Here is a 115,343-nt window from a genome sequence, read left to right as displayed (position 1 = left end):
GGCGATCGGAGAAAGCCGACTGCAGGCCTCGCGCCACCGTCGCGTGGCGGTGTTCCGCCGGTCTGCGCCGCATCTGTTGCAGGACATGGATGATCGAGAAGCGCTGATCTTCATGGAGCGGCACGAAATGCAGGCGCGCGCCCATGGATTGAAAACCGAACGGGGCTTTTTCCAGTGGACCTATCTGATGGGGGCAAGTGACGGCAAGTTCATCGAATCGGCGGACATCCGGGCGCATCTCAAGGGCGGAAACGCGGATGCCCGGTTGAACGACATGATGCGGCTGATGGCGAACGCGGCGAAGGAAGGGATACGCGCATGAGTGCTATGGCCGTCGCAGGCGGAGAGGCGGTGCTCGGTCGAGCGGCCGCGGGTGTCGCGACCAGGCTTGGAGCTCGTGCCGCGCTCGGCTTCCTCGGGCCGGTCGGCGTGGCGATCGGCTTGGCCATGCTGGCCTACGAAGGCTATGAACTTTACAAAATGTACAATGAAAGCCATGTGGAATCGGCCGATGAGGAGCCTGAAGAATGCTCGGGCAATTGCCAGCCTCCGCCGCCGGAAATCGCCGGGCAGAAGCAGGATGGCCATGTCAAGGGAACGCCGCAGAACAAGAACCGCGACAGGCAGAAAAAGCCGACATCCACCTTCAACGGCGACCGCGAGGAAGCGGATGACCTGACGCAGGAAGCGTGGCAGAAAGGGACACCCGTTCCAGGCCGTCCGAACGTAAAGGATCATGATTTTGGTCGTCCGGTAGGAACCGGGCCAAATGGCGGGAGCCAGACGAAGGTTCGCGTGCATCAGGGCAATGATGGTCGCATTCACGGCCATCCGGCCGGGCCGGAATCGACGCTTCCCTCTTCGTGAATACAGCAAGGCAGACAAGACGATGAACTACGACAGTTATATTCGCCAAGCGTATAGAGATCTCCAGGAACCGGATTACGGCTTTGTCCGTGAAGCCTTAGATGCAGGTCGTTACGACGACATCCGCCCGGGTCTTACAACGGTCGGTTTCTCTGTCGTCGATGACACCGAGCCCAACACGGACGTCTGCCGTACCCTGATTGTTGGCAAGGATGACTTTCAGGCCGCGGTGAAACTGTCGTTCGCGGGGCCGTTTGCAGCTGTCTTTCGCCTGCAAGGAACGAACGAACACCTGCAACGCATCATCTCCCTTCTGGCTGATCGGGGTATGTCGGTGCTGACGGATGATGTCCTCTCTCAGGCCTATGAAATTTCCCTGCTCGATCTCGATGAACCGCCGACCGTTTATAACGCGCTGTTCTCGACGGATCCTATGCCATCCTGATGACCCGTTTCTCTCGCCATGGGATCGCAATGCCTCGGTGATCTCACCGTATCACCAGCATACTTTCTCTACCGTCACAACGGATGATCGCATGCCCGGAAAACTGGTTACGCTGACCCAAATGGAGACGCGCTTTAAAGCCGATGTGCTCGTCGCAATGCTCTCAGCCTACGGGATTTATGCTGTCTACCTAGGATGGAAGGAAAGCAGCGATCTTTACTCTATAAAGGTCGTCAACATTGATCTGGCCAATGCCCAAGCTCTTCTGGTTGCGGCCGTGAACAGTTGATGATCTGAGCTTCAACATTTTGCGACATATTCGTTCAACGATGTGAGCAAGGGCGCTGAATTTTCCCGATTAGCCTCTCAGCCCGTGGGTGGTATCGAGCTTTACAGTGATCCTGCAGTTCACAATAGAGTTTGCGCACAGCAACTCGGATGCGATCACGGATTTTGAGATGTGATAAGTCGCCGGCCGCTGAACGTATCAATATGCGCGAGAAGCAAACTCCTGTGCAGGCTACCCGTCAGCAGCGCGATCCGCTTCGCGGAGTTGAAAATTTGTGTTGATGCTGGCATCCGCGATGCGGACACGACGAAAGCCTACTTCAGCTCATACGCGAAGCGGCTTTACTGCCTACATGCACCGTTTATTATTCGGAAAGCCGAGACCTTTTCGGACGGTCATGGGTGCGGTCCTTCGTTCATTCGCGCTGCCCAACGCGGAAGCTTGTTCAGGCTGAACTAATGCCAACCACCGTCAGACGGGAGTTGCAAGCTTCTGATGTTCATCCATAGCGGGAACTGAAGGTCACATAACTCGGAATTATGTTAGTTTCTAATGCCTTGGATTGAGCTTCACTGAAGTCAAATAGTCGATTGTTCAAACCGTTAGCTAGACGTCTCCGCGACGGGTCGCTGGTTCAGATCCTTTCAAGGCCCGCACCTCAGCGGCCCGGCCAAAGGCCCAGGAATGTTTTCGCTATGCTTTCAAGTTCGACTTCCGTTGCACCGGCGCCAGCCGCTGCGAGAAGACCATCGGTTGCTGCCTTCAAGGTCAGTGCGAGCCCGCGTGCATCGAGATTTGAGCTAAAGTTTCCCTCGGTCTGTGCTCTCACGATGCGCGAAACCAATTGCTCTCGCCAGAAATCACCGCGCTCACGAATGAACGTTCGCAGCGCTATGTCGCCCGGCCCGAAACTCGATGAATGCACCACCGCCATGCTGGCCCGTGGATCACCGCGATCCGTCTTGAGATCGATGGTGTTGCGCAGGAGATGCTCTGCTACGCCCCGCGCAGAGGACTGAGCAAGCGCTTCGCGCATGTAGCTTTCTTTTTCTTTCTCATACCGTTCGACAACGCGTTTGAAGAGTGCGTCCTTGTTGCCGAAGGTCGCGTAGAGGCTGGCTCGGTTGATGCCCATTTCCTTGAGGAGAAGGCTCATGCTCGAACCCGCGTAGCCGCATCGCCAGAACACTCGAGTTGCTGCCACGAGTGCTGCTGTTTCGTCGAACTGGCGAGGGCGTCCCCTTGCCTGCTTTTCTGTTTTTTTCACACGGCCTTCCAGCGTCTGCTTTGCCCTAAACCAATACAGCCGCCGATTGCCCGGCGGCTGTAATTCGAAGAATTCAATTGTCGCATGTTCTAAGCCCTCCACCCTACGGCGAAAAAGGCAACCTCGCTATAGCTTGATCCGTTCTATGATCTCGTAATAGGCATGGAAATCAAGCCATTCGATCCCCGAGACGACCCGGCCGTCCTGCATGGTCATGATATACATATACTCGTTTCGATACGGCTTGCCGTCCGCTGCTGTCGTAGCGCTTTTGATCCGTGCGAATACGTTGTCTCCGTCGGCCCAAGTGCCGTCGACTGTAATCGTTAGGGGAGATGCAAACCGCGCGAACAAGGCCTCCTCGGCCTTCGCGAATAGCTCAGTCTTGCTGCTATAGGTTCCAGCCACCGGCCCGTGACCGGCTAGCGTCCATTCAACGTTCTCGACGAAGATATCGAAGAATTTTGCAAAGTCTCTAGAAGAAGCCGCAAGCGCGGCGTTGACGATGTTCAGGTTCGACTGCTCGATTTCCGAATACGGCATTGATTGTTCCTTTCCACGAAATCTCCAATTCCGCTTGCGATAAAACATAAATATGGACTGATCGTTCCAAAAATATTTGTTGTTGAACGGTTCGTTGACTTACCTGGCCAACGCAGCCCCCCAACATCACACGCCACAAGAAGGTCAACCTTCCTTCGATATGCTGCCGAAGTTAGCCTATCAACAACGTCTGGATAGGTTCGCCGGATTGAGCAAAGCTGTGCGCGATGCCCGGCACGTCAGAGTAAATCAGCATGGCGAGTGCGGGATTGCTTTGAGAGCCATACCCACTGGGGTAGATGCAAATTACAAGTTTTGGCGCGAAAACCGACGCGCGACAGTTTGAGACGTCCTCCATCCGCCAGTCCGCCATAAAGAAATTCTGGCCGATCCCGCCGGATCAATCACAAAACACAACTTCGAGTGTCGTGATGAGGCTTCCACAGAGCGTCGGCCGGCTGCGCACTTATAGTCCATCTGTAGGTTTCTGAGACGCGTATCAACGCATATGTTTATCGAACCACGCCAGAATCCGGTCCGGGTGACGCTGAAACCATGTATATCCATCCCAGCGGCTACTCGTGTCTTCGATCCAGAACATCGATTTCTCCTCTGTGCCGATTGCCTCGAAGATCCCCTCCAGATCGGACGGCCGCGTGACCGGATCGCTCCGCACGCCATAGATAAGCGTCGGTAGTGTAACCGATCGCGCCCAGTCGCGCGGGCCTTCGGCGGAGACCGAGACGCCGATGATCTCCTGCAGCCGTCTATCCGCATCGTCTGCGTGTTCCGCGAGCCCGGCGCCGTGCAAGCTGCACTCCAGCGCAACACGTGCTGAAAGCAACAGAGGGGCGACAATGCAGCGCACTCCCGTGAACGCCTCGGGGTGATCGGTGAACGCTCGGAAAGTGGCATTGGCACCCATGCATCTGCTGAACAGGCCGATGGTCATCTCTGTAAGCTCTTGACGAGAGCGCACGTAAGCCAGCGCGCCCAGAACGTCCCGCAGCTCAAACCGTTTGTTGGATGTCAGCCCGCCGTTGGCGGCAGCACTATGCCCATGGTTACGGAAGTCGTAGGCCAGGACATTGTACCCGTGATCATGCAGGATCCGGTAATCGGAAATGAAGTTGATTTCGTAGTCGTTGCCCGGCCCCCAGGCCGATTTCCATGGCTCTAGGTGTGAGGGGAACCCTGCCTTGCTGAAACCGAACGCGTGCGCGCAGATGATCAGCCTGTCCGAACTTTTGCACGGAATGAACCATCCTTCCAGCACAGTCCCGTCCGACGAGGGAAAATAGATGTCTTGCCATTCAAGGTCACTGTCGGCTGGGGTTCGTACAACTGGTGAGCGCGTGCTGTAGGCGAGACCTTTTGCGATCGCATCGAGCGTGTCGTCGAGATTCTGGGAATCTTGTTTTGTGACAGTATCGGACATTAGCCCTCCGATTTCAGAAAGAGAAATATATCGGCACGGTCCGCGTTGATCGGTGTTTGTCAGCTTTCGTCCCTTCGACGGTGGACCATCCGCATGGCTGTCGGACTAAAGCGACATAGGGGATGCGCCCGTTTTTGCCAGGTTTAAGGGTTGCAGTGGGGCGATAGGCTTCGAGGAGCAGATGCCTGACTTGCAGCCTCTAAAACTACGAAGGTTTGCCGGAGGTGACGGTTTTCAAGCAAGTGCTGTTCGACAACACCCATGCCGAGTTGCCAGGAGTTCGCTGCTCCGCATCGGCCATGAAGTCGCGCAGACCATCCGCGGCTCCCTCGGCCAGCATCGGTAGATCTACCCCAGGACCATCAGCGGAACGCGATCGCAGATATCGGGATGTTTTAGGACAACCGTGCGTGCTGGCGATGATGGTCTGATCACCGTCCGGGTCCTGCACGCACTGCATCGATGAAGGCACGCAGCGCCGGCGCCATCTGACGCTGTTGCGGATAACATAGAAAGAGGCCGGGAAAGGGTGCCGACCACTGGTCGAGAATGTTGACCAGCTTTCCTTCCGCAATGTATGCCGAAACCGTGTCCTCGACCGGAAACCCGATCCCCATGCCCTTCAACGTCGCACTCAGCGCGCTCTCCTTGTCGCTGAAGATGAGAGGACCGTCGACGGTGACGCTGAACCATGCATTATCTTCAAAGAACTCCCAGGCATAGGGTGTCGCGCGACCGGGCCAGCGCCAGCGTATGCAGCGGTGGTCGATGAGATCACGCGGATGATCCGGGCAGCCGTAACGGCCGAGATAGTCAGGCGTTGCGACCGCAATCTGGCGAAGTTCCGGCCCCAGTCGTACCGCAACCATATCCTTTTCGATGACCTCGCCGATGCGTAGGGCGACGTCATAACCACCCGCAACGATGTCAACGACCTCGTCGTCCAGTGTGATGTCCAGCACAATATCCGGATACCGCTCGATGAAATCTTCGAGTATCGGCTCCAGATGCTTCTGGGCAGCGGATCTGAACGTGTGGATACGAACAGTTCCGGCTGGCCTTTCGCCGGCGTGCCGAACCTGTGTCACGGCAAGCCCCAACTCATGGGCGGCCGGCCGGACACGTTGAAACAGGCTTTCACCGATCTCCGTCAGGGAGACATTACGGGTCGTGCGGTGCAAAAGCCGCATGCCGACCTCGTCTTCGAGTTTTCTGACCATCTGGCTGAGAGCCGAAGGCGAGACGCCGAGCTGTTCGGCGGCAAGGCTAAAACTGAGGCATTCCGCCACTGCGATGAAGGCGCGAAGCTGGTTGTAATCCTGGCTCGGCAGAAGCGTGCTCATGCCATCCAACTATCATTTATTAGTTGGGCTAACAACGGCTGTGTCATTTCGATGTATTATAAAGCCTGCGCCAATGCGCCATCTCTGTTCCATCACTTGAAAGGAGCATCAGATGAAGACCTGGTTTATCACAGGGATCTCCCGCGGGTTGGGTCGCGCCCTGGCGGCGGCGGCGCTTGCCGAGGGGGATACGGTCGTTGGAACGGTCAGATCCGGACAGCCCGATTTCGATCATGCGAAGGGTACTTTGCATGTCCTCACCATCGATCTTGCAGACGGGGCCGGTGCCGAGATTGCCGTGGCGGATGCATTCGAGCGCGCCGGGCAGATCGATGTAATCGTCAACAATGCCGGATATGGTCTTCTGGGCGCCCTGGAGACCGCAACCGATGCGCAGGTCGAGCAACTGTTTGCCGTGGATGTCTTCGCGCCATTCCGCATCATAAAAGCGGCCCTGCCGCATCTTCGCAGGCAGGGAAGGGGCCATATCGTCAACATCACCTCGATCGCCGGACGCGCGCCGTCAACGGGCTCGGCAATGTATTCCGCTGCAAAATCAGCGCTGGAAGGCATGTCGGCTGGCCTGGCGCTCGAGGTCGCGCCGCTCGGCATCAAGGTGACGGCCGTCGCGCCAGGCGCCTTCAGGACGGATTTCCTGTCGTCGCATTCCATACGTAAGAGCGGCGTGGCCGATGCCGCTTACGCCCAGACGATCGGCCGAAGCAACGCCGCCTTCGACGCTGCGGCGGGACGACAGGCGGGCGATCCGGAGCGTGCGGCCCAGGCGATCATGACCTTGGTCCGTGCCGAAAAGCCCCCCTTGCATCTGCTGCTCGGCAGCGACGCCCTGCGGCGCGCGCGCACCAAGCTCGATCAAGTCGTTGATGAGATCGACAGATGGGAAGCGGTCACGCGCGGCACGGACTTTCCGGAGGAGGGCAAATGACCGTCATCAGACCTCAGGGTTGGGATTTGTCCGGCAAGGTCGCCGTCGTGACCGGTGCGGCCCGCGGCATCGGCCTTGCAGCCGTGAACATGCTTCGGGAAAGGGGTGCCCGCATCGTCGCAAGCGATGTCAATCCTTCCGTGGCTGAACTCGCCGCGGCCGACATCGCAACCTTCTGCGGCGATGTCGCCGACGAAGCGACGGCGCTGCGCACGATCGCGTTGGCAATCGAGCGTTTCGGCGCGCTCGACATTCTCGTCAACAATGCCGGCCGCACCATGAACAGGGCATTGATCGACATGAGCGTTGCCGACTGGGACGAGATCATGGCCGTGAACGCCCGCGGCAATTTTCTGCATTCGCGGGAAGCGGTCAAGGTGATGATCGGTCAGGGGGGCGGCGCGATTGTCAATGTCGCGTCGATCGTGTCCTCGGTCGGAATGAAGGATACGGCAGTCTATGCCGCCTCCAAGGGCGCGATCGCCCAGCTTACCAAGGTCATTGCCGTCGAATACGGCGCCCACGGAATCCGCGCCAATGCGGTCGCGCCCGGCGTCGTCGAGACCGATATCCTTGACGGCATCGTCGAGGACAGCAGAGGCACGCTGGCCAGTTACGGTAGCGCCCACCCGATAGGGCGTGTCGCCCAGCCGAACGATATCGCCGAAGTCATTGCCTTTCTCGCATCTCCGGCCTCCGCCGTCATGACCGGAGCACTGGTGATGGCCGATGGCGGCTACACGGCGATCTGATTGGAAAGGAAACCACCAATGACAAAATCGATCCTCATCGTGGCCGCCGAGCGCGGCCTGGGCCTCGGCCTTGCAAGGCAGTTCTTCGATCGCGGCTGGACTGTCGTCGGGACGGCGAGATCCGGCGCCGACACCGACGATCTTCGTCGCGTTGGCGAAACCGACCCGGACCGCCTCGCGATCGCCACCATCGACGTCACGGACACCGGCCAGATCGCACCGTTTCTGGCGTCGCTTGGAAGCAGCCGTTTCGATGTGATCTTCATGAATGCCGGCATCTGGGGCGCTCAGCATCAAAGTGTGCTCGAGGCAACCGACGAAGAATTTGCAGAAATCATGCTGACCAACACGTTCGGACCGATGAGGCTTGCCCGTCGTCTTTTGGGAAAGCTCGCGCCCGAGGGTACACTGGCCTTCATGTCATCCCATCGGGGCAGCATTGCCATCAATGTCGAGGGGGGACTTGAACTCTACCGGGCGAGCAAGGTGGCGTCGAACATGCTGGCTCGTGGGATCTATGCCGAGAACCGGGAGAGGCGGCTTACCGTGCTGTCCGTCCACCCGGGCTGGGTCAGTACCGCGATGGGAACGCTCAATGGCACGGTCGACGCTGAAATAGAACTTGAGCCAAGCGTCCGCGGGGTCGCGGATGTCGTCGAAAAGTATATGGGCTCGGGTCAAAATCTTTATCTCGACTACCGCGACAATCGTCTCGACTGGTAACGCAGCATTACGCTGCACAGGCAGAAAGCGATGGAGGATCGGGCGCGCTTTGTCGCCTGTCCTCTTTACGCCGACAGCAGCGGGCGAAAGAGACGCTTCGCCCAGCAGGAAGCTATTCTCAGGGCGGGCTTTCGATCCGAAAGCGTCTGGGGCTCGTCCCCGTCCAGGCCCGGAAGGCACGGTAAAAGGAATTTGGTTCATCGAAGCCAAGCAGGGCAGAAATCTCGGTCGGCGTCATGTCGGTTTCAAACAGATATTGGTGGGCGAGGTCTTTTCTGGTGGCGTTCAAAAGTGCCTTGAAGCGTGTGCCTTCGGCCGCCAGCCGTCGTTGGAGCGTTCTCCTGCTCATGCCCAGCCTGCGGCAAATCTCCTGAAACGAGACCTCGCCATTCGGAAGCACGTCGATGATCGCCCGCCGAACGAGCTGTGTGGTGTCGCTGATCTCCTTATGCATTGCCAGACGCGCATTGAGCTCCGGCTCCAATGTCTCCCAGAAGGGTTCATTCGAAGTCAGGAACGGCCGGACGCAATCGTTCCTGCTGAATGTGACGCGATGTGCCGGGCCAAGCGTCAGGCATGTTTTCAGATAGTCTTCATAAGGCGCGACATCGATGGGAAGGGTTGTCGCCGTCATAGCCATGGGGCTGACATGTTCGCGCGTGCCCGACCTTGCGAACATGACGTAAAAAAGAAGGTCCGTCAAAATGAGAGATGGGGGCGGCTGCAAATCCGAAGGCCATGCGATCTGGACGTGGATGCGGTCCGGCTCCTCAGCAAGCGAGATCTCGACAGGACTGATCAGGCGCTGGAAATGGACGATCCGCCGCAAGGCGACCAGCAGGTTGGGACTGCACAGTGCCGCGAGAAGCGGCGGAGGGAAAGCTTCGCTTCGGCCAAGTTCGCAAAGCCGAATGGGAAGCGGTGGACCGCTTATCATCGCTTCGATGCAATCCCAGAACCGAAAATAATCCGCACGACCAAGTTCGATCGCCGGGCGATCGAAAATATCCTGAGATAGCTCCGCTCGAGCGAGAACACTTTTCAAGTCGAGGCCAAGATCTTTCACAAGGGTCTGACACTGCGGCAGCGCCCAATTGTATTGCTGATAAAGGATCTTGCGGCGCGCAATATCATCACCTGCAGAGGCGATGGTCGGCGGGTTTATGCTGCCGGGCTTGTGCTAGTGCGACACAAGCCCGGATCGGCGAAAAGCGTCATGTTCATCACCATCGAGGATGAAGCCAGACCGGAAAATATCGTGGTCTGGCCGATGCGGTTTGAGAAGTGCTGGTGGATTGCCCTCGGATCCTCGATGATAGCGTTAAACGGCCGGATCCAGCGTGAGACCGAGGTGGTGCATAGAGCCGGCAATCTTGTCATCGAGGGTATATCATCAGAATTGATCTTGATGAGATAGTTTGCTGCATCGGCCGCGGCCGCACTCTTGATCAAAATACTACATGGCGTCTTTCACACGCTGCCAGGCGTTGAGAAGATGACGGCCCAGCACTTTGGATAGCGCCTTCCCATTGCGTGCTTCAAGCGCCACGATCATTTCCTCATGCTCTGCCATTGCAGCCGCCCATTTTTCCGGTCCCTCGTGACCGATGAAACGGATTCGCTTGAGGCGCGACTGCAGTTGCGCCTGGATGCTGCTGAGCGCCTGATTGTGAGCGATCTGACAGATTTCAGTGTGAATCGCCTGGTTGAGCTTGTAATAGCGCAACCGGTCCTTCGCGTCGTAGCAGGCGCTCATTTCGTTATGCAGCTGCCTGACCTTGGCGATTTCCTCGTCCGTCGCTGTTTCGCAGGCGAGGTTGCCTGCTAACTCTTCAAGGCTCTTCAATACGATGAGCATGTCATGCACATCCTTTCCGCTGAACCTTTTGACGATCGCGCCGCGGCTCGGGATGAGCTCGACCAAGCCTTCGCTCGCAAGATACTTGATCGCCTCGCGCAGAGGCGTGCGCGACACGCCGAGCTGCTCACCGAGCTGGCTCTCGTGCATTCTCGAGCCAGGCTCCAGTTCGCCCTCGATGATCATGTCGCGCAGTCGGGTCACGAGCGTGTCGTGCAGGGCCGTACGCTGGATAGGTCCGGAGTTTGAGGCGGGCGGTGCAGGCAAGGTTTCACTCATGTCGAAGCTCGATCTTTTGGAGCGCAAAGCACATCGAAAGGTTGCTCAAGGGTTACACCAGATCACCGGGCGTTCCAAATGCAAAAATGCTGCATACAAAATGCAAAAGACTTGTCCTCTGATGTCCGATGGCTTAAGACCTGCGTTATCGAGGTAGGAGAACAGAGAATTGGATATCACCAAGCAATCCGACAACCGTCCCGTCATCGCGCTCGCGATGGGCGATCCCGCCGGCATCAGCCCTGAGCTGACGGCCCAGCTTCTGGCCTTGGACGACATCAAGGAAAAGGCCTATATCGTCACGATCGGTGACCGCCGCATCCTCGACAAGGGCGCTCGCGAAGCCGGCGTGGAACTCGATCTCCTGTCGTCCTCGCTTGAAGGCCTTGCCGGTCTCGACCGCTCCAGGCACGCTTTTGTTGATCTTGGCCATCTCGCTCCGGAAGACGTCGATCGCGGTGAGGCGACGCTTGCCGGCGGCACCTTCGCGACCAAGAATTTCCGCACCGCGTTGGAGCTGGCCCATGCCGGTAAGGCTGACGCAGTGTGCTTCACGCCTTTCAACAAGAAGGCGATGCGCTATGCCTATCCCGGCTATGACGACGAGATCCGTTTTGTCTCGGATGTCATCAATTTCACCGGCAAGATTCGCGAATTCAACGTTTTGGAAAAGGTCTGGAACGCTCGTGTCAGCTCGCATATCCCGCTCAAGGAAGTCGCCAACCATCTGTCGGTCGAAGGCATTCTCTCCGAGCTGGATCTGACGATCTCCTGCCTAAAGGCCTCCGGTGTCGACAAGCCGCGCGTCGCGGTTGCGGGCCTTAACCCGCATGCGGGTGACGGCGGCAGCTTCGGCATGGAAGAGATCGACATCATCGAACCGGCCGTCGCCGAGGCCAACGCACGCGGTTACGATGTCGACGGTCCTTTCCCAGCCGACACCGTCTTCCTGCGCGCCCTCAAGGAAGGCTACCACGCTGTTCTGACCATGTATCACGACCAGGGCCAGATCGCGATGAAGATGATGGGCTTCGACAAGGGCGTGACGATGATGGGCGGCCTGCCGTTCGCGCTTTGCACCCCGGCGCATGGCACTGCCTATGACATTGCCGGCAAGGGGATTGCCGATATCGGCGCCACCCGTGAAGCGCTGCTTCTTGCAGCCCGCATGGCGGCCCGCCAGCGCCAGGCTTCCAAGGCCGCCTAAGCGACAATATCAGCTCGACCGGCCGCTTCCGCGGCCGGTTCTGCATGCCCGAAAGGACGCGGGCCAGGCGCATGAGCGCCGGTCGGGAATGTTGCCGATCTGGCGCTGCGTAATGTCAAAGTGTTGCGGCTTCCGCGACGCGCGCCGACTGGCGCGGCGGTGCCGTGGTTGGAGGAAGACAATGACGAGTTCCGCTCGCAAGTGGACGCGCGAAACCTGGCCGATCGCGGCCGCCATGATCCAGTACCCGAACATGCTGCCGGATGGTCGTACCGTTCAGGACCAGTCCGTCGAGGAATGGGCCGCCACGGTCGGCGAGGTTGTCGACGCAGGCTTTACTGAAATCGATCCCACCGACAGCTGGCTCCGGGTCGCCGACCTGTCCCCCGAACGCCGCCGCGAATTCTGCGAGGTCGTCAGCGCTGCCGGCATGACCATTCCGGCCATCTCGACATCGCGTCGCAGCGTCATCGATGAAAAGCATGGCGATGACTATCTGGCCTATAGCCACCGCGTCATCGACACAGCCGCCGAAATCGGTGCACACAGCGTTTCCTTCGGCTTCTTCGAGCCGTTGACTGAGAAGCAGAAGAGCGTGCTCTGGTTCTGGACCGAGCAGGGCGCTACGAACCAGGACGATCCGGCGACGTGGAACAAGGCGGTCGCCCGCATCGCCGAACTCGGCAAGCATGCCGCAGAAGTCGGCATCGAAATTTCGCTTGAGATGTACGAGGATACCTATCTGGGCACGGCGGACAGTTCCGTCCGTTTCGTCCAGGAGGTCGGTCTCGACAATGTCGGCATCAATGCCGACCTCGGCAATCTCATCCGCCTTCACCGGCCGGTCGAGCACTGGCTGCAGATGATGACGAAGGTGGCTCCATATGCCAAATACTGGCATGTGAAAAATTACATGCGGATCGAGGACGAGAATACGGGCCTGATCGCCAGCCATCCTGTTCCGCTCGAATCGGGCTTGATCAATTATCGGACGGCAATCAAGCTGGCGCTGGAGCATGGGTACAATGCCCCGTTCCTGTGCGAGCACTATGGTGGTGACGGCCTTTCCGTCAGCGCCGCCAACCGTGATTATCTCCGGCGCATCCTGCCGCGTAATTGAGGACTGCCACCATGACGACGATCTTTGACGCTCCCGATGAGTTCGCCGCGACGGCGCTTGCCGGCTTCTGCCAGATCTACCCGAACCATGTGCGCCTGATCAGCAATGGCGTCGTTCGTGCGACGACCGTGCCGAAGGGCAAGGTTTCCGTCGTTGTCGGCGGCGGTTCGGGCCATTATCCGGCCTTTGCCGGTTATGTCGGACAGGGCATGGCGGATGCCGCGGTCGCGGGTGACGTGTTTGCTTCCCCATCGACTGCTGCTGTCGCACGCGTCTGCCGTCAGGCGCATAACGGTGGCGGCATCATTCTGGGCTTCGGCAACTATGCCGGCGACGTGCTGAATTTTGGCGTTGCTGCGGAACGCCTGCGGGCCGAAGGCATCGACGTGCGCATTATCGCAGTGACGGACGATGTCGCGAGCGCATCGGCGAGCGAGCATTCCAAGCGTCGCGGGATCGCCGGCGACCTGATGGTGTTCAAGATCGCAGGCGCTGTAGCAGAGGCCGGCCTGTCGCTTGATGAGGTGGAACGCATCACCCGGCACGCCAACGAGCGGACAGTCTCGTTCGGCGTGGCCTTCGCGGGCTGCACCCTGCCGGGGGCCAAGGAGCCGCTGTTCACAGTACCGAAGGGCCGCATGGCACTCGGTCTCGGCATCCATGGTGAGCCGGGCATCAGCGAGCAGGACATTGCCAGCGCGACGGATCTTGCGGATGTTCTGGCAGACAAGCTGCTGGCCGAAAAGCCAGCTGGCTGCACGCGTGTCGCCGCCGTGTTGAACGGTCTCGGCTCGACCAAATATGAAGAGCTTTTTGTTCTCTGGATGGCAGTGCAGAAGAAGCTGACAGGCGTCGGCCTGGAGATCGTCCAGCCGGAGGCTGGCGAATTCGTCACCAGCCTCGACATGCAGGGCTGCTCGCTGACGCTGACCTGGCTCGACGAGGAACTGGAACGCTACTGGGCGGCACCCTGCGATGCGCCGGCATTCCGCCGTGGTCGGCCGGATATTGCGGAACTGCGCACCGACGTCATCGTCGACGAAGAGTCGGCGCCCTCCATCCCGGCGGCGTCCGAAGCCTCCCGCAAGTCTGCGGCCTGCATCAGCGACCTGTTCAACGAGATCGCCGCGATGTTGAAGGACAAGGAATCCGAACTCGGCCGTATCGACGCGATCGCCGGCGACGGCGACCATGGCCAGGGCATGCAGCGCGGCTCCGACGCAGCGGCCAAGGCGATGGCTGCAGCGGTTTCGGCCGGCGCCGGCGCGCAGACGACGCTCGCGCTTGGCGGTGACGCCTGGGCCGACAGGGCCGGCGGCACATCCGGCGCGATCTGGGGCCTGCTGCTGCGGTCCTGGAGCAATGCGCTGAACGACGACGAAGTGCCGAGCGAAGCGGCGATTGCCGAAGGCGCTCGACAGGCCCTCGATGGCGTTACTCGCCTTGGCCGCGCCCGCCTCGGCGACAAGACCCTGGTGGATTCACTCATTCCGTTCGTCGAAACGCTGACGGCGGAAACTGCAGCCGGCAAGCCGTTGGTTGACGCCTGGAAGGCTGCGGCAGATGCATCCGAGGCTGCCGCCAAGGCAACAGCTTCTCTGACGCCGCGTCTCGGACGCGCCCGCCCGCTGGCCGAAAAGAGCATCGGCCATCCGGATGCCGGCGCGATCTCGCTTTCCATGGTGGCGCAGCTTTCCGCAAGCTTCATCGCCGCAAGGCGCTAGGCGGCAAGGTCGGGCTGTTCGAGTTCAGCCGAACAGCCCGACAAGCGTCAGCCACAGGCCGGATGCGAGCGTAATGGCATCCATCATCAGACGAAAACTCCGCTCCGACATGCTGATGACGTAGCGTTTCGAAAAGAAGGTTCCGGCCATCAGCGAGGAGCCGATGATCAGACCGCTGATCAAAAGGTCCAAGGTCAGCACGTCCGCCTCGTAGAAGGTGAGCACCTTTGCCGCCTGCACGAAGATGGAGGAAGCGGCCTCCGTCGACAGGAAGGCGCCCTTGACCAGTCCGAAGGCGAGGAAAGCCGGAATGCTGAGCGGCCCGGTGGACAGGAACATGCCTGTCAGGAAGCCGACCACTACACCCGCGATCGCCAGTCCGCCAAGATGGATGGTGATGTCGTGCTTCTGGATATAGTGCCTGAAGGGTATGAGCAGCATGATGAAGACGCCAAGCAACGTGCCGCTGATCGCGGCCGGCAAATGGACCAGGCTGAGAGCGCCGAGCGATGCGGCCGGAACGCCGGGTATCGCATAGGCGCAAACCGCACGCCAGTTCACCTCCCTGTGCCATGCCATGACCCGCGCGGCGTTGGCCATGAGCCCCGCGATCGCCATGACGGGAATGGCGCGCGCCGGATCGAACATCGGGACGAGGACGGGCAGGAGAATGAGGCTGGCACCGGTGCCGATCACGCCGCTCAGACATCCCGCAGCAAAACCGATGGCGCAGACGAGGATGTAGGACAGCAAGACAGGATCCCGACAGGATTCGGCGTCACGCCGATGGAAAGATGCGCAGCCGGTGGAGGCCGGCTGCGCTGGCGCTTGGGAGGCGTTAGAAGAAGGCTTTATCCTGTTCGCGCCGCAGCGCAAGCAGTTCGGAGGTTTCGTCGAGTTCGACATCGCCGCAGAGGATCGGCTGGCCCGCCTTGACCGCCCGCTTCAATGTGCGATTGGCGGCCAGATAGAAGGGAACGGGCTTTTCGTCGGACAGCGCACCGGCCGGGATCATCCGTGCCGAGACATTGACGATTGAGTGATGGTGACCGCTTGCGGTCAGCACGGTCCCCGCAGCGATATCGGCATCCGCATGGGCGACCAGATCGATTACAGGCTTCGGCTCCACCGCGCCGCTCGACACGCCGCGAAGGCCGACTTCGAGAATGCTTGTCGCGGCCTCGACGCCGAGAAGATGGCGCGGGATGTAGAGCATCGCGACGTCGCCCTTGCGGCTGACGACATGGCCCTTTTCAGCCAGCATCTGCCAGGTCTCGGCATCGTCGCAGCGAACCGTCACGAACACTCCGCCGGCAAAGCTCAACTCGCCGGGAAGCCGCAGGCAATGGAAGACATCGAGCACTTTCGGCGCGACGAGCAATCCTCCGCTCTCCGCCGGGGAGAAGAAATCGGCGACTTCGGTGATCCGCGCGATCGGGACATGCAGATCGGCCCGGTCGACAAGAAAGCCGGTGGCGTTTGCGACCAGCGTCATCTCGCAGAGATCAGGTACGGCGCGCTGCGGAAATTCCGCAGCGATCTGAGAGCGCTTTGCAGCAATCGCCGCCAGGTCGGTGGTCGCGGGCTCCATCCATTCGGCAAAGCCCGGCGCCGGAGCAATCTTGCCGTTGGAGTTGAGCGTCTTCTCCTTCGGATCGAAGACAAAGTCGTATTCGCTGGCCTTGCCGGCCGCGATGATTTCCAGTCCGAGCACTTCCGCCCAGGTGACCAGTCCCATCAGCAGGCTGGGCTGATCGCCATCGACCGGCGTGACGATGATGTTGTTGCGGCGCGCGCGCAGGGCGAGGCCGGGGCCTACGACACTGTCGACTTCCTTGGATACGAGCGCGACATGCTTGCCGGCATCGACCGCGAGCCGGCAATGTCTTGCACCGGCTTCCGGGTGGCCCGTGGCTTCGACAACGACTGCGACCGGAAGGCCCAGAACTGTGGCAAGGTCTCCCGTCGCGATATATTGGCCTTTATCCCAGGCTGCCTTGGCTTCGTCCGCGGTTCCGCATTGTGCGATTTTTGCCGCGTCGATGCCGAGGCCGCGGAGAACGTCGGCGGCCGTTTCCGACTTCAGGTCGACGGCAACGCGGGTGCTGATCAGCGGCGTCTTCAGGCTTTGCGCGATGAAGCTGCGGCCGAAACCGCCGGTGCCGACGATGCAGCATTCGACAGGCGCGGCATTTTTGTCGAAATAGGTATGATAGTTCATCTGTTCACCTCCGAAACCGAATGAAATGGGCGAACCCGGCTTATGCAGCCGAGTCCACGCTCTTGTGGCTCTTGAGATACTGGATGAACTTCAAGGTCTGCGGGATGATGAGGAGCGCGAGCGCGATCGTCATGATCGTACCAACGAGGTAGTTCGAGAAGAAGATCCCGAGCGAGCCGTCGGATGCGATCATCGACTGGTGGAACGAGCTTTCAGCCTTGCTGCCGAGAACCATGGCGAGAACCAGCGGCGCCAGCGGGAATTCCAGCTTGTTGAAGACGAAGCCGACGACACCGAAGATCAGCACGAGCCAGAGGTCGGATGTCGAGTTCGCCACCGTATAGGCGCCCACGAAGCAGATCGCCACGATCATCGGGCCGATGATGGCAAACGGAATGCGAAGGAGGGCGGCGAAGAACGGAACCGTGAGCAGGACCAGGATGACGCCGACGAAGTTGGCGATATACATGCTGGCAATCAGGCCCCAGACGAAATCCGGCTGGGTGGAGAACAGCATTGGTCCTGGCGTCAGGCCCCAGATCATCAGGCCGCCCATCATGACCGCTGCGGTTGCCGAACTCGGAACGCCGAGCGCCAGCATCGGCAGCATGGCGCAGGTGCCGGCCGAATGGTCGGCGGTTTCCGGCGCGACGATGCCTTCCGGACGGCCGGTGCCGAATTTCGCACCCGGCTTGGACCACTGGCGTGCAAGGCCGTAGCTCATGAAGGATGCCGCGGTCGGACCGCCCGGCGTGATGCCCATCCACACGCCGACAGCCGAGGAGCGGATGATCGTGGTGATGTATTTCGGCAGTTCCAGCATCGTCTTGAAGACGTCGCGCGGGTCGATGCGCGATGCGACACCGCGGAACTTCAGGCCGTCCTGAACCGTCGCCAGCAATTCACCGATACCGAACAGGCCGATGACGACGACAAGGAAGCTGACACCGCTCAGAAGTGCATCGAGACCAAATGTCAGGCGAAGCGAGCCGGTGACCGTGTCCATGCCGACTGTCGACAGGAGCAGACCGAGGCTCAGCGAGACGGCGGTCTTGATCGGCGAAGCGCTGCCCATGCCGATGAAGGCACAGAAGGCCAGGAAGTAGACGGCGAAATACTCGGCCGCGCCAAAGCGAAGTGCGAAGCGTGCAGCCCAGGACGACAGAAGCGTGATGACGACGATGCCGACGAATGCGCCGATGCCGGCCGACATGAAGGCGAGCGTCAGCGCCCGGGTCGATTGCCCGGACCGCGCCATGGGATAACCGTCAAAGGTCGTCGCCACCGAACTCGGTTCGCCGGGAATGTTGAAGAGGATCGACGTCGTTGAGCCGCCGAAAAGCGCGCCCCAATACATCGATGCCAGAAGAATGATGGCCGAAACCGGGTCCATTGCGAAAGTGAGCGGAATGAGCAGCGAGACGCCGTTCGGCGCGCCGAGGCCGGGCAGGACGCCGACGATCAGTCCGAGAAGCACGCCGACGATCATCAGCGTGATGTGCATCGGCGTCAGAGCGGTGGCGAAGCCACCCATCAGAAGTTCGAAATTTTCCATGATCTAGCTCCGGTCGCTCAGTAAATGCCGAGCATTTCTTCGATCGGGCCCTTGTGAAGCGGCACCTGGAACGCCTTTTCGAAGACGAAATAAAGCGCGATGGAGAAGGCGATACCAATCAGGATGGCGATCCACGGCTTGTAGCCGCCGTTGCGCCACGCGACGTAGAAGAGATAAAGCGCCGTTCCGATGTAGGTGCCGAGAAAGACCGTGACGACGACGAACACGACCATCGGAAGAAGGAAGGAAAGCACTCTTTGTGTCTGTTCCGGCTCAAGGAATGTCTCACGCATCTCCTCGCTGCCCATTCTCATCCTGAAGATAGCCTGGGTGGCGCTGGCAAAAGCCGCGATGATCAGGATGATGCCGACGTAAAAGGGGAAATAGCCCGGCATGGGGCCGGAATCGCTCCAGCTGACGCCGAGTTCTAGGGCTCCGGTGGCACCGAGCGCGCCGACGGCGGCCAAGGTCACGGCGGTGGCAAGCTCCACATGGAGTCGCTTGATACGCATGATTGATTTCCTTCGATCGGGAAGGTCCGGCAAGGATATGCCGGACCTTGTATCGCATTGGTCTCAGGACTTACTTGACCAGCCAGCCTTCGGCTTCGAAGACGCCGACAGTGCTCTTCTCGCTTGTGGTGATGAAGTCCTGCAGCGGCTGGCCGGCGAGGAAGTCGCCCGTCTGCGAGGTCTTTTTGATGTATTCGGCCCATTCGGGGGTCTCGCTGACCTTCTTCAGCACGTCGCTGTAGTAGGTGACGGCTTCATCCGGCGTTCCGGCAGCGGTCCAGACCGTGCGCGGCATCTTGTAGGACGGAATGTTGACACCGGAGGACGCGCAGGTCGGGATATCGCCCCAGCCCTTGCCGTCATAGACCGGCTCGCCCTTGGCCATCGGCTTGTCGGAGAAGACGCAGAGCGGCTTGACGGCACCTGCCTGCCACTGACCGATGTTCTCGTTCGGGTTGTTGACGTTGGCCGCGACATGGCCGCCTGCAAGCTGAACGCCCACTTCGCCACCGCCGTTGAACGGCAGGTATTTGAACTTGGTGCCAGTGGTCTGCTCGATCAGCGCGACCAGGGTCTCGTCAGTGTCCTTCGACTGGCTGCCGGCGAAAGTGACGCCATTCGGCTTGGCCTTGGCGGCCTCAATGAGAGCGGCCGGAGTCGTGTATTCGGAATCGCCCTTCACCCAGATCAGGAATTCATCGAAGGCGAGTGCTGCGACCGGGCGCAGGTCTTCCATCGAATAGGCGAGCTTGGCGACATGTGGCAGAAGGTAGGCGTTGTTGGTGCCGAAATAGAGCTTGTTCGGGTCGCCTTCGTTCTTACGGGCATAAAGGAATGCCTCGGCGCCGCTGCCGCCGCCCTTATTGAGGACGACCATCGACTGGTCCATCAGCTTGTGCTTGGTGATGATCGACTGGATGGTGCGGGCGAAGTTGTCGGTGCCACCACCGGGACCCGAGGCAACAACGAATTCGACGGGGCGCGTCGGTTCGAAGGCAAGGGCCTGACCTGCCAGCATCGTGGCTGCGGCCAGTGTCATTCCGATCGATAATGCTTTCACTTTCATCTTATTCCTCCTTTAGATGAAACGGCTACAGGTGTTCCTGCACCCGACATTCTTCATTGGCGCTCAGGCGGCGGCGAATTGCGCTCCCGACGCGTCGCGCGAGATTGAACAGCCCAACGACACCGACCAACGAAATGTCGAGCCGGAGATCGCGGTGAAAACCGATGCGGTGCTGGTTCGATAAAGTGGAGAGGGAATGCGGGCGTTGCGGCCCTCATGAGCGCTGCAGCAAACTCTTGCATGGCAGCCCGCGGCAAGCGCGAGGCTGGTCTGTTTTTGGCGTATGCCTGAACCCATGATCTCCTCCATCCCCAAATTCATAGGATATCTGGTCGCCCACATCAAGTCTTCAGAATTTTGTATGCAGAATTTTGCGGACGGAAGCGCCTGTACGTCCATACTTTGCGTGGAACGGGATCTAATCGATTTGTTGGAGAGATAGACGCGAGTTGAAGCGCCTGCTGGCCTGAGCAAACGCTCCAATCATGTGTGAGCCGTTAATTTTTTTCGAGCAGAGCCTGCCGCTGCGCCGATGTCAGCGGGCGTATGCGATGGGACTGCAAGAGCAGATGCAGCTTTGCCGTCTCTTCCAGTTCCTCAGTTGCATATTGCGCGTCCTGCAGCGTTTTCCCGGCGACGACAGGCCCGTGATTGGCCAGAAGCACGGCATGACTGTCTTTTGCCTTCTCGGCGACGGCTTCGGCAAGCGCCTTATCGCCGGGCGGGTAATAAGGCACGAGCGGCAGCCTGCCGACGCGCATGACATAATAGGCCGTCAGAGGCGGCAGCACGTCTTCGGGATCGATGTCCTCGAGCAGGCTGACAGCGACCGCATAGGTCGAGTGAAGGTGCACGACCGCACCGCTCATCTTCTGCTGGCAATACATGCACTGATGCAGAAAGGCTTCCTTGGTCGGCTTGTCGCCGTCGACATGGACGCCTTCGGCAGAAAAGCGCGACAACCTTGCCGGATCGAGATTGCCGAGCGAGGCATTGGTCGGCGTCATGAGGATGTCACCGTTCGACAGACGGGCGCTGATATTGCCGGTCGAACCGAAAGTGAGCATCCGGTCGAAAATCGACTTGCCGACACGCGCGATCTCGTCGCGCATTTTTGTTTCTTCGGAAAGCACTGCTGTCATCGGGCAACCCTCCAAGCCTTGAGGAAGAAGTCGTCCCTGCCGAAATTGCCGGATTTCAGCGCAAGGGCAACCGACCGGTCGCCTTCGAGACTGACAGTCCACGGAACGCCAGGATCGATTTCCGGCCCGATCAGCATCGCCTCGACACCAAGACCCTGCACGACCGCGCCGGATGTCTCGCCACCGGCGACCAGGAAGCGGCGGTAGCCTCGATCGCGCAGACCGATCGCGACATTGGCCAGCAGATGCTCGACGATCTCGCCGGCCTTTTCCCGGCCCAGCGCCTGCTGCGCCTGGCGCACCTCTTCCGGGTCGGCGCTGGAATAGACCATCGGGATGCCTTCGGTCTGGGCGGCCACCCAGTCTATCACGGTCTCGGCAGACGTTTTTCCGGCCGCGATTTCAAGCGGATCAAGCTTGATCGCGGCAGTACCCGCGTCGATCGCGGTCTTGATCTGTCTGCGGGTGGCGGCCGAGCATGACCCGGCCAGGATTATGGCGTCTCCGGCGGGAGCAGAGAAGGAACGGGTGGCTTCGACTGGTGCGAGCTTGCCCGCGCGGCGGAAGTTTTCCGGCAGGCCGAGTGCGATGCCCGAGCCACCGGTGATCAGTTTCATGTCTGCCGCGGCGTGACCGATCTCGCGCAGATCCTGATCGGCGATGGCGTCTACGATGACGATCCTGTCACCCTTGCCTATAGCGGCATCGAACGCTTCCCTTACCGCCGCTGCGCCCTTTGCAACGGCATCGCGCGTGACCAGCCCGACTTGCAACTTAGTCTGCTGTTGCAGCACACGCACCAGGTTCGCGTCACGCATCGGGGTCAGCGGATGATCCTTCATGGTGCTATCCGAGAGCAGGAGGTCGCCGACGAAGAGATGGCCGCGATAGACGGTGCGGCCGTTGGCGGGGAAGGCTGGGCATGCCAGCGTCAATTTTTCGCCCAGCATGTCGACAAGCGCCTCCGCCACCGGCCCGATATTGCCCTCCGGCGTGGAATCGAATGTCGAGCAGTATTTGAAGATGATCTGCTCGGCGCCGCCCGCAATCAGGCGTCGGGCCGCATCGAGAGATAGCCGGACGGCCTCGTCGGCGATGATCGTCCTGGATTTAAGCGCAACGACGACCGCATCCGCGGCGGAAAAGTCGAAATCCTCAGGTGGTGCACCGACCACCTGCACCGTCTTCATGCCTTCCCGTGACAGCGTCAGTGCAAGGTCCGTTGCACCGGTCAAGTCATCCGCGATTGCGCCTAAAAGCATAGTCTTCACTCCCAATGTAAAAGCTGATCAAGCCGTCGCACCCTCGACGATCTCGTAGCCGGTATCGACCACGAGCCGCTCTGTGGGGCGCATACGGTGTTCCAAAAGTGTCTCGACGGCCTTCTTGCCGATTAGAAACCGGTTCGAGCGTACGGTCGACAACGGAAGAGGCAGGGCTTGACCGATCTCAAGGCCATTGAACCCGAACAGGGCGAGCCTCTCACGCACCGCAATTCCCGCCGAGAGGCAGTGAAAGAAACCGCCGGTCGCCATGTCGTCGTTGGAGAAGGCCACGGCATCGATACTCGGCTGGCGTCGCAGCAAAGCGCTCAGCATCTCGCCGCCGGCCGTCGCCGAACTCCGGCCCTCGGCGCGCGCTTCGTCCACCAGGCCAAGACCAGCATCCGTCAACGCCTGTCGAAGCCCCTCATATCTGTGACGCGCACGCCGGTCGGCGCTCCAGTCGTGACCCACATAGCCGATGCGGCGATATCCCCGTTCGATCAGAAAACGGCCCGTGTCATAGCCGGCCTTGCGATGTGACAGGCCGACGGCGATGTCGATCGGCTCGCCATCGATATCCATCACCTCGGCGACCCGAAGCGAACTCGTGTCCAGCATCATGCGGGTCTTTGCCGTGTGATCGAAGCCTGCGGTGATCACGGCGACCGGGCGCCAGGCCAGAAGCGACGAAAGGATCTGTTCTTCTTGCGCCTCATCATAGTCTGTCACGCCGACCATCGCCTGATAGGACGTCTGCCGCAGGGCTGCGTGAATGCCTTCCAGAAGCTCCGGGAACACGACGTTGGACAGAGATGGCAAAAGAACGCCGATCAGCATGGAGCCGGAAGAGGCGAGCGAGCCTGCGGCTCTGTTGGGAACATAGCCAAGCGTCTGGATCGCGGCCAAGACCCTTTCGCGGGTCACCTCGGCGATTGCCCCCTTGTTGCGGATGACGCGCGAGACCGTGTTCTCGCTGACACCAGCGAGTTTGGCTACGTGAACAAGGGTCGGTATGCCGGGTTGCGTCATCATCTCCCAGAAGAAAATTCTCGCCTCCATCTTCTATCTCAGCGCTAACATATCTCTCTTGAATGATATAGAGGGGTAGTTGCGCTTTATGTTAGCGCTGAGAGAGTGGTGTTTTTGGAGGAGGATGACATGCCGCGCTTTGCTGCCAATCTGTCGATGATGTTCAACGAGCACGATTTCCTTGATCGCTTTCAGGCGGCAGCGGATGCGGGCTTTGAAGCCGTGGAATATCTCTTCCCTTATGACCACCCGGCAGATGTCGTTGCTGCCAAGCTGTCGGGTGCGGGTCTCAGCCAGGCGCTCTTCAACATGCCGCCGGGCGATTGGGCGGCGGGTGAACGCGGCATTGCAGCCTTTCCGGAGCGCAGCCGGGAATTCTGCCAGTCCGTCGACAAGGCGCTCGACTATGCGCAGGTTATCGGTTCGCCCCTGCTGCACATGATGGCGGGCCTGGCGAAGGCCGATGATGCAGCTGCCGTTGCGGCCTATCGCGACGCGCTTCTCTTTGCTGCGGACGCTGCCGGAAAGAAGGGGATCACCATCGTCATCGAGCCGATCAACGGTCGCGACATGCCCGGCTATTTCCTCAACGACTTCGACTGGGCCGCCAATCTCATCAAGGAACTGGCTCATCCCCATGTCAGGCTGCAATTCGACATCTACCATCGGCAGATCATGCATGGCGATGTCCTGAAGGGGCTTGAGGAACTGATGCCGCTCACCGCTCATGTGCAGATCGCTTCCGTTCCCAGGCGCAATGAGCCGGGAACGGGAGAGCTCGACGATTTCCGCATCTTTGCGGCGCTGGATGAGCTGGGATATCAGGGTTATGTCGGCTGCGAGTACAGGCCTGCCGGGGAGACCGTCGCCGGCCTCGGATGGCTTTCCCGGACGTGATGCGGCGGCACCGGGATTGCCGCCACATATCTTAAGGACGTTATGCTTTAGCGCAGCCCGCCGGCGCGGCGGCCTGCCGGCTCTGCCAAGGCAAGCGTGTCTTCACCCGCCGGAGGCAATCGATAGTGCTTGCGGGCCGTCTCGGCGAAAAGCTTGGCCTGCTCGCGGAGCGGATATCGGGCGGCAATCTGCTTGAAGCCCGAATAGATCTCGTCGAAGGAACCGCAGAGGCTGTCGACGGGAAAGTTGCTGGCGAACATCGCCCTATCGGGCGAAAACATCTCGATCGTTTCGAAAACGATGTAGCGGTTGTCCTCGACGGACCATGGCCGGCTCTTCTGGCCGATCCCCGAAATCTTGACGCAGACGTTGGGCATTTCCGCCAGCTTGCTCATGGCTTTGTGCCAGCCCTCGATGCCTTCGCTTGAACGATCGGAAGGTAGGCCCGTGTGATTGAGAATGATGGTCGTCGCCGGGAAATCCCGGGCGAGCAGTATCGCTTCGTCGAGATGCCACCACGCGGACTGCAGGTCGAAATTCAGGCCGTGGCGTTCAAGAAGGGCGTATCCCTTGCGCCACGTCTCGTCGGTCATCAGGGTTCGACAATCCGCCGCCTGGTCAGCGCTCGACGCGCCGCCTGGCTTGTGACGCACACTGCGAACCAAGTCGAAGGCCGCCTGACCGCTCAGGACTTCAACGACATCGGCCCTGTCGAGCCATGCCTGCGCCACGATGGCATTCGGCAGGCCGAACCGCTCCGCGACACTTATCGCGTAGCGGGTCTCGCCGATGGGATCGGCCGGATCCCATTCGGTTTCGACATAAACGGTCTGCACGACATTTTGGTGCGCGGCATCCTCAAGATATTCGGGCGGAAGATAGCGCCGCTTGATCGCGTTATAGTCGCCGTAGCGGAAAGGGATGTTCGTCTCCGGCTTCAGCCAGGGATGGTCATTCGCGACCGGGTCCCAGAAGTGCTGGTGGGCGTCGACGATCGGGCCGTCCCAGAGAGGATAATTTTCCAACTATTCGTCCTTCCGTTACGTGTGGCTTTCGTTGAAGTCGATCGTGGCCGTGGCAATCACGTAGACAATCGCGCAGCCGGCGAAGAAGCCGAGCACGGTGCCGTAGGAGCCGCCCGTCCACTGCAGGATGAAGCCGGTGAGGATCGGAACGATGATGCCGCTGACGCTGCCGGCGAAATTCATCGTGCCACCGACGATGCCCACCCGGCTCTTCGGCGCGAGGATGGCGGGAAGGCTCCAGTATAGGCTGCCAAAATAGAGCAGGAAAAGCGTTGCCGACAGAACAGCCACCGCAATCACCGGGTTGCTGACATGGGGCAGGGCGATGAAAGTGGCTGCAACACCGACGCCGGTGATGCCCAGCAGGGTTTTGTAGACGATCGACCGCTTGTAGCCAGCCGCCAGAAGCTTGTCTGCGAGGAACCCGCTGGCGAGTGAGCCGAACATGCCGGCGAGGAAGATCACGAAGGTCGCGCCGCCCATTTCCTTCAGATTGAAGCCGCGAGCCTGCGCCAGATAGCTCGGGCCCCAGGTCAGCAGGCCGAAATTGATCATGGCCCAACCGGTGCGGCCGGCGACGAGGCTGACGAGCGATCGGCGGAGGATATGTGACGGTTCGCTTTCAGCCGCGACCTGCGTCGTTTCGCCGACATCCTTGATGATATCCATCTCGGCTTCGTTGAGACCCGGATGCATGGCGGGATTGTCGCGCAGATAGCGCCAGGCAATCCAGCCGAGCAGAACCGTGACCACGCCGGCTGCGATAAACGCAAGGCGCCAGCTGCCGAGTGCAAGGATCAGCCAGCTGATCAGCACGCCACCAAAGGCAGCGCCGAGCGGCGCTCCGCTATCCATGAAGACGGCGCCGCGTGCGCGCTCTTTTTTTGCCAGCCAGTTCGAATTCAGCTTGGCGCCTGCGGGAAAGAGCGGAGCTTCTGCGGCACCGAGACCGATGCGGGTCAGGAGCAGTGAAATGCCACCGGTCGTAAAACCCGCGATCGTCTGGAAAATGCCCCATCCGACCGTCGACATTGTAATGACGGTGCGTGCGCCGTAGCGGTCGATCATCCAGCCACCCGGAATCTGCATCAGGGCATAGCTCCAGAAGAAGGAGCTGAGGATGAGGCCCTGCATCGCCGGTCCAAGGGAGAATTCGGTGGCGATGCTCGGCATCGCGATGGAAAGCGCTGTACGATCGACCATGTTGATCACGACCAGCAGGAAAACGATCACGAATATGTACCAACGGACATTCGTGGCGTGGCTGTGCTTCACATCGGCTTGGCCGAAGGCAAAGCGCCCTTGTTCTATTTCAGACATGAATTCAATCCTCCCTGATTGACGGCGCCTGCTTCTCCTGCCCGGCGCCTTTCGACGATTCTCGTCGACCTCCTTGATCGGTGATCCCCCACCGTGTCCCAGAACGAAATATAGTTGACCTGCAATTCCGAAATAATGAAATTATCAGATCATGTGATCGGATATCCTGATCGCTTGGTCATGGTGGTAGATGCAGATGACATCCGAGCAATTCGATCGCGGCCTCCTGCTCCTGAGGCATTTGAAGAGCGCACAACTGCTCTTACTCATCGCGCTTGGGGAAGCCTCAAGCCTGCGAAAGGCCGCCGCATCCCTAAACATGACGCAGCCGACGGCTACGAAGCTGATCCAGGATCTCGAGGCTGCAGTCGGTCTTGCACTATTCGAAAGAAGCGCGCGCGGCATGCGGCCGACACCTTATGGCGAGGTGATGATCCGGCATGCCCGCCTGATGCAGATGGAGATCATCCGCACCCGTGAGGAACTGGATTCTTTATCGAAGGGCGCGTCCGGAACGATCAGGATCGGCGGCGTCATCAGCGCCATTCCCTTCCTGCTGGCGAAAGCAGTTGCGGCCCTGAAGGTAGAGCATCCCGGCTTGCAGGTATCCGTCGATGTCAATACTAGCGACGTGTTGATCGCCGCACTTCTGAACGGTCGGCTCGATGTCCTGCTTGCCCGTCCGTTGGCGCTGAGTGATCGCAGTGAGTTCGACTATGTCGATCTTATAGACGAGCCTCTCAAGGTGGTCGGCCGAAAGCAGCATCCGCTTGCGCTCCGACCATCGGTAACCGTGAAAGATCTCGGCAGCTGGCCATGGACTTTGCTGCCGGCCGGCAGTCCGATGCGCAAGGTTCTGGCACCCGTTTTCGCCGAAATGCGGCTCCCGGGCCCGCAGTATATCGTCGAGACATCCTCGATGATGATGATGGTGGCGCTCATGCACGAAAGCGACATGTTGGCCGTGATGCCGGCGGACGTTTCTGACTTCTACATCCGCCATGATCTTCTCGACGAAATTCCCGTCACATTGCCCTCGGTGATGGGCTCTTACGGCATCGTCACACGGCGTGACCGACCGATCACACCAGGCGTCGCAGCGTTTCTAGCCCAGCTTCGAAAGACGATGCAGAGCCAGAAATCGGAAAGGCCGACTTTGACGCCTGAGAGATGAGAGCAGATCATGCCACTTGCGGCGCGCCAGAAGGCTGCAGAATCCGCGATGACTTCTGTAGCACTAAAGTTCGCGGCACGAGAACAGCGCAGGCGGCGGATATCCTGACCGCATGTTTGAGACCACTGGTCGACTGCCACAGTCTATCTGTGCTGGAACCAGTCGCTCTCGACGTCGCCCGTCTCGGCGGCTACTATCTTCACGAGCTTTCCGGTGGCCAGCGCGCGCGTTAACATTGCCCGCGCGCGCTCGACCGCGCAGAAACTCGTCATCCTTGACGAGACGGAACAGGCGCTCGACGAATCCTTTGAGGCGGAAGTCTTGCGGCTGAAAGATTGTCCTCTCGGCGCGGATCCTGTCTGCCACCGAAATCATCATCCCGACAAAGAACGACGGTGTTATCGCGCCGGATGTTTCGAGATTTGTACGGTCGATGGCGACCTCTTTCTTTATCGCCACGACCCGGCGTTCCGATCGCTGGAAGGCCTGTTCGCTCGCCGCGAAGCCAGAAACCCTTAGTGCGGGCGTTCGGCAGGGATGGTCGAGCAAGTGGAGAAGTCGATCATTCAGCTTGAGCACGGTTATCGAAGCGCCAGCCATCTCAAGCGATGTTGCATATTCGCCGACCCAGTTGGCGTGAATGTCGATACCCGCGAGGCCAAGGATCTGGCGGACGCGGCGGTAGATGACGAAGAGTTCGAGTTGGGTCGTTGCGCCGAGCCCGTTGACGAGAACGACGACACGATCACCTTTCGCCAGCGCGAGTTCCTTAAGGATCGGCTCCATCAGGAGTTCGGTCACCGTGTCGGCCGGTGCCAGCCTGTCGCGGCGCATGCCAGGCTCTCCGTGGATGCCCATGCCGATTTCCACGTCCTCCGGGCCTATCTCGAAGTTCGGCGTGCCCGTCTGTGGCAGCGAGCAGGCTCCGAGCGCAACGCCCATCGAGCGGCAATCGTCGTTGGCAAGCCGCGCCGCGGCGTGCACTTGGTCGAGATCCTCGCCGAGATCGGCCGCCGCATCGGCGCATTTGAAGACGAAGAAATCCCCGGCAACGCCCCGTCGCTCGCAGCGTCGTTCATGGGGTGCAGACGTAATGTCGTCGGTAACTGCGAAGTGTCTGACGGGTGTGCCATCTGCCTGCAGATCTTCTGCGGCCATCGTGAAGTTCAGCACATCGCCGGTATAGTTGCCGTAGAGAAACAGGACGCCGCCGCCGCCGTCCGCGGCGCGCCCGGCATCAAGGATATGCTCGGGGGAGGGCGAGGCAAAGACGTTGCCGACAGCCGCAGCATCGGCGAGGCCCCGCCGACATAACCGGCGAAGGCCGGCTCATGCCCCGATCCGCCGCCCACCACAATGCCCACCTTTCCGTCGCGCAGGCCATGCCTCGCAACGACGGCGCGGCCGGTTGGGCCCTCTACGCACAGCAGGTCGGCATGGGCGCCGACGAAACCGTCGATGAATTCCGGGATGATATCCTCGGGGGCGTTGATGAGCTTCTTGGTCTTGGATGTCATGATCGTGGTTCGACGCTCTCTGCTTTTCGACTCAATGGTTTCCGGGCACGAGCCGCCTGGCGGCCGTGACCGTCCGGGCCAGCCACTCGTGCTCCATCCGCCGCGTGGCTTCCATGTCCGATGTCTGCGGCAGCCAGTGTTCGAGGATGCAGCTCATGTCATCGGGGCAATGGTCAAGCGTATCGAGGATTTCCGAGATCTCGGCGCGACCCTCGCCGAGCGGCGTGCCATGGATGCGGAAGCCGACCCCATAAGGATCGGGGGTAATCTGGTAGTCCTTGAGATGCAGGTTGATGGCATAGGGCGCGAGCATCTTCACCGTGGTCATAGGCCATTCACCGGCGCAGATCGAGTTCGCGACGTCGAGGCAGCCCCCCAGTGCGTCGTCCGAGACCGCATCCAGCAGCTCGACCATGCGCGGCGAGGGGTAGTTGAAATGGTTCTCGATGGCAAAGCGCAGACCAGCGCGTTTGCCGTCCGGAAGCAGTTCCCGGATCTGCGCCGCCAGTTCGGGAACCGGGATCAACGCATCTTCGGCATCGAGTGCAACCCGCAGGATCTTTGAACCGATGCGCTCGCCGATCGGAATGTAGCGCGCCAGTTCACCGGCATCGAATGACTGTGTGCCGAGTTCCAGCGTCATGCCGTAGCTGTCGGCGCGGGCCTTCAGTTCCCTGTGCTCATCCGGTGTCAACCGGTCGAGCGGCAGGTTATCGGCATATTGCACGAGCTTGAGGCCATGCGAATGCGCAATATCGAGCACTTCAAGCGCCGTCATCGGCTCTTCCGGTTGCAGGTCCTTGATGCCGATCGACCAGCGGAAGGCGTAGCTGCCCAGTCCGAGTTGCATGATGTCATTCTCCTGTCGGGATGGATGCGGCGCCGAATACGGCGACGCACGGCTGAGTCAATGGATCAGCGAGCCGCCGTTCACATCGACCTCGGAGCCCGTGACATAGGCCGAGAGATCCGATGCGAGGAACAGCGCGCAGCCTGCAACATCGTCCGCGGTGCCCGCACGTCCCATCGGGATGCCGGCCTTGATCTCCTCAAGCTTCTCCGGTGTCAGCATGCCGGCGGTGATGTCGGTGGCGATGAAGCCCGGGCAGATGGCGTTGACGCGGACGTTGTCAGGGGCAAGTTCGCGCGCCATTGCCTTGGTCAGGCCGAGAACGCCGGCCTTGGCTGCGGAGTAATGCGGGCCGCCGAAGATGCCGCCGCCGCGCTGCGCCGAAACCGAGGACATGTTAACGATCTTGCCGGCCCTGCGGCCGCGCATATGCGGGATGACCGCCTGGCTGCAGTAGAGCGTGCCACGCAGGTTGACGTCGAGAACGGCATCGTAGTTCTTCGGCGCGATGTCCATGATTTTCAGCGGCTGGGTGATGCCGGCATTGTTCACCAGAATGTCGATCTGACCCCATTTTGCAATCAGCGCTTCAATGGCGGCCTTGGCGCCTTCCAGATCGGTGACATTGCAGGCCATGCCGACATGCTGGGGCCCGAGATCGGCCGCGGCCTCCTTGGCGGCGGCCTCATCAAGATCGAGGATGGCGACCGTGGCGCCGTGTTCGGCGAAGAGCTTTGCCGTGGCCTTGCCGAGGCCGCGCTTCGATGCGGCTCCGGTTACGACTGCGAATTTTCCTTGAAGCAGAGCGGTTGTCATAGGGGTCTCCTTTGTCTTCATGCTCGTCGTTTTCGCAACGATGTTCTGGGATTGGTTATGGGTGTCAGAGCCAGCCGCGGATCTGTGTGATCATCGCGGCCGTCGAGATGCCGTAGCGTTCGTGAAGTGTCGGCAGTGCACCGGCGTCGAGGAACTGGTCCGGCAAGCCGATCATCCGGAATTTCGGCGTTACGCCATTGACGAGCAGCGTCGATGCGACAGCCTCGCCGAGACCTCCGACACGGGTGTGGTTTTCTGCGGTGACGACAAGTCGGCCACCGCGGCGGGCCTCGGCAAGAATGGTCTCGGTATCGAGCGGCTTGATCGTCGGGCAATGGAGGACGCCGACCGAGATGTCGTCTTTTTCCATTTCCACCGCCGCATCGAGTGCCCGCATGGTCATGAAGCCGGAGGAAATCATCAGGACATCCTTGCCGTCGCGCAGCAGCTTGGCCTTGCCGAGTTCGAATTTGTAGTCCGGGCAATGCTTGCGGATGACGGACGGCACCTTACCGCGCAGCAGGCGCATGTAGACGGGACCGTCATGGTCGATGATTGCCGGCACGGCTTCGGCGACGTCGATCGCATCGCAGGGATCGACGATCGTGAGGTTCGGCAGGCCACGAAAAATGGCCAGGTCTTCCGTTGCCTGGTGGCTCGGGCCGTAGCCGGTGGTGAGGCCGGGCAGAGCGCAGACGATCTTGACCGGCAGGTTCTCCTCGGCGATCGCCATGGCGATGAAGTCGTAGGCGCGGCGCGAGGCGAAGACCGCGTAGGTCGTGGCAAACGGAATGAAGCCTTCCCGCGCCATGCCGGCAGCGGCGGAAATCATTACCTGCTCGGCCATGCCCATCTGGTAGAAGCGATCGGGAAAGGCTTCGGCAAAGACATGCAGATCGGTATATTTGGCGAGATCGGCCGTCAGGCCGACGATGCGATCGTCTCTGCGGGCCTGCTCGACCAGGGCGTGACCGAAGGGCGCTGCAACCGTGTCATAGCCCTCCGCCGCCAGCGAGGCGATCATGGCCGAAGTCTTGCCGCCTTCGCCGGGCTTCGGTTTGCGCGGTTCCCATTTCCGATGCGGATCGTAATTCGTGTTTGCGGTCATCGTCTTTTCCTTCAGGCGGGGCGGGTGGCGTCGAGCGCATCAAGCGCCTTCTGCCATTCGTCGGGCTCGACGCGGACGAAATGCGCCATCTCGCGGGCTTCCAGAAAGGGAACGCCCTTGCACATCAGCGTGTCGCAGATGATGATGCGGGGACGGTCGTCGGCGAGATTGCGCGCGGCATCGAAAGCCGCGACCAGCGCGTCCATGTCGTTGCCGTCCACCCGCTGAACATGCCAGCCGAAGGCCGACCATTTGTCATGCACCGGCTCGGCACTCAGCATCTGCGTCGATTTTCCGTCGGCCTGCTGGTCGTTGAAATCGACGAGGCAGATGAGGTTTGAAAGCTTGTGGTGAGCGGCCGACATTGCCGCTTCCCAGGTTGAACCCTCGCCAAGTTCGCCGTCCGACATCAGGTTGTAGACGAAGGCCGGGTTCTTCTTCGCTTTGAGGCCAAGCGCCATGCCAACCGCGATACCAAGCCCCTGGCCGAGCGAGCCGCCGGTGATTTCCATGCCGGGCGTATAGGCCGCCATGCCGGACATGGGCAGGCGGCTGTCATCGGCGCCGTAGGTTTCGAGTTCCTGCTCCGGCAGGATCCCGGCCTCGATCAAAGCCGAATAGAGCGCGATCGCGTAATGACCGATGGAGAGCAGGAAGCGGTCGCGACCTTCCCATTGTGGATCTTCCGCACGGTAGTTCAAGGCGTGGAAGTAGGAGACGGCAAGGACGTCGGCGACGCCGAGCGCCTGGCCAACATAGCCCTGTCCCTGAACCTCACCCATGCGCACGGCCTTGCGGCGGATTTCCCAGGCGCGACGCGGCAGGCTCATGTTCGAAAGAGTGTTGGCGGCTGTCCCGCTCATGGCTTCTTCTCCTTGGCTATCCCTTGCAGCCGGCCATTTTCAGGCACAACAAGGATCATCCGGCGATCCATCGATCGTCGACGAGGTGGATGAATGACGGTGGTCGGATGCCGTTCAGGCCCGGCATCGGGCGGCGCGGCGATCGTGACCGTCGCGCCGAATGGATCAGTAGATCGTCAAGGCCGGGACGTAGCTCACCAGTGCCAGAACGATCAGCGACACCAGGAGGAACGGCCAGAGTTCACGGGTGGTGGCGCCAAGCGATGTCTTGGCCACGGACGCGGATATGAACAATGTCGTTCCGATCGGCGGCGTATAGAGGCCGATGCCGAGGTTCAGCACCATGATCAGGCCGAGCTGGACCGGATCGAGACCGATCGAGGCTGCGAGCGGCACAAAGATCGGGCCGAGCAACAGGATCGATGGTGGCAGATCGAGCGGCATGCCGATGATAAGCAGCAGAATGTTCATCGACAGGATGATCAGGATCGGGTTCTGGATCGTCGCGCCGATCCACTCGGCGAAGCGTTCCGGTACCTGGTCGAAGGTGAGGATCCAGCCGCAGACGGCGCTGCCGATGATGACCAGCATGACGACACCGGTCGCGATACCTGCCTCGATCATATTGTCCTGGAACCGCTGCCACGTAATGTCCCGATAGAAGAACAGGCTCATGGCAAGCGCATAGACGACCGCAAGCACGGCAATCTCGGTCGGTGTCGCGATGCCGAAGCGCAGGCCCAGCAGGATCAGAATTGGTAGCAACAGGGCAGGGCTCGAGAGGAATGCCAGGCGAGCGAGCTCGCGCATGGTCGCGGAGCGCTCGGGCGCCGTGAAGCCGCGACGGCGGGCGATCCAGTTGCAGGTAAGCAGAAGCCCGCCTGCAAGCAGGATGCCTGGGAGGAGGCCCGCCGTGAACAGGTCCGCGATCGAGGTGCCGCTGACGAGCGAATAGAGGATCAACGGGATCGATGGCGGAATGAGGATGTCGATGACAGCCGAGGTCGAGTTGTTGGCGGCGCAGAGGGCCGCGGGATAACCCTGTCTTTTCTGCCAGGGGATGAGGACGGAGCCCAGTGCGCTGGCATTGGCGACTGCCGAACCCGATACGCCACCGAAAACCACCGAGGCGACGACGGTCGTTGCAAGAGGACCGCCACGCCAGCGTTCCATGGTCTTGGATGCGAAGGCGAGAAGCTCGTTGCCCAGCTTGCCGCCGAGCATCAGCGTGCCGGCCAGCATGAAGAAGGGCATGGCCAGCATCGGAAAGGACTGGGTCTGCTGGTAGAGTTGCTGGGCAACGATGCTGAGCGGCAGGCCGCCGAAGAAATAGATGGCGGCGGCGGACGATATGATCAGCGCGTGACCGACCGGCACTGCGAGCATCATCAGCACGCAGAAGATAATGACCATGGCAAGGCTCATCATTGGCCTGTCTCCTCGGGCGTGGGCACGGGCATGGCTTCCGGCCCGATGATGAAGAGGCGGATGAGCAGCGCGACCGTCGCGATGATGACTGCTGCGGAGCCTCCTGCGAGTGCGTAATAGCTGTAGCTGGCCGGCATGTTCAGGACCGGGCTGAGGTCGATCCAGGATATGTTGGCGACATTCACCGTGACATAGACCATGACGGCATGGCCGATGATCACGAGCGTCTGGGCAATGATGCGGAATACCTGTTCGGCGCGGCGGCCGAGCATTTCCGGCAGCATTTCGACGGCCATGTGGCCGCCGTGCTGAACGCCAATCGCCACGCCTGCCATGATGAAGAACGGAAAAATCCGTTCCGGCAGTTCCTGGGCGAAGGAGAAGCCCCCGCCCAGTGCATAGCGGGCGACGACGTTGCCGAACAGCAGGACCAGAAGGACACAGCCTGAGATGAGCACGATGGTCCGTGCCACGATCGAGACGACGCGATCGAGGCTATCGGCAAAGCGCAGCATGGGTGTGGGCGGATGGCGGGTGGCCCTGGCGATTTCACCCAGGTGCTCTCGCGGCGTATCATCGGGTCCGAACATGATCAGGCCTTTGCGGCGGCGATGAGGTTGGTGACGAATTCGCCGAACGGCTTCTTCTTCCAGATTTCCGCCACCGGCTCGGATGCCTTGCGGAAATCTTCCTTGTCCACCTCATTGATCTTCAGGTTCGTGTTGGCTTTGAAGGTCGCAAGATGCTTGGCTTCCGCTTCCTTGATGAGACCGCGCTGCATCTTCGTCGCGCCGTCTGCCGCTTCCTGGATCGCGGTCTTCTGGGCGTCACTGAACTGCGTCCAGCGGATCTGCGATATCAGGAAGGGCGACACCTCCCACTTGTGGCCCGACATCGAGATGAAGGGGTTCACTTCGTAGAGCTTGGAGCTTGCGATATTGGTGAGTGGGTTTTCCTGACCGTCGACGACGCCCTGCTGCAGGGCGATGTAAAGTTCGCCGAAGCTGATCTGTTCGGTATTGGCGCCGAGTGTCTTGAAGATGTCGATCGTCATCGGATCCGGCGGGGTGCGGATCGTCAGACCGGCGAGGTCGGCGACCTTGTTGATCGGGCGCTTCGAATTGGTGATCTGGCGGATGCCGTTGTCCCACCAGCCGAGGGGAACCATGTTGACGGCGGCGAACCGTTCGGCCAGAGCCTTGCCGGTGTCGCCTTCGAGCACCTTGAAGGCCGCGTCGCTGTTGTCGAAGAGGAAGGGCAGGCCGAGGGCTGCGATTTCCGGCACGAGCGCGGCACAGGAACCCTGGCTGTTGACCGTCATGTCGACAGCACCGGTGCGAAGGCTCGTCAGCAGGGACTGTTCGTTGCCGAGCTGTTCGGCGCCGGCGACGCGCACGGCATATTCGCCGCTCGTCTTCTCGGCGACCAGGCGGCCGAATTCGTCGGCCGACGTTCCGCGCGGATTGCCGGGGGCGGCATTGTGGCCGAGCGTCATGGTGACGGCGGCCTGTGCGCCGCGCGGGAAGCTCAGGATGACGGGTGTTGCGAGAAGGGCGGTGGCGCCAGCCAGGAAGCCGCGTCGTTTAAGTGTCAGGTTCATCGTGAAGTCCTCCCATAACGATGATTCAAACAGCATTGATCAGTCGCGCCCGGTCCGGGTCTCGGCCCGGTCGCTCTTGCCTGCGATTGATACGAAAGGGGAGTTGTCGATGTACGGCTTACGACGCATACAAATAGCACCACGCTTGATGCGCGGTCTGTGCCCGGTAGCCTTCTTTAGTCCTCCCATTACATGCCTTCCGGCTCCCAATTCCGGACGTCATGCTCGTATCAGAGGCCCCGTTTTTCCTCCTGCGGGGCCTTCCTGTCGCGATATTTGGCTGGAAAATGCCTTAGGTCAAACGCTAAATAAATCTCCATTGATGAAATGAATTCACGCAAAATTTGCTCGATGCGTTAATATAAGCCTCTGTTATGTCTCGATAAAGAAGGTTTCACCTGCGCCCTATCGGTATTTGGACAGCATGAGTTCGCTGAGAATCCATCCCTGAAAAGCCCTGATCTTAGGAACGTTCTGCTTGGCTTTCAAAGTTGACAGACTATGGCATCCGATCATGTCGCACTTGCTTTCGAACAGGGGAACGAGGCGGCCGGTTTGTAGCTCGCGTTCCACCAGCAAATGACTTTCAAGACAGATCCCCAACCCATCGACGGCGGCGCTGATTGCCATGAAAGAGCGGTCGAAGCGGGGACCTCTGTCAAAATCCAATGCTATATCGCCGTTCCGTTTCGCCCATCCACGCCAGCTGAGGAGGTTCACCTCCGAATGAATGAGGGTCTGATGGCAAAGTTCGGAAGGTTCCTCCAGCCGGTTCGGTGCGCGTCGAAGCAAATCCGGTGCACAGAACGGCATAATTGCTTCCTCCGGCAGCGGTAGCGTGACCACGCCGCGGGTGGGCAAAACGCTGCCGTAACGGATATCGACATCCACGAGCCCAGCATTGAGATCGACCGGATCGGCGGATGCATAAAGACGCACGTCGATGCTGCTATGCTGCGCGCTGAAACGGGCGAGGCGTGGCATGAGCCATTGGGCCGCAAAGCTTGGAACGGAATGGACCGTTAGAATGTCGGCCTTGCCATGCCGCTCGATATCTCGGGTTGCAGCTTCCATGGTGATAAAGGCTTCCGAGACGCTCTGGAAGTAGCTTTCGCCCACATCGGTAAGCGCAATGGTTCTTGTGTTGCGATGGAAGAGGCTGACGCCGACCTCCTGCTCGAGGAAACGGATCTGGTGGCTAATGGCGCTGGCGGTAACGTGAAGTTCATCGGCTGCTGCTGCAAATGAACCGCGACGCGCTGCAGCCTCGAATGCCTGCAGCGACTTCAATGACGGTATCTTCCTCATCGGCCCTCCCTGCCACCGGCCCGATAGCTGAAATCGAACGGTGCATTTCTGGCATTTGAGTGATTTCAATTCAATAATGGGTATGCCGAATTCGCTTGATGAGTTTGAGACTGGTTTCTAGTCTCATGTTCGAGACAGGCGAATGTCTGTCTGGCTGGAGGAGCCTTACATTATGACTATCGCCTTTGTCGGCCTCGGCTCCATGGGAACCCCCATGGCTCGCAACCTGATCGCCGCCGGATTTGATCTTTCCGGTTATGATATGAGCGCCAAGGCGTTGGACATGTTCGAACGCAACGGCGGCAAACCGGCACCAACTGCGGCAAAGGCAGCGGCTGGCGCGGAGGTAGCTCTGCTCATGGTCGTCAACGCGGCACAGGCCGAGCAGGTTCTCTTCACTGACGGCGTAGTCGATGCGCTTTTGCCTGGTGGGGTTGTTGTCCTTATGTCGACCTGCCCGCCCGGCGCGGTGAAGGGTATCGCTGCCCGTGTCGAGAAGACGGGACGATCCTTCGTGGACGCACCGGTGTCCGGTGGTGTTGCCGGCGCAGAATCGGCGGCATTGACGATCATGGTTGGCACATCCAAGGACAATTTCGAGCGCGTCTTACCTATGCTGCGGGCATTAGGCGACAAGCTTTTCCATGTCGGAACAGAGGCAGGGCAGGGCGCCGCGGTGAAGGTCGTAAACCAGTTACTCTGTGGTGTTCACATCGCCGCTGCCGCCGAAGGTTTCGCACTTGCCAGCAAGGCGGGCATCGATCCGCAGGTCCTACTCGAAATTCTGGGCGGCTCGGCCGCATCGAGCTGGATGCTCAAGGACCGCGGTCCGCGCATGCTGCAGGAAGATCCGGAGGTTACGAGCGCCGTCGACATCTTCGTCAAGGATCTGGGGCTTGTTCTCGAAGCAGGCCGGGAGGCCAAGGCAGCACTTCCGCTGGCCGCAAGCGCCTACCAGATGTTTCTGACGACCAGCGGCCGAGGAGATGGCGCGGCGGACGACAGCCAGGTGATACGATCGTATGACCTAATTAATCGCGGCGCTTGATGGTCCCCCTGTGGCTCGAAATTAAGCTTGGTGCCCGTAATACGTGCTACGCGAGCCGCAGGTCTCTTCTAGTTGGCGTTTCAACAGGATAGCTAGCTCGCACTCCTTTTGCGATACCATGCTATTGCGCACGTACCACTAGCGCAACGTCACATTTTTCTCAGATACTTAGTAGTTCAAAGGTACAACTCAGCGTTTGATTCCCATCAAGACGTTAGCATCCCGCAAGGTTTTAAGGCCGGTAGAATGAGACTGCGGGGTGACGCTATCGAAATCAAACGTGCTGCAGGGAAGCGAGCAGTTTTTTCAGGGCGTTCATCGGGTTTCCTTCTGCTTCACCGAGCCGAACACAGTCAGCGAGAAGCTGGCGGTCCTGGCGATTGACCTTGCCGCCGTGATGGTAGCGATTGAACTCCTGCAGGTCGAGCGGCAGCATGTCCTGCTCCCATACCCTCCACTGCTCTGCGAGGGCCTCAGGCGTTGTCTCGCCTCTGACCTGCTGGCCAAGGTCTCCGTTGACCTTCAGCCCCTGGATTTCCCGCGCGGCGTCCGTGCCAAGGATCCATTCGGCGGCGCTGGGATCAATGTCATGCGCCTTGGGCCAATCCATCAACTCGAGCGCCGCCATCATCGGAAAGTAGGTGGGAAGCCGCACCGAGAATTCCGTGGAGGGGTGGATGACGCATTTCGACGCCTCGTTGGCGCTGTATAATGCAGCAAAGCCTTCGGCGACTGCTGGAGCGCTGTCTTCGACCACGATACCGAAGGGCCAGCGGTGGCGATAGGCGAGATCGGCCTGCCTGTGAAGGTCCGGGTTGGTCGGGGCGTGGAGAGGTAGTGTAACGTCCGCCGGTGAATAGCACTGGATGCCGAGAGAAGAATTGACAATGCTGTCCGCGCGGATGCCTGCCGTTTCGATGAACCAATCCCGAAGCCTCATGCCGATCGCACCGAGAATGATCCCTGTGCCTTTCTCGCGAGAGGCTCGCCCCATTTCCTCCACCATGACGATACCGGATGGATCCCGGAGCGCGGCGCCATCAAGTGTGATGACGGCGTAATCGTAGGTCTCCTTGGCGATCAATGCGGGCGCGTCGATGACATTGAACCTGTCGAATGTTCTCAGAGTATCGTTGTCGTAGGAATAGAGCACTTGAGGCCTGGACAGACCCTGTACCCGATGCGGGCGGACAAGGAAGGTGACATCGGTTCCTGACGCCGCGAGGTGATACCCGACGGCGAGTCCCATCGACCCCGCTCCGACGATCAGAACCTTTGCAATCTTGCTCATATGTCGATCCTCACGCTGTTTCCTCATGGCAGGCGCTTCAGCCTGCAAAGCGCAGATAGTCATCTGGGCGGCATGCGATTAGGTCGCTCGGATCGCGAGAGCTTGTGAGCCTGGCTCAGTAATCAGGAGCGATCCGAACCGGGGCGACGGGAGGAAGAGCTAAGCGCCCTCCTTGAGCAGGTCGATAACCGCCCGCATGGCAGGGCGGATCTGCCGGCGATCCGGATAGTAGAGGTAGCAGGCATCGTGGGGGACGGAACATTCCGGCAGCAGTTCGACGAGCCTGCCGCTTTCGAGATGAGCGGCAACCTGCTCCCTGAGCAGATAGGCAACGCCCGCTCCGGCCACCGCCGCGCGCACGATCATCTCCATGTCATTGGCGGTGATGGCCGGATCTATATCCAGCGTGACCTTCTGCCTGTCGTGCAGGAATTCCCATTTCATCAGGGATCCCGATGTCGGAGAGCGCCAGGCAAGGCAATCAAGCTTCAGCACATCGGCGGGCGTCTGGACGAGGACCTTGTCGCGAAGGTAGTCCGGCGAGGCTACGAGTGCCGAATGGTATTCGGGGCTGATCCGCACCGCGACCATGTCCTTGGCGAGATGTCGACCATGACGGATGCCGGCGTCGAAGCCGGCGCTGACGATGTCGACCATGCCGTCGTCTATACCCAGATCGAGGACCACATCCGGATATCGGGCTCGTAGATCCTTCAGTTTCGGGATCACATGCAGGAAAGCAGCACTCTGGTGCGTGTTGATCCTCACCATACCCGACGGCCTATCCCGCTCATCGGCGAGCGCATCCAATCCCTCGGCGATTTCGCCAAGGGCCGGGGACAGCCTGGCGAGGAGGCGCTGGCCCGCGGCCGTGGGAGCCACGCTTCGCGTCGTGCGGTTCAAAAGCTTTGTACCTAAACGATCCTCGAGCAGCCGGATGGCGTGACTCAGTGCCGAACTGGACAGCCCGAGCCGCAAGGCGGCGCGGCTAAAACTCCGCTCCTCGGCGATGACCGCAAAGGCCATGAGATCCGCTATGTCTTCTCTTCTCATTCCTGAGTACCGCTCACAGGCTCATCAGTTTTATGTCGTCTAATCACATAATCAAGGGGTGCGTACATTTCCATCGGTCAAGCAACTGATGGAGCAGAAAATGAAGCAATGGATACTCAAGGCAGCCGCCAGCAGCGTCGATGGCCTCGTGGAAACGACAGCGAGGATGCCGGAGCCCGCATCCGGCGAGGTTCGAGTCCGCATCGTCGCCGTCTCCTTGAACTACCGCGAGCATCTCATCCTTTCCGGAGCGGACGGCCCTTGGCGGCCGAAAGGCGATCTTGTCCCGGTGGCAGACGGGGCCGGCATCGTGGATGCGGTCGGCGAAGGCGTGACCGAGTGGAAAGCGGGGGATCGCGTTGCGACCGTGTATCTTCGCAATTTCCGGACCTGGCCGCCGCATCCCGGCATCGGTCTGGGTTTGGGGGCTGCGGACGAACAGGGTGTTCTGGCGGAATACGTGATTCTTCCCGCGGACCGCGTGACGAGCGCGCCGGATGGTCTTAGTCTGGCGGAAGCTTCGACGCTTCCTTGCGCTGCGGTCACCGCCTGGACGGCCCTGCAGCATTCAAACCCGGTTCGTCCGGGCCAGAAGGTTCTGACGCTCGGTTCCGGCGGCGTGTCGCTCTTCGCCATCTCGCTGGCAAGAGCGCTTGGTGCAGAAGTGTTTGCGACCACCGACCAGGTCGACAAGCAGCAGAGGCTTGAAGATCTCGGCGTGTCGCAAACCTTCGACTACCGCAAGGATCCGAACTGGGGTGCGACGATCTTCGAAGCGACCGGCGGGACGGACAAGATCGTCGATACGGCCGGGTTCGGCTCGATCAACCAGAGCATCCAGGCGCTGGCCTTCGGTGGTGACATCGGCATGGTCGGCTTGATGTCCTTCGGCGAAGCGATTGATCCGGCTCTCTTCTATGCGAAGGGTGTGAGCCTTCGGGGCATTCCTGTCGGTAGTGCCGAACAGCAGCGCGAGGTCTTTCGCTTCATCGACGAGAAGGGGATAAAGCCGGTCATCCACCGTACTTTCGACTTTTTGGAAGCGCGTGCGGCCTACGAAGCGCAGCTTGCGCCGGATACGTTCGGCAAGATCGTCATCAACGTCTCGGACGAATGACGCGCCAAGATTGCTGATTGATAGAAAATGGGCTCGGCCGCTGCATACGCCCGGCGGGCGAGCCGAGATTGCGTCCCCTAGACCTGCATCGCGCCTGCAACGGGCAGCGTGTTCGTGCGGAGCGATCTGACGTGACGGATAGGCGGCGCGCCGAACATGCGGCGGTATTCCCTGTTGAACTGGGTGACGCTCTCGTATCCGACCTCGATCGCAGCACTTGCGGCGTCGAGGTTGTCGCACATCATTATGCGGCGCGCCTCGTGCAGGCGAAGGTTCTTCTGGAACTGAAGCGGGCTCATCGCGGTCATCAGCCTGAAGTGATGATGCAAGGTTGAGACGCCCATGTTGCAGTGATCTGCGAGGTCGGCCACCTTGAGAGGCGCCGCATAGTTCTCCCGCAGCCATGAGATAGCGCGCGCGACCCGGTCGCCGTCCGTGCCGATACGGACGATCTGGCGGAGCCGTTCTCCCGTCGGGCTTGTCAGGACGCGGAACAGCAGCTCGCGTCGGATGAGGCCCGACATGACCGGGATCTCCTTCGGTCGATCGAGCAGACCGATCAACCGCTCGACGCCGTCGAACAGTTCCGGGGTGGCGGGGCCGATTGCCATCGCGGTGCCGTTTCCTGCATCGGAACCGTCGAGGTCGATCTCGGCCATGATCTCCCTTGCCACGGTAAGGTCGAGCTTCAGCACCATGGAGAGGTAGGGTCGCTCCGGCGTCGCCTCGACCACACGCGTGATCGTCGGCAGGTTCATCGCAGTCAGAAGAAACTGCGATTCATCGTACCAGAGAGAGGCGTCCCCGAGCACGACGTGCTTTGCTCCCTGTACGATCATCGCGAGCGACGGCTCGTAAAGATAAGGCGTCGGCGGGATGGGATGGGCGCGTCGCACGAGGGTCAGCCCCTCGATCGGGGTGTCGAGTTCCTCTCGGTCGCCAATCTTCTCCTGGATCACGGATGCGATGCGTGCTCTCACGGCCGCGGTCGCATCGCGTAATTCCTTGTTTTTCTCGGTCGATCTGAGATCCATGGCCGCTCTCCTGTGCTGACACATAAGCGCGGAACGGGGTGGTTCAAGTCGTGGTTCCCTCTATCCGCCACCACAAAAATACGGGCCCAAGAGGATTGGGCAATAATCGGGAAGGATCAGCGTCACGCTCCATGCTTGTCCTGCCTACTGTGAACGTGTCGCGGGCCAAGATCGATCCTCTCGTGGATACAGAGGCTTGCACCAAACAGTTCACTATCAGGAGCAATCCCGTGTCGGAATCCTTGAACAATACAGTCGCTCTGGTAACCGGAGCATCGAGTGGCATCGGCCAGGCAACGGCCATGCGTCTGGCAGCATCCGGCGCACGCGTCGTCGTGACCGGCCGCAATGCCCAGCGTCTGCGTGACGTCGCCGACAAGATCACGGCAGCCGGAGGCGATGCTTTTCCGATTGAGGTGGATCTGAGAACGGCCGAGGAGGCGGAGCGGGTGGTCGCACACACGATCGAGCGGTTCGGCCGCCTCGACACGCTCGTCAACGCCGCTGGTGTGATGCTGAACGGCCCATCCATCGACAGCCCTCTTAAGGACTGGGACACGATGGTCGATGTCAACCTGCGCGGCCTGATGTATGTGACCAAGGCGGCACTGCCGCATCTTTCCGAGGCCGTGAAGGACAGTCCACGCAAGGTGGTCGACGTCGTCAACATCTCCTCGGTCGCGGGACGTGTCGCGGCAGCGCAGGTGGCGATCTACAACGCGACGAAGTTCGCCGTCACCGCCGCGACCGAAGCTTGGCGGCAGGAGTTCACCCGTCAGTCCATTCGCTTCTCGGTGATCGAGCCAGGCGCTACCGCGACCGGTCTGTGGGATGCGAAAGGCCAGTGGGAAGGCTTCACGGCCATGTTCGGCGAGGTCGAGCGCCTGCATGCCGAAGACATCGCCGAGGCTGTGTCCTTCATTGTCACCAATCCCCGCCGCGTCGCCGTCAACGAGATCGTCGTTCGCCCGACCGACCAGCCGTAACCGGCGGCATTCCCCGATCGATCCATCCCAGCACCGGTCACTTCCGGCCGGCGAGCGATGCCGGCCGGCCACCGAACCAACAGGAGCCACTAACATGGAAGACTTCAATAGCAAGGTCGTTATCGTCACCGGAGGCAATTCTGGCATCGGCAGGGCTGCCTCGCACATCTTTGCAAGGCGCGGTGCTCGCGTTGCCGTCGTCGCCCGGCGCAAGCCGGAAGTCGAGGCCGTCGTCGAGGAAATCAGATCGTTTGGCGGCGAGGCGTTCGGCATTTCCGCCGATATTGCCGATCCGGAACAGGTCACGGCGATGGTCGAGCAGGCCGTATCCCACTACGGCCGCCTCGATGTCGCGTTCAACAACGCAGGGATCATCGGCAAGTGGGCGCCGATCGACGATCTGTCCAGCGAGGATTTCGACCTGGCGATCGGCGTGAACCTTCGGGGTACCTGGCACTGCATCCGTGCCGAAGTCGCGCAGATGAAGCGTCAGGGCGAGGGCGGCGCAATCGTCAATACGTCCTCATGGCTCGCCCAGGGCGCTCTGAGGGGATCCGCGCTCTATTCGATGACGAAGGCAGGCCAGGATGTGCTCGTCAAATCGCTGACCTTCGAACTGTCCGAGCAGCAGATCAGGATCAACAACGTCGCGCCGGGCGTCATCGACACGCCGATGACCTCCGCGAGCACGGAAGCGGACGCTTTGTCCGCACTCATAGGCCAGACACCGATGAAGCGCCTCGGGACCTCGGACGAGGTCGCCGAAGCGGCGGTGTGGATGTGCTCGCCCGCGGCAGGTTTCGTCACCGGACAGAGCCTGCTGGTCGACGGCGGATACACGATCCCCGGAAACCGGATGTAACCCAATCCTCGCCGGAGGCTTCCATGTCGCAACCAGTCGAAAACCAAAGCCCCATCTCGGCGCCGGATCTCCAGCCGGGCAGAAACCTGCTGAGGAAGACGGCTCAGGAGTTACTATTCGATCGGGACATGGCCGAAGTTGCCCTATCTGGACTGAAGCTAACACGGAAGCCTCACGATATCCTGCGCGATCCAGCCGTCCTCCGCCCGTCGGTCACGTTGATTGTCCAAGGGTGCCGATCGCTCACGTTGGGCTGCACCGGGTACGAAGTCGCCGAATATGGATTTGCGATTAACGCCCTTCCTCTCCCCGTGATGAGCGACATCACGATCCACGGAGACAGCACCTACATGGCAATGGAGCTGCCGTTGGATCTTGCGCTTGTCGAGCGCATGCGACGCGAGGTGCCGGGACGGATTTCCTGCCCGGTCGTGTGCTCCGTTGCCACGGGATCGTCACCGGAGTGGATGATCGACTGCATCACACGGATGCTCCTGCTCCCCCTTCGCGAAGGGATAGGCAGCGTGATCGCCGGAGTGCTCCAGCAGGAGCTGATCCTCCGGCTGCGTGGCACGCCGTTCGGACGAGGTCTCCACGAATTGACGGTCGCGGGAAGTCCCATGGAACGCGTCCACCGCGCGGCCGGCTACATCGCTGACCGTTTCCGGCAACCGCTCGTCGTTGCCGATCTGGCTTCCCATTGCGACTGGTCGACCTCGTCGTTTCATCATCACTTCCGACGGCTCACGACCATGACGCCGCTCCGATACCAGCAGTTCCTGCGACTCAGCGAAGCCAGACGAATCCTTTCGACGACACAATCGCATGCCGGAGAGGTGGCTCTGCAGGTCGGATACACCAGCCCCAGCCAGTTCAATCGCGAATATCGGCGGCTCTTCGGGGCGCCGCCGATCGAAAGCGTCAGCGTGCTCTGACCCTGGATAAATCGAACCGCAAGTTCGTCCCCGAGATTAACCCAACCAAGGAGAAGTCAAATGACAGGCAGACTCGAAGGAAAAGTCGCGATCGTCACAGGTGCCGCGCGCGGTATCGGCGAAGGCATTGCCGACCTGTTCGCCTCCGAAGGCGCGAGAGTCGTCATCACCGACATTCTGGAAGAGCAGGGCGAGGAAGTCGCTACGCGCCTCCAGGTTCGCGGTGACCGTGCTATCTTCCAAAAGCTCGACGTCTCGGATGAAAAGAGCTGGCAGGCCGTCGTTGCCGCTGCGGTCGCCAGCTTCGGTAGCCTGACGACCATCGTAAACAACGCTGCCCGGTTCAGCGCGACCGGGCTGACAGACACATCGCTCGATGATTGGGACAAGGTCGTCGCGGTCAATCTCACGGGGACGTATCTTGGGATGAAGACTTCCATGCCCGAGCTTCTTAGGTCGGGCAACGGCTCGGTCGTCAACATCTGCTCACTGTATGGGCTGATCGCGACGACCGGCTACACCGCCTACCACGCGTCGAAGGGCGGCGTCCGAATGCTGAGCAAGGCTTCTGCGCTGGAATTCGCGAAGAAGGGTGTGCGGATCAACTCGGTCTATCCCGGCGACACCGAGACGCCTGCCATGGAAAATCTGACGGAGGACGAGAACGCACAAGTGCTCTCTCTGGTGCCGATGGGCGTTGCCGGGAAGCCCATCGATATCGCCTACGGCAGCCTGTATCTTGCGTCCGACGAAGCAAAGTATGTCACGGGATCGGAACTCGTCATTGATGGAGGATGGAGCCTGCCGTAACGATGGTTGACCCGTCCGATCCGGGGCGGCGTCCGCTGTTTGACGCGGGCGCCACATTTGGACGCCACCCAAGGGCAATTAACTCTCTGTATGTGCTGCGATCTTAGAGCGTCGTGGATGGTTCGATTCCGCTCAAGACCTAGCAACAAAGAACAACGGAGCTAGAATAGGTTAGTTATCCAGTTCGGAAGCTCTTTGGCCGCCATTTGCAGCCAGGGACTCTCGAAGTGAAAACCAGTAATTCAATGGCGCCTGGCTAAAAGCCGCCACCCACCTGATTATTCGTCCCACGATGAAGGAGGCGTCAGGGATAACGAACGGGGCTGACGCAACGAAGCGGTGTCGTGGCCGTTCAAGTCGCAGGATAATCGAGCGCTTCTTCCGACGTCCGTGCACCGCCGAGCCGAAACACCTTTCGCTCGCGGGACGCCGCGACATCGGAAACCGCACCGACATCGTTTCATCCCGCTCGCTGTGTTTCAGACAGGCGCGCATGAGCGCCGCGCGGCCGCTTCGGGACCTGAACTGCCAGTAGCTTCAACAGCCGGGCTGCCACAAGAATTTGAGCGACAGTGCGCAGTCGGCAGCGCTCTACATCCTCATCACGCATCTGAACGGTTAAACCGAGAAGGCGTGGCCGCTTCAACATCACCCTTGTCTTCTTTGAAGACAGATGGACCGAGACGGCGCATTGATTTCCTCTTGAGCGCTGCCGACGGCGGTTGTAGGTGCTTTCCCGCACCGGTCCCGGGGGCGGTCCAGCTCAAGTACAGGTCCAGCAAGGTGCCGGCCTAAAGGCGAGTTCGCTCATTTAAGAGAATCCATCAGATGCATCGCCGGCTTGCGAGGTCGGCCCCAGCATGTCATCTTCTCCTTTCAGCAGGTGCGGAGATACATTCCATGGAAATGAAATGGTTGGAGGATTTCCTGTCTCTCTGCCATTTCAAGAATTTCACGCTGGCTGCCAATGATCGCAATATCACACAGTCGGCGCTCAGCCGGCGCATCAAGCAGCTGGAGCAGTGGGCCGGACTTCCGCTGGTCGATCGTTCGACCTATCCGGTGCACCTGACGCCTGCGGGCGAAAGTTTCCTGCCGCGCGCGAGAAAGGCGGTCGACGCCATTTCGGCGCTGCGCGAAGAAACACTGCAGCGCCACTCGGCACGCGAGGAGATCTTGTCCTTCGCCACCATGAGCACGCTGGTGCTGACCTTCTTTCCTCTCTGGATGGAAAGGGTGGAGGCGACCGGCGAGCCGTTTCGCACGCGCTTCTCGGAAGCCTATTCGTCGTTTGCCACCAATGTTTCCAAACTTTTGCGCAGCGAATGCGATTTCCTGCTGACCTATGCCCACGATTGCGTTCCGGCAATCCGCGAACTCGTCGACTACCCCTATCTGACGCTCGGGTCCGAACGGGTGATCGCCGTTTCCGCCGCGGATGAAGAGGGCAAACCCCTTCACAAGCTCGCGCTCGATGGCGCGCCGGTAAACTATCTCGGCTATCGCGACAGTTCCTTCTTCGCCCAGGCGCTGCCTCAGGCGATTTTCGATCGAGCGTCCTTCCGGCTCAACACCGTTTATGAGAACGGAATGTCTGCCGCGTTGAAGGCCATGGCGGTTGCCGGCCACGGCGTCGCGTGGATCCCCGAAAGCCTGGCGGTGGCCGAGATGAAAAGCGGGCAACTGGTCCGGGCGGCGGATCCGGCGTTCGACATGATCGTAGAGATCCGCCTTTACCGCTCCTTCCGCCTGCGCTGCAAAAGTGCCGGTCGGTTCTGGAAGCGCGCCGAGGAAGTCGGCACGCTCACCGATCGCGTCGCGCTTTCTGCCTGATCCTCACGCAGCCTTTGCCGGCGGAGAGAACAGGCCTTCGAGGAAGCGAAGATCCGCCTTTTCATCGAGCCGCTCCAGGCCCGCGGAAATCGCCTCCGCTTCAGGTGCGCCATCGAGGCAGTCGGCGAATTTCGCCCGGCGATCCTCTCGCGAGAACGGATTTGCCAAGCCGCCCCGCGCTGCCTGGCGCTCTGTCTCCAGTACGCGTCCATCGGCCAGCGTGATCTTGAGCCTGTGCGGCAGATAGGTTTTCGCTTCGGCCTCCTCGGCCGCGCTGTAATGGGTCATGCCGATCTTCGCCAACAAGGGATCTGCGGCAAAGACGTCGACGGCAGCAGGGGTGAAATCGGACAGCGACAGCGTCTTCTTTCGCAGGGCCAGCGCCAGGCAATACTGCATGGAAAACCGCGCCTGCATCTCGTCCTTCGGTTCGGGGTAAGCAAGATTGCGATAGTTTGCGATGCCGACATGGCAATCCGCGGAAACGATTGCATCCGGATCGATGTCCGTCTCGCGCATAAGGTCCAGCACCGCATCGACGATGAGGTGGGTGGAGCCGCAGCTGGGATGCAGTTTCGGCATGACCCCGACTGTCTCGATTGTGTGTGCGCGCGTCGCCGCGATTTCCGCAACGTCATAACCTACGGGCCGTGCGCCGCCGAACATTTCGACAAAGCCCTGTTCGCCCTCGAGGATATCGAGCCGCCCACGCAGACCCTCGGCCGCCAGGAGAGCGGCTTCCACCGCGTTGCGTGCAGCCATGCCTGCGTGAAATGGTTTTACCGGCGTGCCGAACTGACCCTTGGTGCCGGACGCCATGCTGGCGCCGAGCGACAATGCGCGGGCGATGCCTGCCGCATCGAGACCGATCAGTTTCGCCACACCGGCGGCCGTGCCGATACTGCCGACGGTGGAGGTGCCGTGCCAGCCTGCCGTATAATGCGAGCCCGCGACGCCGCTGCCGACAAAGGCCTGCGCCTGCAGCCCGACGAGATAGGCATCGACCAACGCGCGCCCGCTCGCGCCAACGCGGTCGGCGACCGCAAGCAGGGCCGGCACGATGACCGCCGATGCGTGGCTCATCCCGGGGCGAAAGTTGTCGTCATAGTCCAGCGCGTGCGCCGCCGTACCGTTGACCAATGCGGCGACGGACGGAGACTGCCGGCCACCGGTGACGAGGGCCGCCTCGCCGGCGAGTTGCCAGCCGAACGCGCGAGCGACGGCGACCGTGCTCATGTCGTTGCGGCCGGCATAGAGGCAGGCGATCGTATCGGCGATCGCTTCCCGTGCAAGGCGGCGGGCGGTGTCGCTGGGGACGGGCGGGGTGGCGCACCAGGTGGCGATGGTTTCGATGACGGTCATAATCAAAGGCCTCTTGTCTGCTTTTTGGGAATGCACTTTCTCGCCGTCCCGACAGGCACGGTTCGCAGAAGACTGAGTTTGATGGGTATCGACGATCAGGACGTGTCGTTGAGCGCGGCAAGTAGCAGGCGCAGCAACCTTCCCATTTTGAAGCGGTTGACTTCGCGGCCGGAAATCCCGGTATCGACGCGGTGAACGACGACCATGTCCAGTGCCGGGATGACGATGCAGTAATGGCCGCCGGCACCCATGGCGGCGTAGCTGCCCTTCGGCGTCACAACGCCGGGCAGGAACACGCCGTCCCGTTCCAGCCACCACATGTAACCGTAGCCGCCGTGGGTGCCCGCATCGGAATAGGGCATGACGCATTCCTGCGCCCAGCCCGCCGGCAGGATAGGTACACCGTTCCACACACCCTGCTGCAGGAAGAGCTGCCCGAAGCGGGCCAGATCCCGGCTCGACATGCGGAACGGATAGGCGCGGTGGTGGCTGATATCGAATCTCTCGTGCCAGCCATCCGGCGTTTCGCCCTCGAGCGCAAAATCCTCCATGCCGATCTGCCCGGCGATGCGCCGGGCAAAAGTGTGATGCACAGTTTCGCCGGTCAGCTTTTCGAAGATCGTGCCGAGCGCATTGAAGTCCCAGTTGTTGTAGCACCAGAAGGTGCCGGGCGCGTGGGAATGACGCTTCTCCTTGATGCGCCGCATCCACGGTGTTTCGTAGCCCGCCGGATGGTAGATGCCGGACCGGGCTGTCAGGAGATCATAGACGGTCGCCTGCCTCTCTATGTCGCTCAGCCCCTGGCAGTCGTCGATCCCGAGACTTTCCAGCGTGGCCGAAAGGTCGATCCGTCCTTCCTCGACCTCGAAGCCGATCAATGCCGCGAGGAAGCTCTTGCGCATGGAATGGCAGAGAAACTTCTTTTCCGCGTCACCAATGGAGAATGCCACCTGGCCATGCCGGACGACCAGGAGCATATCGGTTGCCTGCGATGCCGCGCAGGCGCGCACCGCTTCCAGCCGCTCCTCGCTAAACCCGGTATCGGTCGCAGTGGCTTGCCCTTGCCGGCCGTGAACCGGATGCGAGATCGAGGGGCCCTCGGTCATGCCACCACCTCGGCATCGCGGGCAACGGCCTCGACGCTGGCCTGCAGGAACTCCCGGGTATAGTCCTCTCTCGCTTCGGACTTGCGGATCTGTCCCGCTGTCAGTTCCTCGATGATACGCCCCCTGTGCATCATGCCGGCCCGCTCGCAGATATGGGCAATGACGGCGAGGTCATGGCTGACCATCAGATAGGTCAGGTTCCGCTCGATCCTGAGGCGCTTGAGGAGATTGAGGATTTCGGCCTGGACGGAGACGTCAAGCGCGGAGGTGGGCTCGTCGAGCAGCAGGATATCCGGCTCGATTATCAGTGCCCGGGCGATCGCCACGCGCTGGCGCTGGCCGCCCGACAATTCATGCGGATAACGATAGCGGAAGGACGGACCGAGGCCGACGGCATCGAGCGTCTCCGCAATGCGTTCGGAATGCCGGTCGAAGCCATGGATCTTCAGCGGCTCTGACAGGACCTTCTCGACGATCTTGCGCGGATGGAGCGAGCCGAAGGGATCTTGAAACACCATCTGCGCCCGGCGGAAAAACTCTTTGTCGCGCTTTTTCGGCAGTTCGCGATCGTTGAGCGTCAGCGCGCCTTCGTACTCGCCGTTGAGGCCGGAAAGCGCCCGTAGAATGGTGGATTTTCCACAACCTGATTCACCGATCAGGCCGTAGGCTTCACCCTTGCCGATGCGGAACGACACGTCGTCCACCACGCGATTGCGGGCGTGCTGCGGGCCGAAGCTGATGGAGAGGCCGATCGCCTCGATGAGGGGGCGGCTCGGTTTCATGCCAGAACTCCGTTGCGATAGACGGGACCATCGAGCCAGGACGGATCGCGTACCGGCACCTTCAGTTCATCGGCTTCGGTGTCGAGACGCGGCAGGCTCTGCAGCAGCGCCTGGGTATAGGGATGCTGCGCCTTGTGGAGGTCCCTGGCCGGCAGGTCTTCCATGATCCGGCCGGCATACATGACCAGCACGCGGTCGCAGAAACCGGCGACGAGATTGAGATCGTGGCTGATGAACATCAGGCCGGTGCCACGCCGCGTCACCAGTTCGTCGAGAATGGTCAGCACCTGACGGCGCACCGTCACGTCGAGCGCCGAGGTTGGCTCGTCGGCGATGATCAGGTCAGGCTCGGGGATAAGCATCATGGCAATCATGATGCGCTGGCCCATGCCCCCGGAAACCTCGTGCGGAAACAGGTTGAAGACGCGTTCGGGATCGCGGATCTGCACCGATTCCAACATGGCGAGCGCCTTCACCCGCGCCTCCGCCTTCGGCGATCTGTGATGCAGGCGATAGGCCTCGACGATCTGCTGGCCGATGCGCATCAGCGGGTTCAGTGAATATTTCGGATCCTGAAGGATCATCGAGATGCGATTGCCGCGGATCTTTCGCATGTCCTTTTCGCTTGCTGCGAGAAGGTCGGTATCCTTGAAGCACATGTGGCCGGCGCTGATCGTCGCCACCTTCGGTGTCAGCTTGAGGAGCGCACGGCCGGTCTGCGACTTGCCCGAGCCGGATTCTCCGACGATGCCGACCTTTTCCCGGCCGATGGTGAAGGACACGCCGCGCACGGCATCGAATGTGCGTTGCGGTGTTTCGAAGCGGATCGTCAGATCCTTGACGTCGATCAGCGGCTTATCCATGGCGGGGATCCAATATGTCGCGCAGGCCGTCGCCCAACAGGTTGAAGGCGAGGCTGGTGAGCAGGATGGCGGTTCCGGGGATCGCGGCGATCCACCAGCTGGTCATCACGAATTCGCGGCCGGAGGACAGCATCGTGCCCCATTCCGGGCTGGGCGGCTGGGCGCCGAGACCGAGAAAACCGAGACCGGCGGCGGTCAGAATGATCGCGGCCATGTTGAGTGTGACGCGCACCACGACGGAGGGGATGCACATCGGCATGATGTGGCCGAAGATGATGCGCAGGCTCGAGGCGCCTTGCAGGCGAACGGCGGCGATATAGTCCGACTTGCGGATCGTCAGCGTTTCGGCGCGCGCAAGCCGCGCGATCGGCGGCCAGGAGGCAAGCGAGATCGCGATGATGGCATTCTCGATTCCCGGTCCGAGCGCCGCCACGAAAGCCAGCGCGAGGATGAGGTTCGGGAAGGCGAGGAACACGTCGACGATGCGCATCAGCACCGTATCGACCCAGCCGCCGAGATAGCCCGCCGTCGTTCCGACGATCAGTCCGATCGGCGCCACGATGACCGTCGTCAGAAGTGCGATGTAAAGCGTGATGCGGGCACCGAACAGGAGACGGCTGTAGACGTCCCGGCCGAGTTCGTCGGTGCCCAGCCAATGTTCCGCCGACGGTGCGAGAAGACGGGCCGCAAGGTTCTGCTCGAATATGTCATGGGTCGCGAGAAGCGGTGCGAAGAGTGCCGCCAGAAGCAGGATGACGATGACGCAGAGGCCGAACAGGGCCGATCCGTTGGCGTGCAGCCGCCGCCATTGCAGCCACAATTGCTGCATGCGGGCATGGAAGGGAGAAGCCGGCACCGGTGCACGCAGCCATTGGCCGAGACCTGAGTGCGAAGTGGCTGCCGGCGCGGCCGGCGAAGCGATTGCTTTGTCTGTCATGGCGGCCTCAGCGGGTTCTGGGGTCGAAGACGCGATAGAGAAGATCGCAGATCAGGTTGAGCGTGACGAAGATGACGCCGACGAGAAGCGAGCAGCCGACCACGGCATTCATGTCGCCCACGAGAAGGGCGTTCGTCAGGTAGCGGCCGAAACCGGGCAAGGCGAATACCGTCTCGGTCAGCACCGCGCCTTCGAGCAGGAAGGCATAGGAGAGCGCCACGACGGTCATGACCTGCACGGCGACGTTGCGGAAGGCGTGGATCCACACCGTTCTCGCCCAGGAAAGGCCTTTGACGCGGGCCGTGACGATATATTCCTGGGACAGCTGCTCGATCATGAAGCTGCGCGTCATACGGCTGATATAGGCGAGCGCGCCGAAACCGAGGATCGAGGCGGGCAGGATGATGTGGCCGAAGACGTTGCGGAACACTTCCCAGTTTCCGACGATCGCCGTGTCGATCAGGTAGAAGCCGGTGATCGGTTCGATGTCGAATTCGTAGATGAAGTCGATGCGCCCGGGGCCTCCGATCCAGCCGAGCGTGGCGTAGAAGAGCACCAGACCCATCAGGCCGAGCCAGAAGTTGGGTGCCGAATAACCGATCAGGCCGGTGAAGCGGATGGCATTGTCGAGCCAGGAATTGCGGTACATGGCCGACAGAACACCGGCCGGAATGCCAAGTCCTGTGCCGATGATGATCGACAGCGTGGCAAGTTCGATGGTTGCCGGGAAGACCCGGGCGATATCGTCCATGACCGGTTTTCCGGTGGTCAGCGCATTGCCGAAGTCGAGCGACACGATGCCCTTCACATAGACGCCGAACTGATACCAGAGCGGCTTGTCCATGCCGAGCGACGCCCGCATCTGCTCGTAGGCTTCCTGGGTCGCGTTGTCGCCAAGGATGGAGGCGACGGGATCGATCGGCAGCATCCTGCCGATGAAGAATGTCAGGGCCGCGAGGCCGAACAGGGTGACGAAGATGGGCAGCAGCGTCTTGCCGAGAATGCTCAGCACGACGATGACCGGATTGGGCTTCGTACCGTTCTCCGCATCGCTGCGGGGAACCGAGTGGGTAAGGTCCGCCATGAGTGGACCGCCTTACTTGGAGGCCAGGTCGTAGTAGACGCGAAAGCCGTTCCAGGTCCAGTTCTGGACCTTATCGCTCATGCCCAGGATGTTATACATCTGGTACATGATGGCCATCGGGCCAGTCTCCATGACATCCTTTTGCAGCGAGGCGTAGAGTTCGTTACGTTTGTCTGCGTCGCCTTCCAGAAGAGCGGCCTGAACGCGCTTGTTGTAATCCTCGTTCTGGAAAGCCGCACGCCAGGACGGATACTGCGTCAGCTTGGCTTCCGGGCGGTTGTCCGGGTTGGAAACGAGACGCGAAGCATTGCCGTGCGCATCCGGTACGCCCGTCTGCCATGCCTGCATGCCGGTCTGGAATTCACGACCACGAATGCGGGCGAACAGCTGGGCGTTGGCCATGCGCTCGATATTGAGTTTGACGCCGATCTTGGCGGCATTGGCCTGGACACTCTGGGCGATCGGTGCCGAATGCGGCAGGGTGCCGATCAGAACGCTGGCCTCGAAACCATCCGGATAACCGCCCTCAGCCAGCAGTGCCTTTGCCTTGTCGATGTCGAGCTTGAAGGGCTGTCCTTCTTCGGCATCGAGGGCACCGACCGCACCGAGCTGCGCAAAGCTGGCGCGTGGGACGCCGAGATAGGTCATGACCGACTTGGCCAGCCCGTCGTAATCGATCAAGTAACGCATGGCGAGCCGCACCTTCTCGTTCTTGAAGATCGGGTCGGTGGCGTTGAAGGTCCAGAAAAACAGCTGGGGCTTGAGCACCCGTTCCACCTTGAGCCCGGGCTTGCCGTCGAGATCGGCCAGATCGTCCGGAGACAGGTCGCGGGCGATATCGACGTCGCCCTGCTGCAGCAGAAGGCGCTGTGTGCCCGGCTCGGCCACGTGGCGGATCAGGACGCGCTTCAGCTTCGGCGCTTCACCATAATAATCGTCGTTGGCCTGCAGAACGATGGACTCGCCGGCGTTCCACTGAACGAGCTTGTAGGGGCCGACGCAGGCGGTGTTGGTCGCCAGATATTTGTTGCCCATGTCGCCGTTGACCTCGTTCGAGGTCAACGTCTTCTGGTCGAGGATCGCCGACACCCGATTGGCGCCGATCGCCTGCAGGATCAGATTGGTCGGATAGGGCTTGTCCAGCTTCATCACCAGCGTGTCGTCATCCGGCGCGGTGATGAGATCGGTGACGTTTTCCTTGTTGAAGCCGTATTCGGTCATCGCCGCGGCATTGCCGAAACCGAGCTTGATGACGCGCTGCATCGACCAGGCCAGCTCCTTGGCGGTTGCCGGCGCGCCACCGGGGAAGGTCATGCCTTGGTTGAGATGGAAGGTGATCTGCTGGCGATCTTCCGATACATCCCAGCTCTTGGCGAGAAGCGGCACGACCTTGGACTCGTCCTTTGGATCGAAATCCACCAGCGAGTCGCAGGTGTTCTGCAGAAGTTCGTTGGTGACAACCTCGCCGACCTGGGCCGGGTCGAAGGTGCTGATGGCATCGATGTTCCAGGCCATGACCAGGGCCGAGGACGGCGTGGCGGCATGAGCGGGCAGGCTGATGGAGGATATCAATGCCGTCGCAGTGACAGCGGCAATCGCCTTGCGGTGTCTGGCCAAATGTTTCGTCATCATGCTCTCAGTTCCCCTTGTTTTGAATCTTGAACGCTTGATTTGAGGCCGGGGGCCGGTTTCCGCCCCCGGTTATTCGGTGTCAGGCAGCCTCCTTCGGGCGCGGCTGAAGCGGCGGCTCGACGTCGGACGGGATCGGGCAGACATAGGCCGTCCTGCCCACCCGCGCCTGATGGTCGGCCTTGGCAGCGGCGAGCAGGTCGGCGTCTTCGAACAGGTCGATGGCGGTTCCGGCCATCATCTTGGCGGCATGGGTCATGCCCTTGTGGGCGGCCGGCGTCTTGCCCTGCGCCGTGACCTGCCAGGAATGTCCCGGCGTGCCGATCGCGATCGTCGCGGCATGCGCCTGCACGGTCGGCATCAGCCAGCTGACGTCACCGACATCGGTGGAACCGATCATCGGCTCGCCATGGACGTCGAGCGGAACGATGAAATCGCAGAGCGGCGTATCTTCGCGGCGCGGCAGGCCGGTTCGCAGATAGGCGTTGTCGATGTCGTCGTTGCTCAGCGTCGCCTGGATCTTTGCGGCAAACGCCTTGTCCTCGGCATCGAAGGGCACCGGACCTAGACGCTCCAGATTGCGCTGCATCGCCTCTTCCAGCGGCCTGTTGGCGAGAAGATTGGAGACGGCGCTCATAATCGAGATATCGACCGTGGTGCCGGTCATCATGGCAGCACCGAGCGCTACCTGCTTGACCCGCTCGTTGAGGTCCAGCATCCCCTTCAGGTCACGCGAGCGGATCGCGTAACGCACGGCCGACTTGGCCTGCACGACATTCGGCGCGATACCGCCGGAATCCAGCATGGCATAGTGGATGCGGCTGGAATCCGGCACGTGCTCGCGCAGATAGTTGACGCCGACATTCATCAGTTCGACGGCATCGAGCGCGGAGCGGCCGAGATGCGGGGCGGCGGCGGCATGCGAGGCGCGACCGGTGAACTTGAAATCCATGCGGGTGTTGGCGAGCGACTGAGCACGGGCAACTTCCGTGAAGGCGCCCGGATGCCAGGTGATCGCCGCATCGACGCCGTCGAAGGCGCCTTCGCGCGCCATGAAGGATTTCGCCGCGCCGCCTTCTTCGGCCGGGCAGCCGTAGTAACGCACGCGGCCCGGCTTGCCGGTCTTTTCCAGCCAGTCCTTGATCGCGGTTGCGGCAAGCATCGCGGCGGAACCGAGCAGGTTGTGACCGCAGCCATGGCCGTGGCCGGTGCCGGGCATCGGCTTCGGCTCGGCAATTCCCGCTTCTTGGCTCAGACCCGGCAGCGCGTCGTACTCGCCGAGGATCGCGATGATCGGCCCGCCTTCGCCGGCTTCACCCATGACGGCCGTCGGAATGCCCGCCACGTTATCGGTGACGCGAAATCCCTGCTGGCGCAGCATCGCGGCATGTTCGGCAACCGAGGCATACTCGGTGTAGGCGATTTCCGGCATGCCCCAGACGCGGTCGCTCAGGGCTTCGAACTCCGCCCTGTGCTCATCGACGAGATCCCAGATCGGCTCACTGTTCTGCATGTCTAAACTCTCCAATAAGACTTGCTGTCAAAGATGTTTTTCGAGGAAGCGGGCGAAGGTGGAAAACACCTTCACGCGGTTTTCGCGTCGGGCGAACCCATGCCCCTCATGGTCGATCCGCAGATACTCACAGTCGTGGCCGAGGCCGCTCAGGCAGGAATAGACGTCCTCGCTCTGGCCCATCGGTACGCGCGGATCACGGTTTGCATGCACGATGAGGACCGGCGCCTTCATGCGGGCTATACGGTTGATCGGCGAGAACCGTTCAAGCGCTTCCCGCATTACCGCCGGCTCGCCATATTCGGCGGCACGCTGCTGCCGCCCCCAGGGGCCGGTCGCCAGCAGATGGGTCAGAAAGTTGCCGACACCGTAGAAATCGACGCCGAGCGACCAAAGCTCGGGATCCTCCGTCAGCGCGGACAGAACCATAAAGCCGCCATAGGAGCGGCCGAACACGCCGATACGGTTGGCGTCCACGTCATCGCGGGCGCCGACCGCCAGCCGGATTGCCGTCAGGTCGGCCACCGAATCCATCCGCTTCTCGCGGTCGTCGAGCTGATGGAATGTGCGGCCATAGCCCGTGCTGCCGCGCACATTGGGCGCCACGACCATCACCCCCTGGCTCAGCAGGAACTGGACGTCGGTGCGAAAATCCGGTCGCCACTGCATTTCCGGCCCGCCATGCACGATGAACAGTACGGGATAGCCTCCGGCCGGCGGCGGAGATGCCGGCGTGTAGATGCAGGCCGGTATGGCGAGGCCGTCAAAGCTTTCGAAATGCGCGATCACCGGATCGACAAAGCCCGAGATATCGAGCCCCCTCGCATCCGCGCTCACCAGTTCCTCGAAGCGACCGGTTCCAAGGTCGAGCCTCCAGATTGCCGGCGGTCTCGATGCGCTCTCCAGCGGAAAGATCAGCGAGCTGCCATCCGGCGTGAAGGCGATCGAGCCGATCACGCCGGATGGTTGCCCCTCGAAAGAGGTGAGACCGCTGCCGTCGCGCTCGACGATGCCGATGCGGCTCCAGCCATCTTCGTTTGCGAGAAACGCAATACGGGTCTGATCGGGCGCCAGCGCCAGCGCCTCGGCATTGCGGTTGGGAAGCTCCACCACCGGCGCCGCGCTGCCGCCCTCCGCCGCAAACCTGCGGATTGCCATGAAATCGCTGTCCTGGTCGCAGACGGCCACACCGCCGCTGCCATCCTTGAAAAGCCGGGCGGCGAGATAACGCGCCTTGCCTTCATGCGGCATTAGCGGGGAGAGGGCACCCGTGTCGATCTCGAGGCGATAGATATCCTGGTCATTGCCGGAACGGACAGATTCGCGCACCAGAAGCGATTTCCCGTCGGGGAAAAAGGCCAGCACTTCGCGCATGCCACGGCCACTGAGCACGGTCGAGAATTCGCCGGTCTCGACGTCCATGACATGCACAGCCATGTCATGGGGCGAACGGGCGTTCGAGGCGTAGGCTATGCGCTTGCCGTCCGGCGACCATGCGCCCCACAGATGCACGACGGTCGGCGCCTTTGTCAGGGGCAGGGGCGGGGAGTCGAGATCCGGCAGCAGCCACAGTTGATGGCGCTCGTCGCCGCCGCAATCCATGGTGAAGAGAATTCCGGCTCGCTTCGGGTTGAAAGCGAAAGCGCCGACCGGTTCCGGCATGTGGGTCAGCTGTCGCGCTGTCCCGACATTTCCCGTCGCACTCAGGGGCCTGACGTAAAGTTGGTTGAAGCCGGTTTCGTCGGAAAGATAGGCAAGCCATGCACCGTCCGGCGAAACCGCCGGCGCCTTGACGGCGCGGACTTCGAGGTACGGTTCGATAGCCGCGGCCCAGAACGTTTTCTCCGTCATGCGCCATGCTCCATCATAGCCTGCTCGGTGGGGCGCAACTGATGGCGAAGCCTTTCGCCCGCAGCAATAAGTTCCTCGAACATCGCGCCCTTGGTGGACTGGTGATTGGCTTCCGTGACGATCGTGAAGCCCGCTTCGGGCCATGCCCGGTGCAGTCGCCATGCCGACAGCATCGGCGTTACGGTGTCATACCGACCATTGACGATCTGGCAGGGCAGATGGCGTATCCGGTCGATACCGGCGAGCAGCTGGCCGGGCGCCAGAAAGGCGCTGTTTATGCAGTAGTGGGTAAACAACCGTGCCACGGAAAGCGCTGACTTCGGGTCAAGCAGGGTCGCCACATGGGCAGGGTCGGGAAGGAAAGTCTGGGTCTTGGCGGAGAATTCCCGCAAACTCAGCGCCGCGGCCACCTCCGTCTGGGCGTTGCCGCATGTCAGCCTTCTGTAATAGGCGGACAGAAGATCGTGGCGTTCCTCATCGGGAATAAAGGCGGCGAACTCTTCCCACTGATCCGGAAAGATCGCACGCACGCCGTTGAACCACCAGTCGATGTCTTCCGGCCCTGCCAGGAAGATGCCGTGGAGACGAAAGCCGAGGCAGCGCTCCGGATGCGCCTGCCCGTAGGCGAGCGCCAGACAGCTGCCCCAGGAACCGCCGGCAACGAGCCAGTGATCGATGCCGAGGTGCTCACGGAGGGATTCGATGTCGCCGATCAACGCCGAGGTCGTGTTGCCCTCGATGCTCGCATGCGGCGCGGATTTGCCCGCGCCGCGCTGGTCGAACGTGATGACGCGAAATGCCGAAAGATCGAAACTCTCGATCTGCCCGCGGGATATGCCGGCGCCGGGCCCGCCATGAAGCAAGATGACCGGAGTCCTCGTGCGGTCTCCGTAGTCCTCGACATTGAGAACATGGCCGCCCCCCACGTTGAACTCGAAAACACGCTTCTTGCTGTCACCGTCTGTCGTCATAGCTAGCCAATCATGACAAGGAGAAAAATAGCATTTCTGCTTAAATTTTTATCAGCGCTATATTTTGAGCATCATGTGCGAGAAAGTGCGTAAGCGTCCAATGCAAAAATGAAATCGCTCATTCCGTTTTGGAATAGTTTTGGATTTTAGCCGGAGAGAGTAACCAAACGCCGTGTAGGCGGACCGGACGTGGTCGAGGTCCGATCATCCCCCGGCTAACCGATGCACGGCCGCGTCAAGGTGTTGATCGCGCCCCATAGCTCTGATTGGTTCCGCTTAGATGAAGCGTTATGGTTTTCAATCGCTTAGCGAACCAACGCGGGTCGAAGGTTCCGATCCGTTCAAGAGGTTAGAGCCGATTTAAAGGTATCACTGATAAAACAATATTGTCGTCCTGAGCCCAATCATACATTTTCAGTGCAGGCAGCAAGTCTTTGCCGCCTGCACTGAAAGTTGCACGTCACTGGAAGACGATGACGTCGTAGGTATCAAGGACCGGCAGGGTCACGCTAGTGTAGCCGCCTTTCCTGGCGAGCGGCAGCTCCCGGCCACTGGTGGCTGCTCGGGCGATACTGAATTGTCCCTCAACCTCAATCTGTATTGCCGCCATCGGGATCGCCGGATGATACGAAACCTGCGAAGCGCCGGACAGGTTTACAAGATGCACCAGCGTCCTGCCTGATTGTCGCTGCTGCTGAAGCGTGACCTGCACCATCGGGTGTGCATTTGTCCAGATCTGCCGGCCTTTCGGCAGAAGGTGGTCGATAAGATCATTGAACAATGCCGAATGAGAGGGCGCGCCGGCGCGGTAATAAAGTTCGCCGATATCCCAAGGAAGGTAGGCAAGCTCTCCGTCCCCGTAGCGGTTCAGGTAGAGACCGGCCAGGTCGGTGTCGTGCATGCCTTCGCCGACCATCTCCATGGGATTGACCTTGGTACGCGGAACAAGGGTCAGGGCTGATTGCCCGCCTGTTTCGAGCTCAAGGAAATCACTGTAGACGAAGAGAAGGTCGGTGCCAGACAGGGATGGGAACAAACCGCCGTCCCGGACCCGCCAATAGGAGGCCAGTGTCTCCTTGCGATCCCATTTGCGGATCGTGCGCGGCAGATCGAGATCGGGTTTGGTCACACCGGCCGCAAGAACCCGTCCGCCCTTGCGCAGATAACCGTCGAGCGCGGCAGGCGCCCCGTTCGGCGCGATGACAAGGTCGTAGCGCCCGGGATCGTCATCTATCCAGGTCAGGTCGTTCGACAGCACGAAGGGTATGTGATTTTCGGTCAGCAACCGGAAAAATCCGGACATGGCAAGGTGTGCGTTTTCATTTCCGCTCCCGAGCTCATCGCTGTCGCGATATCCAAATCCGCCATTGCCCGGCGTTGTCGCATCCGGCTTGCGCATTTCGCCAAAACGAAACAGTCTGCCCGCAAATGACGTCCGTGCGCCATCCAGCAGCAGCACGCGGGCGGCATTCGTCTGCCTGACATAAAGGTGCTGATGTTTGCGATGGAACCTGAAAGCGGGTTTCGCGCCCCTTTCACCGTTCAAATCGTGCTGTTCATGGTTGCCGTTGACGAAGAGATAGGGCCCGGCGCCGTTCGCCATGTTCTGATAGGCACGGATCTCGCCTTCCGCGGCGGAACGGTGCACATAACGCCAGCGCCCATCGAAAAACGCGGAATCATTGTTGAACGGCATGCGATCCGGGAAGGCGGCACGTGCTCGGTTGACGGTTTCGCTTGCATCATAAAGCCAGAATGCGTGCGCCTCGGCGATGGGTGCACCATGGGTTTCCGAATTGGTGGAATCCGCCGATTTGCCGACCATGAAGTTGATCGCCGGATTTCGATCCTTGACGAAACTGCGGATCCTTGTGGCGAGGTCGCCGGCGCAATCATCCATGAAGGCAATATATTGCGCATCGGGTTGCAGCGGCAGGTCGGAACTATATTTCGCCGCATAGAGACGTTTGCAATTGTCGCACTGGCAGGGGCCGAAGGCGTTGCGTTGACCGCCGCCATAGTTGAAGAAGATCCCGTCGAATGGATAGCGGGTCAGCGCCTCATCCATGATCTTGAAGATATGCTCCTGCATGTATCCGCCGTTGATACACATGACATGCGTGTCGTTCCAGAGCGGCGAGTTGCCATGCCGGTCCCGCTGCACCCAGTCGGGATGTGCTGCAAGAATGGATTGATCCTGGTTTACCGTCCATTCGAACCGGGCAACGACATAGATGCCGCGCGCATGTGCTTTTTCGACGATCTCGCCGACGATGTCCCGACCCGGCGGCAGGGAGGGGGCCCGAACGTGATGATCGACCTCCGTCGGATAAAACGCGGCAACGCCGCCGGTCGGCAGGACAACGGCATTGGCATCGATATCGACCAGTTTTTCGACAAAGGCATCCGTGTCGACCGGAGCCTCGTATTGATTGTAGAGAAACAGGGCCATGCGAATGGGCTCGTCAATCCACCAGCCCTTTGCGTCACCGTCGGCCGATGATCGCGCCATGGGTTTGTTTGCTGCGTTATCCATGAGTTCCTCCCTTGTTGCATTTTTTGCTAGACGGCGTGCGCACGACCAGTCTCAAGAGCCCTGCCGGCCCACGAAGATCGCGCGAAAATCATTGACATTGGTGCCGGTCGGCCCCGTCTCGAACAGATCTCCGAGGGCTGAAAAGGCCGCGTGGCTATCGTTCATGTTCAAGATTTGCCTTGCATCCAGCCGCTGTTCGTTGAGGCGACGGATCGATGAGTCGTCGGCGAATGCGCCGGCATTGGTTTCCGATCCATCAATTCCGTCCGTATCGGCAGCCAGGCAAACGACATCCTCGGTACCATCGATCGCGAGCGCAAAGGCGAGCGCAAATTCACCGTTTCGTCCACCTCTGCCGGGTTCTCCGCGCAACGTCACGGTCGTCTCTCCACCGGAGAGGATGACAACGGGTTTGGAGAATGGCCGGTCTCTGGCCTGAACCTCGCGGGCAATGGCTGCGTGAACAGATGCGACATCGCGTGCTTCGCCTTCGATGCTGTCGGACAAGATGACGGCGTCGATGTCGCGATCCCGCGCCGTCCGGGCGGCCGTCTCCAGCGACAGGCCCGCAGACGCGATAATCCGATGCTCATGGCCCGTGAAAACCGGATCGCCCGGCAGCGGGGCGTCGGCTTGTGCCGAGTTAAAATGCGCAAGAACGGCCTGCGGCAGTTTCAGCCGATATCGATCGATGATCGCGATGGCATCGTCGCGCGTGCTGCCGTCCGGCACGGTTGGTCCCGAAGCGACATGCGCGGGATTGTCTCCTGGAATGTCCGAGACGATCAGTGACACGACCTTGGCTCTGGTTTGCGCGGCGAGGCGCCCGCCTTTGATCGTGGAGAAATGCTTGCGTACGGTATTCATGGCGGAGATGGGCGCGCCGCATGCCAGAAGCTGTTCATTGAGGGCTATTTCGTCTGCGAGCGTGAAACCTTCCGGTGGTGCCGGCAAAAGCGCGGAACCACCTCCGCAGATCAATGCGATGACAAGATCATCGGCTGAAAGGTGTTCGATCTCGGACACAAGCCTTCGAGCGGCCTTGATGCCGGCTTCATCCGGTACCGGGTGGGCCGCTTCGATGATGTCGATATGGCGCGTCTCGCAACCATAACCGTATCGGGTGACAACGGCGCCGGACAGCGGCGCATCCCAGAGATCTTCCAGAGCTCTGGCCATTTGCGCCGCGCCCTTGCCTGCACCGATGACCACTGTCCTGCCCTTCGGTGCGGCAGGCAGGTGCCGAATGAGGCCGGCACGCGGGTCGGCTGCCTTGACCGCGGCGAAAAACAGGTCCCGCAGAAAGGAACGTCTATCCATCTGTGTTCCTCCATAGACCCCCAACGGCGCGCGCAAAAAATCCACGCAAACGCACGCCGAGGGTCATTTCCGTGTTTCAGGGAAAAGTCAGCCGCCCGACAATCTCTCCAGCGTGCGGATGAGGGCGGAGTGATCGCGGTCGCCGTCTCCACACGCAATCGCGGCATTCATCAGTTGCTGTGTCGCGGCTGTATTGGGCAGGGAGAGGTCAAGGGTGCGTGCCGAATCCACGGCAAGCGTCATGTCCTTGCGGTGCAGGCGGATGCGGAAACCCGGGTCGAAGGTGCCCTTGACCATGCGTTCCCCGTGGACTTCCAGAATGCGCGAGGCGGCAAAGCCGCCCATCAGGGCCGCCCGCACCTTCGCTGGGTCGGCACCGGCCCGCTTGGCGAACAACAGGGCTTCCGATACGGCTTCGATCGTCAGGCCGACGATGATCTGGTTGGCGATCTTGGCCGTCTGGCCATCACCGACGCCGCCGACCAGCGTGATGTTCTTTCCCATCACATCGAACAGCGGCCGGGCGCGTTTGAATGCTGTGTCCTTGCCGCCGACCATGATCGTCAATGATGCCGCCTTGGCGCCAACCTCGCCGCCCGAGACCGGTGCGTCGAGATAATCGCAGCCGAGCGCCGCGATCTTCTGCGCAAATTCCTTGGTCGCGACGGGAGAGATCGAACTCATGTCGATCACCAGCTTGCCTTTCGACAGGCCTGATACGACACCATTTTCGCCAAACAGGACCTGGGCCACATCCGGTGTGTCCGGCAGCATCAGGATGATGACGTCGGAGGCTTCCGCGACAGCTTTTGCGGATGATGCCGCGACGCCTCCCTCATCGACGAGATATTGTGCGCTTTCCTTCACGCGGCTGAGCGTGAGCCTGTGTCCGGCGGCAATGAGATTTTCCGCCATCGGGCGTCCCATGACGCCCAGTCCGATGAAACCGATATTCATGTCAAATCCGATCTTGATACTGTTGTCGAGGTAAGGCGGGTTCAAGCCTTCATCCAGCCGAGCCCGTCGGTCGTCGTCGTGCGTGGTTTGTATTCGCAGCCTATCCAGCCGTCATAGCCGAGCCGGTCGAGCTCTCTGAAAATGAAGGGATAATGGATCTCTCCCGTGCCGGGTTCGTTGCGGCCGGGATTGTCGGCAATCTGCACATGGGCAATCCTGTCCTGCAGCCGGGTGAAGGTGGGGATCAGGTCGCCCTGCATGATCTGCATGTGATAAAAATCATACTGGATGTAGAGATTGTCCGAGCCGACCTTTTCCAGCAGTCGTTCGGCATCATCCGTTGTCGAAACGAAGAAGCCGGGAATGTCGCGCAGGTTGATCGGTTCGATCAGAAGCCTGATGCCGGCATCCGCAAAAAGCGGCGCTGCGTATTTCAGGTTGTCTACCAGCACGTTTTCCAATGTCGCGCGATCGACGCCGGCGGGCGCTATGCCCGACAATACGTTGATCCTCGTGCAGCCCAGCGCACCGGCATAATCCAGAGCCAGGGAGACGCCCTTGCGAAACTCGTCGATGCGATCGCGTAGGCAGGCAAGGCCCCGCTCACCACCGGCCCAGTCGCCGGAAGGAACATTGAACAGCGCCTGCTCGAGGCCAGTGTCTTTCAGGACCTCTGCGATCTTTTCCTTCGGTTCGGAATAGGGCCCCAGATATTCGACCGCGCCAAAACCGTCTTTTGCCGCTGCAGCAAAACGATCGAGAAAGGGCAGTTCCTGGTAAAGAAACGAAAGATTGGCGGAAAATTTTGTCAATATAACCTCCTTAGACATGCGCTGGTTCGATCGCCGGCGCGACAAAGCGGTGGCGGTGCATCAGTCGCTTGTCGCGTGGGTCCGGATTGGGGACGGCAGAGATGAGGCTTTTGGTATAGGCCTCCTTTGGCGCCGTGCAGATCTGCTCGGCCTCGCCCAGTTCGACGATCCTGCCCTTGTGCATGACCGCCACCCGGTCGCAGAAATACCGCACGACCGAGATGTCGTGCGAAATGAAGATGAAGCTGAGGTTCAGCCTCTGGCGCAGGTCCAGCAGAAGGTCGAGGATCTGGCTGCGGATCGACACGTCGAGTGCGGCCGTTGCCTCGTCCGCGATGATGATCTTCGGGTCGAGCGCCAGCGCCCGCGCAATGCAGATACGCTGCCGCTGGCCGCCGGAAAACGCGTGCGGGTAACGCTCCATGCCCAATGGATCGAGCCCGACAAGACGCATCAGTTCGGCCACCCGTTCCTCGAGCGCCTTGCCTTTTGCCAGGCCGTTGACGATCAGCGGATCGCCGATGACCTCCTTGACGGTCATGCGCGGATTGAGCGACGCGAATGGATCCTGAAACACAAGGCGAGCGTCGCGATGGAAGGCCCGCAGCCCGTGCTTGTCGAGCCTGGTGACATCGACTTCACTGCCGGGTTCGCGACGATAGACCACCTTTCCTTCGGTCGGCTCGGTGATCCGCAGGATCAGCCGCCCGAGCGTTGTCTTGCCGGATCCGCTTTCCCCGACAATTCCGAGATTTTCGCCCGGATAAAGGTCGAAACTGGCATTATCGACGGCACGCAGCGCCTTGGCTCCGTTGTTCCAGCCGAACACCTTGCTCACGTTGCGAACGGACAGGACCGGTTCAGGCGCGTTTGCCGACAGCGCGGCCGTGGAATCCGCCGCCTTGACATGGCTCGTCAGCTTGACGGTCGAGGCAAGCAACTGGCGCGTATAGGAGTGTTCCGCGTCGTGGAAGATCTTGTCGACCGCTCCCGTCTCGACCACGCGCCCGAAACGCATGACCGCAACCTCATCCGCCACTTCGGCGACGACGCCCATGTCGTGGGTTATCAGCAGCATTGCCATGCCGCGTTCGACCTGCAGGCGCTTGATGAGATCGAGGATCTCCGCCTGTGTCGTCACGTCCAGCGCGGTTGTCGGCTCGTCCGCGATCAGGATGTCCGGGTTCGAGGCCAGTGCCATGGCGATCATCGCGCGCTGACGCATGCCGCCCGAGAACTCGAACGTGTATCGGTCCGCCATCGTGTCCGGGTCGGGGATTTCCACCTGGCTCAGGAGTTCGACCATTCGGGCGCGCGCCGCCTTCTTGTCGAGATCGCTGTGCAGACGGATTGCCTCGATGATCTGTGACCCGATCGTGTGTACCGGTGACAGCGAACTCATCGGCTCCTGGAAAATCAGGCCGATCCGCTTGCCGCGAATTGCACGCATGGCGGCGCCGGTCGGCGCAAGCTTGGTTATGTCGGTGACCTTGGTGCCGTTGCGCAACAGGATGCTGCCATCGACGATACGGCCGGGCTTGTCGACGATCTGCAGGAGCGTGCGGGCCGTCACGCTCTTGCCGGATCCGCTTTCGCCGACAAGGCAGAGCGTCTTGCCGCGCTTGAGCTGGAAATTCACGTTCTGCACGGCGTGCAGGATGTGCGTGCGCAAGGTGAAGTCGATTGACAGGTTTTCAACCGAAAGCACGACGTCTGGGGAAAGATCAGTCATGGACGTCTCCTCAATTGTCGTAGGGATCGGCGGCATCGCGCAGGCCATCCCCGAAGAAGTTGAAGGAAAGGACGGCAAGAACCACGGCAAGCGAGGGCCAGATCAACAGCCATGGTGCGGTTGCGACCGTGCGGATGTTCTGGGCATCCTGCAAAAGCACACCCCAGCTGACCACCGGCGGTTTCAGGCCGATGCCGAGGAAGGAAAGCGAGGTTTCCGCCACGATCATCGTCGGTACCGCCAGCGTCACTACGGCAAGGATGTGACTGGTCAGCGATGGCAGGATATGGCGGAAGATCAGACGCATTTCGCTGGATCCATCGAGCTTCGCCGCCGTGACGAAATCCTCTCCGCGCAGGGATAGAAACCGCCCTCGCACCTCTCGAGCAAGAGAGGTCCACCCCAGCAACGAGACGATGACTGTTATCACCAGATAGACATTCACCGGCGACCATGTCAGCGGGATCGCCGCAGCCAGGCCCAGCCATAGCGGGATCGTCGGCATGGCGCTGATGATTTCGATCACGCGCTGGATGGCTGTATCGACCCAGCCGCCATAAAAGCCCGAAATCGACCCGATCACCACACCAAGAACCAGCGAGACGGCGACCCCGATAAGGCCGATCGACATGGACACGCGTGTTCCGTAGACGAGGCGCGAGAACACGTCGCGGCCGAGACGGTCGGTGCCGAGCAGATACATGGGATCATTGAGATTGTAGGGGCCGATCAGGTGCCGGTCCATGGGGATCAGGCCCCAGAGCTTGTAGGCAGGGCCTTTGACGAAGAGACCAATCGGGATGATCTTGTTCTCATCGACGACAAAGGATCGACGCAGCGCGATCTTGTCGATCTCCACCTTGTAACCCTTGACGTGCAGCTGAAATTCGCTGCTGCCATCGGGTTTGGTCGTGAACAGGGAAATCCCCTGCGGCGGCGCATAGGTATATTGCGGCTTCGAGGTGGCGGGCAGGGCAGGTGCCAGGAACTCCGCGAAGAGAGCTATGAAATACAGGAACAGGATGATGGCGCCGGCCAGCATGGCGACCTTCTGGCGAATGAGCTTGCCGTAGATGAGACGCCATGGGCCAATGGCCGCCGTGGATACGGTCGCCCCCTTCTTCAGCGGGCTGATGGCCGGACCATCGATGTTCGAAGCCGTCGGGCTGAGCGTTATCTGATCGTTCGCGTTCATGATAACCTCCTCAGTTGAACCGGATGCGCGGATCGAGAAGCGCCAGCAGCAGGTCGGAGAGCAGAACCCCGACGAGTGTCAGTGCCGATAGCAGCAGGATGAAACTGCCGGCGAGATACATGTCCTGGGAGACCAGTGCCCGGAACAGGAGCGGGCCGGCGGTCGGCAGGTTCAACACGATCGCGATGATGGTGACACCCGAAACCAGATGCGGCAGCACCCAGCCGATTGCCGAGACGAATGGATTGAGCGCGATCCGCACCGGATATTTCAGGATCACCTTGTATTCCGGCAGGCCCTTGGCGCGCGCCGTTATCACATAGGGTTTGTGCAGCTCGTCGGTGAGGTTTGCCCGCAGGATGCGGATCATTGCCGCGGTGCCGGATGCCCCGATAATGATGATCGGGATCCACAGATGCATCATGAAATCGCCGAGCTTGGCCAATGACCAGGGTGCTTCGGCATATTCCGGTGAGTTGAGCCCGCCGACGCTTTGCCCCAGATACCGATAGGCGACATACATCAGGGTCAGGGCAAGGATGAAGTTGGGAACGGCAAGGCCGATGAAGCCGAGGAAGGTGAAGACGTGATCACCGAACGAACCGCGGCGAACGGCCGAATAGATGCCGATCGGCAGCGCCACGGCCCAGACGAAAATCAGGCTCAGAAGCGAGATCACCAGTGTCGAGCCCATGCGGTTCCAGATCAGGCCGGATACCGGCTGGTTCCATTCGAAGGACCAGCCGAAGTCGCCACGGCTGACAATGCCCCACATCCACTTCAGGTACTGGATGTAGAACGGATCGTCGAAACCGTAGATCTCCTTCAGCCGCTGGATCTGAGCCGGATCGACCGCCTGGCCGCTTTCGCTCATGGTGGCGATCATCGAGGTCAGGTAATCACCCGGCGGCAGCTGAATGATCATGAATGAAATCAGGGACATGCCGAACAGGGTCGGGATCATGTAGAGTAGGCGCTTGCCGATATATCCGAGCATCGCAAATTCTCCTCCCACGGAATTTTCTCTTCAGGTCACGCCCTTCGGCCTCCTCCAAGGCTGAAGGGCGAACCCCATGGATCATGCTTTCCAGCTTACATGCAGAACCTCGAGCCGATCGATGGCAGGCACGGTGCATTCGGCCCGTCCGTCCTTGATGGTGAAGGATGCAGCCCTGTCCGCAACGGTGAGCCACGCCTTCTCCAGCGACTTGCCCTGCGGGATTTCGATGGAGACGGTCTGGGCCGGGAGCGGATAATTGTCGCGGATCGGCCCCTTCATCATCATCGGATTGTTGAGGTTGAACATGCTCACCGCTGTGGAGCCGGCATTGTCGCGAATGGCCAGATCGATAATGCCGGGTCCGGTGACGGTGACGCGTGGTGCCTTGCCGAGCGCCCAGAGCACCGAATTGGCAATCAGCCTGCCATGATCGGCTGCCAGCACCTCCCAGAAGATTTCGCCGATATTCCATGGAATGTAGACGGAGCGGCCGCCCTTTCCGGTTTCGCGGGCGATCACGGCGGCACCCTGCGGCTCTTCACGCGGATAGACTTCTTCCATGGGAAGGTCGGGGAAATCCGGAATATAGAGGAACGGCGTGCGGGCGTCATTGGCCGCGTCGATATGGATGAGGCGCGTGCCGCCCATGATGCGTTCCGCCCCGTCGAACCCGGCATTGACCGGATGGTCGCCCGAGAGGGAAACATAGGTGTTCTTGACGATGCCGCGCGGGCCGGAAACGAAGCTGGCGCCGAACACGTCGGAAAGGCCGAAATCGGAGCGCTTCTTGCCGTTCTCGTCCTTCAGCGAGCTCTCGTAGGAGCCGACCACGCTGCCGCCGCGTTCGACATAGGCGCGGATGGCATCAACCTGGGCATCGGAAAGGCAGGTGGCATTGGCGAGCACCAGAACCTTGAACCGGTCGAGATTTTCGGGCGTGAGAACCTGATCGGAAACGAGTTCGAACGGAATGCGGGCTTCCACGAGTGCATGATAAAAACCGAGATCATGCTTTTCGGCACTGCCCCGTTCTTCCGGCGCCCAGTGTCGCAATGTGGTCGAGGGATCGATCACCGCGATCTCGGCCGTGGGGACCGTTGCCTCGAGAACCGGCTCGACCGCAGCCTGGAGGTGGAAGGAATCGATCACCGGATCGACCCAGCGCTTGTCGGGCACCACACCGTTGAACTTCGTGTACCAGGCATAAAGCCCATGCGCCGTGCCGTCGTTCATCCACAGCTGCATCTCTTCCGGGGTGGTGACGGCATCCTTCCAGCGATATTCCTCTTCCGGGCCGATCGAGGTGATCAGAACCACCGGACGATCCGGGAAAGTGGCGCGGATACGTTTGCCGTTGCGTCCTGCGGACCAGCCGAGTTCCAAACCTTTGCGGCCCTGATGGTCGACAACCAGGAAAGGGCAATGTTTGCGGATCACCGAAAGGTCGAACTCCATCAGCGAGGAGCCGGCCATGTTGGGGATGAAGCTGGCATGCGGGCGGATTGCTTTCACGGTGTCATCCCACTGGGCGATCATGTCGGTGAGGACACGGCGGCGCCATTGCAGCCAGGCCTGCCAGGCCGGGTCATCAGCATTTGCCTGTTTCGGCAGGTCGTGGCCGAACATGTCCTTGAAACGACGTGCGCTATCCTCGCTATAGTCGACACCATGCCCCTGCCAGCGATTGGCAAAGATCGCATCGATATCGTATTTGCGGACGATTTCCTTGACCACTTCCGGCATGAATTCGGTGTTGTAGGAACCGTAGGCATTGGTGATCCAGATATCTGGATAGGCCCAGTGGCGACGCGGTGTGCCATCGGCGTTGATCATCACCCATTCGGGATGAGCCTGCGCTGCATCGTCATGAATGGCATGCGGATCGACGCGTGCCATCACATGCATGTCGAGCCGGCGGGCAGCATCGACGAGCGCGCCGAAAATATCCTTGTCGCCGAGATATTTGGAAACGTAATGGTAGGGGATGTCGCTGGGATAGAAGGCGATGTAACCGCCGGCGCTCAGGCAGACCGCATTGGATTTCGTTCGCTTGAAAACATCGATCCAGAAGGCCGGGTCATAACGTTCCGGATCGTCTTCGACGAAGGTCAGCTGCGACCAGCGCGTTGCCGTCTTGTACCATTCAGGCGTTCTCAGCGTATCGACATTCTGGCGTCTTGCTTCAAGCATCTCATCATCCACTTGTTGTCATAGGAGTAGCTCTCGAGGCCGGCAGTGTTGCCGGCACCCCATGGCGCATGCATATGCGTATGGTCAGACCTTGTAGAACTGCTCCGGCCGCGTCGGACCGGGTGTCGGCCATGGCCAGGAATTCGGCATGGTCATCGAAACGTTCTTCATGTTGTTCTTGACGATGCCGTATCCGTCGGGCGGGAGCGACACGCCGAAGACATAGAAGTTGTCGGCGGCGCCCTGGATGATCTCCTTCATGATCTCCTGCTGGCCTGCCGCATCGCCCATGCTTTTCAGCTTGTCATAGAGGGCGAACTGCCTTTTCGTTTCTTCCGGCGGCTCTTCTGCGCGTGGATTGGAGGGGTCCGTGTACCAGAGCGACCATGCGGGCGCGTAAAACGCGTTGCTGTCCGATGGGAGGTAGTACCGGGGATCGAGCATGGCACCGATGCCGCCGCTGGCGCCGAACTGGTGCACCGTGGCATCGAAATCACGCCCCTGGCGGATGCGGGTTTCCCAGAGTGACCGGTCCATCGTGCGCATCTGGGCATCGATGCCCACGGCCTGGTACATCGGAATGACCAGCTGGAAGAAGTCGAGAAACGCCGTGCGGGCCTGGTCGATCTCGAAGATGATCGAAAGGCGTCGGCCCCTGGCGTCCAGCCGGAAGTTCTGACTGTCTCTTTCGGGCAGGATGGCATCGAGCATGGCATTGGCTTTTTCGATGTCGTAACCGATGAACTGTGTCGCCAGCTGCTCGTTGTAGAGCGGATCGTCCGCGCGGATGGATGGTTGGCCCGGCGTGCCCTGGCTGACGAGAACCGCATCGATAAGGCTCTGGCGATCCAGCGCGAGACTAAGCGCAACGCGAAAATCCTTGTTGCGGAAAAGGGCACGTTTGGTTTCATCGCTGTGATTGAGGTTCAGCATGAACGTCATGACGTTCGCTTCGGTGGAAGTCAGCGCATAAAATTCGAAATTGCCCTGTTCGCGTGCGTCGTAGAGAACGGCCTTGTTGTTCGGCGTGCCGATATACTGGTCCATCATGTCGATTTCGCCCTGCATCGCCTTTAAAAGCAGGACCTGAGGATCGGCAACGACCTGATAGACGATACGGTCCATATAGGGCAGCTGATTGCCCTGCGTGTCCACCTTCCAGTAGAACGGATTGCGCTCGGCAATGGCCCGCTCGGTGTTTTCCCCCGGCGCGACCGAGAAATTCCATGCCGTCAGGGCAGGCTTTTTCGATGAGTTGAGGAAGAAGGTGTTGGCGTCCTGAAGGCCTGACAGGGATTGGAACGCCGCGATCCAGCTTTGAAAACCGCGCGCCTTGGCGGCATCGTCAGCCTGGGGATTGTAGTCGATATGAAACTGTTCCAGATAATGTTTGGGGCAGCGTGTTGTCTGGTCCGTGTCCGCCCATGCAATCTGCAGGGGGAAGAGGCCGTTCGGCTTGGCAAATGTTACCTTGAAGGTCTGCTCATCAATGACCTCGAGTTTTGCAGGCTTACCTTCGGTCTTCCAATGTCCCTGTCCAGTCACCGCGACGCGCTTGTCGGTGAGGATCGTGTCATACCAGAACTTGATGTCGGCCGTGGTGAAGGGCGCGCCGTCGGACCATTTCATGCCCTTGCGCAGACGGATCGTATACTGCGTCGCATCCTCGTTGGCATCGAAGGCTTCGGCGACATTCAGGGTGACACCCGACCAGTCCGGATTGTAGCGGACGAGCGGTTCATAGGCCTGATACCGGAACAGGTGACCAAGCGAACCGCCTCCAACGATCGCGAGATTCCAGTCTCCGCCATAGGTTCCCACATTTTCCGTCGGTTTGATGACCAGCGGGTTGACCGGTAGCCGGTCCTTCGCCGAGGGCAGGGCGCCAGACGATACTTTTTCCTTGAGGCCGTCGGCCTCCCTGTATTCGGCCGCAAGCGCCGGCAATGCCGGCAGGACAAGAACGGCCGATGTGCCGGCCAAGAAGGTCCGGCGATTCAACTTGAACATAAACTCCTCCGTTTGCTCAAGTTTCGTTATGGCTTGTTATTGCCAGTGTAGCGTGACATCGTCATTTTGTTAGGTAAAGTGTTATGTTGATGTTTATGTGATTTTTGTTAGCTTGTTATACCGGTAGCGGGGAGGCGCAGGTATGCCCGAGACAGATCGTGTGACCATTCGTTCCCTTGCGGACGAAATGGGATTGTCGAAATACGCGGTGTCGCGTGCACTCGCCGGCAAAAGCGGCGTGAGCGAGGAAACCCGCAGTCGGATCTGTGCTCTCGCGGCAAGCCTCGGATACAGCAGGCCTATGCCGAGCAATCGCACCCGGGAAGTGGCGGTAGCGTTTTGCGATCTCGACCAGGTCAATGGCGAAACGCATATGCGGATCCAGGGCGGCATTCAGAAGGAAGCCGAGCGCCTCGGCATTGGCGTTCGGATGCGCTGGACGCATGATGTCGATGCGCTTATCGCTTTGGCGCGCAATTGTGATGGCATGCTGCTGATCGGGCATTTCGATCATGCCATGATCGAGGCGGTCGCGAAGCTGCAGGTGCCGTTCGTGCAGCACGGCTGGACGGATCCGCTGCAGCAGATCGATACCGTGCTTGGAACAGACCGGGAAGCCGGGGGTGCTGTCGCGAATTATCTTTTGGACCTCGGTCACCACCATGTCGCCTATGTCTGCGATCTTCCGTCCTATCGCGGCCGGCGCGAGCGCTATCATGGCGCGCGTGCTGTCATGGATATTGCCGAAAATGCGCAACTCGACCTGATCGAATTCGAGCCGGAGGACGGCTTTGACGACGCTTTGCAGCGCAGGATCGCGGCGGGATGTCTGCCGACTGCATTCTTCTGCGCGCATGACGGATTGGCGCTTAATGTCGTCTCCGTTCTTCTGGCCCGCGGTTACAGGATACCCGAGGATCTTACGGTTGTCGGTTTCGGGGATTTTCTGGCGGCCCGGCAGATTTCTCCTTCCCTGACGACGGTTCGGGTGAACGGTGAAGCCATGGGGGCGGCCGCGCTGCAGCTTCTGCTCGAGCGCGTGGCCAGTCCCCGCCGCCCGCACGAGCCGGCCCGCTCCGTGCGGGTCGTGCTCGATATCGTCGAACGCAGATCTTCCGCCCCACGACGCGGCTCGTAACCTTGGACGAACCGTCGGCGTGACCGGCTGTCTGTCGTGGGGCGGTACCGATTTCATCGGCTGTCCGTCAATTCCAGAATGACGACGTCCCGTGCCGGCACCGTCAGTGTGCCATACTCCGCGGTTTTGGAAACCGGCCACAAGACGCGGTTGCCTTGCTGCAGGTCATGCATGCCGGCAAACCGCATGTCTGTCTGCTGATCCTCGCGGGTGGGATTGACGAGCCAGAGATATCCGCTCCTCTCGTTCAGGTGAAGGCGGGCGAATAGGGCAGGATTGGACAGTGTCACATGTCTTTCGAGCCCGCACCAAGTCATCACGTTGACGAAATAGGATGCATTCTCGCCGCCATCCGTCTGAAAATAACCGACCGAAGGATTGCTGCCGACGAGAAGCGTGCGTCCCTGGCCGTAGCGATTTTCGACAATGGCAATCCTCCCGTCGGAAAATCGCCCGAGCTCGCTGCCGGTTGTCGGTTCGTATGACTGGAGGAAGCCGCCGCCGCGCACCTGGGCGCCGCTGAAGTCCATGCGGATCCGGTCGCCGATATCTGGCATGAATTCGACCTCCACCTGGCGTGCACCAAACACCTCGTCCAGTCCCATGTTCGGCTGCATCTGGCCAACCCGGCCGCGATCTCCGAAATAACCCGGGCAGGCTTCGGCAACCAGTGTTCCGCCCTTTTTCACCCAGGCTGCGAGAGCCTGCGCCTGCTGCGATGTGAACATGATCGGATAGGGGAAGTAGAGCGTGTCGTATGCGTCGATGTCATCGATATGGACCCAGTCGGGTTGCCATCCGGCTTCGAGGAAGCCGCGGAAGGCGCCCCACATGGCTTCGCGATAGGGCTTTTCCCTGCGGTCATGGTTGAGGAGGTAGTCCCATTCCTGGGTTTCCCGCACCACGAGGATGCCGATTTCACCACGGACCGGTCGAGCCTTCCAGAGTTCCGACTGTCCCGGGTCATTGGCCCATCTGCCCAGATCGGTCTGCATCTGCGAACGCGTCGTGCGCGCGCCGTCCATGCCGTAGGCACCGAAGGCGCCGAACAACGGGCCATCCAGAAGCGGCCTGAAGCGCAGGTTCATCATGCCGCGCACGCCGCCCGCCATGGACATCATGCTCCAGATGCGGATGTCTTCCGGTTCGGCCACACGGCCGTCCTCCTTGTCGCGGCCGATCACCTGCGGCTGCAGCCACAAGGGGCCTGCCTGCCGTTCCGCATGCCAGAATGGTTTGCCACGCGCAGCGGCGCGATTGATGTCGACGCCGTACCAGGTCTTCCAGGGTTCCGTCCCCTTGCGCGCCTGGATCCAGGTGTAACCGTAGAGTTCCACTTTCGATGCTGCCAGCCAGTCGTCGCAGCCATGCGAAGCCATGTCCGGAATGGCGCCGGAGACGCCATGTGCAGCGATCATGTTGGTTTTGTCGACGGCGCGGATCGTGTCAATGCGCCATTGCATCTGGTCGTAGAAATTGTCCCGTTTGAACTGCAGCCAGTCCAGGCATTCCGGATAGGCTGCTATCTGTGCCGGGGGCTGGATGTCGTTCCATTCCGCGTAGCTATAACGGTACCATGCTTGCGCCAGCGCTTTCAGGTCTCCGTATTTTTCTCTCAGCCAGATCCGGAATGCGGCCCTGGAATACTCACTGTAGTCGAGGTCCTCGGCATAATTGCATTCGTTCCAGATATCGTAGCCAAGGATCGCCGGGTGATCCTTGTAGCGATTGGCAAGGGCGGTCAGGAATTTGCCGGCGACTTCTCGAACTTCGGGGCAGTTGAGCGTCAGGCCGCCGCCGCCATTCTTGGCGAAACCGCCGGTGGCAGTGGAAACCCCCATGTTCAACGTCATCTTTCGACCGTCGGCGGTCAATTGAACGGCATCGGGATATTTGCGCATGGCCCAGTCCGGCATGGACTGGACCAGTTCGGCGATGATGGTCTTCATTCCGTTTTTCGCCGCGAGATCAAGCTGGCGATCGTAGTCGTCCCAGTCATAAACACCCGGAGCCACCTCGATGGCGCTCCACATGAACCAGTGGCGGAAAACATTCAGGCCGTCTTCTCGGGCGGTCGCGTAGTCTTTTTCCCAATGTTCCGTCGGCGGATTCGATTTGCGGAAGTAGACGGCGCCATAGGGAAACTGGAATTCGCTGGAGAGCATCAAGGCATCCTTTCACGTGAATATCGGACATGGTCGAACGTCGCCGTTCGCGCCCGTGACGCCGAACGGAGGTAAAAACTGAGCTTCTGTGGGTGCGACGGCGGTCCGCCGGCTTTGATGCGACGCTCGGTCCGGCACCCGCCGTCTTGTGTGACGGCATACACCGGTCCGATGCGTCGCGCGGGAGGTCAGGTCTTGTAGAACTGTTCCGGCATAGTTGGTGCAGGTGTCGGCCATCCGAAAGAGTTCGGCATGGTTTTCGTCACATTCTTCAGATTGTTGCGGACGATGCCGTAGCCATCCGGCGGCAGGGAAATGCCGAACGCATAGAAGGTCTCGGCGGCGCCGGCGAGCAGCTGTTTCATCACCTCTGCCTGTTCTGCCGGGTCGGCCTTCGTCTTCAACTGGTCGTAGAGCGCCAGTTGCTTCTTGGTGTCCTCCGGCGGTTCCTCGGCATTCTCATGGGTCGGATTGACATACCAGAGAGACCAGGCCGGTCCGTAGAACGCGTTGCTGTCGGTCGGCGCATAATATCTGGGGTCGAGCATTGCTGCTATGCCGCCATTGGCGCCGAACTGATGCGCCGTGGCATCAAAGTCCCGGCCTTGCCGTACGCGCGTTTCCCATAGGGAGCGGTCCATCGTGCGCAATTGCGCGTCGATGCCGACGGCCTGGAACATCGGTATGGCCAGCTGGAAGAGGTCGAGAAAGATCGCCCGTGCCTGGTCGATTTCGAAGATGATGGTGACGCGGCGGCCCTGTTCGTCAAGGCGGAAGTTCTGGCCATCCCTCTTGGGGATGATCTCGTCGAGCATGGCATTGGCCTTGTCTACATCATATTCGGTAAACTGGGTGGCCAGTTTCTCGTTGTAAAGCGGATCTCCCGGCTTGATCGAGGGCTGGGCCGCCGTACCCTGGCCGACAAGGACCGCGTCGATCAGGATCTGTCGATCGAGCGCCGTCGACATCGCTGCGCGGAAATTCCGATTGCGGAAAAGCGTACGTTTCACCGGGTCGCTATGATTGAGGTTGAACATGAAGTTCATCACGTTGGCCTCGGTCGATGTCAGCGTGTAGAAATCGTAATCGCCCTGCTGGCGGGCGTCATAAAGAACAGCCTTGTTGTTCGGTGTGCCGATATACTGGTCCATCATGTCGATCTCGCCCTGCATGGCCTTCAAAAGCAGGACCTGCGGGTCGGCGACCAGTTGGTAGACGACACGGTCGAGATAGGGCAGCTGATTTCCGTCGGTATCGACTTTCCAGTAGAACGGATTGCGTTCCGCCACGGCGCGCTCGGTGTTTTCACCAGGCGCGATCGTGAACATCCAGGCCGTGAGGCAGGGTTTTTTGGAGGAGTTGAGGAAGAAGGTGTTGTCTTCCTGCATGCCGGCCATGGACTGGAAGGCCGCGATCCATGACTGGAAGCCGCGGTGCCGGGCAAGTTCGTCAGCCTTCGGGTTGTAGTCGGCGTGAAACTGTTCGAGGTAATGCTTGGGGCAGCGTGTCGTGTGGTCCCAGTTCGACCAGGCCACCTGAAGCGGGAACAGCCCGTTCGGTTTCGAGAAGATGACCTTGAAGGTCTGCTCGTCGACGATTTCGAGTTTTGCCGGCTTGCCTTCGGTTTTCCAATGTCCCTGACCGCTGACGGCAACGCGCTTGTCGGTCAGTATAGTGTCGTACCAGAATTTCACATCGGCTGTCGTGTAGGGATGTCCGTCCGACCACTTCATGCCCTTGCGCAGGCGGATCGTATACTGGGTGGCGTCGGCATTGGCGTCGAACGCCTCGGCCACGTTGAGGGTTACGCCGGACCAGTCGGTATTGTAACGAACCAGCGGCTCATAGGCCTGGTAACGGAACAACATCGATAACGAGCCGCCGCCGACGAGTGCCAGCTTCCAGTCGCCACCGTACCGGCCGACGCTCTCCACCGGTTTGATCACAAGCGGGCTTTCCGGCAGGCGATCCTTCAAGGGGGGTAATGCGCCGCTTTGGGATTTCTGTTTCAGGCTGTCCGCTTCCTTGAAGTCGGCAGCGAGTAGGGTATGGGCGGGCATGACGACGACAGCCGACATTCCGGCCAGAAACGCCCTGCGTTTCAGCTTCATCATAGATTTCTCCTCCACAAAACCGGTTTTGTTATTTTTATTGCCGGATGATTTGAGGCTGTCATGATAGTTTTGTTAGGTAAAGCGTTATGCTATAAAATCGATGTTGCGCCGCGATGCGTGATCAGGATGACCGGAGAGGCGCGATGAGACCAAAAAACAAGGTGACGATCCAGGCAGTGGCGGATGCGGTTGGACTGTCCAAATACGCGGTCTCCCGTTCGCTGGCCGGCAAATCGGGCGTCAGTGAAGAGACGCGCCGACGGATCGCCGATGCAGCCAAGTCGCTTGGTTATGCGAAGGCAATCACCCGCCTCAATGCCGCACGCGACATCGCGGTGGTTTTTTATGACCAGGATCCGGTCAACAGCGAACTCAATATCCAGATGCAGGCCGGCATTCAGCAGGAGGCGGAGCGGGTCGGCGTCGGCGTAAGAGTCCGATGGACGCATTCGGAAGAGATTGTCGGCGAACTGGCCGACACGTTCTCAGGCCTGATCCTGGTTGGCCCGCATTCACCGGCGGCGGTCGCAGGGGCGTCTTTGAAGGGCGTGCCCATCGTGCGACTCGGATTTACAACGCCGCTCGAGCAGGTCGACAGTGTTTGTGGCACCGATCACGAGAGCGGTCAGGCAATCGGAAAATATCTGACCAGTCTTGGCCATCGATCGATTGCGTTTGTGTTCGGCCGGCCGATTTATCGCGGCCGCCATGACCGATACTGCGGAATACGCGAGGTCGTTGAGCAGACGGATGGGGCAGAGCTCACTCTCATGCAGTTCGAGGACGAGAGCGGATTCGCCGATGCCTTGCAGCAGGTGAAAAGCAAAGGCGTGTCACCGACCGCATTCTTTTGCGGTCATGACGGCCTTGCATTGACCGTCGTTTCGGAACTGCTTGGGCAAGGATACAAGATCCCAGAAGATGTCTCCGTTGTCGGTTTTGGTGATTTTTCGGCGGCGACGCAAATCTCGCCGCCTCTGACGACCGTCAAGCAGGAGGGGAGGGAAATGGGGATTGCCGCATTGCGGCTTCTGCTGTCTCGCATTGCGCGTCCCCGAACGAAAGATGAGCCCGCGCGGATGGTCAGGGTCATTTCCAGGCTGATCGAGCGGCGCTCGGTAGCTCACTTAAGAGAAAAGGATCAAAACTGAACTCTCTACGCCTGAGATGATATTACACCTTCCCTTAATGCGCTATCCGGCCAGCACTACAGGCATTAAACGGCGTGTCGAGGGTTCTTATCCCATCAAGAGCTTGATGCTCGTCTCGTCGGCATTTAAATTATCGGGTTGAGACCGAGGGTTACGGGGGACCTTTGCGCCTCCCTGACACGATTCCCATTGCAACCGCTCTCGGAGTGTAATGCAAAAAAAACGATAGGGGCCCACAAAGTGACAGCCACTTTGCGGGCCGCAAACCCACTCTTTGCAGTCAAGGCGTTTTTTGAGTTTCACGTTTGGCGATCGACGATGTCGCGGGAATGCCCTGATATCCCGATATCGATTCAGCGCTCGCCATCCCTGGAGAATTCGAGGTGCCGCCGAGCAAATCGCGGGTAGTCTTCTCTATCTGATCACCAATGTCCTTGTCGACATTGCGCCAGTAATTGAAGGCACGTACCAAAATTGGCTCACTTACCCCGTCGGCGAGATGCCCTGCGACATTTTTGATAAAACGTTCACGTTGCGCGTCGTCCATGACCTTGCGCACGAGCGTGCCGGGCTGGCTCCAGTCGTCATCATCTTTGCGCAACGAGTAAGCTGCTCGCACCATGTCGCCATCGGCAAACCATGTTGCTTCTCCACTTGTGTCCGGCTGTGCGCCAGGGCCGCCGTATGAGTTGGGAGCATAGACCGGATCAAGTGCGTTCACCGTCCGGCCGCGTCCGGCACGCGAATAAGAATGGACTTCCGCCGCCTTAGCCTGATTGACGGGGATTTGCTTATAGTTCACTCCGAGGCGAGCACGGTGTGCGTCGGCATAAGAAAACCCGCGCGCGAGAAGCATCTTGTCAGGGCTCAGTCCGATGCCCGGCACCATATTGTTGGGTTCAAATGCCAGTTGCTCGATCTGGGTGTCCCAATCCACCGGGTTCGTATCGAGGGTCAGCTTCCCTACCTCAATCAGGGGATAATCCTCGTGCGGCCAAGTCTTGGTCAGGTCGAAGGGGTTGATCCGGTATGTCTTTGCATCGTCGAACGGCATCACTTGGAACTTTAGCGTCCAACTTGGAAATTCGCCTTTGGCAATGTGATCGAACAAGTCACGACGGTGATAGTCGCCGTCTTGTCCAGCCATCTTGTCAGCCGCGTCCTGTGTTAGATGCGCGTTACCGTCGCCCAGATCGGTGTGGAAGTGCCACTTGACCCAACACTTTTCGCCTGTTTCGTTTAATAGCATATAGGTGTGGCTTCCGTAGCCGTTCATCTCGCGCCAGTTTTTTGGCACGCCGCGGTCGCCCATGAGGTACGTGACTTGGTGCGCACTTTCAGGGCTAAGCGTCCAGAAGTCCCACTGCATATCATGGTCGCGCAGTCCGTTGTCGGCCCGCCGCTTTTGGCTGCGGATAAAATGCTGGAACTTCATAGGGTCGCGAATGAAGAAAATCGGCGTATTATTGCCGACCATGTCGAAGTTACCGTCTTCCGTGTAGAACTTGACCGAGAAACCACGTGGGTCTCGCCAGGTGTCAGGGCTCCCGCGCTCGCCCGCTACGGTGGAGAAGCGAACTGCCGTCTCAACCCTTGCTCCGGGTTGAAGGAATTTTGCTTTGGTGAATCTTCCAATGTCGTTGGTTACTTCAAAATGGCCGAACGCGCCGCTTCCCTTGGCGTGGGGTTGCCTTTCAGGGATCCGCTCGCGATTGAAATTTGCCATCTGCTCGATCAGGTAGTGATCGTTCAGAACGATCGGTCCATTGGGCCCTACCGTGAGTGAGTGCTCGTCACTCTGTACAGGAATACCTGCATCGGTTGTTGTGCGGGGAGCGGATTTTTCGTCTGCCATGGACTTGCCCTTGTAGTGTGTGTTGGGGATAGGTCTACAAACGGCAGCCTGAGCGCTAGGTTCCATAGCGACCACTGGACCGGACAGCCGCGGCTCCAGACTAGAATTGAAAGACTCTTGATCGTGATAACATCGGCACCGCGATCTGCGTCAAGCCTTCCTCCTCAGGGTGGGCGATAGTACCAATGTGAGCTTATCGCCCACCCGATTTTCAGACCGAAAAGGTAGGCGCTTCCCATCGCGTGGCAACTTAGTAGATAACGGCGAAGGAATGAAAATGCAGTTCGATCAATAATGTAAGAAGCGCGACATAGGCTCTACTGCTGAAAAAATGCGAGTTTCCGTTCGTATGTCGTGGGTTCGTATCCGCTCACATCAACGGATCTGATTTCGTAGGGTGTGGTCTGCAGTTCAAAGAAACATCAAAGCGAAGTGCGGGTCCCAGCTTCTTTGCGCCTCCATTTCAGACGTTAGGTCCACTCTGAAGATTTCCCAAAGGCTGTCGCTCCGCTGACAAGCCAGCGTCGGCAATATGGAGTGGGAAGCTTCCGGTCAGCTTTCGGAGCAGAGAGGCGATAAGCTGCCATTCGCGATCACCACAAGCTTTCCCGAAAACGACGGCGTTTGGGAATCGTCGCGTGCAGCCTTCAGTCCCGTCGGTAACTACGCTTCGGCGGCCAACGTCGTCAGCCGTTCACGCAGCCAGCGTTGTACCGGATGGTTGGTGGTCCGGTCGTGCCAGACACTCGCGACGGTAACGCCAGGGATGGTGAGTGGCGGTTTTAGCACTTGCAGGCGATCCGACCAGCCATCGGCAAGGCGCCTAGGAACCAGCGCAATCATGTCGGACCGCGACACGACCTCCGGCACGATCAGAAAGCCCGACGTGGACAGGGCTACGGTGCGGCGGCGGCCGATGGACTCTAGTGCCACATCGGTAGGCCCTGAGAACCCGCCGCCTTGAAGCGACACGACGACGTGCTCCAGAGCGCAGAATACGTCCAGGCTGAGACGGCCCTGCACGGCCGGGTGTCCCTGCCGAGCGATCACTGTGTAATTCTCACAATAGAGCTGACGCTGGCGCATGGCCGCCGGTGCATGGTCCGGAGTTGCCAGGGCTAGGTCGACCTCGCCGCGCTCCAACTGTGTGGCGAGCGCCAGCACGTCAAGGGCACGCCAAGCGATGCGGACCATGGGCGCCTCGGTACTGAGCGCGACCGAGAACCGGGTGAGCAACGCGTACTGCTGGTAGTCGCTTGCGGCGATCACCAGGGTGGCCTGCATGGTCGCTGGGTCGAATGGTGCTCCATCTGCCACAACCCTGCGGACACCCTCCAGCGCTTCGTGCAATGGCTGCTGAAGCTCGACTGCGCGCCGGGTCAGGACCATCCCGCGCTGTGCCGGAATGAGGAGGGGATCGCCGAAGGCGTCGCGAAGCCGCGCCAACCGGGCCGACAGGGCGGGTTGGCTCAGGTTCAAGCGCCGGGCGGCACGCGTAACATTTCCTTCCGCCAGTAGGGCTTCGAGCGTGACAAGCAGGCCGAGATCGAGGTTTCTGGTATCCATTCGTTGGATAACAACAGAGAAGAGGTTCGATTTCAACCTCGGCGACGATCCGAGCATTATGCGGAGCGGCCGTCGGCTCTCAGAATATTCATCGACAATATGGATAGCAGATTGGTGGACGCCCTCCATCGAACCGCATCCCAGCTTAAGCGGAAAAACATCATGATTTCACCCTACACGATCAACATCCCTGGCGAACGGCTCGCTGCGATCAGAGCCAAGGTGGAGGCTTATGACTGGAGCCAGCTGCCGGATGCGGGAGGCTGGTCGGCGGGGGTCGGGGTTGATGACCTGAAGCGACTCGCCACTTATTGGCGGGACAGCTACGACTGGCGTGCGGTCGAACGACGCCTCAACGCACTCCCCAACTTCACGACCGACGTGGAAGGCGAGCACCTCCACTTCATTCATGTGAAAGGCGACGGCTCCAAGCCGCCCCTCCTGCTTGTCCACGGCTGGCCGGGCTCGTATCTCGAGTTCGAGCGGCTGTTGGAGCCGCTCGCGGCGGACGGGCACGATGTTGTTGTCCCCTCGCTTCCTGGCTTCGCGTTCTCCAACCCGATCGCGCGCCCGATCGGCATGCGGCGGGCCGCTGCCCTCGTACATGGGCTGATGATTCAACTGTTCGGCGACGCGCGGTATTTCGTTCAAGGGGGCGATTGGGGCCACGGCATTGCGGCCTGGACAGCGCATGATCGACCGGACGCTCTGCTCGGCATCCATATCAACATGATGACCGTGTGTGCGAGGGATGCCGCTCCGACGACCGACGAGGAGAAGTCTTTCGCCGCCAAGCAGGCCGCGATCGCCGATTGGGAGAGCGCCTATTTTCACGAGCAGGCAACCCGTCCGCAGACGCTTGGCGTCGCGATGACCGACAGCCCGATCGGAGCGGCGGGCTGGATACTCGAAAAGTTCGGCAAGTGGGCCGACCTTCCGACAACCGCCGATGGCGCCCCCAACATCTGGAGCAAGTTTTCCGAGGAGGAACTCCTCACCAACATCATGCTCTACATCGCGCCGACATCGTTCGTGACTGGAACCTGGATCTACTACGGCACCCGGCTTGAGGATTCGCTGACGCTTCCGGCCGGCACCCGCATCCAGGTGCCGACCGGTTTTGCGGCCTTCCCCGATCCCGTGTTCTTGCCGCCGCCGCGCTCGTTCGCGGAGAAGACCTTTAACATCGTGCATTGGACAGATATGCCGCGGGGCGGGCATTTCGCCGCGCTGGAAGAGCCGGAACTGATGCTGGCCGACCTGCGCGCCTTTATCACGACGGTATTGGGAGCGCGCTCCTGAAGGTGGAGCTCTCCGTTTCCGAAGCGCGGTGCGTGGCGCTGACGGCGCAGGGCTTCAATGCCCTGCGTCGTAACGACCGCATCGGCGCAGGCCGGCTGTGAAGGGCGATCGACCGGCTTGGCCTGCTCCAGATCGACAGCGTCGAGACCCGCCACCTAACCCGTACCGCCATCTATGTGCCGCAACGGCGGGCCTTAGCGCACGTTTTCGACCATCCTCTCACCGGAGCCCCCTAACGCACGTTATGGCCGCAACACCGTGATCCCAGTCGCGCATGGCGCGCGTTCGAATGACCGCTCTCGGGGAAGCGCTTGGGCTTCGGACCGGCAATGAAGGGGTCGGGAGCTGCCTTTTGCCGATTTGCTGATGAGCGTCAGTTATCGCAATTCGGGTCCCCGAAGCGGACGAACCGCTGCCGGACCATTTCAGCCATTCCCAAAGCAAGTAGTTGCCCGTACACGGAAATTCGGCGAGAACGCATCGGCCAAACGACGGGGTCCACGGTTCGTGTCCTTTCAAGAGCGAGGCGACCAGTGGAGACGCCTAGGAACGGGGCAGTCTAGCCTCCGGATCGAGACTCCTTAAGGCAATGAGACTACGCTGCGCAGACAAGCTGGCTGCCATGTTTTCAAGCAGGCGAGCGCAGAGCCATACCCTGGATTGGCACGACAATCAGCGTTCGAGCGCGGCGAGGAGAACCAAGTCGGAGGTGAAGCAGCCTGGGCTCGACAAACCTGCCAACGCCAAACGATCTACCACCGAGGTCAGTTGCCCGTGAAATGCGCCTTCGCGCGGGACAGAAAGGCTTCGATTGCAGGTTTGCGCGGTTGGCGCGCTGCAGTGACCAGCGACACCATATCGCCATCGCCTGGCAGGGCCTTGCAGCTTACACCCTGCATATCGCCCATAAGCGCAGCGAGGCCGGCGGGTATAATCGAAATTAAATGTCCGCCCTTCACCTGATAGAGAAGGCTCAGCAGGCTATCGGCCTCGACCCGGGGCGGTCTCGTGCGGCCAGCAGCAGTCAAATGGCCCCAGACGATCGCGCGATTGCGCATGTTGGAACTCAGCAGACATATAGGCTCCTCCGCCAGATCTGCCCACTCTACCACGTCCTTCTGGATCAGTGGATGCTCCGCATGCGCGACAAGCAGCAACTGCTCGCGGTAAAGCGGGATCTGTTCCAACTTTGCGGGAACCTGGGTCTGATAGATCAGACCGGCGTCGAGCCGCATCTGTTCGAGTTGCGTCAGGATGTCATCGTTCGAGAGCGTCGCAAGACTGATCTCCAACTGACCGTGGCGCTCCATCAGCGGCAGGATTAGGTCATTGGCCTGAGCGACGGCGGTAGGGATTATGCCGAGGCGCAACTGCCCGGTCAGACCATTGCGGGCGCTGTGGAACTCTGCCCGCATTGTCTTGACGTCGCCGACGATGCGTTGCGCCCAGTCAAGAAGCCGTTCGCCTTCGGGTGTCAGGCCCTGGAAACGGGTTCCGCGACGCACAAGCGTCACACCGAGGGCATCTTCGAGTTGCCGCATTGCGGCAGAAAGCGAGGGTTGGGTGATGCCAATGACTTCGGAGGCACGGCCGAAATGCTGTTCGCGAGCGAGGATGATGAACATTTCGAGCTTATCGATCATCGCTACTCCTTAATACGATCGGTGGCCGCACGGAATGCGGCCACCTGTTTCGTGTCAACCGCCGAAAAGCGCAGCGGTCTTGGTCAGCGTGAACCAGCAGCCATAAATGACCGGGATCGCCACAGCTGCCCAGGCAAGCATCGCTGGCGCATCAAAGCGACCCTTGTCGATGCCATAGGATCCATAAGCGACGCTCGCTTCGGCGCCGGCCTGCTTCTGCTGGATTTCCTTCACCTCGGCATCCGTCATGAACCACTTGGGAGCTAGCGGGCGGACGAGGAGGTTGGCGATGAGGCCGATGAACAGCATGCCGCACAGGACATAGATTGTCATCGTATAGGCGTCGGCACCGGTATGACCGTTGGCGATCTGGTACTGGCGGATGTAGTTCACCGCGACCGGTCCGAGAATGCCGGCGGTCGCCCAGGCAGTCAGCAGACGGCCATGGATCGCGCCGACGAACTGGGTGCCGAAGATATCGGCCAGATAAGCCGGGATCGTTGCAAAGCCGCCGCCATACATCGACAGGATAATGCAGAAGGCCGCCACGAACAGAACTTGATTGCCCATTTGAGCAAAGGTCGGCGCCGAGGCGTAGAGCACGATGCCCAGAAGGAAGAACACGTAATATGTGTTTTTCCGACCGAGCTTATCGGATGTCGAAGCCCAGAAGAAACGACCTGCGATGTTGAACAGCGACAGAAGCGAGGTGAAGCCCGCAGCAATGCCTGCGATCTGCAGCTTCTGCTCGGTCGACAGCTGGGCGAAGCTCAACTCCGGTAGGCCGATCAGGCGACCGGCGAAGATTTCCTGCAGCAGCGGCGAGGCGGCACCGAGGATGCCGATACCGGCCGAGACGTTCATGCACAGAACCAGCCAGATCAACCAGAACTGCGGTGTCTTGTGCGCATTGTTGAGATGAACATGTCCCTGGGTGATCATTGCCTTGCCGGATTTCACCGGAGGCTCCCATCCTTCCGGACGCCAACCTGCCGGAGGCACGCGGTAGCCGAAGGCGCCAGCCATCATGAACACCAGATAGACGGCGCCCATCACGAGGAAGGTCTGCCAGACCCCAGGATCGGTCGGGGTCGCGAACTGTCCCATCAACAGCTGCGCGAGCGGCGATCCAACCATGGCGCCACCGCCAAAGCCCATGATCGCCATGCCGGTCGCCATGCCGCGACGGTCAGGGAACCACTTGATCAGCGTCGAAACGGGCGAGATATAGCCAAGACCAAGGCCGATACCGCCGATCACGCCTGCTCCGACCCACATCAGCCATAGCTGATGCGTATAAACGCCGAGCGAAGCGATCGCGATGCCGCCGCACCAGCAGCACGCCGACACGAAACCGGCCTTGCGGGGGCCGACGCGTTCAAGCCAGCCGCCCCAGATTGCAGCGGAGCATCCCAGAAGAACGAAGAACAGGGTGTAGATCCAGCCCAGATCCGTGATCCGCCAGTTGCACTCGGTGGTGAACAAGGCGGACATAATACCCATATTGGTGCAGGCTTCTGGCGTAGGACCAGGTAGTGCAGCAGTGAGCGGCAGCCAGAACACGGAGAAGCCATAGGCCATTCCGATGCAAAGGTGGATGGCAAGCGCGGCCGGTGGCACCAGCCATCGATTGAAACCCGGCTTGGCGATAGTACGGGCGCGGTCAAGCAGCCCCAGATCTTCGCCGGCGGCGAAATCGGTCGTTGTCGTCATAGATCAAAAGTCCCCATAGGCCCTAGTCCCCGACCATTTCTCTATTCGAGAATAAGAATTCACCCCGCGCAGCCGATGGGCGGCACAAGCTGAGATTCTGTCAATTGGTCAGCGACCCTGCGCCACATATGGCATAGTGACGCACCTGCGCAACTGAAAAATCAATCGAACGATAGAAAATATCATTTAAAATCAGTTGGTTGACGGAAACGACCACAAGCCCGCATGCGGTTGGCATGCAGGCGTATCGAAAGCATGTGGCCATTTGGCGTGTTGACGGTTCAGTCGATATACTGGCCCTCAATCAACGCTTGTCCGGCTTCGCTGAGAGCGAGAAAGCGGCGCTGGGTTCGCTCATCCGTACGGACAATCACCAAAAGTCCGAGCTCATCCGAGAGGCGCCCGACCTCTCGCAGGACAAGGGCATGTTCGGTGTCGCTGTCGCGGGCAAAGCCACGGCTGTCACCCGCCAGGCCGAGGCCGACCGCAGCCAGCAAACCGCAGGCGAGCGGGCTGTCCGCCAGCCCGTCCTGCGCCTGCAGCGCCGCGACTAGGGGCGGCCAAGCGGCAAGGCGCGCCTCGCGATCGTCCGCGGTCTCAGACAGCATCGCGCATCACTTTGACCAACACCGATTTCGAGGTCGGCGTGAAGCTGCGGTCACCGAAGGAATTGTGCGGGACGAGGGCGTTCAGTTCCGGATAATAGCCCGCGATGCAACCCGGCGGGATATCGTAGGGCACGATCCTGAAGCCGGTAATGCGGCGGTCGATATTGTCATTCGAATGGGTAACAAGGGTTACCCGATCCTTGGCAGTCAGGCCCGTAGCGGCCAAATCGGCAGGGTTGATGAAGACAACTTCGCGTTCGCCATAAACGCCGCGATAGCGGTCATCCATCGCATAGATGGTGGTGTTGTACTGATCGTGTGACCGCATAGTCTGCAACACGAAGAGATCCTGGCCATCTTCTCGCATCTGCCATTCGGTGCGTTCGGGCAGGGCGAAACTGCCGAAATTCGCGCGTTCAGTCGGTGTGCGCCATTCCCGTTCGGTTGCGGGATTTCGTAGCCAGAAACCGCGCGGCACCCGGACCCGGGCGTTGTAATCGTCAAAGCCGGGCAATACGCGAGCCATCATGTCGCGGATCTTGTCATTGTCGTCGGCCAACATATCCCAGTCGACGACCTTGGAGCCGACGGTGGCCTTTGCAATCCCGGCGACGATGCTGACCTCCGATTTCAGTTCCTTCGAGGCGGGCTGGTTGATGCCACCGGAGCCGTGAACCATCGACATCGAATCCTCGACGGTCACGATCTGGCGCACGCCCTTCGAGTTCCGGTCGATCTCGGTCCGCCCGAGGCAAGGGAGGATATACCCTGCCTTGCCATGCAACAGGTGGCAGTGATTGAGCTTAGTGCCGACATGCACGACGAGATCCAGCCGGTCGAGAGCACCTGCAATAAGCGCGCTGTCAGGCGTCGCGCGCGAGAAATTGCCGCCGAGCCCGATAAAGGCCTTTGCCGTCCCCGCCAGCATCGCGCCGATGGCTTCCAGGACGTTATGGCCCGGATCGCGCGGCATCGGCACGCCGAGTTCACGTTCCATTGCATCCAGCAGCGGCTTGGGCGCCTTTTCGTTGATCCCGACCGTGCGGTCGCCCTGCACGTTGGAATGGCCTCGTACGGGGCAAAGGCCCGCGCCCGGACGACCGATATTGCCGCGCAGGAACATGAAGTTCGATATTTCGCGGATCGTCTGCACCGAATGGCGGTGCTGGGTGATCCCCATGGCCCATGTCGCGATCACGGCATCGGAGGTCATGTAGACCTCGGCCGCGCGGGCGAGACCGTCACGGGTAAGGCCCGATTGTTCCTCGATCTGCTCCCATGAGGTCGCTTCGACGATCGCGCGCCACTCGGCCATGCCTCTGGTGTGTTCGGCGATGAAGGCGTCGTCGATGATCCGCTCGGCACCGGCGGCGAGCGCTGCATCATCGGCAGCAAAGACCAGCTTTGCCATGCCGCGAACCGCAGCCATGTCTCCGCCGAGACGCGGCTGGAAATACATGGTCGAGGTCGCCTCGGACCCGCCCGTCAGCATCTCGATCTTGTTCTGCGGGTCGGCGAAACGGACGAGGCCCTTTTCCTTCAGGTTGTTGAAAACCACCACCTGCTTGCCGCGCATCGTAACCTTGCGCAGATCGGCAAGCATGCGCGGATGGTTGGTCCCGGGGTTCTGACCGAAGACGAAAACTGCATCGGCATGTTCGAAGTCTTCCAGATGCACAGTGCCCTTGCCGATGCCGATGGCGTCGGTCAACGCCACGCCGGAGGCTTCGTGGCACATGTTTGAGCAATCCGGGAAATTGTTGGTCCCGTAGAGCCGCACGAAGGTCTGATACAGGAACGCAGCCTCGTTCGAAGCGCGGCCTGACGTGTAGAATTCCGCCTGATCCGGCTGCAACGCGTTCAGACGCTCGCCGATGTCGGCGAAAGCCTCGTCCCAGGTGATGCGTTCATAATGGTCAGTGTCAGAATTGTAGCGGAGCGGATGAGTCAGTCGCCCCTGATGCTCCAGATCGTAATCGGACCAGCTGCGCAGCTCCGTCACCGTATGCTCGGCAAAGAAATCGGGCGTGACGCGCAGCTTGGTGGATTCCCACGACACTGCCTTCACGCCGTTTTCGCAGAATTCGAAGGACGAGCCATGGTTCGGATCGCCCCAGGCGCAACCCGGGCAATCGAAGCCGTCCGGCTGGTTCGCACTGAGCATGGTCATCGCATTGGCCAAGGGCCTGCGCGAGCCCACCACATGGCGTCCGCAGCTCTTTAGTGCGCCCCATCCGCCTGCGGCGTTGGATTTTTTTCCGATGAAGGTATCCGTGCTCATGTCCTGCCCGCATTCTTCGGGCTGGCCAAAGGCTCAAACTACCCGTCAACTAAATTACTTGACGATATACAAGTCGCGATCAGGCAGCCATCGGGCGATATCTATCAAGTGATAGGCGGAGGGTGCGTAATGAGTATGGGCCTGAAGCACCAGTTCGCCTCTCTGCGACGCTGCGTCGGCCGATCTCTTCGATACGCCGGCGTCGCTTACCTCGCGCGTTCGAAGTGGTGATGAGGCGCACTCGAACCCATAGATCACTGTCGGTCGCGGCGTGAATATCGTGAATTCAGCTACCTGCATTTGATCTGGTGATCAGCGGCTCAGCTCCCTTCAAGCGTGACGAATTTTACAAGTCCCCTGCGTTCGGGCTCCCCGGTCGAACGAAAACCGAGGCTGAGCGGTGTTGCGCGTCTCGCACGTCGGCGAGCTGATCTGCGCGTCGGTGTCACGATCTCGGTGGGGTCGTCACAACCGCAGCGTAACAGAAATCTTTCAGGACATGGTGACACCCCGAAATTTGTTCCCGCCCGCTTCGTTCAATATGTCCTCCTGGGGTGGTGCGAGCCAATTTCCGAATTTTCACATGCAGAATGAAGATTGTTGACAATTTGCATTCTGCATATACTCTATTTTCGAAACGGGAGAGCGTACATGCTGCTCAACGCAGTCGAAATCTTGCGGACACAGTCGCTGCCCATGCTTTTGGAACAGGAGATCCAGGCTGTTCTGCTGAGCGGCGAATTTACCCCGGGTGATCACCTCAATGAAAAAGAGCTGGCCATCCGGTTCGGGATAAGCCGGGGGCCGGTCCGCGAGGCGTTGCGCTCGATGGAGTCCTCGGGGCTGATCGAGCAGATCCCAAATCGTGGATTCTTCGTCCGTCAGCTGACCGCACAGCAGGCCTACGATCTTTATGATGTTCGCGCTGTTCTCTTCGGCCTCGCCGGCAAGCTTCTGGCTGAACGGATCACAGACGACGGCGCCGATCGTCTATCGGGTTTCATCGCCGAGATGGACACGGCGATGAATGGCGAGGATTTCGACACCTATGCCAAGGTCAATTTTGCCTTCCACGAATTCATCGTGATCAACGCCGGCAATGCAGCGCTTGCGCAGCAGTATCTCGCGCTCGTCAAGCAGCTTCGGCTCTATCGCACACGCAGCCTGATGCATGTGGATTCCATGCACGCGTCTCAAATGGAGCACCACGCGATGGCCGATGCCGTCGTGGCCCGCGATCCGCAGAGAGCACAACAGACCCATCATCGGCATGTCGAAGCCGCCAAGGAGCGGCTGATGGCAACTGCTACCGATCTGAAATAGACAGGGGAGAAGAGCGTTTGACCCAGACATCCGACATCACGTCTCAGGCAATCGGCTTCATCGAGCGTATGACCTATGCCGACATTCCGGAGGAAGCGTTGGCGATTGGTCGCCGCTGCATGGTCGATACGGTCGGCCTTTATCTGGCCGGAAGCCAGGAAGCATCCGTCCGCATCCTGATCAAGGACGCGCTCGCGCAAGGGGGGCGATCCGATGCGCCTCTCCCGGGCGCAGGCAGGATAAAGGTTCCGGCGGCGCTCGCTGGTCGGGTCTGGGGAACCTCGGGACACGCTCATGACTGGGACGACACGCAGGTGTCGCACGATCCGGCGCATGTCTACGGTCTTCTGACACATCCTTCCGTGCCGCCGCTGACAGCGGCGCTCATCGTTGCCAGCGAACTGGGCAATGTCGATGACAAGGACGTCATGCTTGCGTTCCAGGTGGGTTTTGAAGTCGAGTGCAAGATCTCGGAATGGATGAAGCCACGGCATTACCGCCGCGGACATCATACGAGCGGTACGGTCGGGACGTTCGGGGCAGCCGCGGCAGCGGCCAAGCTGTTGGGCCTGACAGGCGAGAAGCTGGCGCATGCGCTCGGTCTCGCCGCGAGTTTTGCCGCCGGCATTCGCGTCAATTTCGGTACCATGACGAAACCTCTGCATGTGGGGCGTGCCTGCGAGAACGGTATCACTGCCGCCATGCTCGCCGCTCAAGGGTTCCAGGCCGATCCCTGCGCGCTCGACGGTCCATGGGGTTTCTTCTCGGTCATGGGCGAGGGTTTTGACGAGGAAAAGGCAAAGTCCGGATTCGGCGCGCCTTTGACTATCGTGTCACCCGGTGTCAGCATCAAGCCGTATCCTTCGGGTATCCTGACCCATCAGTCCATGGATGCCATGTTGAAACTCGTTCTCGACAACGATCTGAAACCGGATGAGGTGGAGCGTATCCGCTTCTTTGCCGGCAAGAACATCATCGAGCCGATACGCTATCCGATTGCCAGCAATCATCTGCAGGCGAAATTTTCCATGCCTGCTCTGCTGTCGATGATCATCCTCTGCCGCCGCGCGAGCCATCACGAATTTCAGGATGCCTTTGTCGCGGGAGAGGCGATGCAGGATCTTCAGGCACGGACGGACGTGATCAACGATTCTGATATCGACGCGCAGGGCTACGATAAGATCCGCTCGCGGATCGAGGTCGTGACCAAGGACGGACGTACCCTCGTGCAATGGGCAGACGAGCGATATCGTGGTGGCCCATCCAACCCGATCGATGACGACGGTCTCGATGCCAAGTTCCGGATGTGTGCGGAAGGCGTCATCGATGATCGCCAGAGTTCCGATCTGCTGGCGCTTGTGCGGACCATCGGCGAAGGTGCCGATATCGCACGGATCACGGATCTGATCAGCGGTACGGGAAAACAGAGCCGGGAGATCGCAGCGGAATAAAATTCAGACACACGCCGCTTGGGGAGAAGTGGCGGTCAACAGGGAGAGAGACCATGAGCATCATTCGCATGATAGGAAAGGCCGCGATCAGTTTTGCAGCCTTCACATTGCTTTCCTCCGCTTCGGCATCTGCCGAGCCGGCTACCTACCCCGTCAAGGTCGTGACGCTGGTCACGCATTCAAGCCCGGGTGGCGGCAGCGACGTCTTTCTGCGGGAGATGTCGAAATATCTGGGCAAATACATAAACGCGACATTCGTCGTCGAAAACGTCCAGGGCGGCAGTGGCGCAAAGGCCATGGCGCGGGTCGCCTCCGCACCCGCCGACGGCAGCGTCTTTTACGCCACCACGCCGACCTACATCTACACATCGCTGATGAGCAAGCCGCAGAGCACCTACAAGGACATGCAGCCCATCGCGAACCTGTTCCTCGACAGCGAGGTCATCTTCACGCGCACAGACGGTCCCTACAAGACGCTCAAGGATGTCATCGAACATGCCAAGAACGAGCGCGGACGGTGGGGTGCCGCAAACCCCGCATCGCTTGAGCGGCAGGCTGCCGAACAGCTGAAACGTGCGGCGGGAGTCAATGCCGCGATCGTCACTCACGAGGGTGGCGGCGACATGATGCTCAACGTGCTGAACGGCACGCTCGACATCGGCATCGGTGAAATCCAGGAGCTTCGTTCGCAGCTCGATGCCGGCAAGATCACGCTGCTTGCGACCTTCAATCCGCAGCGCATCGTCGACAAGCCGGATGTCCCGACCGTGACGGAATCCGGTTACGATGTCTCGCTCGTCAAGTTTCGCGGCCTCGCCGGCCCCAAGGGGATACCGGACGAAACGGCGGCCATCTGGGACGCTGCGGTCAAGCAGCTTCTCGAAGACCCGGACTACAAGAAGGCATACAGCGCCGAAGTCCTCGTGCCGGAACCGATCGGCCACAAGGACTATCCGAATTTCGTCAATGATTTCGCGACCCGGACCGAGGCTTTCCTGAAGTCGACGGGCGCAATTAAGTAGTTACCCCGATACCTCGCGGAACCGCTGGTCGCAGCGGTTCCGGTCATATCGTTTCTCGATGAGGATATACGGATGAACAAGGATCTTCTCAGCGGCGTGGTGCTGATGGCCGTCGCTGGTACCTATTACGCATGGTCCACCCAGATTGCAGACAGCACATTGTCGGACGAAATCGGCGCCGGTGGATTGCCGCAGGTGCTGGCGATCATCCTGGCGATCCTGGGCTTTTGCCTTGCAGGTCGTGCGCTTCTGTCCATGAAACTCAATTCCGCGACAGTCAACGAAGCAAAGGACGATGACGACGAGGAAGACCGCAACGCGCCGTTTCCGCGTGCCGTCGGCTTCCTTCTGTTCGGAGCGGCCTATGTCCTGCTGCTGCCTCTCATCGGCTATGTCATCGCCACGGCACTTCTGATTGCGGCAATAGCAATTTATGAAGGCGCGCCAAGGACTTGGGTCGTGCCGGCCGCCGCTATCGGCGGAGGGGTCCTGTACTGGGCGATCTTCGTGAAGCTTCTGGGCGTCAATCAGCCCGTAGGCTCGCTGTTTCAGGGGCTGTTCTCATGAGCACCTTCGCTGACATCATCCATCTCCTGACCGAAACGCCGATCTTCTTCGTCGCAATCATCGGTCTCACCTGGGGTATTCTCGGCGGCGCCTTGCCCGGTATCTCGGCTTCGATCACGATGGCGCTGGTGCTTCCGTTCACCTACACGATGGACCCGGCGCAGGCGATCGCGCTACTGGCCTGCGTCTATATCGGCGCCGAATATGGCGGGTCGATCCCGGCGATCCTCATCCGCACACCGGGAACGAATTCATCGGCTGCGACCGTCATCGATGGCTACGAGATGAACCGGCAGGGCAGGGCGGGAGAAGCGCTCGGCATATCGCTCATGTCCGGCGTGGTTGGCAGCCTCTTCGGTCTGGCAATGCTCATACTGCTCACCGAGCCGTTGTCGTGGCTTGCACTCGCCTTCACGCCGGCATCCTATTTCGGCCTCGGCATTCTCGGCCTCAGCGTCATCTCGTCGATGAGCAGCGGCTCTCTGCTCAAGGGACTGGCCGCCGCCGTCGTCGGCCTGATGATCTCGACCGTTGGCACCGACCCGATTTCCGGCGTGACGCGTTTTACCTTCGACATTCCTGATCTCCTCGGTGGCATCGAGCCGGTGCTTGTCATGGTCGGCCTCTTTGCGCTGACCGAGCTGATGAGCCAGTCCGGCTCGTTGAACACGCTGAAACTCAATGCCAGCATCCGCATCAAGCTGCCCAGCCTTGCGCTGATGAACAAGCTGAAGCGTTCACAGTTCATCGGCTGCATCCTCGGACTGTTCGAAGGGCTGACACCGGGCGGCGGCGGATCGATTGCAGCCTTCATGTCGTATAATGAAGCGCGCCGCTGGTCGAAGACCCCGCAGCTGTTCGGCAAAGGCTCGGAAGAAGGGGTCGCAGCACCCGAGACGGCAAACAACACGGTTGCCAGCACGGCAATGATCCCGCTCCTCAGCTTCGGCATTCCAAGCTCGAATTCGACGGCGGTACTGCTGGGTGGCCTCTTGATGCACGGCCTCATTCCCGGCCCGCGCCTTTTCGAGCAGAGCGCCCAGGTCATCGACAGCATCTATGTCGGTTCGTTCATCGCGATCATCGCCCAGATCGGTATCGGCATCCTCATCCTGCCGGCCTGCATCTGGCTGGTGAATCGACCGCGCTATTACCGTTCCGGCTTCATCTTCGCGCTCATCCTGTCGGGCATCTATACGCTGAACAACAGCACGTTCGACCTCGGCATAGCTTTGATGCTCGGACTTGTGGGCTACCTGATGCGGATGACGCGCTTCCCGGTCCTGCCGATGATCCTAGGCGTGGTTCTCGGTCACATGGTGGAATCCAGCTACCGGCGCTCGCTCGTGCTTTCAGGCGGGGATCTGAGGATTTTCCTGGAGGATCCGATCTCGCTCGGCCTTCTCTCGCTCGCCTTCATATTTATCTTCTTTTCGCTGGTGCGCGAATTCCGGGAAGCCCGCAAAGCCAAACTGAAGGAAGTCCATTCATGAACGTCGCCGTCTCACCTTCAGCCACGATCGCGGGCAGACTGGCTGCCTTTGTCACCAGCGCCGTGCCGTCAACGGCCGCAGAGGCCACCTGTCGGCGGTTGATCTTCGATATCGTCGCGCTGGCGGTCGCCGCCCGTGACACGGATTACGTGAAGGCGGCGCTTGCAAGCGCGGTCGATGACGGGGAATGCACCGCCTTCGGGCATAGCAGGAAGCTAGGTCTCTATGATGCGGCCGTTGTGAACGGCACAGCGGCTCATGGCGAGGACTACGACGATACGTTCGAAGGCGGCCCTATCCACGCTGGCGCCGTCATCGTTCCGGCCGTCATCGCGATTGGCGAGAAGCGAGGCCTCGATGGCCGGGCCGCCATGCGCGGCATAGCCGTCGGTGCCGAACTGATGTGCCGCATGAGCCTCGTTGCGCCGCAGGCAACACACAAGGCGAGCTTTCACCCGACCGCAATCTTCGGCGCACCGGCAGCGGCGGCGGCAGTCTGCGCCGCGCTCGGTCTCGATGAGGCAGTGACGGCGCGGGCGCTCGGCATATCCGGCAGCCTGGCCTCGGGCATCATCGAATATCTTGCCGACGGCAGTTCGACCAAGCGCCTCCATGCGGGAGCCGCAGCCCAGGCGGGGTTGCGTGCGGCGCTACTCGCCGAAGGCGGCTTCACCGGCCCGCTCAGTGTCTTCGAAGGATCGCATGGGCTTTACAAGGCCTTTGCGCCGTCGAAACAGCCTGATTTCGGCTGCCTCGTCGATGGACTGGGCGAGCAGTGGATAGTCGAGACGCTTGCCTTCAAGCCCTATGCCTGCGGGACCATGACCCAGCCATTCATCGATTGCGCAATGATGCTCGCAAAATCCGGCGTGAAGGCCGACAACATCGTTTCCATCACATGCAGGGTGGGTGAGGGCACGGTGCATCGGCTGTGGGAGCCGTTGGCGAAAAAACAGGCTCCACCGAACGGTTATGCCGGCAAGTTTTCGACGCCCTATTGCATTGCGGTCGGTTTTACGGATGGCGAGGCGGGGCTCGGGCAGTTCACCGATGAACGCGTTCTCGATCCCGCGCTCCGGGCACTGACGGCTAAAGTCTCCTACGAAATCGATCCCGAGGATCCTTATCCGTCAAACTTCATCGGCCATATCCGGGCGCAGTTGAAAGACGGGTCGGTGAAGGAGTTTCGCCAGCCTTACATGCGTGGAGGTGCGCGCGAACCTCTGCCGGATGACGAGCTGCAGGCGAAGTTCGAAGCGAACATGCGTTTCGGCGGTATGGATACGGCGAGAATCGATGCGCTGAAATTAGCGATCGAAGAGATCGCCGCAGGTGGCCGGATCGATCTTTCTGCCGCCCGTTTCTGAGAAAAGATGATGGGAGACGATATGACGAAAGCTTTGGAGGGCAGGGTAGCGCTGGTGACTGGGGCGTCACGCAATATCGGCCGTGCGATTGCGCTGGCACTCGCCGAACAAGGGGCGGCGATCGCCATCGTCGCCCGCTCCGATCGCGCTGCTGCCGATGCTGTCGCCCGAGAGGTCGAGGCGAGAGGAGTTAGCGCGGCGGTCCTGCTGGGTGACGTGTCCCAGGAGGAAGATGGCGTCAGACTGGTGGCGGAAACCGTCGCACGGCTCGGCCGTCTTGATATTCTCGTCAACAACGCGGCGGTGCGCCGGGAAACGCCGTTCGAGCAACTGTCCTTCGCCGACTGGCGGGAGGTGATGAGCATTGCCCTCGACGGTGCCTTCCTCATGACGAAGGCAGCAATTCCTCATCTGAAAGCGGGCGGTCAAGGGACGATCGTCAATATCGGTGGGCTAACCGCCTATACTGGCGCGCTGCACCGCGCCCATGTGATTGCAGCCAAGGCTGGACTGGATGGACTGACCAAGGCTCTGGCGCATGAACTCGGTTCTGCCGGCATTACCGTCAACCTCGTCTCTCCCGGCATGATCGACACCAACCGCCAGCACTCCGGCGGCGCGGATCCGACCCACCACCAGACGACCAAGACCCTGGTCGGTCGTCGCGGCACGCCGGAGGAAGTCGCCGCCGCCGTCTCATATCTCGCGATGCCTCAATCACGTTTCATCACCGGTCAGACGCTGCATGTGAACGGCGGTGCTTTTCTACCTTAGCCCTCTCGCGGCAACCTGCCGCCTCCGCTCCAAAGGTCGGGCGATAGACGTCCGCCCCTGCCATCGGTTAGCCCTCTATGCGCCCGATCCCGTCACGTCTTACCGGTCAGAGAGCCGGCCTCGGTTTTCTCTGCTTGATCTGTTTCAAGGTCGGCCTCCTGAGTTTTGGGGGCGGATTGTCGGGTTGGTTCTATCGGGAATTCGTCCAGCAGCACGGACTGGTCGACGACGAGGATTTCGCGACCAGTCTTGCCATTGCGCAGATGCTGCCGGGCGCCAATGTCGTCAATCTGATCATCTGTCTCGGTGAGCAGTTGCGCGGATCGATCGGCTCGTTGGTCTGTCTGGCAAGCTTTCTCGTCGGCCCATTCTTCTCCGTTCTGGCGCTCTATGCGCTTTTCGATCGCTTTTCCGGTTTCGCGCTCCTGGCGATCTTCTTCAACGGTATCGCCTTCGCCGCCATTGGCATGCTCATGATGACCTGTATTCAGGGTGCCCGCCGCGCCATCCGTTTTCCACCGTTTGCGATCGTCGCCACGGTGACCGCAATCCTGGTCGGCATCCTGCAATGGCCCCTGATACCGGTCGTACTCGCGCTCGCGCCGATCAGCATCTTCCTTGCCTGGAAAAGAGACCGGGATGCGTGACAATCTGCTGATCAATCTGGCCCTGATCTTCATTCCGCTGTCGCTGACCTCGATCGGCGGCGGAGCGGCCATCATTGCGGGCGCGCAGGTGCAGACGGTCGAGGTCTACCGCTGGATCTCCGAGCCGGAATTCGTGCATCTCTTCGCCATATCCAGGGCCGCACCCGGGCCGGGGACGATGCTCGCGACGGCGGTCGGCTGGGAGGTGGCCGGGTGGAGCGGGGCGCTGGTGGCAACATTGGCGCTCTTTCTGCCATCCTCGCTGCTTTGCTACATCGTCTTCCGGGCGACCAACGCGCATCGGGAAAAGCCGTGGCACCGGATCATGCGGGAAGGGCTGGCACCGGTCGGCACGGGCCTCATCATGGCAGGAACGATCTCTCTGTTTCGCATCAGCGGCGGGGGCTTGCTTGCGGCGGTAACGGCCTGCGCATCCTGCCTGCTGCTCTATCTCGTCCCACGATTTCCGGTCGTGGCGGTACTGCTATTGGGCGGCCTTGCGGCCATTGCCACTGCCACATTTTCCGGTTGAGAAGCCGGCGAGACGTCAGGCCGCGACGGCGCGGTCGCCCTTCGCCGATGCCAGCTTTGCCGCCAGCCGGATCGCTGTCTCGAAGGCGCCGGTGTTTGCGATGCCCTTGCCGACGATATCGAATGCCGTGCCGTGCGAGGGCGTGGTGAAGACGATGTCGAGGCCAGCGGTCACGGTCACGCCGCGGTTAAAACCGCGAAGCTTAGTCGCGATCTGGCCCTGGTCGTGATACATGGCGACGACGCTGTCGAATTCTCCGGCGAACGCCTTGATATAGACGGTGTCGGAGGGGAAGGGGCCGCTGCAGTCATATCCCTCCGCCGCCATTTTTTCGACGACAGGCCGTATCAACTCGATTTCTTCCATGCCGAAGAGACCATTCTCGCCGGCATGCGGGTTGAGCGCCGCAACGGCAAGGCGAGGCTTGTCGATCCCGGATTTCTTCATCGTGGCATCCGCCAGCATAATCGCGTCGCGGATCGACTGTTCGTTGATCTGGTCCAGCGCCTGGCGCAACGATACGTGGCTGGTGACCCGCGACATCCACTGTCCATCGAGCACGTTCATCTCGCTGAAATAACGGGTGTGGCCCAGAAGATGGGCGAACATCTTGTGCTCGTCGGGGAACTTCCAGCCGCCATCATACATCGCCCGCTTGTTGAGCGGGGCGAATGAAACGGCGTCAGCCTCTCCGGCCCTCGCGAATTCGATCGCTTTCGACAGCGTTTCGCCGGTTGCAAAACCTGACGCTGCGCTCGCCTTTCCGGGCGGGTAGAGGCCCGGATCCGTATTGCCGAGATCGATCAGCGGGATGGCCGCGTCATCCCATTCGATCGTGCCAGGACGATCGTAGGTGCGCAGGACCAATTGCACTCCGGCTTGGCGAGCGCCGAGTTCCAGCACCCTGCAATCTCCCACGACGACGATCCGCGCGGCGTCCGAAAGCCGGCCGTCACTCAGGATGCGTGCGGTCTGTTCCGGGCCGATGCCGGTGCAGTCGCCTGCCGTCAAGGCTATGATGGGGCGAGGATCCTGGCTCATGAAATCTTCCTCACGCTGGTGCTGGACATGGCGCGGAGTGCCGAGACGACGGCGTCGCCGCATTCTGCGGTATTCGCGCTTCCTCCCAGGTCACGGGTGCGCGTGACGACATCGGACACGACATCCTCGATGGCGGACACGATGCCGGCCGCAGCTTCGGCGTAACCGAGGTGATCGAGCATCATCGCGCCTGCCCAGATCTGCCCGACAGGATTGGCGATCCCCTTGCCGGCAATGTCGGGAGCGGAGCCGTGAACCGGCTCGAAGAGAGACGGAAAGTCCCGTTCGGGATTGATGTTGCCGGAGGGAGCAATACCGATCGTGCCGGTGCAGGCGGGACCGAGATCGGAAAGGATGTCGCCGAACAGGTTGGAGGCGACCACGACGTCGAACCGATCCGGGTTCAGGACGAAATGGGCGCAGAGAATGTCGATATGGTATTTGTCCCAGCGGATGTCCGGGTAGCTTGCTGCCATCGCTTCCATGCGCTCGTCCCAGTAGGGCATGGTGATCGAGATGCCGTTCGATTTGGTGGCCGAGGTCACGTGTTTCGCCTCGCGCCGGCTGGCGAGTTCAAAGGCGAATTTGAGCACGCGGTCGACACCGGTCCTGCTCATCACGGTTTCCTGTAGGACGATTTCCCGCTCGGTGCCGCCATACATCCGCCCGCCGATCGACGAATATTCGCCCTCGGTATTTTCCCTCACGATCCAGAAATCGATATCGCCCGGCTCGCGGCCTGCGAGCGGCGATTTCACGCCGGGCATGAGACGGACGGGCCTCAAGTTCACATATTGATCGAATTCGCGGCGGAACAGGAGAAGCGATTGCCAGAGCGAGATGTGGTCGGGAACCTTGTCGGGCCAGCCGACCGCGCCGAAGAAGATCGCATCGTGGCTGCCGATCTGATCTCTCCAGTCCTCGGGCATCATGCGGCCATGCTTCAGATAATAGTCGCAGGAGGCAAAGTCGAACTGATCGAAATGCAGGGGGATGTCATAGATCTCCGCTGCAGCCTTCAGCACTTTCATGCCCTCCGGCACCACCTCGATCCCGATCCCGTCACCGGGAATGACTGCAATCTTTAGACTGTTGCTCGCCATGGCTTGTCTCCTCCCAATCCAGGCATATTCGCTATTCGCGCATATCATAAAAATTGTCAATTATAAACTGTTGACAATTTATGGCCAGAGGAAGAGTCATGGGGCAGGGAGGAAAATCGACCATGACCTCAAGCTCATCCGAGACATCACCGGAAATCAATCGGTCCCTCATGACTGGATTTCGCTATCAGCGGGTCCCCACAGGCGGTGCCGAAATCAATGTCGCGATCGGCGGCAATGGCCCACCACTGCTCCTGCTGCATGGCAATCCGCTGACCCATGTTAGCTGGCACAAGATCGCTCCGCAGCTCGCCGAGCACTTCACCGTCGTTACACCCGATCTGCGAGGCTACGGTGACAGTTCCAAACCCGATGGCGGACCGGAACATGAAGCCTATAGCTTTCGCGCCATGGCCAACGACAACGTCGCAGTCATGCAGCATCTCGGTTTCTCCCGCTTTCAGGTGGCGGGTCACGATCGTGGCGCGAGAGTGGGCTTTAGAATGGCCCTCGATCACCCGGACAAGGTAGAGCGTCTAGCAGCCCTAGACATCGTACCGACCTATCATGCGCTGACCAATGTCAGTCTCGGCTGGGGACTTGAGGCCTACCACTGGTTCTTCATGGCTCAGAAAACACCGTTTCCCGAGAGGCTGATTTGCGGCGACCTCAGCTATTACATCGACTACAAGCTGAACAAGAAGGGCGTCGGCCTCTCGATCTTCGATCCCACGGCCATGGCCGAATACAAGCGCTGCACGACGCCGGAACAGATCCACGCCGTCTGCGAGGATTATCGGGCGACGGTTTCGGTCGACCTTGCGATGGATACCGCGGACTATGGTCACAAGACCATCAATTGCCCGGTTCTCGTGATCTGGGGATCGAACAGTCATTGCGGCCGGCATTTCAAGCCGTTGGAAGCTTGGGCTCCCTGGGCGCCGGATCTGCGCGGGTGGCCCGTGACGACCGGGCACTATCCCGCCGAGGAACGGCCTGAGGCAATCCTCGCTCCGTTCATGGATTTCTTTTCCGGAAACGAACCCCGTTCGTGATCGGCGGCCTCCTCGCCAGATAGCGTCATGGCGAGGGGCCTCAAATAGCATCACCCGCTGATATGGCGCAGAATGCCGTTCGTCATATGGGACGTGCCGCCGGTACCCCGGATATCACGCGTGCGCGTGGCCGGATCGGCGAGCGCGGCGGTAATTGCCTTTTCCATGATTGTCGCGGCCTGAACTGCCTGCGGCAATTTCCGGTTATGGCCCAGCCACTCAACCATCATGCGGGCGGATTCGATCATAGCGAACGGATTGGCAATGCCCTTGCCGGCAATATCCGGCGCGGATCCATGCGTGGCCTGCGCCATGGCGATCGCGCCTTCGCCGATGCAGAGGCCGGGTGCCATTCCGAGCCCACCCACCAGCCCGGCCGCTTCGTCCGTCAAAATGTCGCCGAACATGTTGGTGGTTACGATCACGTCGAAGCTCTGCGGATCACGGATCAGACGCATTGCCATCGTATCAACGATGACCTCGTCGACCGTCACGTCGGGAAATTCTTTAGCGACGCGATGGCATTCCTCGACGAACATGCCGCAGCCGAGCTTGAAGACGGTGTTCTTGTGAACCAGCGTCAGTCTCTTCTTGCGCTGCTGGGCGATCTCGAAGGCGGCTCGCGCCACGCGCGAGGATCCCAGGCGGGTAATGACCCTGACCGAGATCGTCATCTCTTCGGTTGGGCGGAACTCACCCGAGCCCGCCACCACGTTGCGGTCCGGTTGAAACCCTTCATTGTTCTCACGCACGATGACTAGGTCGATGTCGTCGTAGATGGCGCCGAGACCGGGATAGGATCGGGTCGGCCTGACATTGGCGAAGAGATTGAAGCGCTTGCGCAAGATGGGGTGCGGATTGATCGCGCCGGCGACCTTCGGATAGGCCTGGTGGCCGATCGGGCCCAGGATGAAGCCATCCATCTTCATCAGGGCTTCGATCGTGCCTTCCGGAAAGGTCGATCCTTCCGAATCGAGCGCCGACCGCCCGATCGGCATCGGACGCCAGTCGATTTCCAGCCCAGTGCGCCCAGCCGCCGCTTTCGTGACGGCAACCGCCGCCGGCACGATCTCGTGGCCTATGTCGTCGCCGTTCAATATCCCGAGAACCAGGTGGTTGGCCATGTGTCGTCTCCTCCATGAATATGCGCCATGCCCGCTGCACGGCATTGTCTTGTCAAAGCCGGCCGTCTCCGGAGCCGCGCGAGAGGCGCGCGAAGAGACGGAAGACCAATGGTATCGTCGTCATCACCACCGCGATCCGCATGATCTGAAAGCCGGTAACCGTTGCCGCATCGAGGTGCATGGCAGTGGCCGTCAGCACCATCTCCGTGACGCCGGCCGGTGCGATCGATAGAAAACTCGTACTGAAGGGCAGGTCGGTCACGGCGGACACGAGCGCGGCAATCACCGCCGCGCAGCCGAGCAGGAAAGCCGTCGTTGCCAAAGCGGCAAGCGACACACGAGGCAGCCTGCCTATGATCTCCCGCCGAAAACGGCAGCCGATCCATGTGCCGATCACGATCTGGGCAATGTTCAGAAGCAGACGTGGCACGACGAACGGTCCGAAGCCGAAAACCGCGACGATTGCGCCGATGAAAGCGGGCACCAGCAGCCAGGTATTCGGCATGCCGAGCGGCAGGACGAGATAGGCGGCGATACCGGATATGGCAAGAAGCCCTGCCAAGGGCAGAATCTCCGACGCCAACGGTATGGACGGGCCGTTCACGTCGCCCGGATGACCGAAGACCGCCAGAAGGATTGGCACCACGGTCACGATCGCGGTGACGCGGATGAGATGTACAACCGCCACCGTATCGGCATTGGCGCCCTTCTGCTGGGCGATAACCGCCATTTCTGCAAGGCCGGCCGCGGCCGTTGCGAAGAATGCCGTCCTGCGGTCGATGCCCCCAAGGCGCTCCAGGATGAGGGCAGCAACCGAGGTCGACAGAATGACAAAGGCCGTAGCTGCGATCATGACCGGTATGAGGCCGGCTGTGGCGATCGCCACCTCGGGTACGAAACGCAGCCCTATCGAAACGCCGACCACGACCTGACCTAGTTCTCGGCCATAGGGAAAAGTCAGAACCGGCGCACCCGCGAGCGTGGAGGCCGCTGCAAGGATCAGCGGCCCCAGCAGGAAGGGAAGGGGGAGGCCGACAAGATTTGCGATCGCGGCCCCCATGGCGCCAGCGGCAAGTGTTGCCGCCATGCGCCAGCCGCGACTATGCCAGCCACCTTCCGGCAGCTTTTCGCCCGACGGCTCGACGCTGGTCATCCCGAATAGCCAGCGCTCAGGCGATCTTGATCAGAAGTTCGGACAACCGATCCAGGGACGGAAGACCCTCGACATTGCGGACGAGCTCGACGATCTCGTCCGCGCGCGAGCCCGACATCCCGGCGAAGGATACGTTCTCGCGGAATTTACCGGCGACTTCGTCATAGGTCATCGGGAAGGCCGGGGAACCCTTGCCGAAATCGGCACGGCCGGAAATCTTGCGGCCATCGTTCAGCTCGATGTCGAGGATGGTCGTCATCAGGTGATATCCGGCGGCCTCGGCGACATCATCGATGACGAAATCGACCTTCTCGATCATCGCCTTAACGTCGTCTCGCGCCACGACCTCATCGGTGAATTCCGCCAATCCCGCCCGGCCTTCCAGCAGAAGGATCGCCATGCAGAATTCCATTGAGAATTTCGCCTGCAGCTCGTCTTTCGGGCGATGGTGGATCAGTGCGTTCGGCATGTTGGAATTGGTGCCGACGCGGACATGCTTGACGTCTTGGGGACGGATATTGTGCTCCTTGATGAGGCGCAGCATCTCAGTCATGCCGGGATGGGTAAGCGAGCCCGACGGATGGGGCTTGATGGAAACGCCTGGGTCGGCAAAAGTCCACGGCGCGCCGAGCTTCCCGAGGATCGCGTTGACATCATACCCGCCGCCTGCAGCGCTGAAAAAGCCCCGGGGGGCTTCGAGGATCTTCGGCGTCGCGGTCCACCCATAGGACGCGAACTGTGCCGCAGCCACGCCGCTTTCAGACGAGCGGCCGGCATGGAAAGGCTTGGTCATGGTGCCGAAATTTTCGCGCAGGCCAGCCGACTGACTGCCGGCGATAGAAAGAGCCCGCAAGGTCGTCGGCACGTCGAAGCCGAGAAGCTTCGATGCCGCGGCTGCCGCAGCAAACGTGCCGCAGGTCGCCGTGGCATGGAAGCCGGTCTGATAGTGGCGCGGGTTGATCGCCTCTGCGATCTTGCACTCCACCTCCACGCCGAGGTGATAGGCCAGCATGAAATTGCGACCATTCGCCTTGGTCATTTCTGAAATGGCGAAGGCTGCAGGAAGGGCAGGGGCGGTCGGATGCGTCAACAGGCCGTAGACCCGGTCTTTGGCGACGGCAAGCTGCGTGTCGTCGTAGTCATCGGCATGAATGCCAACGCCATTGGCAAATGCTGCAAAGCGCGGTGAAACACGCCGTCCACCGCCGATCACGGTTGCCGGACCGTCTCCCAGGTTGAGATCCGACAGGTGTTCGCGAACCAGCTCCCCGCTCTTGGCGACAGAACCGGAAACGGCCAGGCCCAATCCGTCGAGAATGGATTTTTTGCCAATCTCGATCACCTCGTCCTTGAGATCGTCGGGGCGGGCGTCGACGATAAATTGGGCGACATATTTCGTCAGCTCGACATCTACTTTGGCGGTCTGGTTCATGTCTTTTCCTCTCTCCCAAGACTAGCGACATGCGTTATCACGAACTACGCATTGTAAATTGTCAACAGTTTTTTGCCGACAAAAAGATTCATCATGGATTGCGCGATGCGGTTCGAATTTGCTTCAGATTGGATCCGGCTCGCCAGCGATCCGGGTGCGGACGATACCGTTGGTGATATGTGCGCGAGCAGCGACAAACGTCGCCAGAGGGTCCCGTGCCACCAGCGCGTCATAGATCGCCCGGTGCTCGGTATTGGAAACGCTCAGGACATCGGGGCTGGAAAGGGCCCTGTAGCGCTGGATGTGAAGCTCTCGCACGAAGCTCTGGTAGATCGCTTCCAGGCGGTTGTTGCCTGCCATTTTTGCGATCTGCCGATGAAATTCCAAGTTTATCGGATAATAGTCATGAACCACACCGGTCTCGACGACGGCATCCATCTTGTCGAGAAGCCCTGCAAGTGTCTGCAGTTGCGCATCGGTGATCTTTTCGGCGAGCAGCATCGCCATGAAAGCAAACACGCCAGCACGCGCCTGGGACAAATCCTGAGCCTCGTCGTTGGTCAGCGCGCGAACAAAAAATCCCCGGTTCGTAATGACTTCAAGAAGCCCCATGGCGGCAATGGCGCTGCATGCCTCGCGGATCGGACCGCGGCTCACCCCCAATTGTTGCGAGAGGCCGTTTTCGTTGATCCGTTCGTTGGGCTTGAGTTCCCCTTCAATGATCATCCGTTCGATTTCGGCCTGCACGACGTTGCTGAGCGAGCGGGTGCGCAGAAAGTCAATTGCAGCAAGGCCCTGTGTCTCTGGTATTTTCGCCATCGTGTCGTCATGCATCCTGAGATCTGGTGGGCAGCCACATGGCTGCCCTTTGGGCGTTCATATCAGTTGTCGTTACCGCATGCTATCTCGCTCATACATCGTAACATGGAGGCTTTGTTGACCTCAGGTTGTCTGTGGTTCGCGTGACCGGCCGAGTACCGGAACGTTATTTGCCACATAGACGACAGCGAACGAGGCAATCAGCAGAATGATGCCCAGGACGCAGATCGCGCCGAGATCACCGCTCTCATTCAGGTCGTAGATGATGACGGATACCAGCTTCGTATTGGCCGTCGTCAGCAGGATTGTTGCAGACAGTTCGCGGATCGTGCCGACGAAGACGAAGCACCACGCGGCAATTACGCTGGTCCTCAGCAGGGGAGTGGTGATGTCCCAGAGGGTGCGGAGCCGCGATGCCCCCATGATCCTGCCCGCCTCCTCGAGTTCCGGATGAACCCCGGCGAAGGAGGATGACATCTGCTGGTAACCCGCCGGCAACTCGATCGTCATGAAAGCGATCAGCAGGATCCAGATCGTGCCGTAAAGCTGGAATGTCGGATTGGCATAGCTCAGGAAGAGGCCGACGCCGAGGACGATGCCGGGAATGGCGATCGGCGCGGTGGCGAGCAGGCCGAGATAATTCGAGCCCGGGATAGAGCGCCGCGTGACGAGATAGGCCGTCACCAGCGCGACGATCGTCACGCCCGTAGCCGTCAGGATGCCGAGCAGGAACGTGTTGCGCAACGCAAGCTGTGTCGCGGAGAACTCGAACAGCACGAAGTTCCAGTGCTTCAGCGTGATCGTCTGCAGGTTCAGAGGATCGCTGGCCGTATTAGTGAAAGCCGTTTTGAAGATTGCGCCGTAAGGCAGAATGATCGTCATCGAAAGAACCGCCAGCACGAAGAGGCCGGCCGCCCATTTCCACTTGCCGAGTTTTACGATACGAGGCGATCCGCTCTTGCCCCCGAGGACCGTATATCCCTTGCGGCCCAATACCATTTTCTGCGCCCGCAGAAGGATGACGGTGATGATGAGCAGTGGGATGGCGGAGGCTGCGGCCAGCCCGAGCTGAGGCGGGAACTGGAAAAGGCTCCAGATCTTCGTCGTGATGACGTGGAAGCCGGCCGGCAGTGCAAGGATTGCGGGCGAACCGAACATCGTCAGCGACTGCAGGATAGCGATCAGGGTGCCGGCCAGCATCGCCGGCAAGACCAACGGGAACGTCACACGCCTCAGTGTCGTCAGCGCCTTGCCCCCGAGAATGGCGGAGGCATCCTCCAGATCGGATGGCACCTTGTCGAGGGCATTGGCGACGAGCGTGAAGACGTAGGGAAAGGTGAAACAGGCGATCGCGAAGACCAGTCCGGACATGGTGTAGATGTTGACCAGCACGACCGCGGGATCGAGTCCGAAGATCTTCCGGTAGAGAACATTGATGATGCCGCTATTGGGTGCTGCCAGGATTTCGTAGGCGATCGCCCCGAGAAACGGCGGTGTGACGAAAGAGGCCGTCACCAGCACGCGAATGAACTTGCGGCCGGGAAGGTCGGTACGTGCCACGAGCCAGGCCATCGGCGTCGCGATGGCGCAGGACAGGACGCCGACGGCAAATGCCATGCCGACAGCAAGCCCGTAGGCGCGCAGAAGCGTGGGGTCGGTGACAAGCGCTGCAAAATTCGCGAAGGTGAAAGCGCCGTTCGCGTCACTCCTGAATGCATAATAGATGATCCAGAAGAGCGGCAGGATGACCAGCACGCTCAGAAGCAATGCCAGCAGCACGAATGTGGGGATCGACAGGTCGACGCTGCGGCGTCGACCCTCCCAGGTGGTCATGGCAATATCGGTCATCTTCAATCAGGTCCCGAAATACTTCTCGTAGTTGGACTTGATCTCCTGGATCATCGGCTCGAGCTTGGCCGGGTCGAGATGCAGGAGCTTGATCTGGGACAGCGGTGTCCGGCTCGTCTTTTCCTTCACTTCCGGATGGAACGAGCGCAGCCCGCCGCTATCGCTGTTAAGCTGCTGTGCCTCGCGTGAAAACAGGAAGGCATAGAAGAGCTTGGCTGCTTCCGGGTGAGGTGAGTTCGCGAGAACCGCCGCATTTCCAACAGCGAGCGGCGTGCCTTCCGCAGGATAGACGATCTTGATCGGCACACCTTCGTCCTGAAGCCGGAAGATGTTGTATTCATTGCCGTCGATTTCGAGCGCACGTTCGCCCTGGGCGAGTTTCTTCGGCGGTTCGGTAGACGACTGGACCTGCATGACCTGTTGCTGGCCAAGCTTTTCGAAGAAATCCCAGCCGAGCAGTTCCTGAAGCACGAAGGTCGCCGTCATCACCGTGCCACTGTAGCCTGGATGGGCCTTGACCATCTTGCCCTTGTATTTCGGGTCGAGGAGATCGGTCCAGGTCTTTGGCGCATCCGCCTCCGGCAGCAGGTCCGTACGGTAGGCGATCACCGACAGATGGGCGCGGTAGGCGGCGAAATAACCGTCAGGATCCTTTTCATCCTCCGGCCACTTCTTGGCGACCTCGTCCGGAACCATCGGAACCAGCCAGCTCTGCCGTTTGAAATATTCGAAATGGACGGCATCTGACGTCTCGATGACGTCTGCATTGTAGATGCCGGATGATATTTCCTGGCCGACGCGCTGGAAGACGCGTTCCGAGCCTGCACGCTCCACCTGAACGTCAATGCCGGAATAGGTCTTCTTGAACAGTTCCGCCAGTTTCTCGGCGACCGCGACGTCGGTGGCGGTGTAGAAGACGACCTTGCCGTCCTTCTGGGCTGCGGCGATCAGTTCCGGCGTGATGGCATATGGTTCCGGAGCCTGCGCCCTTGCATGAGATGCCATCGCCATTCCGGCAATGACCAATGTTGCTGTCAATGCTCTTTTCCACATATGCGCCTTCCTCCCGTTCACATGTTGAAAATTGCTGATCCGGCCGTCTTTTTCAGCTGTGGCCGGTTGGCTTGCGGTCTCCCTACTGCGCGAGTGCGCGGCAATGTTCCGGCGGGAAATGCAGCCAGACATCGCTGCCGGTCGACATTTCCACATTGACCGGGGCAACGGCGCGCACGGTCTCTCCGCCGGGGATATGGACAAGGTAATCGCGATGCGAGCCGAGATAGATCTGTCGTTCCACCTTGCCTGCCACGGAATTCGTTTCCGACATGCGCTGGGGCGAAAGAGTTATGTCATGGTGGCGGACGGAAACCGCTCCTTGGCCATTGGCCGGCAGCGAGCCGCTGGCACACCTGAGGGTAAAATCACCTGGGCAGAGCACGGTGTCTTCGGCAACCTTTTTACCCGTGAAGATATTCGTTCCACCGATGAACCGCGCGACGAATTCCGTCTCCGGCCTTGCGTAGATATCCTCGGGAGAGCCCGCCTGTTCGATGCGCCCGTTGTTCATGACAACGATGATGTCGGCAGTCGTCATCGCTTCCGACTGGTCGTGCGTCACGTAGACGGTCGTATAACGGAACTCGTCGTGAAGACGGCGGATCTCGAAACGCATCTCTTCGCGAAGATTGGCGTCGAGGTTGGAAAGCGGTTCATCCAGCAGAAGAATCTCCGGCTTCACCACCAGCGCTCTTGCGAGCGAAACACGCTGCTGCTGGCCACCCGACAATTCCCCGGGATAACGGGTCTCGAGTGGTTCCAGCTTGGTCACGGCGAGGATCGCACGCACCCGCTTGGCGATCTCTTCCGCAGGCAGCCTGCGCAGCCTCAGGCCGTAGGCAACGTTTTCGAAAACCGTCATATGCGGCCAGAGTGCGTAGCTCTGAAAGATCATGGACATGTTCCGGCCTTCCGGCGGAACCGTGCTGTGCGCAGACGATACAACTTTACCGCCGACCCGCACCTCGCCGCCATTTGCCGAGACGAACCCTGCCACCAGTCGGAGTGTCGTGGTTTTTCCGCATCCAGACGGACCGAGAAGGCAAACAAGTTTGCCCTTGTCGACCGCCAGATTGAGATCCTTGATCACCGTGAGTGCGCCATATTTCTTGACGACCCCGGACAATTCGAGAAATGACATTCAACCTCCCATTGAGTGTCCTTCGATCAAGGCGACACTAATTGCAGATTGAAAATTGTCAACAAAAGACTGTTCACAGAAATCTGATCGACGGCGCGATCCGTACTCTGTCCTAGCAGTGTTTATCCGCGTGCTGAGGTCGTTTTCCTCCCCCGACGGGGATTACACCCATCGTGGGGAAGAGGCTCTCGCAGCTTATCTGCCGAAGTCGAGGAGCTAAGATAGAAAACTGAGTGTCACGGCCTCGGTCCAATTCTGAGCTTTAAAAGATTATGGCCGTCCCCTGAATCGAAGGACTAGATAGATTCGAATTGAGAGTCCGTTTCAGACCCGGTCATCGTAACCACTGGTTCTTGGCCGTCCGCCTCAGCAGCATCTACCGGCACTGGAGGGCCCTCTGGCGCGGGCGCAACGGTGTTTTCGCCAGGCTTGCCGTCTTCATCCTCTAACCCAAGGCGCTCGAAGATCAGCTGTTTGATTTGCTCTTCGATCTTCTCTTGGTCCTGCTGGCTCATCGCCGCCAATTTCTCTTCGTTGAGCTCCCGGTCCTTGAGGAAGAAGTAACGGATCCGCTCAGCCGGTGTCATTTTGGAAACTTTTAGGAATTCGTCAGCAGCATCGATCTTCTCCTCTTTGTTGAGAGCGGTGCGACTAGGCGTTTGATTCAGCGCGACGCCCTTGCTCTCCATCGACCAGAGAGCGTCGGCAAGCTTCGAGCCCATGGAAGAGGTGATAGATACGGTAGGGAGGTTTTCACTTGTCTTTTCGGATCGTTTGACGAGGGCTACTTCCTGGCTCGCCATACGGGAAGTTGTCTGTAAAGCCGGCGCAGAGTGTCTAGAGCTACCTACAGTAAGCATTCGAATCGCTCCCAAGGGTTGTGTCTGCGGATTGCATTCCACTGATAACTTGCTCGGGGCTGATCTCTTGCTAGCTCATCTAACAAGTCACGCGCAGACATAAGCGCGTGGCATTGGCGGCAGTGCGATCCGATGGCATCAGCAACACTTACTCGAACCCTACCAGATATTGCTGAATCTGATGAGGCAGCCTGCCGAGAGAAGCGGTGAGCCGCGGCCGTCGTTGCCTGCTCACGGAGGTCCTTGACGCGGAGATGGTGTTCGCGAATTCGGGGAAATCGCTTCAAGATTATTGTTTACTTGATCGATCTGGTCTCTGGGCCTCGCCCGCTCACGCTCGGCACAATAACATTCGGATCAGAACGGGGGCACACGGAAACGAAGCCAGAGTGTAGTTTCCCCGGTTTAGGTTCTTGCAAGGGCTTAATCATCACGTCCGCAGTTGGCCCTACGCGATCATTCCCGAGCCCAACTTCCCGGCCAAGAAACGCCACCTGATGTCACATACCAGGGTTGCATAATAAGTCGTATGCGCCTGCCTAAAATAAGATCATACCAAGCGCAGCTGATATGCGTGAGGGTCTTTTTTATGGATTGGGTCCCTGTAGTCTTCGTTACGTTCAAGGTTCTCGCGCTAGGCGTGGCCATGTTCTTTGCCATCAAATGGCATTTCGATCAAAGCGACAAGGGAGAGAGGCGGGCAGTGCTACGCACGGGGGGCAATATGGTCGCAGTCTTTGCCCTGGCGCTAATAGGCGTCGGGCTCTTCGCTTTCGGTCTTAGCAGTTGGCTCGGTTTGGACTTGAGCCTCCCATGATGGCATCATCGACGTATCCGGCTCTGTGGGGCTACCGGAGGGTCAACGATACGTTCGGTGTCATTGGTCGGTTTCTGCAGACATTGATTCTGCACCTCCGGTGGGCAAAATTCTCCTGTGATCGAGAGGGTTTCACAGACTGGCTTTTGAATTCGCGCACCTGCAGGATTTTAAAGCCGGAAGGGAAGGCAAGGGGGCGGAGGGGCGATCTAAAGCCAACGTTTCTTAGTGGCGCAGAGCGGAGCCAGAACCCAGTTCCCGCTGCAATCAGGCCATTCCACTTTGATGTCTGCGAACTGAAGCGGTCGATGGCTTCCTGCGGCGCCACTTTCCTAAAGATTGCGTAAATCGAATTTTGCAATCAGGGGAACAAGCGCATCGTGCGCGTGCTGACGATGAAGCCGGGCAGCTCGACTGGCAGCCGTAGCGTCGCCTTCCTCGATCGCCTCGATGATCGCCTGATGCTCTTGCGAAGAGGCCACGGGGAGAGGACGTAATCGGAGGGTAAACATCCGCGCGCGATGAAGCTGATCGGCAACTGCACCCGTCATACGCATCAGCCTTCGATTGCCGCTACGCGTAACCAACGCCTGGTGAAACTCTTCGTCGGCCTGCGCCCATGCCATCAGGTCTTCTTGATGCAATGCAGCCACCATTCTGTCCGTGGCGTCGCGTAGTGCATCCGCAACAACCTTTCTTTCCGGTTCCGGAAGCGCGGCCAGACGGGCTGCGGCGGCACCCTCCAAGGCGATGATAACTTCGTAGATTTCTTCGATGTCCGCAGGCGACAAGGAGCAGATTACGATCCCCTTCTTGGGTAGGATCCGCACCAGCCCTTCTTCCTGGAGGCGTGCCATGGCCTCGTG

At 60.2% G+C, this 115,343-nt stretch carries 98 protein-coding genes and 3 pseudogenes (2 of these 101 running past the window's edge); 35 read left to right on the top strand and 66 right to left on the bottom strand.

Features of this window, described 5'->3' with window-relative positions; all coding sequences use genetic code 11:
- From BM216_RS00995 to BM216_RS00980, 4 genes are all read left to right on the top strand, one after another.
- Window positions 1-322, top strand: partial view of a hypothetical protein gene (locus BM216_RS00995; RefSeq protein WP_092993574.1) — the 3' portion only. The gene continues 896 nt to the left of window position 1, outside the view; only the last 322 of its 1,218 coding nucleotides appear in the window; the start codon falls outside the window, past its left edge; it ends in the stop codon at window positions 320-322.
- The gene (locus BM216_RS34545) at window positions 319-867 is read left to right on the top strand and encodes a hypothetical protein (RefSeq protein WP_244530027.1); all 549 of its coding nucleotides are present in this window, start codon (window positions 319-321) and stop codon (window positions 865-867) included. The genes BM216_RS00995 and BM216_RS34545 overlap by 4 nt, the downstream gene beginning before the upstream one ends.
- Window positions 868-889: 22 nt before the next feature.
- On the top strand, window positions 890-1,312 hold the full coding sequence (locus tag BM216_RS00985) for a hypothetical protein (RefSeq protein ID WP_092993571.1): 423 nt from the start codon (window positions 890-892) through the stop codon (window positions 1,310-1,312).
- Between the two features lie 91 nt (window positions 1,313-1,403).
- Complete coding sequence (locus BM216_RS00980) at window positions 1,404-1,601, top strand: hypothetical protein (protein WP_092993568.1); 198 nt, start codon at window positions 1,404-1,406, stop codon at window positions 1,599-1,601.
- Window positions 1,602-2,259: 658 nt separating this feature from the next.
- On the opposite strand, the gene BM216_RS00975 is transcribed toward BM216_RS00980, so the two are convergent.
- The 4 genes from BM216_RS00975 to BM216_RS00960 all read right to left on the bottom strand — a co-directional run bounded on the left by BM216_RS00975 (window position 2,260) and on the right by BM216_RS00960 (window position 6,192).
- Window positions 2,260-2,868, bottom strand: coding sequence for a TetR/AcrR family transcriptional regulator (locus BM216_RS00975; protein ID WP_177230669.1), 609 nt, complete (start codon window positions 2,866-2,868; stop codon window positions 2,260-2,262).
- A gap of 126 nt (window positions 2,869-2,994) precedes the next feature.
- Window positions 2,995-3,411 (bottom strand): nuclear transport factor 2 family protein, encoded by a 417-nt coding sequence (locus BM216_RS00970; protein WP_177230668.1) that lies wholly within the window; start codon window positions 3,409-3,411, stop codon window positions 2,995-2,997.
- 499 nt (window positions 3,412-3,910) lie between these two features.
- Window positions 3,911-4,849 (bottom strand): alpha/beta hydrolase family protein, encoded by a 939-nt coding sequence (locus tag BM216_RS00965; protein ID WP_143102698.1) that lies wholly within the window; start codon window positions 4,847-4,849, stop codon window positions 3,911-3,913.
- Between the two features lie 431 nt (window positions 4,850-5,280).
- Window positions 5,281-6,192: a LysR family transcriptional regulator gene (locus tag BM216_RS00960; RefSeq protein ID WP_092993559.1), complete on the bottom strand. Its 912-nt coding sequence runs from the start codon at window positions 6,190-6,192 to the stop codon at window positions 5,281-5,283.
- A 112-nt stretch (window positions 6,193-6,304) separates the two neighbouring features.
- Here BM216_RS00960 and BM216_RS00955 point away from each other — a divergent pair, with 112 nt between their 5' ends.
- The 3 genes from BM216_RS00955 to BM216_RS00945 are packed head-to-tail and all read left to right on the top strand — an operon-like array spanning window position 6,305 to window position 8,613.
- Complete coding sequence (locus tag BM216_RS00955; protein ID WP_092993557.1) at window positions 6,305-7,138, top strand: oxidoreductase; 834 nt, start codon at window positions 6,305-6,307, stop codon at window positions 7,136-7,138.
- Complete coding sequence (locus tag BM216_RS00950; RefSeq protein WP_092993554.1) at window positions 7,135-7,890, top strand: SDR family NAD(P)-dependent oxidoreductase; 756 nt, start codon at window positions 7,135-7,137, stop codon at window positions 7,888-7,890. The genes BM216_RS00955 and BM216_RS00950 overlap by 4 nt, the downstream gene beginning before the upstream one ends.
- An 18-nt stretch (window positions 7,891-7,908) precedes the next feature.
- On the top strand, window positions 7,909-8,613 hold the full coding sequence (locus BM216_RS00945) for an SDR family NAD(P)-dependent oxidoreductase (protein WP_092993551.1): 705 nt from the start codon (window positions 7,909-7,911) through the stop codon (window positions 8,611-8,613).
- Window positions 8,614-8,731: 118 nt separating this feature from the next.
- On the opposite strand, the gene BM216_RS00940 is transcribed toward BM216_RS00945, so the two are convergent.
- On the bottom strand, window positions 8,732-9,679 hold the full coding sequence (locus tag BM216_RS00940; RefSeq protein ID WP_092993548.1) for an AraC family transcriptional regulator: 948 nt from the start codon (window positions 9,677-9,679) through the stop codon (window positions 8,732-8,734).
- Between BM216_RS00940 and BM216_RS00935 the strand changes: the two are divergent.
- A pseudogene (locus BM216_RS00935) lies at window positions 9,677-9,973 on the top strand (hypothetical protein); the annotation flags it as partial. The gene BM216_RS00940 and the pseudogene BM216_RS00935 overlap by 3 nt on opposite strands.
- Before the next feature lie 96 nt (window positions 9,974-10,069).
- Here the strand turns inward: BM216_RS00935 and BM216_RS00930 are convergent.
- Window positions 10,070-10,750, bottom strand: a complete 681-nt coding sequence (locus BM216_RS00930; RefSeq protein WP_092993545.1) for a GntR family transcriptional regulator — start codon at window positions 10,748-10,750, stop codon at window positions 10,070-10,072.
- Window positions 10,751-10,967: 217 nt separating this feature from the next.
- Here BM216_RS00930 and BM216_RS00925 point away from each other — a divergent pair, with 217 nt between their 5' ends.
- The 3 genes from BM216_RS00925 to BM216_RS00915 all read left to right on the top strand — a co-directional run bounded on the left by BM216_RS00925 (window position 10,968) and on the right by BM216_RS00915 (window position 14,801).
- Entirely contained in the window at window positions 10,968-11,957 is a 990-nt protein-coding gene (locus BM216_RS00925; protein ID WP_092994983.1) for a 4-hydroxythreonine-4-phosphate dehydrogenase PdxA, read from the top strand.
- Window positions 11,958-12,138: 181 nt separating this feature from the next.
- Window positions 12,139-13,077, top strand: a complete 939-nt coding sequence (locus tag BM216_RS00920) for a sugar phosphate isomerase/epimerase family protein (protein ID WP_092993541.1) — start codon at window positions 12,139-12,141, stop codon at window positions 13,075-13,077.
- Between the two features lie 11 nt (window positions 13,078-13,088).
- Complete coding sequence (locus BM216_RS00915) at window positions 13,089-14,801, top strand: dihydroxyacetone kinase family protein (protein WP_092993537.1); 1,713 nt, start codon at window positions 13,089-13,091, stop codon at window positions 14,799-14,801.
- A gap of 24 nt (window positions 14,802-14,825) precedes the next feature.
- Here the strand turns inward: BM216_RS00915 and BM216_RS00910 are convergent, their stop codons facing one another.
- From BM216_RS00910 to BM216_RS00890, 5 genes are all read right to left on the bottom strand, one after another.
- On the bottom strand, window positions 14,826-15,554 hold the full coding sequence (locus BM216_RS00910) for a sulfite exporter TauE/SafE family protein (protein WP_092993534.1): 729 nt from the start codon (window positions 15,552-15,554) through the stop codon (window positions 14,826-14,828).
- An 85-nt stretch (window positions 15,555-15,639) separates the two neighbouring features.
- Window positions 15,640-17,022: an NAD(P)H-dependent oxidoreductase gene (locus BM216_RS00905; protein ID WP_092993531.1), complete on the bottom strand. Its 1,383-nt coding sequence runs from the start codon at window positions 17,020-17,022 to the stop codon at window positions 15,640-15,642.
- A gap of 40 nt (window positions 17,023-17,062) precedes the next feature.
- Window positions 17,063-18,577: a tripartite tricarboxylate transporter permease gene (locus tag BM216_RS00900; RefSeq protein ID WP_092993528.1), complete on the bottom strand. Its 1,515-nt coding sequence runs from the start codon at window positions 18,575-18,577 to the stop codon at window positions 17,063-17,065.
- Window positions 18,578-18,594: 17 nt separating this feature from the next.
- Window positions 18,595-19,089 carry a tripartite tricarboxylate transporter TctB family protein gene (locus tag BM216_RS00895; protein ID WP_092993526.1) on the bottom strand — a complete coding sequence of 165 codons (495 nt, stop codon included), beginning with the start codon at window positions 19,087-19,089 and terminating at the stop codon, window positions 18,595-18,597.
- Between the two features lie 70 nt (window positions 19,090-19,159).
- On the bottom strand, window positions 19,160-20,155 hold the full coding sequence (locus BM216_RS00890; RefSeq protein WP_210217007.1) for a Bug family tripartite tricarboxylate transporter substrate binding protein: 996 nt from the start codon (window positions 20,153-20,155) through the stop codon (window positions 19,160-19,162).
- A 31-nt stretch (window positions 20,156-20,186) separates the two neighbouring features.
- On the opposite strand from BM216_RS00890, the gene BM216_RS33935 reads away from it, so the two are divergent.
- Entirely contained in the window at window positions 20,187-20,339 is a 153-nt protein-coding gene (locus tag BM216_RS33935) for a hypothetical protein (protein WP_177230667.1), read from the top strand.
- Between the two features lie 313 nt (window positions 20,340-20,652).
- On the opposite strand, the gene otnC is transcribed toward BM216_RS33935, so the two are convergent.
- From otnC to BM216_RS00875, 3 genes are read right to left on the bottom strand one after another with little or no spacing between them, the layout of a single operon-like run.
- Entirely contained in the window at window positions 20,653-21,297 is a 645-nt protein-coding gene (gene otnC / locus BM216_RS00885) for a 3-oxo-tetronate 4-phosphate decarboxylase (protein ID WP_092993523.1), read from the bottom strand.
- Entirely contained in the window at window positions 21,294-22,559 is a 1,266-nt protein-coding gene (gene otnK, locus BM216_RS00880; protein WP_092993520.1) for a 3-oxo-tetronate kinase, read from the bottom strand. The genes otnC and otnK overlap by 4 nt, the downstream gene beginning before the upstream one ends.
- Window positions 22,560-22,586: 27 nt before the next feature.
- The gene (locus BM216_RS00875; RefSeq protein WP_244530026.1) at window positions 22,587-23,621 is read right to left on the bottom strand and encodes a LacI family DNA-binding transcriptional regulator; all 1,035 of its coding nucleotides are present in this window, start codon (window positions 23,619-23,621) and stop codon (window positions 22,587-22,589) included.
- 99 nt (window positions 23,622-23,720) lie between these two features.
- On the opposite strand from BM216_RS00875, the gene otnI (BM216_RS00870) reads away from it, so the two are divergent.
- Window positions 23,721-24,488, top strand: coding sequence for a 2-oxo-tetronate isomerase (gene otnI / locus BM216_RS00870; RefSeq protein ID WP_092993517.1), 768 nt, complete (start codon window positions 23,721-23,723; stop codon window positions 24,486-24,488).
- 47 nt (window positions 24,489-24,535) lie between these two features.
- Here otnI (BM216_RS00870) and BM216_RS00865 read toward each other — a convergent pair whose 3' ends face one another.
- Window positions 24,536-25,513 carry an amidohydrolase family protein gene (locus BM216_RS00865; RefSeq protein WP_092993514.1) on the bottom strand — a complete coding sequence of 326 codons (978 nt, stop codon included), beginning with the start codon at window positions 25,511-25,513 and terminating at the stop codon, window positions 24,536-24,538.
- Between the two features lie 15 nt (window positions 25,514-25,528).
- Entirely contained in the window at window positions 25,529-26,833 is a 1,305-nt protein-coding gene (locus tag BM216_RS00860; RefSeq protein ID WP_092993511.1) for an MFS transporter, read from the bottom strand.
- A 196-nt stretch (window positions 26,834-27,029) separates the two neighbouring features.
- Between BM216_RS00860 and BM216_RS00855 the strand changes: the two genes are divergently transcribed.
- Both BM216_RS00855 and BM216_RS34540 read left to right on the top strand, forming a co-directional pair.
- On the top strand, window positions 27,030-28,007 hold the full coding sequence (locus tag BM216_RS00855; protein WP_092994974.1) for a LysR family transcriptional regulator: 978 nt from the start codon (window positions 27,030-27,032) through the stop codon (window positions 28,005-28,007).
- A 194-nt stretch (window positions 28,008-28,201) separates the two neighbouring features.
- Window positions 28,202-28,337, top strand: a pseudogene (locus tag BM216_RS34540) (ATP-binding cassette domain-containing protein); the annotation flags it as partial.
- A gap of 201 nt (window positions 28,338-28,538) precedes the next feature.
- On the opposite strand, the pseudogene BM216_RS00850 reads toward BM216_RS34540, so the two are convergent.
- The 9 genes and pseudogenes from BM216_RS00850 to BM216_RS00810 form a co-directional block, all read right to left on the bottom strand.
- Window positions 28,539-29,524: pseudogene (locus BM216_RS00850) on the bottom strand (dihydroxyacetone kinase subunit DhaK); the annotation flags it as partial.
- Between the two features lie 31 nt (window positions 29,525-29,555).
- The gene (locus BM216_RS00845; RefSeq protein WP_092993508.1) at window positions 29,556-30,374 is read right to left on the bottom strand and encodes a sugar phosphate isomerase/epimerase family protein; all 819 of its coding nucleotides are present in this window, start codon (window positions 30,372-30,374) and stop codon (window positions 29,556-29,558) included.
- 57 nt (window positions 30,375-30,431) lie between these two features.
- Complete coding sequence (locus tag BM216_RS00840) at window positions 30,432-31,190, bottom strand: SDR family NAD(P)-dependent oxidoreductase (RefSeq protein WP_092993505.1); 759 nt, start codon at window positions 31,188-31,190, stop codon at window positions 30,432-30,434.
- A 64-nt stretch (window positions 31,191-31,254) separates the two neighbouring features.
- Window positions 31,255-32,298 carry a transketolase family protein gene (locus BM216_RS00835; protein WP_092993502.1) on the bottom strand — a complete coding sequence of 348 codons (1,044 nt, stop codon included), beginning with the start codon at window positions 32,296-32,298 and terminating at the stop codon, window positions 31,255-31,257.
- 11 nt (window positions 32,299-32,309) lie between these two features.
- The gene (locus tag BM216_RS00830) at window positions 32,310-33,161 is read right to left on the bottom strand and encodes a transketolase (RefSeq protein ID WP_092993498.1); all 852 of its coding nucleotides are present in this window, start codon (window positions 33,159-33,161) and stop codon (window positions 32,310-32,312) included.
- 165 nt (window positions 33,162-33,326) lie between these two features.
- Window positions 33,327-34,586: a TRAP transporter large permease gene (locus BM216_RS00825; RefSeq protein ID WP_092994971.1), complete on the bottom strand. Its 1,260-nt coding sequence runs from the start codon at window positions 34,584-34,586 to the stop codon at window positions 33,327-33,329.
- Window positions 34,586-35,179, bottom strand: coding sequence for a TRAP transporter small permease (locus BM216_RS00820; RefSeq protein WP_092993495.1), 594 nt, complete (start codon window positions 35,177-35,179; stop codon window positions 34,586-34,588). Before BM216_RS00820 ends, BM216_RS00825 begins: the two co-directional genes overlap by 1 nt.
- 2 nt (window positions 35,180-35,181) lie before the next feature.
- Window positions 35,182-36,189 carry a TRAP transporter substrate-binding protein gene (locus tag BM216_RS00815; protein ID WP_092993492.1) on the bottom strand — a complete coding sequence of 336 codons (1,008 nt, stop codon included), beginning with the start codon at window positions 36,187-36,189 and terminating at the stop codon, window positions 35,182-35,184.
- A 405-nt stretch (window positions 36,190-36,594) separates the two neighbouring features.
- On the bottom strand, window positions 36,595-37,497 hold the full coding sequence (locus tag BM216_RS00810) for a LysR substrate-binding domain-containing protein (RefSeq protein ID WP_092993489.1): 903 nt from the start codon (window positions 37,495-37,497) through the stop codon (window positions 36,595-36,597).
- 172 nt (window positions 37,498-37,669) lie between these two features.
- Here BM216_RS00810 and BM216_RS00805 point away from each other — a divergent pair, with 172 nt between their 5' ends.
- Window positions 37,670-38,545: an NAD(P)-dependent oxidoreductase gene (locus tag BM216_RS00805; protein ID WP_244530025.1), complete on the top strand. Its 876-nt coding sequence runs from the start codon at window positions 37,670-37,672 to the stop codon at window positions 38,543-38,545.
- Window positions 38,546-38,819: 274 nt separating this feature from the next.
- Here the strand turns inward: BM216_RS00805 and BM216_RS00800 are convergent, their stop codons facing one another.
- Entirely contained in the window at window positions 38,820-39,836 is a 1,017-nt protein-coding gene (locus tag BM216_RS00800) for a ketopantoate reductase family protein (RefSeq protein ID WP_177230666.1), read from the bottom strand.
- Window positions 39,837-39,995: 159 nt separating this feature from the next.
- Window positions 39,996-40,889, bottom strand: a complete 894-nt coding sequence (locus BM216_RS00795; protein ID WP_092993480.1) for a LysR family transcriptional regulator — start codon at window positions 40,887-40,889, stop codon at window positions 39,996-39,998.
- 100 nt (window positions 40,890-40,989) lie between these two features.
- Here BM216_RS00795 and BM216_RS00790 point away from each other — a divergent pair, with 100 nt between their 5' ends.
- Window positions 40,990-42,006, top strand: a complete 1,017-nt coding sequence (locus BM216_RS00790) for a zinc-dependent alcohol dehydrogenase family protein (RefSeq protein WP_177230665.1) — start codon at window positions 40,990-40,992, stop codon at window positions 42,004-42,006.
- A gap of 77 nt (window positions 42,007-42,083) precedes the next feature.
- Here the strand turns inward: BM216_RS00790 and BM216_RS00785 are convergent, their stop codons facing one another.
- Complete coding sequence (locus tag BM216_RS00785) at window positions 42,084-43,040, bottom strand: AraC family transcriptional regulator (protein ID WP_092993474.1); 957 nt, start codon at window positions 43,038-43,040, stop codon at window positions 42,084-42,086.
- A gap of 230 nt (window positions 43,041-43,270) precedes the next feature.
- On the opposite strand from BM216_RS00785, the gene BM216_RS00780 reads away from it, so the two are divergent.
- The 5 genes from BM216_RS00780 to BM216_RS00760 all read left to right on the top strand — a co-directional run bounded on the left by BM216_RS00780 (window position 43,271) and on the right by BM216_RS00760 (window position 48,466).
- The gene (locus BM216_RS00780; RefSeq protein ID WP_244530024.1) at window positions 43,271-44,026 is read left to right on the top strand and encodes an SDR family oxidoreductase; all 756 of its coding nucleotides are present in this window, start codon (window positions 43,271-43,273) and stop codon (window positions 44,024-44,026) included.
- 94 nt (window positions 44,027-44,120) lie between these two features.
- Entirely contained in the window at window positions 44,121-44,888 is a 768-nt protein-coding gene (locus tag BM216_RS00775) for an SDR family NAD(P)-dependent oxidoreductase (RefSeq protein WP_092993469.1), read from the top strand.
- Window positions 44,889-44,911: 23 nt separating this feature from the next.
- Complete coding sequence (locus BM216_RS00770) at window positions 44,912-45,823, top strand: helix-turn-helix domain-containing protein (RefSeq protein WP_092993465.1); 912 nt, start codon at window positions 44,912-44,914, stop codon at window positions 45,821-45,823.
- Between the two features lie 60 nt (window positions 45,824-45,883).
- Window positions 45,884-46,633 (top strand): SDR family NAD(P)-dependent oxidoreductase, encoded by a 750-nt coding sequence (locus BM216_RS00765; protein WP_092993462.1) that lies wholly within the window; start codon window positions 45,884-45,886, stop codon window positions 46,631-46,633.
- 900 nt (window positions 46,634-47,533) lie between these two features.
- Window positions 47,534-48,466 (top strand): LysR family transcriptional regulator, encoded by a 933-nt coding sequence (locus tag BM216_RS00760; RefSeq protein ID WP_092993459.1) that lies wholly within the window; start codon window positions 47,534-47,536, stop codon window positions 48,464-48,466.
- A 3-nt stretch (window positions 48,467-48,469) separates the two neighbouring features.
- Here BM216_RS00760 and BM216_RS00755 read toward each other — a convergent pair whose 3' ends face one another.
- From BM216_RS00755 to BM216_RS00665, 19 genes are all read right to left on the bottom strand, one after another.
- Window positions 48,470-49,828 (bottom strand): MmgE/PrpD family protein, encoded by a 1,359-nt coding sequence (locus BM216_RS00755; protein WP_092994968.1) that lies wholly within the window; start codon window positions 49,826-49,828, stop codon window positions 48,470-48,472.
- A 95-nt stretch (window positions 49,829-49,923) separates the two neighbouring features.
- The gene (locus tag BM216_RS00750; protein ID WP_092993456.1) at window positions 49,924-50,934 is read right to left on the bottom strand and encodes a serine hydrolase domain-containing protein; all 1,011 of its coding nucleotides are present in this window, start codon (window positions 50,932-50,934) and stop codon (window positions 49,924-49,926) included.
- The gene (locus BM216_RS00745; RefSeq protein WP_092993453.1) at window positions 50,931-51,716 is read right to left on the bottom strand and encodes an ABC transporter ATP-binding protein; all 786 of its coding nucleotides are present in this window, start codon (window positions 51,714-51,716) and stop codon (window positions 50,931-50,933) included. The genes BM216_RS00750 and BM216_RS00745 overlap by 4 nt, the downstream gene beginning before the upstream one ends.
- A complete protein-coding gene (locus BM216_RS00740) occupies window positions 51,713-52,579 on the bottom strand; it encodes an ABC transporter ATP-binding protein (RefSeq protein ID WP_092993450.1) in 867 nt (288 codons plus the stop codon). Before BM216_RS00740 ends, BM216_RS00745 begins: the two co-directional genes overlap by 4 nt.
- Window positions 52,572-53,516: a nickel transporter permease gene (nikC, locus tag BM216_RS00735; RefSeq protein WP_092993446.1), complete on the bottom strand. Its 945-nt coding sequence runs from the start codon at window positions 53,514-53,516 to the stop codon at window positions 52,572-52,574. Before nikC ends, BM216_RS00740 begins: the two co-directional genes overlap by 8 nt.
- 7 nt (window positions 53,517-53,523) lie before the next feature.
- The gene (locus BM216_RS00730; RefSeq protein WP_092993443.1) at window positions 53,524-54,600 is read right to left on the bottom strand and encodes an ABC transporter permease; all 1,077 of its coding nucleotides are present in this window, start codon (window positions 54,598-54,600) and stop codon (window positions 53,524-53,526) included.
- A 12-nt stretch (window positions 54,601-54,612) separates the two neighbouring features.
- A complete protein-coding gene (locus BM216_RS00725; RefSeq protein WP_092993440.1) occupies window positions 54,613-56,229 on the bottom strand; it encodes an ABC transporter substrate-binding protein in 1,617 nt (538 codons plus the stop codon).
- An 82-nt stretch (window positions 56,230-56,311) separates the two neighbouring features.
- A complete protein-coding gene (locus BM216_RS00720) occupies window positions 56,312-57,742 on the bottom strand; it encodes a M20 family metallopeptidase (protein WP_092993437.1) in 1,431 nt (476 codons plus the stop codon).
- A 27-nt stretch (window positions 57,743-57,769) separates the two neighbouring features.
- A complete protein-coding gene (locus BM216_RS00715; protein ID WP_177230664.1) occupies window positions 57,770-59,593 on the bottom strand; it encodes a S9 family peptidase in 1,824 nt (607 codons plus the stop codon).
- Window positions 59,590-60,564: a prolyl aminopeptidase gene (pip, locus tag BM216_RS00710; RefSeq protein ID WP_092993431.1), complete on the bottom strand. Its 975-nt coding sequence runs from the start codon at window positions 60,562-60,564 to the stop codon at window positions 59,590-59,592. The genes BM216_RS00715 and pip overlap by 4 nt, the downstream gene beginning before the upstream one ends.
- Before the next feature lie 460 nt (window positions 60,565-61,024).
- The gene (locus BM216_RS00705) at window positions 61,025-63,100 is read right to left on the bottom strand and encodes a family 10 glycosylhydrolase (RefSeq protein ID WP_092993428.1); all 2,076 of its coding nucleotides are present in this window, start codon (window positions 63,098-63,100) and stop codon (window positions 61,025-61,027) included.
- A 51-nt stretch (window positions 63,101-63,151) separates the two neighbouring features.
- Entirely contained in the window at window positions 63,152-64,420 is a 1,269-nt protein-coding gene (locus tag BM216_RS00700) for a glycerate kinase type-2 family protein (protein WP_092993425.1), read from the bottom strand.
- Window positions 64,421-64,507: 87 nt separating this feature from the next.
- Entirely contained in the window at window positions 64,508-65,377 is an 870-nt protein-coding gene (locus BM216_RS00695) for a 2-hydroxy-3-oxopropionate reductase (protein WP_092994965.1), read from the bottom strand.
- Window positions 65,378-65,418: 41 nt separating this feature from the next.
- Window positions 65,419-66,189, bottom strand: a complete 771-nt coding sequence (gene otnI / locus BM216_RS00690; protein ID WP_092993423.1) for a 2-oxo-tetronate isomerase — start codon at window positions 66,187-66,189, stop codon at window positions 65,419-65,421.
- Window positions 66,190-66,199: 10 nt separating this feature from the next.
- Entirely contained in the window at window positions 66,200-67,921 is a 1,722-nt protein-coding gene (locus tag BM216_RS00685; protein ID WP_092993420.1) for a dipeptide ABC transporter ATP-binding protein, read from the bottom strand.
- Between the two features lie 10 nt (window positions 67,922-67,931).
- On the bottom strand, window positions 67,932-69,116 hold the full coding sequence (locus BM216_RS00680) for an ABC transporter permease (RefSeq protein WP_092993417.1): 1,185 nt from the start codon (window positions 69,114-69,116) through the stop codon (window positions 67,932-67,934).
- A gap of 10 nt (window positions 69,117-69,126) precedes the next feature.
- Window positions 69,127-70,113, bottom strand: a complete 987-nt coding sequence (locus BM216_RS00675) for an ABC transporter permease (RefSeq protein ID WP_092993414.1) — start codon at window positions 70,111-70,113, stop codon at window positions 69,127-69,129.
- An 81-nt stretch (window positions 70,114-70,194) separates the two neighbouring features.
- Entirely contained in the window at window positions 70,195-72,306 is a 2,112-nt protein-coding gene (locus tag BM216_RS00670; protein WP_092993411.1) for an alpha-amylase family protein, read from the bottom strand.
- 84 nt (window positions 72,307-72,390) lie between these two features.
- Window positions 72,391-74,316, bottom strand: coding sequence for an ABC transporter substrate-binding protein (locus tag BM216_RS00665; protein WP_092993408.1), 1,926 nt, complete (start codon window positions 74,314-74,316; stop codon window positions 72,391-72,393).
- A 142-nt stretch (window positions 74,317-74,458) separates the two neighbouring features.
- On the opposite strand from BM216_RS00665, the gene BM216_RS00660 reads away from it, so the two are divergent.
- Window positions 74,459-75,454 (top strand): LacI family DNA-binding transcriptional regulator, encoded by a 996-nt coding sequence (locus BM216_RS00660; RefSeq protein ID WP_092993405.1) that lies wholly within the window; start codon window positions 74,459-74,461, stop codon window positions 75,452-75,454.
- Window positions 75,455-75,507: 53 nt separating this feature from the next.
- Here BM216_RS00660 and BM216_RS00655 read toward each other — a convergent pair whose 3' ends face one another.
- Both BM216_RS00655 and BM216_RS00650 read right to left on the bottom strand, forming a co-directional pair.
- Window positions 75,508-77,619: a beta-galactosidase gene (locus BM216_RS00655; protein WP_092993402.1), complete on the bottom strand. Its 2,112-nt coding sequence runs from the start codon at window positions 77,617-77,619 to the stop codon at window positions 75,508-75,510.
- Between the two features lie 188 nt (window positions 77,620-77,807).
- Window positions 77,808-79,733 (bottom strand): ABC transporter substrate-binding protein, encoded by a 1,926-nt coding sequence (locus tag BM216_RS00650; RefSeq protein WP_092993399.1) that lies wholly within the window; start codon window positions 79,731-79,733, stop codon window positions 77,808-77,810.
- Window positions 79,734-79,876: 143 nt separating this feature from the next.
- Here BM216_RS00650 and BM216_RS00645 point away from each other — a divergent pair, with 143 nt between their 5' ends.
- Window positions 79,877-80,884, top strand: a complete 1,008-nt coding sequence (locus BM216_RS00645; protein ID WP_092993397.1) for a LacI family DNA-binding transcriptional regulator — start codon at window positions 79,877-79,879, stop codon at window positions 80,882-80,884.
- A 280-nt stretch (window positions 80,885-81,164) separates the two neighbouring features.
- On the opposite strand, the gene BM216_RS00640 is transcribed toward BM216_RS00645, so the two are convergent.
- Together BM216_RS00640 and BM216_RS00635 are read right to left on the bottom strand one after the other, a co-directional pair.
- A complete protein-coding gene (locus BM216_RS00640) occupies window positions 81,165-82,739 on the bottom strand; it encodes a catalase (RefSeq protein WP_092993394.1) in 1,575 nt (524 codons plus the stop codon).
- Window positions 82,740-83,402: 663 nt separating this feature from the next.
- A complete protein-coding gene (locus BM216_RS00635; protein ID WP_244530023.1) occupies window positions 83,403-84,341 on the bottom strand; it encodes a LysR family transcriptional regulator in 939 nt (312 codons plus the stop codon).
- 78 nt (window positions 84,342-84,419) lie between these two features.
- Between BM216_RS00635 and BM216_RS00630 the strand changes: the two genes are divergently transcribed.
- Entirely contained in the window at window positions 84,420-85,607 is a 1,188-nt protein-coding gene (locus BM216_RS00630) for an epoxide hydrolase family protein (protein ID WP_244530052.1), read from the top strand.
- Window positions 85,608-86,371: 764 nt separating this feature from the next.
- Here BM216_RS00630 and BM216_RS00625 read toward each other — a convergent pair.
- From BM216_RS00625 to BM216_RS00610, 4 genes are all read right to left on the bottom strand, one after another.
- Entirely contained in the window at window positions 86,372-87,250 is an 879-nt protein-coding gene (locus BM216_RS00625; RefSeq protein ID WP_092993388.1) for a LysR family transcriptional regulator, read from the bottom strand.
- A gap of 54 nt (window positions 87,251-87,304) precedes the next feature.
- A complete protein-coding gene (locus BM216_RS00620) occupies window positions 87,305-88,963 on the bottom strand; it encodes an OFA family MFS transporter (RefSeq protein ID WP_092993385.1) in 1,659 nt (552 codons plus the stop codon).
- 281 nt (window positions 88,964-89,244) lie between these two features.
- On the bottom strand, window positions 89,245-89,571 hold the full coding sequence (locus BM216_RS00615) for a hypothetical protein (protein WP_092993382.1): 327 nt from the start codon (window positions 89,569-89,571) through the stop codon (window positions 89,245-89,247).
- Window positions 89,561-91,852 carry an FdhF/YdeP family oxidoreductase gene (locus tag BM216_RS00610; protein ID WP_092993379.1) on the bottom strand — a complete coding sequence of 764 codons (2,292 nt, stop codon included), beginning with the start codon at window positions 91,850-91,852 and terminating at the stop codon, window positions 89,561-89,563. Before BM216_RS00610 ends, BM216_RS00615 begins: the two co-directional genes overlap by 11 nt.
- A gap of 651 nt (window positions 91,853-92,503) precedes the next feature.
- On the opposite strand from BM216_RS00610, the gene BM216_RS00605 reads away from it, so the two are divergent.
- The 9 genes from BM216_RS00605 to BM216_RS00565 all read left to right on the top strand — a co-directional run bounded on the left by BM216_RS00605 (window position 92,504) and on the right by BM216_RS00565 (window position 101,028).
- Window positions 92,504-93,175: an FCD domain-containing protein gene (locus tag BM216_RS00605; RefSeq protein ID WP_092993376.1), complete on the top strand. Its 672-nt coding sequence runs from the start codon at window positions 92,504-92,506 to the stop codon at window positions 93,173-93,175.
- Window positions 93,176-93,192: 17 nt separating this feature from the next.
- The gene (locus BM216_RS00600) at window positions 93,193-94,626 is read left to right on the top strand and encodes an MmgE/PrpD family protein (RefSeq protein ID WP_092993372.1); all 1,434 of its coding nucleotides are present in this window, start codon (window positions 93,193-93,195) and stop codon (window positions 94,624-94,626) included.
- A gap of 53 nt (window positions 94,627-94,679) precedes the next feature.
- Entirely contained in the window at window positions 94,680-95,648 is a 969-nt protein-coding gene (locus tag BM216_RS00595; protein WP_177230663.1) for a tripartite tricarboxylate transporter substrate binding protein, read from the top strand.
- A gap of 72 nt (window positions 95,649-95,720) precedes the next feature.
- Window positions 95,721-96,215: a tripartite tricarboxylate transporter TctB family protein gene (locus BM216_RS00590; protein ID WP_092993369.1), complete on the top strand. Its 495-nt coding sequence runs from the start codon at window positions 95,721-95,723 to the stop codon at window positions 96,213-96,215.
- Window positions 96,212-97,708 (top strand): tripartite tricarboxylate transporter permease, encoded by a 1,497-nt coding sequence (locus BM216_RS00585; protein WP_092993366.1) that lies wholly within the window; start codon window positions 96,212-96,214, stop codon window positions 97,706-97,708. Before BM216_RS00590 ends, BM216_RS00585 begins: the two co-directional genes overlap by 4 nt.
- Window positions 97,705-99,075, top strand: coding sequence for an MmgE/PrpD family protein (locus tag BM216_RS00580; protein WP_092993363.1), 1,371 nt, complete (start codon window positions 97,705-97,707; stop codon window positions 99,073-99,075). Before BM216_RS00585 ends, BM216_RS00580 begins: the two co-directional genes overlap by 4 nt.
- 21 nt (window positions 99,076-99,096) lie before the next feature.
- Window positions 99,097-99,849 (top strand): 3-oxoacyl-ACP reductase FabG, encoded by a 753-nt coding sequence (fabG, locus tag BM216_RS00575; RefSeq protein ID WP_092994956.1) that lies wholly within the window; start codon window positions 99,097-99,099, stop codon window positions 99,847-99,849.
- Window positions 99,850-99,926: 77 nt separating this feature from the next.
- Entirely contained in the window at window positions 99,927-100,496 is a 570-nt protein-coding gene (locus tag BM216_RS00570; RefSeq protein WP_092993360.1) for a chromate transporter, read from the top strand.
- Window positions 100,489-101,028, top strand: a complete 540-nt coding sequence (locus BM216_RS00565) for a chromate transporter (RefSeq protein WP_092993357.1) — start codon at window positions 100,489-100,491, stop codon at window positions 101,026-101,028. The genes BM216_RS00570 and BM216_RS00565 overlap by 8 nt, the downstream gene beginning before the upstream one ends.
- Window positions 101,029-101,043: 15 nt before the next feature.
- Here BM216_RS00565 and BM216_RS00560 read toward each other — a convergent pair whose 3' ends face one another.
- Both BM216_RS00560 and BM216_RS00555 read right to left on the bottom strand, forming a co-directional pair.
- Window positions 101,044-102,069 (bottom strand): PdxA family dehydrogenase, encoded by a 1,026-nt coding sequence (locus tag BM216_RS00560; protein ID WP_092993354.1) that lies wholly within the window; start codon window positions 102,067-102,069, stop codon window positions 101,044-101,046.
- Window positions 102,066-103,172, bottom strand: coding sequence for a tartrate dehydrogenase (locus tag BM216_RS00555; protein WP_092993351.1), 1,107 nt, complete (start codon window positions 103,170-103,172; stop codon window positions 102,066-102,068). Before BM216_RS00555 ends, BM216_RS00560 begins: the two co-directional genes overlap by 4 nt.
- Window positions 103,173-103,294: 122 nt before the next feature.
- Here BM216_RS00555 and BM216_RS00550 point away from each other — a divergent pair, with 122 nt between their 5' ends.
- Window positions 103,295-104,227, top strand: a complete 933-nt coding sequence (locus BM216_RS00550; protein WP_092993347.1) for an alpha/beta fold hydrolase — start codon at window positions 103,295-103,297, stop codon at window positions 104,225-104,227.
- 50 nt (window positions 104,228-104,277) lie between these two features.
- Here BM216_RS00550 and BM216_RS00545 read toward each other — a convergent pair whose 3' ends face one another.
- From BM216_RS00545 to BM216_RS00500, 9 genes are all read right to left on the bottom strand, one after another.
- The gene (locus BM216_RS00545) at window positions 104,278-105,351 is read right to left on the bottom strand and encodes an isocitrate/isopropylmalate dehydrogenase family protein (RefSeq protein ID WP_092993344.1); all 1,074 of its coding nucleotides are present in this window, start codon (window positions 105,349-105,351) and stop codon (window positions 104,278-104,280) included.
- Between the two features lie 52 nt (window positions 105,352-105,403).
- Window positions 105,404-106,504, bottom strand: coding sequence for an AbrB family transcriptional regulator (locus BM216_RS00540; RefSeq protein WP_092993341.1), 1,101 nt, complete (start codon window positions 106,502-106,504; stop codon window positions 105,404-105,406).
- A gap of 16 nt (window positions 106,505-106,520) precedes the next feature.
- Entirely contained in the window at window positions 106,521-107,936 is a 1,416-nt protein-coding gene (locus BM216_RS00535) for an MmgE/PrpD family protein (protein WP_092993338.1), read from the bottom strand.
- A 123-nt stretch (window positions 107,937-108,059) separates the two neighbouring features.
- On the bottom strand, window positions 108,060-108,770 hold the full coding sequence (locus BM216_RS00530; protein ID WP_092993335.1) for an FCD domain-containing protein: 711 nt from the start codon (window positions 108,768-108,770) through the stop codon (window positions 108,060-108,062).
- Window positions 108,771-108,878: 108 nt separating this feature from the next.
- Window positions 108,879-110,603, bottom strand: coding sequence for an ABC transporter permease (locus BM216_RS00525; RefSeq protein WP_092994953.1), 1,725 nt, complete (start codon window positions 110,601-110,603; stop codon window positions 108,879-108,881).
- A 6-nt stretch (window positions 110,604-110,609) separates the two neighbouring features.
- Window positions 110,610-111,641 (bottom strand): extracellular solute-binding protein, encoded by a 1,032-nt coding sequence (locus BM216_RS00520; protein ID WP_244530021.1) that lies wholly within the window; start codon window positions 111,639-111,641, stop codon window positions 110,610-110,612.
- Between the two features lie 97 nt (window positions 111,642-111,738).
- Window positions 111,739-112,800 carry an ABC transporter ATP-binding protein gene (locus tag BM216_RS00515; protein WP_092993330.1) on the bottom strand — a complete coding sequence of 354 codons (1,062 nt, stop codon included), beginning with the start codon at window positions 112,798-112,800 and terminating at the stop codon, window positions 111,739-111,741.
- Window positions 112,801-113,096: 296 nt separating this feature from the next.
- Window positions 113,097-113,603 (bottom strand): hypothetical protein, encoded by a 507-nt coding sequence (locus BM216_RS00510; protein WP_143102696.1) that lies wholly within the window; start codon window positions 113,601-113,603, stop codon window positions 113,097-113,099.
- Window positions 113,604-114,809: 1,206 nt separating this feature from the next.
- Window positions 114,810-115,343, bottom strand: partial view of a GntR family transcriptional regulator gene (locus BM216_RS00500; protein WP_244530020.1) — the 3' portion only. The gene runs 192 nt beyond the window's last position; the window shows 534 of its 726 coding nt (coding positions 193-726); its start codon lies beyond the right edge, outside the window — the gene reads right to left on this strand; the stop codon is at window positions 114,810-114,812.

It is taken from the genome of Rhizobium sp. NFR07, assembly GCF_900111905.1.
Classification (GTDB): domain Bacteria; phylum Pseudomonadota; class Alphaproteobacteria; order Rhizobiales; family Rhizobiaceae; genus Neorhizobium.
Note: the sequence above shows the minus strand (reverse complement) of the source record. Positions and strands in the feature narration are given on the sequence as shown.

Coding starts and splice junctions, on each gene's coding strand:
- BM216_RS34545 (WP_244530027.1), top strand. CDS start 319: ATGAGTGCTATGGCCGTCGCAGGCGGAGAGGCGGTGCTCGGTCGAGCG.
- BM216_RS00985 (WP_092993571.1), top strand. CDS start 890: ATGAACTACGACAGTTATATTCGCCAAGCGTATAGAGATCTCCAGGAA.
- BM216_RS00980 (WP_092993568.1), top strand. CDS start 1,404: ATGCCCGGAAAACTGGTTACGCTGACCCAAATGGAGACGCGCTTTAAA.
- BM216_RS00970 (WP_177230668.1), bottom strand. CDS start 3,411: ATGCCGTATTCGGAAATCGAGCAGTCGAACCTGAACATCGTCAACGCC.
- BM216_RS00965 (WP_143102698.1), bottom strand. CDS start 4,849: ATGTCCGATACTGTCACAAAACAAGATTCCCAGAATCTCGACGACACG.
- BM216_RS00960 (WP_092993559.1), bottom strand. CDS start 6,192: ATGAGCACGCTTCTGCCGAGCCAGGATTACAACCAGCTTCGCGCCTTC.
- BM216_RS00955 (WP_092993557.1), top strand. CDS start 6,305: ATGAAGACCTGGTTTATCACAGGGATCTCCCGCGGGTTGGGTCGCGCC.
- BM216_RS00950 (WP_092993554.1), top strand. CDS start 7,135: ATGACCGTCATCAGACCTCAGGGTTGGGATTTGTCCGGCAAGGTCGCC.
- BM216_RS00945 (WP_092993551.1), top strand. CDS start 7,909: ATGACAAAATCGATCCTCATCGTGGCCGCCGAGCGCGGCCTGGGCCTC.
- BM216_RS00930 (WP_092993545.1), bottom strand. CDS start 10,750: ATGAGTGAAACCTTGCCTGCACCGCCCGCCTCAAACTCCGGACCTATC.
- BM216_RS00925 (WP_092994983.1), top strand. CDS start 10,968: ATGGGCGATCCCGCCGGCATCAGCCCTGAGCTGACGGCCCAGCTTCTG.
- BM216_RS00920 (WP_092993541.1), top strand. CDS start 12,139: ATGACGAGTTCCGCTCGCAAGTGGACGCGCGAAACCTGGCCGATCGCG.
- BM216_RS00915 (WP_092993537.1), top strand. CDS start 13,089: ATGACGACGATCTTTGACGCTCCCGATGAGTTCGCCGCGACGGCGCTT.
- BM216_RS00905 (WP_092993531.1), bottom strand. CDS start 17,022: ATGAACTATCATACCTATTTCGACAAAAATGCCGCGCCTGTCGAATGC.
- BM216_RS00900 (WP_092993528.1), bottom strand. CDS start 18,577: ATGGAAAATTTCGAACTTCTGATGGGTGGCTTCGCCACCGCTCTGACG.
- BM216_RS00895 (WP_092993526.1), bottom strand. CDS start 19,089: ATGCGTATCAAGCGACTCCATGTGGAGCTTGCCACCGCCGTGACCTTG.
- BM216_RS00890 (WP_210217007.1), bottom strand. CDS start 20,155: ATGAAAGTGAAAGCATTATCGATCGGAATGACACTGGCCGCAGCCACG.
- otnC (WP_092993523.1), bottom strand. CDS start 21,297: ATGACAGCAGTGCTTTCCGAAGAAACAAAAATGCGCGACGAGATCGCG.
- otnK (WP_092993520.1), bottom strand. CDS start 22,559: ATGCTTTTAGGCGCAATCGCGGATGACTTGACCGGTGCAACGGACCTT.
- BM216_RS00875 (WP_244530026.1), bottom strand. CDS start 23,621: ATGGAGGCGAGAATTTTCTTCTGGGAGATGATGACGCAACCCGGCATA.
- otnI (WP_092993517.1), top strand. CDS start 23,721: ATGCCGCGCTTTGCTGCCAATCTGTCGATGATGTTCAACGAGCACGAT.
- BM216_RS00860 (WP_092993511.1), bottom strand. CDS start 26,833: ATGTCTGAAATAGAACAAGGGCGCTTTGCCTTCGGCCAAGCCGATGTG.
- BM216_RS00855 (WP_092994974.1), top strand. CDS start 27,030: ATGACATCCGAGCAATTCGATCGCGGCCTCCTGCTCCTGAGGCATTTG.
- BM216_RS00845 (WP_092993508.1), bottom strand. CDS start 30,374: ATGCAACTCGGACTGGGCAGCTACGCCTTCCGCTGGTCGATCGGCATC.
- BM216_RS00840 (WP_092993505.1), bottom strand. CDS start 31,190: ATGACAACCGCTCTGCTTCAAGGAAAATTCGCAGTCGTAACCGGAGCC.
- BM216_RS00835 (WP_092993502.1), bottom strand. CDS start 32,298: ATGACCGCAAACACGAATTACGATCCGCATCGGAAATGGGAACCGCGC.
- BM216_RS00830 (WP_092993498.1), bottom strand. CDS start 33,161: ATGAGCGGGACAGCCGCCAACACTCTTTCGAACATGAGCCTGCCGCGT.
- BM216_RS00825 (WP_092994971.1), bottom strand. CDS start 34,586: ATGAGCCTTGCCATGGTCATTATCTTCTGCGTGCTGATGATGCTCGCA.
- BM216_RS00820 (WP_092993495.1), bottom strand. CDS start 35,179: ATGTTCGGACCCGATGATACGCCGCGAGAGCACCTGGGTGAAATCGCC.
- BM216_RS00815 (WP_092993492.1), bottom strand. CDS start 36,189: ATGAACCTGACACTTAAACGACGCGGCTTCCTGGCTGGCGCCACCGCC.
- BM216_RS00810 (WP_092993489.1), bottom strand. CDS start 37,497: ATGAGGAAGATACCGTCATTGAAGTCGCTGCAGGCATTCGAGGCTGCA.
- BM216_RS00805 (WP_244530025.1), top strand. CDS start 37,670: ATGACTATCGCCTTTGTCGGCCTCGGCTCCATGGGAACCCCCATGGCT.
- BM216_RS00800 (WP_177230666.1), bottom strand. CDS start 39,836: ATGAGCAAGATTGCAAAGGTTCTGATCGTCGGAGCGGGGTCGATGGGA.
- BM216_RS00795 (WP_092993480.1), bottom strand. CDS start 40,889: ATGAGAAGAGAAGACATAGCGGATCTCATGGCCTTTGCGGTCATCGCC.
- BM216_RS00790 (WP_177230665.1), top strand. CDS start 40,990: ATGAAGCAATGGATACTCAAGGCAGCCGCCAGCAGCGTCGATGGCCTC.
- BM216_RS00785 (WP_092993474.1), bottom strand. CDS start 43,040: ATGGATCTCAGATCGACCGAGAAAAACAAGGAATTACGCGATGCGACC.
- BM216_RS00775 (WP_092993469.1), top strand. CDS start 44,121: ATGGAAGACTTCAATAGCAAGGTCGTTATCGTCACCGGAGGCAATTCT.
- BM216_RS00770 (WP_092993465.1), top strand. CDS start 44,912: ATGTCGCAACCAGTCGAAAACCAAAGCCCCATCTCGGCGCCGGATCTC.
- BM216_RS00765 (WP_092993462.1), top strand. CDS start 45,884: ATGACAGGCAGACTCGAAGGAAAAGTCGCGATCGTCACAGGTGCCGCG.
- BM216_RS00760 (WP_092993459.1), top strand. CDS start 47,534: ATGGAAATGAAATGGTTGGAGGATTTCCTGTCTCTCTGCCATTTCAAG.
- BM216_RS00755 (WP_092994968.1), bottom strand. CDS start 49,828: ATGACCGTCATCGAAACCATCGCCACCTGGTGCGCCACCCCGCCCGTC.
- BM216_RS00750 (WP_092993456.1), bottom strand. CDS start 50,934: ATGACCGAGGGCCCCTCGATCTCGCATCCGGTTCACGGCCGGCAAGGG.
- BM216_RS00745 (WP_092993453.1), bottom strand. CDS start 51,716: ATGAAACCGAGCCGCCCCCTCATCGAGGCGATCGGCCTCTCCATCAGC.
- BM216_RS00740 (WP_092993450.1), bottom strand. CDS start 52,579: ATGGATAAGCCGCTGATCGACGTCAAGGATCTGACGATCCGCTTCGAA.
- nikC (WP_092993446.1), bottom strand. CDS start 53,516: ATGACAGACAAAGCAATCGCTTCGCCGGCCGCGCCGGCAGCCACTTCG.
- BM216_RS00730 (WP_092993443.1), bottom strand. CDS start 54,600: ATGGCGGACCTTACCCACTCGGTTCCCCGCAGCGATGCGGAGAACGGT.
- BM216_RS00725 (WP_092993440.1), bottom strand. CDS start 56,229: ATGACGAAACATTTGGCCAGACACCGCAAGGCGATTGCCGCTGTCACT.
- BM216_RS00720 (WP_092993437.1), bottom strand. CDS start 57,742: ATGCAGAACAGTGAGCCGATCTGGGATCTCGTCGATGAGCACAGGGCG.
- BM216_RS00715 (WP_177230664.1), bottom strand. CDS start 59,593: ATGACGGAGAAAACGTTCTGGGCCGCGGCTATCGAACCGTACCTCGAA.
- pip (WP_092993431.1), bottom strand. CDS start 60,564: ATGACGACAGACGGTGACAGCAAGAAGCGTGTTTTCGAGTTCAACGTG.
- BM216_RS00705 (WP_092993428.1), bottom strand. CDS start 63,100: ATGGATAACGCAGCAAACAAACCCATGGCGCGATCATCGGCCGACGGT.
- BM216_RS00700 (WP_092993425.1), bottom strand. CDS start 64,420: ATGGATAGACGTTCCTTTCTGCGGGACCTGTTTTTCGCCGCGGTCAAG.
- BM216_RS00695 (WP_092994965.1), bottom strand. CDS start 65,377: ATGAATATCGGTTTCATCGGACTGGGCGTCATGGGACGCCCGATGGCG.
- BM216_RS00685 (WP_092993420.1), bottom strand. CDS start 67,921: ATGACTGATCTTTCCCCAGACGTCGTGCTTTCGGTTGAAAACCTGTCA.
- BM216_RS00680 (WP_092993417.1), bottom strand. CDS start 69,116: ATGAACGCGAACGATCAGATAACGCTCAGCCCGACGGCTTCGAACATC.
- BM216_RS00675 (WP_092993414.1), bottom strand. CDS start 70,113: ATGCTCGGATATATCGGCAAGCGCCTACTCTACATGATCCCGACCCTG.
- BM216_RS00670 (WP_092993411.1), bottom strand. CDS start 72,306: ATGCTTGAAGCAAGACGCCAGAATGTCGATACGCTGAGAACGCCTGAA.
- BM216_RS00665 (WP_092993408.1), bottom strand. CDS start 74,316: ATGTTCAAGTTGAATCGCCGGACCTTCTTGGCCGGCACATCGGCCGTT.
- BM216_RS00660 (WP_092993405.1), top strand. CDS start 74,459: ATGCCCGAGACAGATCGTGTGACCATTCGTTCCCTTGCGGACGAAATG.
- BM216_RS00655 (WP_092993402.1), bottom strand. CDS start 77,619: ATGCTCTCCAGCGAATTCCAGTTTCCCTATGGCGCCGTCTACTTCCGC.
- BM216_RS00650 (WP_092993399.1), bottom strand. CDS start 79,733: ATGATGAAGCTGAAACGCAGGGCGTTTCTGGCCGGAATGTCGGCTGTC.
- BM216_RS00645 (WP_092993397.1), top strand. CDS start 79,877: ATGAGACCAAAAAACAAGGTGACGATCCAGGCAGTGGCGGATGCGGTT.
- BM216_RS00640 (WP_092993394.1), bottom strand. CDS start 82,739: ATGGCAGACGAAAAATCCGCTCCCCGCACAACAACCGATGCAGGTATT.
- BM216_RS00625 (WP_092993388.1), bottom strand. CDS start 87,250: ATGATCGATAAGCTCGAAATGTTCATCATCCTCGCTCGCGAACAGCAT.
- BM216_RS00620 (WP_092993385.1), bottom strand. CDS start 88,963: ATGACGACAACGACCGATTTCGCCGCCGGCGAAGATCTGGGGCTGCTT.
- BM216_RS00615 (WP_092993382.1), bottom strand. CDS start 89,571: ATGCTGTCTGAGACCGCGGACGATCGCGAGGCGCGCCTTGCCGCTTGG.
- BM216_RS00610 (WP_092993379.1), bottom strand. CDS start 91,852: ATGAGCACGGATACCTTCATCGGAAAAAAATCCAACGCCGCAGGCGGA.
- BM216_RS00605 (WP_092993376.1), top strand. CDS start 92,504: ATGCTGCTCAACGCAGTCGAAATCTTGCGGACACAGTCGCTGCCCATG.
- BM216_RS00595 (WP_177230663.1), top strand. CDS start 94,680: ATGAGCATCATTCGCATGATAGGAAAGGCCGCGATCAGTTTTGCAGCC.
- BM216_RS00590 (WP_092993369.1), top strand. CDS start 95,721: ATGAACAAGGATCTTCTCAGCGGCGTGGTGCTGATGGCCGTCGCTGGT.
- BM216_RS00585 (WP_092993366.1), top strand. CDS start 96,212: ATGAGCACCTTCGCTGACATCATCCATCTCCTGACCGAAACGCCGATC.
- BM216_RS00580 (WP_092993363.1), top strand. CDS start 97,705: ATGAACGTCGCCGTCTCACCTTCAGCCACGATCGCGGGCAGACTGGCT.
- fabG (WP_092994956.1), top strand. CDS start 99,097: ATGACGAAAGCTTTGGAGGGCAGGGTAGCGCTGGTGACTGGGGCGTCA.
- BM216_RS00570 (WP_092993360.1), top strand. CDS start 99,927: ATGCGCCCGATCCCGTCACGTCTTACCGGTCAGAGAGCCGGCCTCGGT.
- BM216_RS00565 (WP_092993357.1), top strand. CDS start 100,489: ATGCGTGACAATCTGCTGATCAATCTGGCCCTGATCTTCATTCCGCTG.
- BM216_RS00560 (WP_092993354.1), bottom strand. CDS start 102,069: ATGAGCCAGGATCCTCGCCCCATCATAGCCTTGACGGCAGGCGACTGC.
- BM216_RS00555 (WP_092993351.1), bottom strand. CDS start 103,172: ATGGCGAGCAACAGTCTAAAGATTGCAGTCATTCCCGGTGACGGGATC.
- BM216_RS00550 (WP_092993347.1), top strand. CDS start 103,295: ATGACCTCAAGCTCATCCGAGACATCACCGGAAATCAATCGGTCCCTC.
- BM216_RS00545 (WP_092993344.1), bottom strand. CDS start 105,351: ATGGCCAACCACCTGGTTCTCGGGATATTGAACGGCGACGACATAGGC.
- BM216_RS00540 (WP_092993341.1), bottom strand. CDS start 106,504: ATGACCAGCGTCGAGCCGTCGGGCGAAAAGCTGCCGGAAGGTGGCTGG.
- BM216_RS00535 (WP_092993338.1), bottom strand. CDS start 107,936: ATGAACCAGACCGCCAAAGTAGATGTCGAGCTGACGAAATATGTCGCC.
- BM216_RS00530 (WP_092993335.1), bottom strand. CDS start 108,770: ATGCATGACGACACGATGGCGAAAATACCAGAGACACAGGGCCTTGCT.
- BM216_RS00525 (WP_092994953.1), bottom strand. CDS start 110,603: ATGACCGATATTGCCATGACCACCTGGGAGGGTCGACGCCGCAGCGTC.
- BM216_RS00515 (WP_092993330.1), bottom strand. CDS start 112,800: ATGTCATTTCTCGAATTGTCCGGGGTCGTCAAGAAATATGGCGCACTC.
- BM216_RS00510 (WP_143102696.1), bottom strand. CDS start 113,603: ATGGCGAGCCAGGAAGTAGCCCTCGTCAAACGATCCGAAAAGACAAGT.